Below are 114,181 nucleotides of genomic sequence, written 5' to 3' on the forward strand. Positions count from 1 at the left end.
TTACCCGACGAGTCCTTGCTGTTGAGCAAGCCCAATACTTGGTCCTCGATGGCACCGATCTCACCGGCAATCGACTTGCGATCCGCATCGCTGAGCGAGCCGCCGGCGCGCAGGGCGAGCTCGCTGGCTTTTTGCAGCGCATCATTGATGGAACCCAGCACGCTTTCTTCGTTGGTCAGGGAGTTTTTCAGGCTGGTGATGTTGCCGTTGAACTGGCTGAGCATGTCTTTCTGTTGTTGCAGCATCAGCAAACGCGCCGCCGCGATCGGGTCATCGGAAGCGGTTTGCACACGCACACCCGTAGAGGCCTGCTCCTGCGCTTTCACCACGCTGGAGTAGTTATCCGAATACTTGGCGGAACTGGTTTCGAAATATTGAGCGGTAGAAATACGCATCGTCCCAGACTCCCTTAAAGACTATTGATCAGCGTGCTGAAGGTTTCTTGCGCAGCCTTGATGATCTGCGACGACGCGGTGTAGTACTGCTGGAACTTGATCATGTCGCCCGCCTCTTCATCCAGGTTGACCTGGGACACCGAGTTGCGCGCGTCCTGGTTGGCCTTGAGCAAGGCGCCGGTGGCGGTGGTGTCGGTATTGGCCGAAGCGGCCTTGGCGCCCACGGTCGAGACCAGGCGGCTGTTGGCCGCCACCAGGCTCAAGCCGCCGCCACTGCCATCGGACAGGCCGATCGTGGTTTTGGTCTGCAGGTCGAGCAGGGCCTGGGCGTTACGGTTATCCGATTTGCCCGAGGCGTTGAAGGAAAACGTAGTGCTGTCGCCATCGGCTGGCGAACCGGCGACGGTGGTGTCGAACTTGAAGCTCTTGGCTGGCACCAGCAGCGTGCCGTTGGCATCGCGCATCGGTACGTCGACGGTGATCTTGTTACCCTGGCCCGGCACGATGGTGCCGGTGCCGATCGAGTTACCCTGGGCATCGTTGAGCGTGTAGCCCTGGGTGCCATCAGCCGCAGGTTTGCCGAACACCATCTTTACCGGCATCGAATGTTCAATGCCGGTACGCAATTGCGCGGTGTCGGCACCACCATGAATATCGATCGGCAGGGTCAGGGTCGGCGGGGTAAAGGTGCCGGTGCCCTGATTGGTCTTGCTGCCCTCGCCCAGCAATGGCCCGGCGAACGCGATTTTATTGGCGTCGGTCAACGCGGTGCCGATGGTCGCCGCGCCCGTGGCCGTTGGGCTGACTTTGAAACTGTCGCCCGCCGCAATCGGCCCCTTGCCATCCAGGGCCAGCGTGAAGCCGTCGATCACCGGTGGCGGCGTGGTAGTGGTGTCGAACGCGCCCATGGCTTTGCCGTCGGAACGCACCACGGTGTAGTTGTTGCCGCTGGTAAAGGTGACTTTATAGTCGTAGGTCGACAGCTTGCTGGTGTCGCTGATGCTCACCTTCAAGTTGCCGGAGCCACTGCTGTTGCCCATCGAGCCCTGACTGCGCTGGGCAATCGCGGCCGCGCTGTTGATGTCCTTGAACAGCGACGCACCGAAGTCACCGTTCAGATCCAGGCCCTGGCCCAGTTGGCTGTTGACCGTATCGGCGGTCGCCAGGGCGATGCGCCCCAAGTCATTGATGGCCGGCATCAGGGCGTCGCTGCGATAACGCAACAAACCGCCAATGCTGCCGCCACTGAGCACGTTGCCCAGGTCGATCGCCGTACCGCCGCCGGCATTGAGCTGGATGGTGTACTGGCTTGGATCGTTGCTGCTCGATACCGCCGAAATCGTGTTGGACTGATCGCCCAATACCAGGGATTGGCCGGTGCCGGTGCTGACGCTGAACACGCCGTTCTTTTCACTGGTGGTCACGCCGACCAGTTCATTGAGCGAACGCACTGCCTCGTTACGCGCATCCAGCAGGTTGGCCGGGGCGCTGTTGCTGGAGCCTTGGGCCAGAGTGATCTGCTTGTTGAGGGAAGCAATCGAGGAGGTCAACTGGTTGACCTGATCGCTCATGGTCACCAACTGCCCGTTGATCGACTCTTTCTGCTCATTCAATTGGCTGGAGATCGAGTTGAAACGGTTGCTCAGGGTCTGGGCGCTGGTCAGCAGCACTTGCCGGGCAGACACATCGCTGGGGTTGGCCGCCGAGGTCTGCACAGCGGCGAAGAACGCGCTGAGTACCGAAGACATGCCGGTGGTCTTGTCCGACAGGGTCTTGTCGATGGCGCTGGCCTGGCTGGAATAGGCCTTGGCGTCGTTGTTGAGCGCCGTGCTGTTCTGGTAGGCCGCGTCGAGGAATTCGTTATACACCCGGCGCACATCGGCCAGGGTCGTGCCGCTGCCGATGTACACGCCGCCGTAAGGGTTGTTGGCATTGGCATTCTGCGTGGTCTGCTGACGCGAATAACCCGAGGTGTTGGCGTTGGCGATGTTATTACTCAAGACCGACAACGATCCTTGAGCGGCATTGAGCCCTGACATCCCGATACTGAGCAAACTCATGGTTCAGACCTTATAAATGTGTGGTTGCGCCAGCGGCAGCGTAGTTCTGGTAACTGTTCATGTTTTTGGCGATCTGCGAAATCTTGCTGGCATAGGCTGGATCGGTTGCATAACCGGCCTTTTGCAACTCGCGTACAAACTGTTCCGGGTTATCGGCTGATTTCACAACTTCTTTATAGCGATCATTGCTTTGCAGCAGGGTCACGAGGTCATGGAAGCTGTCCTGATAGGAGCTGTAGGAACGGAACTGCGCCGTCTCCTTGACCATCGCGCCGTCGCGAAACTCGCTGGTGATCGCACGCGCCTGGCCGCCCTGCCAGCTCTGGCCGGCCTTGATGCCGAACAGGTTGTGGCTGCTGCTGCCGTCCTCGGCGCGCATCACTGATTTGCCCCAACCGGTTTCCAGGGCGGCCTGGGCCACCAGGTACTTCGGATCGATACCGATACGCGCGGCGGCGGCCTTGGCCATCGGCAGCATGGTGGCGACGAATTCATCCTGCGAGCTGAAGGCTTTTTTCGCCGGTGCCAGCGGTGGCTGGGCGATGGCGCGGCCGTAGACCTGCATCTTGCCGCTCGGCACGGCAACGCTGCGGGCGGTGCTGTTGACCACGTTGTCGTCGGCGGCACTGTTGCGCAGTGGCGCGCTGGTGGTTTGCGCAGCGACCGGCGTGCTCGGCACGATGCCGGCGAGCAGGCGGTCGGTCAGCTTGCTTGGCAAGGCGATACGGCGCTGGTTCATCAGCTCCATATCGTTGGCATGCGCACTGGCGCCCTCGGGCACCGCCACGCGGTAGGCCCACAACGGGCGCTGGCCGTTGGAGCGACCCAACGGGCCTTGCGCCTGGGTGCCGGCGGCGATTTCCGTCGGCACGTCGGCTTTTTTCGCCGGGGCATCGGCTGCCGGGCCCTGCAAGGTGGCCGCCTGGGCGTCCACCGGTTTGTTCTTCTGCATCTGGCGCATCAGCACGTCGGCCAGGCCGATACCACCGCCTTCGCGGGACATCGACACTGCCAATTGCTGGTCGTACATTTCCTGGTACTGCTTGGCCGCCGGGGTGTTCATCGGGTTGTCCTTGCCCAGGGCCTCGGTGGCCGAGCGCATGGACTTGAGCATCTCGCTCAAGAACAACGACTCGAACTCCTGCGCGACTTTGCGCATGTTGCCGTCGCTGTTCTTGTCGGCACCGACCTTGAGCTGGTTAAGCCGGTTCAGGTCGGAGTAAGACCCCGAGTCCGCCGTGCTGCTGATCCCGCTCTTGCGCATATCCATGACCATGGCCTCAGATCACGATCAGGTCGGCTTGCAAAGCGCCGGCCTGTTTCAGGGCTTCGAGGATCGCCATCAAGTCGCCAGGGGCTGCGCCCACCTGGTTCACCGCGCGGACGATCTCGTCCAGGGTGGTACCGGGGCCGAACTTGAACATCGGCTTGGCTTCCTGCTGGGCATTGACCCGCGAACGCGGGACGACCGCCGTCTGGCCGTTGGACAGTGGCCCAGGCTGGCTGACAATCGGGTCTTCGGTAATGGTCACAGTCAGGCTGCCGTGAGTCACCGCCGCCGGCGAGACCTTGACGTTCTGGCCGATCACGATGGTACCGGTGCGCGAGTTGATGATGACTTTGGCCACCGCCTGGCCGGGGTCGACCTCCAGGTTTTCCAGGATCGACAGGTAGTCCACGCGCTGGCTGGGGTCCAAGGGCGCGGTCACACGCACCGAACCGCCATCGATGGCCTGGGCGACGCCTGGGCCGAGCATGTCGTTGATCTTGTCGACCACGCGCTTGGCGGTGGTGAAGTCGGACCGGTTGAGGTTCAGGGTCAGGCTGTTGCCCTGGTTGAAACCACTCGGCACGGTGCGTTCAACCGTAGCGCCACCGGGAATGCGCCCGGCCGACGGTACGTTGACGGTGATCTTCGAACCGTCGCGGCCCTCGGCGTCGAACCCGCCCACCACCAGGTTGCCCTGGGCGATGGCGTAGACGTTGCCGTCGATACCTTTGAGCGGCGTCATCAGCAACGTACCGCCACGCAGGCTCTTGGAGTTACCCATGGACGACACGGTGATATCCACCACCTGCCCCGGCTTGGCGAACGCCGGCAAATCGGCACTGATCGACACCGCCGCGACGTTCTTCAGCTGCACGTTGCCCGAGCCTGGCGGTACCTTGATGCCGAACTGCGACAGCATGTTGTTGAAGGTTTGCAGGGTGAACGGGGTCTGGGTGGTCTGGTCACCCGTGCCATTGAGCCCCACCACCAGGCCATAACCGATCAACTGGTTACTGCGCACGCCGGAAATGCTGGCGATGTCTTTCAGGCGTTCAGCCTGGGCGACAGCGCTCAGGCACAGCAACACGACCGCCGCCATCAACTGCTTGAAGTTCAAAATGGCCACCTAGAAAGGGAACAGCGGGCTAAGGAAGAAACGGTCGAACCAGCCCGGCTGGCTTGCATCAGCAAACGAACCTGTACCCGAGTAGGTAATCCGTGCATCGGCAATCCGCGTCGACGGCACGGTGTTGTCGGTGGAAATATCATCGGCACGCACCATGCCGGCAATGCGCACCAACTCGTCGCCGGTATTGAGGGTCATCCACTTTTCACCGCGTACGGCGATGATGCCGTTGGGCAACACGTCGGCCACGGTCACGGTGATCGAGCCGGTCAGGCTGTTGCCCTGCCCCGCCGCGCTCTTGCCGTTGGTAGCGCGGTCGCCGCTGTAGCCGGCACTGAGGCTCAGGTCGCCGTCACCCAATGGGTTATTGGTGGTCAGGCCGCCGCCGAACAGCGACGTCAGGCCGATACCGGTCTTGCTGGTCTTGCCGATCTGCGAGTTGGCGTTCTTGCTGGCCTGGGTCTTCTCGTTCAGGGTGATGGTGATGATGTCACCGACCCGGAATGCCTTGCGGTCGCTGTACAGGTTCTGCTCGAAACCGGCCTGATAGATCGAGCCATTGTTAGCCGCCGCCGGCAACGGCGTGCGCGGCAACACCGGCGCGTAGTACGGGTCATTGGGTTTCGGCGACGGGGCGACACAGCCCGCAAGCACGGCGATCCCACTCAATGCCAGAACAGAAACAATGCGATTCATGACCCTAACCTCACGGTGTTGCAGGCGCTTTCAAGGGCGCCCCATAGACTGATTACAGATTCTGCGTTACGAACGAAAGCATCTGGTCGGCGGTGGAAATCACCTTGGAGTTCATCTCGTAGGCGCGCTGGGTGGTGATCATGTTGACCATCTCCTCAACCGTGCTGACGTTGGAGGTTTCCAGGGTGCTTTGCAGCGTGGTGCCGAAACCGTTCAGGCCAGGGGTGCCGATTTGCGGCGCGCCGCTGGAAGCGGTTTCGAGGAACAGGTTGTTGCCCATGGCCTGCAGGCCGGCCGGGTTGATGAAGTCGGCGGTTTGCAGGTTGCCGATCACTTGCGACGCAGGGTTGCCGGCCACGGTGATGGACACGGTGCCGTCGTTGCCGACGGTGAAGGTCTTGGCGTCTGCCGGGACCACCACGGCTGGCTCCAGGGCAAAACCATTGGCGGTCACGATCTGGCCGTTGGAGTCTAAGTGGAAGGTACCGTCACGGGTGTAGGACGTAGTGCCATCCGGTTGCAGGATCTGGAAGAAGCCACGGCCATTGATCGCCATGTCCAGCGGCTGGCCGGTCTGTTGCAGGTTACCGGCGCTGAAGTTTTTCTGGGTGCCGACGATCTGCACACCGGTACCCAGTTGCAGGCCCGACGGCAGTTCGCTGTCCTGGGTCGACTGGGCGCCTGGCTGGCGCTTGATCTGATAGAGCAAGTCCTGGAATTCGGCGCGATCACGTTTGAAACCCGTGGTCGACACGTTCGCCAGGTTGTTGGAAATGGTGGTCAGGTTAGTGTCCTGGGCGGACAGGCCTGTCTTGGCAACCCATAGAGCCGGAAGCATGCTGTTCTCCTTCGTGCGCCTGTTTGTTGGCGCCGTGCTGCGCTGTTTATTTAAAAGCCAATCAAGGCTGTTAGCTCATCTGCAAGACGCGGGTCATGGCCTGGTCATCTTCTTTGGCGGTGTTCATCATCTTGATGTGCAGCTCGAACTGCTTGGAGAGCGCCAGTACCGCGGTCATTTCCTCAACCGCATTGACGTTGCTCGCCTGCAGGAAGCCCGAGGTCAGCTTGACGTTCGCGTCGGCCTGGGCCGGCTGGCCATCCTTGGTGTGGATGGTGCCGTCCAAGCCTTTGTTCATGTTCTTGAGGTCGGGCTGGACCAGCTTGATACGGTCCACTTCGGCCATCACCCGCGGGCCTTCGCCCATGGCGCGGATGCTGATGGTGCCGTCGGCGCCCACTTCGATTTTCTGCTGGGGCGGCACGGCAATCGGGCCGCCGTTGCCCATGATCGGCATACCGTTGCCGGCCCGCAGCACACCGAGCGCATCCACGTTCATGCTGGCGCTGCGCACGTAGGCTTCGCTGCCATCCGGGGTTTGCACGGCCATCCAGCCGTCGCCGCTGACGGCCACGTCCAGGTCACGTCCGGTTTCGATCATCGCGCCGGGCGTGAAGTCGGTGGCCGGCCGTTCGGTCAGGGCAAAAGCCCGCGCCGGAAAGCTGTCACCGAACACCGGCATCGACCGCGCCTGCTCCAGGTCGCGCTGGAAACCGTTGGTGGAAATGTTCGCCAGATTGTTGGCATGGGCCTTCTGCGCCAGAGCATTCTGGCTGGCGCCGGTCATTGCCACGTAAAGGTACTTGTCCACGCTCTATCCTCTTTCTGACGGACGCTTGCCGTCCACCGCTGTACTGATGAGGCTTAAGCAATTTGCGAACCAACTTTTCAAAACTGGCTAAAGCGCAGGCGGGACGGGGGTTTGCGGGTATGCGGCAAGATTTAGAGCGTGGATGAGAGTCGAAAAAACGGCGGACTACTGCCGCTCACGGCAAGCCTCGGCCTTGTAGACGACACAAATCCAATGTGGGAGGGGGCTTGCTCCCGATGGCGGTGGGTCAGTTCATCAATCTGTGGCTGACACACCGCTATCGGGAGCAAGCCCCCTCCCACATTTTTGGACCAAGTTGTGCCAGTTGTTACTTGCCGGCCTTGAGGATTTCGTAATCGCGCAGTTTGTTGGCGATGGTGGTGTGGGATACGTCCAGGCGCTTGCCCAGCTGCCGACTGCTCGGATGCTCGGCATACAGCGCTTCGAGCACGGCCTTTTCAAACCGCCCGACGATGGCGTCCAACCCGCCTTCCAGCGAGAAATCACCAAGCGGCTGGCGCACGCCATAATCCGGCAAGCGAATATGCTCAAGCTTGACCGTCCCGCCCTCGCACAGCGAAACCGCCTGGAACAGCACGTTTTCCAACTGCCGCACATTGCCCGGCCAGTGATAGTGGCTGAGCTTGTCCATCGCGGCAGGCGCCAATTTGGGCAGTGGGCAACCGATCTGCCGACTGGCTTGATCGAGGAAGTGCTCGACCAATGGCCCGAGGCCGTCCAGGCATTCGCGCAAGGGCGGGATATGCAGCGACAGTACGTTCAAGCGGTGATACAGGTCCTGGCGAAATTCGCCACGGGCGCACAGTTCGGACAAGTCGACCTGGGTCGCGCAGATCACCCGCACGTCGAGGTACATCTCTTCATCGCTGCCCACGCGACGAAAGCACCCGTCCTGCAGAAAGCGCAGCAGTTTTACCTGCAGGCGTGCACTCATTTCCCCCACCCCATCGAGAAACAACGTGCCGCCCGCGGTCAGTTCCAGCAGCCCGAGCTTGCCTTCGGCCCGTGCGCCTTCGAACGCGCCGGGGCCGTAGCCAAACAGCTCGGTCTCGGCCATCGACTCAGGCAAGCCCGCACAGTTGAGCGCCATCAATGGCGACTGGCCGCGCGGGCTGGCGAGGTGACAGGCACGGGCCAGCAGTTCCTTGCCGGTTCCGGTTTCGCCTTCTATTAATAGAGGTGCATCCAGCGGCGCCATGCGCCGGGCTTCGCGCACCACGGCGGCCATCACCTTGGAACTCTGGAAGATGCTGTCGAAGCCGCGCAGTTCCTGCTTGCGCACGTTGTAGATACGCTCGCCCACCCGGTCGGCGCGGTGCAGGGTCAACACCGCGCCGGCCATGGCTTCGCTGTCATCGTGTTCGGAGGATTGCAGCGGCGCGATATCCGCCAGGAACACATCGCCCTTGACCTTGACCCGCAGCCCGTTGATCCGCGACTTGCTGGCGCGCACCAGTTCCGGCAAATCGAAGTCTTCGGCGTAGCGCGACAGGGGAATGCCCGGCACTTCATCCACCCGCACCCCGAGCAACTGCGCCGCCGCACGGTTGGCCGCAACGATGGAGCCGCCCATGTCGATGGACAGCACCGGAAACTCCAGGGCGCCCAGCAGCGCATTGAGTTCCATGTGCCGACGCTCGCTGGGCATCAGCCCTACCCTTTTCACGCCGAATACGCCGGCGATCGCCTCAAACTGCGGGCGCAGCGCCTGGAACTGCATGTTCACCAGGTTTGGGCAGAACAGGTAGATGGCATTGCCATGCTCGCCGCCGACCTCGCCCTTGGCGACGTTCACGCCGTACTCCACCAACAGGTTGAGGATGTCCCGCAGGATGCCGATGCGGTTCTGGCAATGCACTTTGATACGCATGAAAAGGCCCGAAAAGTGGGTAGGCGCCGCGTCTTTTTGCCGCTGGGCGCAGATAGTCGTCAAGATTATGTGACAGGTCTGGCGCTTTTCCCAGCCCAAGACAACGACGAGCGCCGCATCCGTAACGAATAGTTTACAAAATTCGGTAATTTTTCCTACTCAAGGGCCTTTGAAGCCGCTGAAAACCTGCGCTGTGCGGGTTATCAATAGACACACAGCAGGACATAACAAGAACGAATGCCTAGCAGGAGAGCCGTATGAAGCAGACGCACTACGTGGCCCGCGAGCCCGATGCGCAAGGTTTTATCCACTACCCGCCGGAAGAACACGCGGTGTGGAACACCCTGATCACACGCCAGTTGAAAGTGATCGAGGGCCGTGCCTGCCAGGAATACCTGGACGGCATCGACAAGCTTGGCCTGCCCCTGGATCGCATCCCACAGTTGGGCGAGATCAACAAAGTGCTGGCCGACACCACCGGCTGGCAAGTCGCCCGCGTGCCGGCGCTGATCCCCTTCCAGACCTTCTTCGAATTGCTCGCCAGCAAGCAGTTTCCGGTGGCGACCTTCATTCGTACCCGTGAGGAACTGGACTACCTGCAAGAGCCGGATATTTTCCACGAGATCTTTGGTCATTGCCCGCTGCTGACCAACCCCTGGTTCGCCGAATTCACCCACACCTACGGCAAGCTCGGCCTCGCGGCCACCAAGGAGCAACGGGTGTACCTGGCGCGCCTGTATTGGATGACCATCGAGTTTGGCTTGGTGGATACCCCAGAAGGCCGGCGCATCTACGGTGGCGGTATTCTGTCATCGCCCAAGGAAAGCGTGTATTGCCTGTCGGACGAGCCTGAACACCAGGCCTTCGACCCGCTGGAGGCGATGCGCACGCCGTATCGCATCGACATCCTGCAGCCGCTGTACTTCGTGCTGCCCGAGCTCAAGCGCCTGTTCGACGTGGCGCAGGAAGACATCATGGGCATGGTCGAGCGCGGTATGCAGTTGGGCCTGCATGCGCCGAAGTTTCCACCAAAGCCCAAAGCCGCGTGACACTTACATTTCGAGGCTAGGTGAGTCTGTTCCCTGGCCGCGCGTTGCTTTAGGGTAACGCCCACTGATCTTCAATCATTCGAATTCAGGACACCCCACATGACCACCTTGAACCAAGCCCATTGCGAAGCCTGCCGCGCCGACGCCCCACAAGTCAGCGATGAAGAACTGCCGGTGCTGATCAAACAGATCCCGGACTGGAACATCGAAGTGCGCGACGGCGTGATGCAATTGGAAAAAATTTTCCTGTTCAAGAACTTCAAGTTCGCCCTGGCCTTCACCAATGCCGTGGGTGAAATCTCCGAAGCCGAAGGCCATCACCCTGGCCTGCTCACCGAATGGGGCAAAGTCACCGTGACCTGGTGGAGCCACTCCATCAAGGGCCTTCACCGCAACGACTTCATCATGGCCGCGCGCACCGATGAAGTGGCCAACAGCGCCGAGGGCCGCAAGTAATGCATTTCGACGCGATTGGCCGCGTGCCGGGCGACCCGATCCTCGGGCTGATGGACCTGTATGCCCAGGATGCCAACCCGAACAAATTCGACCTGGGCGTGGGCGTCTACAAGGACGACCAAGGCCTGACGCCGATTCCGCACTCGGTAAAACTCGCCGAGCAACGCCTAGTCGATAGGCAAACCACCAAGACCTACATCGGCGGTCACGGCGATGCAGCGTTCGGCGCACTGATCAGCCAACTGGTGCTTGGCGCCGATTCGGCGCTGCTGCGTGAACAGCGTGCCGGCGCCACCCAGACGCCAGGCGGCACCGGGGCCCTGCGCCTGAGCGCCGACTTTATCGCCCACAACCTGCCCGGCCGTGGCGTGTGGCTGAGCGACCCGACCTGGCCGATCCATGAAACCATTTTCGCCAAAGCCGGGCTGAAGGTCAGTCACTACCCTTATGTGGGCAGCGACAATCGCCTGGATGTGGAGGCGATGCTTGCCACCCTGTCCAGCGTGCCCGAGGGCGACGTGGTCTTGCTGCACGCCTGCTGCCATAACCCGACCGGCTTCGACCTGTCCCAGGATGACTGGCGCCAAGTGCTGCAGATTGTGCGGGAGCGCCAATTGCTGCCGCTGATCGATTTTGCCTACCAAGGCTTTGGCGACGGCCTGGAGCAGGACGCCTGGGCGGTGCGCTTGTTCGCCGCCGAACTGCCGGAAGTGTTGATCACCAGTTCGTGCTCGAAGAACTTTGGCTTGTACCGCGACCGCGTTGGCGCCTTGATCGTGTGTGCGGCCGATGCGCAAAAGCTCGTAGATGTGCGCAGTCAACTGGCCAATATCGCGCGCAATTTGTGGTCGACACCGCCGGACCATGGTGCCGCCGTGGTCGCGACCATCCTAGGCGATGCCGCGCTGAAACAGCAGTGGAGCGATGAAGTGGAGGCCATGCGTTCGCGCATCGCCCAGTTGCGCGCCGGGCTGGTGGACGCGCTGGCGCCCCACGGCTTGGCCGAGCGGTATGCGCATATCGGGACGCAGCGTGGGATGTTTTCCTATACCGGGTTGAGTGCCGAACAGGTCCAGCAACTGCGTGAAAAGCACAGTGTGTATATGGTCAGTACGGGACGGGCCAACGTGGCGGGGGTGGACGCCACGCGCTTGACGCTGCTGGCCCAGGCCATCGCCGACGTCTCCAACTGAATAAACCGGGAACTAAATGTGGGAGGGGTTAAGGCTTTTTGTAGGAGCGAGCTTGCTCGCGAAAAACTCACAGGCACCGCGTTCATTCAGGAAGCACGCGTTATCGTTGACATTTTTCGCGAGCAAGCTCGCTCCTACAGAGGGCGGTGTACGTTTGACTGAATGGCATTAGGGCTTGCCCCCTCCCACATTTGGATTGAGTTGACCTCTAGCCTGCAACCATTTCGGCTTTGAGCAGCGCCTCTTTGGCCTGGGCATCCGCCAGCCGATACAACTCGATATGCCCATCCCAGTGCTCGATCAACGCCGTGCACGACTCCACCCAATCGCCGCAATTGAGGTAATCCACCTCCCCCACCTTGCGGATTTCGGCATGGTGAATATGCCCGCACACCACCCCGTGCAGCTCACGCTTGGTCACTTCGTGGGCGATGGCCTCTTCGAAATCGCTGATAAAACTCACGGCGGTTTTCACCTTGTGTTTCAAGTACGCCGACAGCGACCAATAACCATAGCCATAGCGCGCTCGCCAGTGATTGAGCCAGCGGTTCAGGGTGAGGGTGAATTCGTAGGCCGAGTCGCCCAGGAAGGCGAGCCAGCGGTGATAACGGGTGATCACATCGAACTGATCGCCATGGATCACCAGCAGATGGCGACCGTCGGCGGTCACGTGCACGGCCTCGTCCACCAGTTGGATATTGCCCAGGATCAGCTTGGAATAGCGTCTTAGAAACTCGTCATGGTTGCCGGTGACGTAGATCACCTCGGTGCCGCGTTTGGCCATGGTCAGCAGGCGGCGAATGACGTTGGTGTGGGCTTGCGGCCAATACATGCCGCCACGCATTTTCCAGCCATCGATAATGTCGCCGACCAGATACACCTTGTCGGCGTGGTAGCCCTTGAGAAAGTGCGACAAGTGCTCAGCCTGGCAATCCCGAGTGCCCAGATGCACGTCGGAAATCCACAGGGTACGCACCCGTTGCTTGCGGCTGGGCTTGGCGAATTCGGCACGGGTCATGGGTGTCCCTCGACGCTGTTTTCGCGAGCTTGCGCCCTGGCAGTGAATAGCCCATGACAGCTGTGCTTCAGTCTGATGACAACGCTTGGCCGCCCTTAAGCGATGTAGACTGGGGACTTGCCGCCCAGGAGAGCGCAATGAGCCCCAGTCTTACGCTTCGCCAGTACACCGATGCCCCCATCGCCCATAGCCATGACCATGCACAATTAGTGTTCGGCCTGTCCGGGCGCCTGGATTTCGAAGTGGATGGCTGCGGTAACCAAGTGCAGGAAAGCAGCGTGATGATCCTGCCCTTTGCCGCTCACCACGCCTGCGGCAGCCGCGAGGGTAGCCGCTGCCTGGTGCTGGATGTGCCAACCGAGCATTGGCTGTTGCAAACATTGGGTGACCACGCCGATGCCAGTCGCCGCCTGCTCGACCGGCCGGCCCGACTGGCGCTGGATTCGCGACAGCACCAGTTAGTGCAATGGCTGGCTGGCAGCCCGATACATGATCCAGTGATCGCCCAGCAAGGCGCGTTGCTGCTGCTCGCCAGCCTCAATCATCCGCAGGCGATGCCACCACCGGGGCGGCGCCTACCTTATGCCGCGTTCAACGCGCATATCGAACGCCACGCCGCTCACCCGCTGCATGTCGCGGATCTGGCACGGATTGCCTGCCTGTCGGTTACGCGTTTGCACGCGCGCTTCATGGTCGAATGCGGGCAGACCCCCATGGATTACGTGCGCAACCAGCGCCTGCAAATGGCATTGACCCTACTGCGCGAGACGCCGCTGCCCGTTGGTGAGATCGCCGCACGCGTGGGGTACCGCTCGCAAAGTGCCTTCGCTGCAGCCATGTTGCGCGAGTTTGGCGCCTCGCCGGGCACAATGCGGCGAACGTCATAGGAAGAGTTTCGCGCTAAAAATCGCGAGCCGCACGACAGACACCCCTTTCGCCAAACCTCTAGACTGGTTGTCACTTCCGTTGGTAGGCATCGCAATGACTCCCCGCTCAGCCCTCGGCGCCCTGCATATCGGCGCATTGATGTTTGGCCTCACCGGTGTATTCGGCAAACTGGCGGTCGCCTCACCGTCCATCATCGTATTCGGGCGGGCCGCATTTGCGGTGATTGCCCTGGCGGTCTTCGCGCGCTTTGCCAGCAATGCGCCCTGGAAAAACCTGCAGATGCGCGACTGGCGCCGCCTGCTGGTCAGCGGCGTGCTGCTTGCCGCGCACTGGGTGACATTCTTCATCGCGGTCAAGGTCGCCGGGGTGGCGGTGGCAACGTTGGGGTTTGCCGCCTTCCCGGCCTTCACGGTGATCCTTGAAGGGCTGATCTTCCGCGAGCGGATTCGCGCCAATGAAATGGTGCTGGTAGCGCTGGTCAGCATCGGCCTGGTTCTGGTGACCCCGGACTTCAACCTGGCCAGCGACGCCACGGGCGGCTTGCTCTGGGGCATCGCATCGGGGCTGCTGTTCGCCTTGTTGTCATTGAACAACCGCGCCAGCTCCGGACGCATTCCGGCGGTACAGGCCGCGTTGTGCCAGAACGTGGTGGTCGCAGTCTGCCTGCTGCCCGTGGCGGCACCGGGGCTTGCGGACGTGCGTGCGCTGGACTGGCTGTGGATCGGCCTGCTGGGCGTGTTCTGTACCGGCCTGGCCCATAGCCTGTTTGTCGCCAGCCTCGCGGTGATCAAGGCGCGCACCGCGTCGGTGGTGTTTGCCATGGAACCGGTCTATGGCATCACCGTGGCCTGGCTACTGTTCGCCGAGACGCCCACCCTGCGCATGCTGCTGGGCGGCGCGCTGATTATCGTCGCCATCGTGCTTTCCGGCCTGATGGGCAGCGCCAGCCAGGCCAAGCAGCCGGCCGCAACCTGACTTCACGGCGTACGGTCGTTATGCCCAAGGTCGCGCTGCGGGTCGATCTGATCGCGCACGCGCTGCTTGAGCACCTTGGCCTCCGGGAAGCCGCCATCGGCCTTGCGCTCCCAGATCTGTACGTTGTCGCACGTGATGCGAAACGCGCCGCCGGTTGAGGGCGCCAGGGACACCTTGGCTAAATCCTCGGCAAACGTACTCAACAATTCCTGGGCCAGCCAGGCGGCACGCAACAGCCACTGACACTGGGTGCAATAGGTGATGACGATCTCGGGTTTGCTTGCGGACATAACGTGAAAGGCTCCTGCGTGACGGCGTCAGTGGATCGCATGGCTATAATACCGGCCTTTATCGCCCAGCCTCGAGATTCATGATGCGCCGCCTGTTGTCCTGCCTGTTCCTCTGCCTGCTCCCCCTTCTCGCCGCCGCCGTTGAAAGCCCACGCCCGAAAATCGGCCTGGTGCTGTCGGGCGGCGCCGCCCGTGGCCTGGCCCATATCGGTGTGCTCAAGGCGCTGGAAGAACAAGGCATCCAGGTTGACGCGATTGCCGGCACCAGCATGGGCGCGGTAATTGGCGGGCTGTACGCCTCGGGTTACAAGATCGACGAGCTGGAGAAGCTCGCCCTGAATATCGACTGGCAACAGGCATTGTCCGACGCACCGCCCAGGGAAGACGTGCCGTTCAGGCGCAAGCAGGATGACCGCGATTTCCTGGTCAAACAGAAACTCAGCTTTCGCGACGACGGCAGCCTCGGCCTGCCGCTGGGCGTGATCCAGGGCCAGAATCTGGCATTGCTGCTGGAAAGCATGTTCGCCCACAGCAGCAACACGCGTAACTTCGACAAGCTGCCGATTCCGTTCCGGGCCGTGGCCACCGACATTACCACCGGCGAAAAAGTCGTGTTCAGCAAGGGCCACCTGCCCCAGGTGATACGCGCCAGCATGTCGATCCCCGCCGTGTTCGCCCCGGTAGAGCTGGACGGGCGCCTGCTGGTGGACGGCGGCATGACCGACAACATTCCCTTGGACGTGGCGCGGGAAATGGGCGTCGACATCGCCATCGTGGTGGACATCGGCACACCGCTACGCTCACGCAAGCAATTGGCGACCGTGGTCGATGTGCTCAACCAGTCCATCACCTTGATGACCCGGCGCAATTCCGAGGAACAACTCAAGGCCTTGCACCCCAGGGACGTGTTGATCCAACCGTCCCTGGCAGCCTACGGCGTGACGGATTTCGGCCGCGCCAAGGACATGATCGATGCCGGCTACCGCGCCACGCGTGCCCTCGACCTGCGCCTGGCGCACCTGCGCCCCGCCGAACCGGTAGACCCGCAACTGACCGCCGCGCGCACGCCCGGCGAACGCACCCCGATCATTACCGCGATCAAGGTGGAAAACGACTCCAAAGTCAGCGACGACGTGATCCGCTATTACATCCGCCAGGAGCTGGGCGAACCGCTCAACCTCGGCCGCCTGCAATCGGACATGGGCACGCTGTACGGCCTCGACTACTTCGAACAGGTGCAATACCGCGTGGTGAAAAAGGCCAAGGACAATACCCTGGTCATCAGCGCACGCGGCAAGCGCAGCGGCACCGACTACCTGCGCCTGGGTTTGAACCTGTCGGATGACATGCGCGGCGACAGCGCCTTCAACCTTGGCGCCAGCTACCGGATGAACGGTATCAACCGCCTCGGCGCCGAATGGCTGACGCGGGTGCAGATCGGTGATCGCCAGGAGCTGTACAGCGAGTTCTACCAACCCATGGACACAGGCTCGCGCTACTTCGTCGCGCCCTACATCCGTGCCCAGGCGCAGAATGTCGAGCTGATCATGGACAACGACCCCATCTCGGAATATCGGCTGGAGCGCTACGGTTTCGGCTTGAACGTCGGGCGCCAGATCGGCAACAGCGGCGAGATTCGCTTTGGCGTGGGCGAAGCCTGGGGCAAGGCGGACGTGCGTATCGGCGACCGCGACCTGCCGAGCGTGAGTTTCAGTGAGGGCTTCTATGAGCTGAAATACTCATTCGACTCTTTCGATAACGTGTACTTCCCGCACACCGGCGAAGACATCGCCCTGGCTTACCGTGAGTTCGAGCCGGGGCTGGGTTCCGACCAGCGCTACCGCCAGTGGGAGTTCAAGCTGGACAAAGCCATGAGTCACGGCCCCGACACGCTGATCCTGGGCGGACGCTACGGACGCACCCTGGATAAATCCGACGTGGTGATCTCCAGCTTCCTGTTGGGTGGCGCACGGCAATTGTCAGGCTTTCGCGAGGACGCGATCTCGGGCCAGAACGTCAGCCTGATGCGCGCGGTGTACTACCGCCGGCTGACACCGCGCTCGTACCTGCCGCTGGATTTCCCGTTGTACCTGGGAGCCTCGGTGGAACGGGGTCGGGCGTGGAACAACGACAACCAGTTCGACAGCGGGTATATCAACGCGGCGAGTGTTTTCCTGGGCTTCGATACACCGCTGGGCCCGCTGAATTTCAGCTATGGATTCAATGATGACAACCAGAAAGCGGTGTATCTGAACCTGGGCCAGACTTTCTGACACAACGCAGAATAAAAAATGTGGGAGGGGGCTTGCTCCCGATGGCGGTGTGTCAGTCAATGAATACCTGACTGACACTCTGCCATCGGGGGCAAGCCTCCTCCCACACTTTGATCGTCGTTGTGTCAGGAATCAGGACTTTTCCAGATTCGCCAAAATGTGCCCGTGCACGCGCATGCATACGCGCAAATCCTCTTCGTCCACCCCAACAAACAGTTCATGGCGCAACGCCGTGGCAATGGTCTCGATCTGGTCGATGAGGGGCCGAGCGGTATCACACAACAGGATACGTTTGGCGCGACGGTCTTCCACTACTGCCTGGCGTTGAACCAGGCCTTGCCCTTCCAGGCTGTCGAGCAGACGCGCCAGGGTCGGTCCTTCTACCCCGACACTTTGTGCCAGTTCACGCTGAGTCGGTGCTTCGGTAAAACGGGCCAGGTGCAGCAGCACCAGCCATCGCGCCTGGGACAAGCCCAGCCCCGCGAGACGGCGATCCAGCTCGGCGCGCCAACCTCGGGACATTTGCGCCAACTGCATGCCAAATCGGTGTTGATCGGTTAACGGCATAAAAAACTCATGTTTTAGACTGAAAACAAAGTGTGGCTAATTATTAGTCAGCTAAGCATGAGCCATGCCAGTAGGCAAGGCCCCGTATGTACTGATTCGTTACATTGTCGTAATTGGCACACTAAATTTCGAATTCAGACTGCAAAGCGGCGCGTACGCAGTACAAAACGCCCTCGGGAACACGCCCGGTAAACAACGGCGCGATTTCCGCGACAGGTGGCAATTCGCCTTCCCCGTCGAGAAATGCATCCTGGATTTCACCGAGCAAATCTTCAGGCAAATCAAGAGCCTGCTCCAACGACAATTGCTGCTTGCCGATGGCTTCGGCCAGCAACGTATACACGTTCTTTTCCGAGCATTGCAGCTGGCCGGCGATCTGGATCGGGGTCATGCCGGCGCGAGCCAGGCTGATCAGCTCGTGGCGAATATCGGCGATTTCCTTCGGTGCTTCGACCTGGCCGCCGAGTACTTCGAGGAATGCCTGGCCATAACGCTCCAGCTTGCGCGCTCCCACACCGCTGACCCTGGCCATCTCGGCCATGGTGGTGGGCTGCTCGCGAAGCATCTCCAGCAATGTGGAGTCAGGGAAGATGACATACGGCGGCACGCTGTGTTCCTGCGCCAGTTTGCGCCGCAGGGTACGCAAGGCTTCCCACTGTTCGCGCTCTTCGCCACGCACCAGCTGGCTGGCCTGGCTGGTGCTGCTCTTGGCGGTGGTCTGCGGCTTGAGGTCGCGGCGCAGCTCCAGGCTGACTTCGCCCTTGAGCAAAGGCCGGCAACTGTCGTTCAAGCGCAGGCCGCCGTAGCCTTCGATATCGATGTCGACCAGCCCGCGCGCGACCATCTGGCGGAACAGCGAGCGCCATTCGCCTTCGGCGCGGGCCTTGCCGACGCCGTAGACCGAGAGTTTCTCGTGGCCGAAGCTGCGGATTTTTTCGTTGTCCTTGCCCAGCAACACATCCACCAGATGGCCCACGCCATAGCGCTGGCCGGTGCGGTAGATCGTCGACAATGCCTGGCGCGCCGGCTCGGTGGCGTCCCAGGTCTGCACACCGTCGATGCAGTTGTCGCAGTGGCCGCACGGTTGCGGCATGTCTTCGTCGAAATACGCCAGCAGCGTCTGGCGGCGGCAGCGGGTCTCTTCGCACAGCGAGAGCATGGCGTCGAGTTTGTGCTGCTCCAGGCGCTTGTGGCGCTCATCGCCTTCGGAGTTCTGCAGCATCTGCTTGAGCATCACCACATCTTGCAGGCCGTAGACCATCCAGGCATCCGCCGGCAGGCCGTCACGGCCGGCGCGGCCGGTTTCCTGGTAGTAGGCCTCGAGGGACTTGGGCAGGTCCATGTGCGCCACGAAACGCACGTTGGACTTGTCGATCCCCATGCCGAAGGCGATGGTCGCCACCATGATCAGGCCTTCCTCGTTGAGGAAGCGCTTCTGGTGTGCCGAGCGCGTTTCATTGGGCAAACCGGCGTGATAAGGCAGCGCCGGGTAGCCTTGTTCACAGAGGAACGCGGCGACTTCATCGACCTTCTTGCGTGACAGGCAATAGACGATACCCGCGTCGCTGCGCCGTTCCGAGAGGAAGGCCAGCAACTGCTTGCGCGGCTGCTCCTTGGGCACGATGCGGTAGAAAATATTCGGCCGGTCGAAGCTCGACAGGAAGCGCTCGGCGTTCTGCAAATGCAGGCGCTCGACGATCTCTTCGCGGGTACGCTTGTCGGCGGTGGCGGTCAGGGCGATACGCGGCACATCAGGGAACAGCTCCGCCAGTTGGCCCAGCTGCAGGTACTCGCGGCGGAAATCGTGGCCCCACTGCGATACGCAGTGAGCTTCGTCGATGGCGAACAGGGCAATTTCCAGGCTCTGCAGGAATGCCAGCATGCGCGGCTGCACCAGCCGCTCCGGTGCCAGGTAGAGCATCTTCACTTCGCCGCGCTTGATCCGCGCCGCCAGGTCGCGCTGCTGCTCGGCACTCAGGGTGGAGTTCAAGGCAGCGGCGGCGACACCGAGTTCTTCCAGGGTGGCAACCTGATCGTCCATTAACGCGATCAGCGGAGACACCACCACGGCCAGGCCATTGCGCAACAGTGCCGGCACCTGGAAACACAACGACTTGCCACCACCGGTCGGCATCAGCACCAGGGCATCGCCGCCATTGGCCACGCGCTCAATGATCGCACCCTGGCGGCCACGAAAACTGTCGTAGCCGAAGATGTCCTTGAGGACGCGTTGAGCCTGCTCGAGCATGTAAAACTCCAAAATGGTGCGCAAATCCCTCTGTACAGGCTGGCCGAAAAAACCCGCTTTCATGGAAAATAATCCGTAAGCGAAGTTTTCCCGGAGTGCTGCATGGCCTGCAGGGGCATCACAAAACGCGGCAGTATACCCGAGCGTTCACCGGCAAAGGGCGCGACTGACGAATAGAGCGCCTCTGTCTAAAACCGGGCAAAAATGCCGTGCGGCTGGCCTGGGCGCTCAAGAAAGCCTAGAATTCAGCATCGTTTATTCCCAAGGTAGCCCTTCAATGTCCTTCGCTGAGCAACTAACCCGCCTGCAAGCCTTCCTCGACGCCGATGAGCTGCATGACGAGGCGCTGGACTACGTGGCCGCCCACGGCTACCTGACCGCCCTGTCGATCTGCTCTGAAGACGTGCCCGAGCGTGAATGGATCGACGCGCTGTTCGCCGAAGAACCTCACTACGCCGACGACGCCCAGCGCGAAGAAATCGAAGCCACCCTGCTGGCCCTCAAGGCCCACATCGGTCGCCAACTGGCCTCCGATGAAGAATTCGAGCTGCCTTGCGAGCTGGACCTGGGTGAAGACCCGGACGACTCCGACCTGCGCGGCTGGTGCATTGGTTTCATGGAAGGCGTATTCCTGCGCGAAGCCGCCTGGTTCGAAACCGCCGAGGAAGAAGTCAGCGAAATGCTGCTGCCGATCATGGTCGGTTCGGGCCTGTTCGACGACCAGCCGGAGTTTTCCGATATCGCCGCCGACGCCAACCTGATGGACGATATGATCGTGCAGATCCCCGAAGCCCTCACCGCGCTGTACCTGCTGTGCAATGCGCCTGACGAAAAACCGGCGATCCTCAAGCCACGTCACCACTGAGTCGCTTGCCCGTGGACCCCATGGGCAAGCGTTCGCCGCTCCTGCGTTACGCGCTGCTGGCCGTCGGCTGGCTTAGCGTAGCGCTTGGGGTGATCGGCATTTTCCTGCCGGTATTGCCGACTACACCCTTTCTCCTGCTGGCTGCCGCCTGCTTCGCTCGAAGCTCCCCGCGTTTCTACCACTGGCTGGTGGACCACCCGCGCCTGGGCCCGTGGATTCGTGATTACCTCGACGGTAACGGCATCCCGCTCAAGGGCAAGGTCTATGCCATCGGCTTGATGTGGCTGAGCATCGCCATTTCCTGCTACCTGGTGCCGTTGCCGTGGGCACGGGGCTTCATGCTGACCAGCGCAGTGCTGGTGACGATTTACATCCTGCGCCAGAAAACTCTGCCCCCGCGCTGAACGCGCCTGCGACATTCGCCCTCACACGACCTTGGTCGACACTGACTAACCCCAGGCATCATGCGAGACTGTCCAACCGGGCCCGGAATGCCCGGTGTTCTTATGCTCGGAGTTACCATGACGCTGTCCAGCGGGCTGATCGCCGCCGTTGCCCTGGCCTATATGGCCATCATGTTTGCCATCGCCTTTTACGGTGACCGTCGCCATGCGCCGCTGCCGCCGCGCGTGCGTGCGTGGGTCTATAGCCTGTCGCTCGCCGTGTATTGCACCAGCTGGACCTTCTTCGGCGCCGTAGGCCAGGCTGCCGAACAGCTTTGGGCGTTCTTGCCGATCTACCTGGGACCGGTGCTGTTGCTGGTGCTGGCGCCCTGGGTGCTGCAGAAGATGATTCTGATCAGCAAGCAGGAAAACATCACCTCCATCGCCGACTTTATCGCCGCGCGCTACGGCAAATCCCAATCCCTGGCGGTCGTGGTCGCGTTGATCTGCCTGGTTGGGGTACTGCCCTATATCGCCCTGCAGCTCAAGGGCATTGTGCTCGGCGTGAACCTGTTGATCGGCTCCGGGCCCGACACCACGGGCACCCGGGCCCAGGACACCGCGCTGATCGTGTCGCTGGTGCTGGCGCTGTTCACCATTGTGTTTGGTACGCGCAACCTCGACGCCACCGAACACCACCGGGGCATGGTGCTGGCGATTGCCTTTGAATCCTTGGTCAAGCTGTTCGCGTTTCTGGCGGTCGGTGCGTTTGTGACCTACGGGCTGTACGACGGTTTCGGCGATCTGTTCAGCCAGGCGATGCTTGCACCGCGCCTGGAGGAATATTGGAAAGAGACCATCAACTGGCCGTCGATGGTGGTGCAGACCGGCGTCGCGATGATGGCGATCATCTGCCTGCCCCGGCAATTTCATGTGACGGTGGTGGAGAATATCGACCCGCAGGACTTGCGCCTGGCCAAATGGGTGTTCCCGGCGTATTTGATCCTTGCCGCGTTGTTCGTGGTGCCCATCGCCCTGGGCGGCAAGATGCTGTTGCCCGGTTCGGTACTGCCGGACTCCTACGTGATCAGCCTGCCGATGGCCGAAGCCCACCCGGCCCTCGCGGTACTTGCGTTCATCGGCGGCGCCTCGGCGGCCACCGGCATGGTGATCGTGGCCAGCATCGCCTTGTCGACCATGGTCTCCAACGACATGCTGCTGCCCTGGCTGTTGCGCCGCTCCAGCGCCGAACGGCCCTTTGAAGTGTTCCGCCATTGGATGCTGTCGGTGCGCCGGGTCAGCATCGTGATCATCCTGTTACTGGCCTATGTGAGCTACCGGCTGCTGGGCTCCACCGCAAGCCTGGCGACCATCGGCCAGATCGCCTTTGCCGCCGTGACCCAATTGGCACCGGCGATGCTCGGCGCGCTCTACTGGAAGCAGGCCAACCGGCGCGGGGTTTTTGCGGGCCTGGCGGCGGGGACCTTCCTGTGGTTCTACACCCTGGTCCTACCGGTGACCGCGAAAAGCCTGGGCTGGTCGCTGAGCCTGTTCCCCGGCCTGACCTGGATGCACTCGCACCCGTTCGGGTTTTCCGTGACCTCACTGACCTTGGGCACCGTATTCTCGCTTGCCGGTAATTTCACGCTGTTCGTGTGGGTGTCGATGCTGTCGCGCACGCGGGTGTCCGAGCATTGGCAGGCCGGCCGCTTCATCGGCCAGGAAACCAGCCAGCGCACCAGCGCCCGCTCCATGTTGTCGGTACAGATCAGCGACCTGCTCAGCTTGTCCGCACGCTTTGTCGGCGAAGAACGGGCGCAGCAGAGCTTTATCCGTTTCGCCTATCGCCAGGGCAAAGGCTTCAACCCCAACCAGAATGCCGACAACGACTGGATCGCCCACACCGAGCGTTTGCTGGCGGGCGTGCTCGGTGCGTCCTCGACGCGAGCAGTGGTGAAAGCGGCGATTGAAGGACGGGAAATGCAGTTGGAGGACGTAGTACGCATCGCCGACGAGGCGTCCGAGGTACTGCAGTTCAACCGTGCCTTGCTGCAAGGCGCGATCGAGAACATCACCCAGGGCATCAGCGTGGTTGACCAGTCGCTCAAGCTGGTGGCCTGGAACCGACGCTACCTGGAGCTGTTCAACTACCCCGACGGCTTGATCAGTGTCGGCCGGCCGATTGCCGACATTATTCGCTACAACGCCGAGCGCGGCCTGTGCGGCCCCGGTGAAGCCCAAGTGCATGTGGCGCGACGCCTGCACTGGATGCGCCAGGGCCGTGCGCATACCTCCGAGCGCTTGTTCCCCAACGGGCGCGTGATCGAGCTGATCGGCAATCCGATGCCCGGTGGCGGTTTCGTCATGAGTTTCACCGACATCACCGCGTTCCGCGAAGCCGCACAAGCGCTGACCGAGGCCAATGAAGGCCTGGAACAACGGGTGACCGAGCGCACCCATGAACTGTCGCAACTCAATGTCGCGTTGACCGAGGCCAAGGGTGTGGCCGAATCCGCCAGCCAGTCGAAGACCCGCTTTCTGGCGGCCGTCAGCCATGACTTGATGCAACCGCTGAACGCCGCGCGGCTGTTCTCCGCCGCCCTCTCCCACCAGCACGAAGGCCTCTCGAGCGAGGCCCGGCAACTGGTGCAGCACCTGGACAGTTCACTGCGCTCGGCCGAGGATCTGATCAGCGACCTGCTGGATATCTCGCGCTTGGAAAACGGCAAGATCAATCCCCAACGCCAGCCGTTTGTCCTCAACGAGCTGTTCGACACCCTGGGCGCCGAATTCAAGGCACTCGCCCATGAACAGGGTTTGCGCTTTCGTTTGCGCGGCAGTCGCCTGCGGGTGGACAGCGACATCAAATTGTTACGACGGATCCTGCAGAATTTCCTGACCAACGCCTTCCGCTATGCCGATGGCCCGGTGCTGCTGGGCGTGCGTCGCCGCCAGGGCCAATTGTGCCTGGAAGTCTGGGACCGTGGCCCTGGCATCCCGCCGGATAAACAGAAAGTGATTTTCGAAGAGTTCAAGCGCCTCGACAGTCACCAGACCCGCGCCGAAAAGGGCCTGGGCCTGGGCCTGGCGATCGCCGACGGTTTGTGCCGCGTGCTGGGCCACCGCCTGAGCGTACGTTCATGGCCGGGCAAGGGCAGCGTGTTCAGCGTGCGTGTGCCGCTGGCCCGCAGCCAGGTCAGCCCGCAGCCAAAGGCCACCGTAGAAAACGGCGTGCCCTTGAGCGGCGCACGGGTGCTGTGTGTGGACAACGAGGAAAGTATCTTGATCGGCATGCGCAGCCTGCTGACGCGCTGGGGCTGCGAAGTCTGGACCGCCACCGGCCAGGCCGAGTGCGCGGCCCTGTTGGCCGAAGGCATGCGCCCGCAACTGGCGCTGGTGGATTATCACCTGGACCACGGCGAAACCGGCACCGAACTGATGAGTTGGCTGCGGGCGCAATTGGCCGAGCCGATTCCCGGCGTGGTGATCAGTGCAGACGGGCGCCCGGAAATGGTGGCGCAGGTGCATGGAGCAGGGCTGGATTATCTGGCCAAGCCGGTGAAGCCGGCGGCGTTGCGGGCGCTGTTAAGTAGGCACCTGCCTCTGTAGACGGGATGTACTCGGTAAAAATGTGGGAGGGGGCTTGCCCTAATGCCAGTCAGTTAAGGCTTTTTGTAGGAGCGAGCTTGCTCGCGAAGAACTCACAGGTACCGCGTTCATTCAGAAAGCACGCGTTATCGTTGACGTTTTTCGCGAGCAAGCTCGCTCCTACAGACGGCGGTGTACGCTTAACTGACAGGCATTAGGGCTTGCCCCCGATGGCGGCCTGACAGCCGACCAGGATGTTGGATCAAGACGAGTACATATCCGTTGCTGCGGTAACGGCTGCTATGGGTTCCGCCCTTACGGCGTCTCACTTTTGAAAAGCGCAAAAGTAAGCAAAACGCTCTTGCCCCACCACTCGGCACCTCGCCTAGGCTCGGTGTGCCCGTAATCCGACATTGATTTGGGGGGCCGCCGCCACGCGCCATCCATGGCGCGGGGCGGCTAAACCGGCATCCCTGCCGGTTTACCCCCCAAATCACTGTCGAATTCCGGCCAGCGTGGTTTAACGGGGCGCCTAGATCAAGAGCAAGATCAAGAGCGGCTCGCTTCGCATCGTGGTTACCGTGGGCTGCTACAAAGTTGTGTAGATACCTATGCCCCGATGGCAGTCTGTCAGTCAGTTTACCCTGAGCTGACCCACCGCAATCGGGAGCAAGCCCCCTCCCACATTTTGATCATGTTTTATTCAGGGGAATGCGCCACGCCATCCGAATCGGTCATTGCGCGCTCGAGCAAATCCGCCGGCAGGCTTTTGCTGGCACGTGCGCCCAGCAGGCGCAGTTGCTCGGTGCGGCTGACCAGATTGCCGCGTCCATCGGTCAGCTTGTTACGCGCCGCGCTGTAAGCCTTGTCCAACTGCTGCAAGCGGTTACCTACTTCGTCCAGATCCTGGATAAACAGCACAAACTTGTCGTACAGCCAACCGGCGCGTTCGGCGATTTCCCGGGCGTTCTGGCTCTGGCGTTCCTGCTTCCACAGGCTATCTATTACCCGCAGGGTGGCAAGCAAGGTGGTGGGGCTGACAATCACGATATGACGGTCGAAGGCTTCCTGGAACAGGTTCGGCTCGGCTTGCAGCGCTGCGGAAAACGCTGCCTCAATCGGCACGAACAGCAGCACGAAATCCAGGCTGTGCAAACCTTCCAGGCGCTTGTAATCCTTGCCGGCCAAGCCTTTGATGTGATTGCGCAAGGACAGCACATGCTGCTTCAACGCCGCCTGGCCAATTACCTCGTCATCCGCCGCAATGTACTGCTGATAGGCGGTCAGGCTGACCTTGGAGTCCACCACCACCTGCTTGTCGCCCGGCAACATGATCAGCACGTCGGGCTGGAAGCGTTCGCCATCCGGGCCTTTGAGGCTGACCTGGGTCTGGTATTCGCGGCCTTTCTCCAGGCCCGCATGCTCCAGCACCCGCTCCAAGATCAGCTCGCCCCAGTTACCCTGGGTTTTCTGGCCTTTGAGGGCGCGGGTCAGGTTGGTGGCTTCGTCCGACAGGCGCAGGTTCAACTGCTGCAGGCGCTCAAGCTCTTTGGCCAGGGAAAAGCGTTCGCGGGCTTCGTTCTGGTAGCTTTCTTCAACGCGCTTCTCGAAGGATTGGATGCGTTCCTTGAGCGGGTCCAGCAGTTGCCCCAGGCGCTCCTGGCTGGTTTCGGCAAAGCGTTGCTCACGCTCGTCGAAAATCTTCCCGGCCAGTTCGGCGAACTGCGCGCGCAGCTCGTCCCGGGAACCCTGCAGATCGGCGAGGCGTTGTTGGTGGCTGTCCTGCTGTTCACGCAGCTCGGCGCGCAAGGCGGCGGCCAAGGCGTCAAGCCGGCGCAGCTCGGTTTCCTTGGCGCTGCGGTCCAGGTTCCAGGCGTGGGCGGCGTCGCGGGCGTTATCGCGGTCGATCTGCAACAGCTCGACTTCGCGGCGCACCGCAGCCAGGTCGGCCTGCTTGGCGGCATTGGCGTGGCTCAGATCGCTGATTTCGTCGCGGCTGGCGTCCAGTTGGGCGGCAAGCCCTTCCTGGGCCAATTGCGCGGTCGCCAGGCGCTCCTCCAGCAATTCCCAGCCGGTGGTGCGCGCGGTCAGCCGTCGTTGAATCTGCCAGCACAACGCCAATAACGGCAGCGCGGCGCCAGCAAGCCCGAGGGCGACACTGGTCCAGTCGAAAACCATAGCCATTTCTGCCATCACCAAAAAAGAGCAAGGTTAACCAAGCAATGCCCGGGAGGACAGCTCAGTCTTCGACCTGGCCCAGTTCGCGCTGAGCGCGACGGTCGCCGGCGCGGGCCGCCGAACGCAACAGATCCTGGCCGATGCGCCGGTCGCGGGCATTTTCGCATTCACGGCACATCAATTGGCCCAGGCGGCTCTGCGCGGCCACCACGCCTTCGCGGGCAGGCTGCTTGAGCAGGCGGCCAGCCAGGTGCTTGACGTTGGTACTCTGCCCCAGGCGCGGGCTGTCGAGGAGCCACAAGGCGACTTTCAAAGAGAAACGCTTGGGCGCGGTAACAGTCTGGGGAGTGTCGGTAACAGAAGGTGATACTGAGCGAAACTTCATAAAGCACTGTGGGACAGAACGGAAGGCGCGCCACTCTACTCTTTTTTTCGTACAGGTAAAGCTGAAAAAACCCGGCACGCCCGTTCTAGAGCAAGCGCTTGGGACAATCCACAGAAGCTGTGGATAACTCAGTGGACAACCCGCCTTTAACTCGCGCAAAGGCCCATGGAATGGGGGCCGCAGTCAAACTGACGATTTTTTCACCAATAAAAAAAAGCCAGATTTTTCATTGACTTAAATTTTGATTGCAGGCAAATGGGCAGGCTTCAGGACAGTTACCAGCGAAGTTACCGGCGCTGCGACTAATGTGCACAAGTACCCAGCCGACGGTTATATCCCCGGCGTTTTTTGATCCGACACGCTCAGGAAATGTTACTGCCAGGAAACTGGAGGGTGGACGGCTGATGGTTTTTTTGCCAAGCCACTTCCTTTCCTTGTTTCGATCCGTTACTATCCGCAGCGTTAGTACCAAGCTGAAAGTCAATTCTGGTCGACATATCCCTAGAACTTCATGGGATCGACCACCTCGATGGTTTCCAGGTATCACTTGCGACGACACTGCCTTTGAACAAGCAAAGGGTGCCGCGAAGTCTGCATACTCTGACCGAACCAACCTGCAAATTGATCAGGATCTTCACCCTGGGCCCAGAACCTTTGCCCCTGTTGTGTTGCCTGCCCTCCTAAGTACCTACCTGCCAGCCCAAGCGCGCCTAATCCAATAGCGCTTCAAACTGGCTGCTTTGTTCCAGACTAGGTTCTTTCGCTTGATCAATGGTGATCAGCGTTTCTGGAACGTTTTAACGTTGCACGGTTCTTATCCGTGTCATTTGTAGGAACACCAATAATATGAACGCTCAAATCCACACTCAGGATGCCATCCGCACCCTCACCAACGCTTTTGCCCCAATGAACTGCCTGATCATGGCCGCTCGCAAAGGCTGCTTCAGCTTCACCCTGGTCAACGAACACGGCATCGCACGTCACAGCGAACGCCTGTACCCCGATCAATACTCCAGCGCAGAACCGCTGCAGGCCGTGATCGAGCGTACCCGTCAGGCACTGATTGCCTGATCGACCCGAGTCGCTGAAACACAAAAACCCTGTCTGAAAAACAGGGTTTTTTATTGCCTGGAATTTAGTCCCGGGATTTTTTACTAAGCACGAATAGATATAAACGTTATAACCGGATAAAGAAGATGTTTTAAAAACAGTCCTTTACAGGAGAAATATGACACTACACTTCAACTCAAGCGGCATGATCCGCTTGCGACGGGCTTGAGATCCGATCCACCGCTGCCAAGCTCCTCCTTCTCAGGCTCGTCATTCATTCCCACGGACTGAGGTTTGTATGGGTATTGCCGCCAACGAATTGTGTCGTTATGTGATCAGGCCGACCTTAATGTACCTCGGCTGCCATAACCCGACCGCCGAAGCCCTGCTGCTGGGCATTGCCGCCAGCCAGTCGGAACTGGGCTCGGCCTTGCATGATCGACGCGGCCATGGCCTCTACCGCATCACCGAACCGCGTCACCGCGCCCTCTGGGATAGCTACCTGGCGCTCGATCCCGAGCGTGCGAGCCTGGTGCGCGGGCTGGCCAGCCAACATGCGTTTCTCAGCGCGCCTCAGTTGGAATTGACGGTGAACCTGCGTTACGCCACGGCAATCGCCTGGTTGCTGGTGGAGCAACACCGCCCTGCCCTGCCCGCGCCCGGCGATGTATTGGCGATGGCACGTATCTGGAAAGAAATATTTCACCCTCAAGGCCGCCTGCGAGATTTCTCCCAGGCTTGGCAAAGCTGTGTCAGCCCAATGAAACAGGTGGCCTACTGACCGGGCAAATTGCAAGATTCGCCAAAAAACCGGAAATCTGGCCGGATTGTCCTACAAAAACGCTCTATCTCCTGCATTACAGCCTATAGCGCGATGTTAAATTTATTGATACTTTCCGCAGCGGTGATCACACGGAGTTCTAATAATGAAAAAAGTAATGCTCAAGACCACACTTAGCCTCGCCGTTGCCATGGCCTCCTCCCAACTGTTCGCCAGCGGCTTCGCCCTGAACGAACAGAGCGTCAGCGGAATGGGTACTGGCTTCGCAGGTCGCTCTTCTTCTGCCGATGACGCAAGCACTGTCTACGGTAACCCTGCCGGTATGGCTCGCCTGAACGGCCAGCAAATCACCGGCGGTGTCGCAGCCATCGATGCCTCTACCGATCTCAGCGACACAAGCGGTCGCTCTCGCGGCAGCAACAAAGGCGACATGGTGCCGTTCACCGCCGTACCTTTTGGTTTCTACACCAATAAGCTCAACGACCAGTGGGCCGTCGGTTTCGGCGTGTATGCGCCGTTCGGCCTGATAACCGACTACGAAAGCGGCTTCCAGGGCCGTGGCTTTGGCAGCAAGAGCGAAGTGAAAGTCATCACCTTGCAACCAACGGTCAGCTACGCCTTCAACGATCGCGTTTCCGTCGGCTTCGGCCCGACCATCAACCGCATCGGCGGTACCCTGGAATCGGACATCACGCTGAACCCTGCCGCGCCGGATACCAATATCAAGATCAAGGGTGACGACACCGCGCTGGGTTTCAACGTCGGCGTGCTGGTACAAGCCACCGATACCACCCGCGTCGGCCTGACCTATCACTCCAAGGTCAGCTACAAGCTGGAGGGCCACACCGAAGTCACCGCGCCGACCGCGACCTCTCCGTTCCTGCGCAGCAACCGCTACGACGCTTCGCTGAAGATCGATACGCCTGAGTCCTACGACCTGTCGGTGACCCAGGACCTGACCGACGCATGGAAACTCTATGCCGGTGCAACCTGGACCCGCTGGAGCCGCCTGAAAGACATCACCGTCAAGAACGACGGCGTCACCGGCGCAACCGGTGGTGCGCTGGCCCCAGCATTGGTAGGCACCATCAAGGAAGACCAGAACTGGCACGACACCTGGGCTTACGCCTTGGGTACTTCGTACCAGCTGACCAAGCAAGTGGTGCTGCGTACCGGCCTGACGTTCGACCAGTCGCCGACCAACAACACTGATCGCTCGCCGCGCATTCCTACCGGCGACCGCACCATCTTCAGTCTGGGCCTGGGCTACGAGGTCATGCCGAACATGACCATCGACGTGGCCTACTCCTACCTGAAGGAAGAGGACGTCAAGGTTGCGCGCTCCAACCAATTGGCCAGCTACAACGCCAAGTATGAAAACAGTGCCAACGGTTTCGGCCTGGGCATGACCTACCGCTTCTGATTCGTTGCGGTATAAAAAAGCCCCGCTCTCCTGTACAGGAGGCGGGGCTTTTCAATGGGCGGCGATCAGGGTTTGGACGCCAACGCCTTTTCCACTGCTTCGATCAACTCCGGACTGTCGGGCTTGGTCAGGCTGGAAAAATTGGCGATGACGTTGCCCTGGCGATCCACCACGTACTTGTAGAAATTCCACTTGGGCGGCGTGTCGGTCTGTTGCGCCAGCACCTTGAACAAATTGACCGCGTCCGGTCCCTTGACCCTCTGCGGCTCGGTCATGGTGAAGGTCACGCCGTAGTTCACGTAGCAGACCTTGGCGGTTTCTTCACCGGTCTTGGCTTCCTGCTTGAAGTCGTCGGATGGCACGCCAATCACTTCCAGGCCCTGGCCCTTATAGCGCTGGTACAACGCCTCGAGGCCTTTGAATTGCGGGGCGAAGCCGCAGAAGCTCGCCGTGTTGACGATGACCAGGGGCTTACCCGCGAAACGCTGGCACAGGTCAATGGATTCCTTGGCCCGCAGCTTGGGCAATTGGCCCTCCAGCAACGGCGGGCAACTGGCGGCCAGGGCTACGCTGCCAGCAGCCATCAGGACGGGTACAGCGAGCCAGCGCATCAACATGTGAAAGGTCCTTGCATGGGTTCAGACATAGAACTTAACAGATCGCCATGCCCAACTGCATCAATGCCAGGCCGCCGCGCTGCCAGCCCCACCAGGCCAACAGCAACAACACCAGCCCTGCCACCAGGGCCATGCACCGCAGTGCTGCACTCATGCCGCCTCCATTTGCGCCTGCACGCGCGCCACTGGCCGTTCACGCACCGGCCAGTTCAGGGCCGCCGCGAGCAGGCTGAGCAGAATCGCCACTTGCCAGATCAAGTCGTAGTTACCGGTTCGATCATAGACCACCCCGCCCAACCAGCCACCGAGGAACGAGCCGAGTTGATGGAACAGGAACACGATCCCACCCAACATCGAGAGGTTGCGTACACCGAACAAGGTCGCAACAGTGCCGTTGGTCAGCGGCACGGTAGACAGCCACAGGAACCCCATTGCCATGCCAAACAGGTAAGCCGTGACTTCGGTGACCGGCGCCCACAGGAACAGCACGATCACCACCGCACGCAACAGGTACAAGCCGGTGAGCAAGCGCGGCTTGGACATGCGCCCACCCAGCCAGCCGGCCGTGTAGGTGCCGAACACATTGAACAGCCCGATCAACGCCAGCACCGTGGTGCCAGCCGTAGCCGGCAGATGCTGGTCCACCAGATACGCCGGTAGGTGCACGCCGATAAACACCACCTGGAAACCGCAGACGAAAAAGCCGAAGGACAGCAGCCAGAACCCGGAATGGGAGCACGCCTCCTTCAACGCTTCGCGCAGGGTTTGCTGACCGACCGTGGTAGGCAGCGGCCGGTCCTTGAGCATGGCCACCAGCGGCAGGATCAACGCGACCATCAAGCCCAACGCCAGCAGCGCCGCAGACCAGCCCAGCCACCCGATCAAGCCGAGAGTCCCTGGCACCATGGCGAACTGGCCAAAGGAGCCGGCGGCGCTGGCGATGCCCATGGCCATGCTGCGTTTTTCCGCTGGTACGGCGCGGCCGACCACACCGAGGATCACTGAGAACGACGTGCCGGACAGGCCAATGCCGATCAGCAACCCCGCGCTCAGGGACAATGACCACGCCGAGTCCGACATGCCCATCAGCACTAGGCCCACGGCGTACAACACGCCGCCGACGAACACCGCCTTGGTCGCACCGAAGCGGTCAGCCAGGGCCCCGGTGAACGGCTGCGCCAGGCCCCAGATCAGGTTCTGCAAGGCGATGGCAAAGGCGAACGTCTCGCGCCCCCAGCCAAATTCGCTGCTCATCGGTGCCAGGAACAGGCCAAAGCCGTGCCGCACGCCCAACGACAACGCCAGGATCAGCGCACTCCCCACAAGAACCCAGCCACTGGTGCGCCACATTGAGGTCATTTCTTATTCTCCGCTCGCGGGTATATACCCGCTTATAGTCGAACAAACCGCCGTTCAGGCGAGTTCATCCAGCAAGGCCAACAACGTTTCGCGCTTTTCGGCGCCCAGTTGATCGATCAATTTCTGTTGCGCCGCTTCCCATGCCGGCAAGGCCGCGGCCAACCGCTGCTGACCGGCCTCGGTCAACTCCACCAGGCGGTTGCGCAGGTCATCGCCTTCGACCAACCGGACCAGGCCGTCACCTTCCAGTACGCGCAGATTGCGCCCCAAGGTGCTGCGGTCCAGGCCCATGGCTTCTGCCAGGCTGGAAATGCTCGGCTGATCGAGACGTTGCAGGTTGCTCAGCAAGGAATACTGGGCAACGTTGATCCCGAAGCCGTCGAGGGCGCCGTCGTAATACCGGCTGACGCCACGGGCGGCGCGTCGCAGGTTGGTGCACAAACATTGGGAAGCAAGCATAGAGCGTGTATATACCCGGAGTTAAGCAAATGCAAGAAAGTGTTACAGCGCCAGCCCGATCAGCACGGCCGCTTCGAGCAGTTCCAGCAGGGCGCCGGCGGTATCGCCGGTGGTGCCACCGAGGCGCTTGACCATCAAATGGCGCAAGCCGATAAAACAGCCCGCCGCGAGCAGTACCGCTATCCCACCGCTGAAACCACCGATCAGGATGCAGGCCAGTCCACTGAGGATCAGCACCTGCTGGCCGACAATCCTCGGTAAATGATCCGACAGCGCCTGGCCCAATCCACCGGCACGCACATAGCGCGTGGTGAGAAACAGCGCCAGCATCGAAGCCCGGCCGATCAACGGCGCGAGAATCAGCGCGGCGCCGTTATGCTGCTCGATCAAGGCCACCAGCGCGGTGAATTTGAGCAGCAACATCAGGCCCAGGGTGACCACGGCAATCGGCCCGCTGCGCGGGTCCTTCATGATGCTGAGGGTGCGTTCGCGATCGCCGAACCCACCCAGCCAGGCGTCGGCACTGTCCGCCAGGCCGTCCAGGTGCAGGCCGCCGCTGAGCAGCACCCAGGTGGTCAATAGCAGCGCGGCGTGCAGCAACAATGGCGCGCCCATCAGCAGGCTGTTCAGGCCCCATAGCAGCAGGCCAAACAGCAAACCGACCACCGGGTAAAACAGCAACGAACGCCCCAGTTCCTGGGGTTGCGGCATGCCTAGCAGACGTATTGGCAGACTGCTCAGGAACTGCAGGGCGATCCAGAATGGCAGCATGTTCAGACTCCTTCCTTCAACGTGCCATCGGTCGCCACCTGCAGGCTGAACAGCCCACCGTGGCCGACTTCGACATTCAGCAAGTGCTCACGCGGCAAACCGCACGCACGTGCCAATAACAGCCGCATGACGCCACCGTGGCTGATCAACAGCACGCGTTCACCGGCATAGGCCTGCTGTAGACGTAAGACGGCGCCCAGCACCCGTTCGGAAAACGCCTCCACCGGCTCGCCTTCTGGCGGCGTAAAGCGGTAGGGGTCCGCCCAGAACAATCCCAAGCCCTCGGCGTCGGTTTCCATCAACGCCGCCGCGCTCTGCCCTTCCCAGGCGCCGAAGTGCAGCTCTTGCAGGTCTTTTTCCAGGCTGACGGGAAGATTGAGACGCCCGCCCAATTCCTCAGCAAAGCGCGCACAGCGTTGCAACGGCGAACTGATCAGCCGGTCCCACGGCCCCTGCCCCAGCACAGCCGCGCGCATCTGCTCCCAGCCCCTGGCCGTCAAGGCATCATCCAGGCTGCCGCGCAGGCCGCCGCCCAGCTCGGTTTCACCGTGGCGCAGCAGGTCCAGGTGCAAGGTCATGCAGGGCGATCCGCCACGGCGGCTTCGGCGAACGTCGCCATCTGCCCGTGCAACGCACAGGCCAGGCGCAGCAACGGCACCGCCAGCGCCGCACCGCTGCCTTCGCCCAAGCGCAAGCCCAGGTCCAGCAGCGGCTGTGCGTCGAGACTGTGCAGCACGTGACGATGGCCCGGTTCGGCGCCACGATGGCCGAACACCAGCCAGTCGCGGCAGGCCGGATTCAAGCGCGTGGCCACCAGCGCGGCGACGCTGCAGATAAACCCGTCCACCAGCACCACGATGCCTGCCTGGGCGCAGGCCAGGTAGGCACCGACCAGCGCGGCAATTTCAAAGCCACCCAGTTTGAACAGCGTCTGCAACGCGTCGTCGCGCTGGGCCGCGTGCAAGGTCAGGGCGCGCTCGATGACTGCCACCTTGTGGCTGACGCCTTGGGCATTCAGCCCCGTGCCCGGACCGGTCAGGTCACTCACCGGGCAATCGAGCAGCGCACACGCCAACGCGCTGGCGGCGGTGGTGTTGCCAATGCCCATTTCACCACCGATAAACAGCTGTGCGCCGTGCTCCAAAGCGCGGCGTGCGCTGTCTCGTCCGGCCTGCAAGGCCTGGCGCCCCTGCACCTGGGTCATCGCCGGGCCGTGGACAAAGTTGGCCGTGCCCGCGCCGATATTCAGGTGGCGCACGCCGGGTAGATCCAGGGAGGGCGTGACCGTGCCGAGGTCGATCACCTCCAGCTGCGCGTCCAGCTGGCGAGCCAATACGCTGATGGCCGCGCCACCGCTGACAAAGTTGTGCAGCATCTGCCCGGTCACGGCCTGGGGAAACGCCGATACGCCTTCGGCGACCACGCCATGGTCGCCGGCAAAAATCGCGATCCACAGCTGCTCCACCGACGGCTTGACCCGGCCCTGCAACCCGGCCAACTGCACCGCCAGCGCTTCCAATTGGCCGAGCGAACCGGCGGGCTTGGTCAACTGCTGCTGACGCGCCAGCGCCTGCTCTTGCGCAGCGGCGTCGATGGCCTTGCACGGGTTGAGCCACCAGAAATCCGTCATAACGCAGTACCTTTCAAAGTCAGGGGCAGGCCGGCGACGGTCAGCACTACGCGCTGACACCGCTCGGCCAAGGCTTGATGCAGCCAACCGGCTTCATCCACATAACGGCGAGTCAATTCGCCCAGCGGCACGACACCCAGTCCGGTCTCGTTGCTGACAAAAATGATCTGCCCCGGCAGTGCAGCCAGGGTTTCGAGCAACTGGTCGCGCTCCGAAGCGAGGCGCTCAGGGTCTTCCAACATCAGCAGATTGGTCAGCCACAGGGTCAGGCAGTCCACCAGCAGGCAACGCTCGGCAGCGGCGTTGTCGCGCAACACCCGCGCCAGTTCAATGGGCTCTTCGATCAGGCCCCAGTGGTCGGGGCGACGCGCACGGTGCAGGGCAACGCGCTGGTTCATCTCAGCGTCCAGCGGCTGACTGGTGGCGATATACGTCACCGGTAAACCGCTGGCGCCGGCGAGTTTTTCAGCCAGACGGCTTTTGCCCGAACGGGCGCCGCCGAGAATCAATTGATGCATGAGCCACTACCTTTTCCAGTCAGCCGAAAGACTGCCCATTGTGGGAGGGGGCTTGCACCCGATAAGGGCGCTTCAGACACTGATGCATCGACTGATACACCGTCATCGGAGGCAAGCCCCCTCCCACATTGGCCCTGTGTACATGCCGTCAGATTCCGCACAATCGACGCAACAATTCAGTGTCCAGATGGTTTTCCACCAGATCCGCCAAGCGCTCGATATCCCGCTCACGCAGGGCGTGATAGTCGACTGCCTGCACGTCCTGCAACCCCGCCCAGCGCAGCAGTGCACTGCACGCCGCCGGTGTCTCGAACAGCCCGTGCAGATAAGTGCCGAGGATCTGCCCGTCGGCACTCTGCGCGCCATCACTGCGCCCGTCGTCGAGCCGCACCGCGGCATTCTCCAGCGCCGGGCCGGACGTCACCCCCGCATGGATCTCATACCCGCTGACCTCGGCATCCTCCAGCAGCAACCGCCCGCGCACATTGCGCAATTGCTTTTCCTGCTCAAGCGTCGTGCTGAACGCCAGCAGCCCCAGGCCGTCGCTGGAGCCGACGGGGCCTTCCAGGCCGAGCGGGTCATGCACCTGCTCGCCGAGCATCTGCAAGCCACCACAAATCCCCAGCACCTTGCCGCCATAGCGCAAATGCCGCGCCACGGCGGTATCCCAGCCATTGGCACGCAAGTACGCCAAATCACTGCGCACGCTTTTCGACCCCGGCAGGATGATCAGGTCGGCAGCCGGGATCGGCTGACCCGGCCCGACAAATTGCAGGTCTACCTGGGGATGCAGGCGCAGCGGGTCGAAATCCGTGTGGTTGCTGATGCGCGGCAGCACCGGCACCACCACGTTGAGCACCTGGGCGGCCTTGTCGGTCTGGCGCTGGTCGATGCCATCTTCGGCCTCGAGGTGCAGGTCCATCACGTAGGGCAACACGCCCACCACCGGCTTACCGGTACGCGCCTCCAACCAATCCAGCCCCGGTTGCAGCAGCGCGATATCCCCGCGAAACCGGTTGATGATAAAACCCCGGACCCGCGCCTGTTCGCTGGGGGACAACAATTCCAGCGTACCGACCAGATGGGCGAACACCCCGCCGCGATTGATATCGGCGATCAACAGCACCGGGCAATCCACGGCTTCGGCGAAGCCCATATTGGCGATGTCATTGGCGCGCAGGTTGATCTCGGCCGGCGAGCCCGCGCCTTCGACCATCACCACCGGATAGGCCTGGCTCAACCGTGTGTGGGAGGCCAGCACCGCCTGCATCGCGATGGCTTTGTAGTCGTGGTAGGCAACCGCGTTCATGCTGGTCACGGCGCGGCCATGGATAATCACTTGGGAACCGGTGTCGCTGTTGGGCTTGAGCAGCACCGGGTTCATGTCGGTGTGGGGCGTCAGGTTGGCGGCCTGCGCCTGGACCGCCTGGGCGCGGCCGATCTCGCCGCCTTCGGCGGTCACTGCGCTGTTGAGCGCCATATTCTGTGGCTTGAACGGTGCCACTGCAACCCCCTGGCGCACCAGCCAGCGACATAGGGCGGTCACCAGCGTGCTCTTGCCGGCGTCGGAGGTGGTGCCCTGCACCATCAACGTAGTCATGTCGCTTCCTTGTAGGCGGCCAGTGCCGTCTCGAGACGCTGCCAATCGGCCTCGGTGTCGGGCAGACCGAAACGCACGCTGCTGTCGTGAACGAACAGGCGCAGCAGAATGCCGCGCTGGGCCATGAATTCGTGCAAGCGTTCGGCGTGCGGTGTGATCAACCACTGGAACAAGGCGCAGCCACCCTGGGGTTGAAAACCCTGGCGCTCAAGCAGGTCGGACAGGCGCTGGCCGGCCTCGATGCAACGCGTGCGCTGGCGGGCGTGCCCGGCGCTGTCGCGCAGGCATGCCTGGCCGAGTATCCGTGTCGGCCCGCTGACCGCCCAGGGCCCGACCTGTTCGGCGAGCAATTTGAGCAACTTGCGCTCGGCCAGCACAAAGCCCAGGCGCACGCCGGCCAGGCCGAAGAACTTGCCGAATGAGCGCAGCACGATCAAGCCGACCTGTTGGGTGTGGCTGGCCAGGCTCAAGTGCGGGGTCACGTCCATGAAGGCTTCGTCCACCACCAGCCAGCCGCCGCGCTGGGCCAGCCGCGTATGCCAGTCGAGCAGGCGCTCCGGGGCCAGGCTCAAGCCGGTGGGGTTATTCGGGTTGACTACCACCAGCACGTCGAGGCCATCGAGAAAGAAGTCGACTTCCTGCTCTTGCACTTCACGCACCACATAACCGGCACGACGCCAGGCTTCGGCGTGTTCGGCGTAGCACGGCGACAGTACGCCGACCTTGCCGGAACGGCGCAGGCGCGGCAGCAACTGGATCGCGGCCTGGGAGCCCGGCACCGGGAGCACGTGAGCCGCGCCATAGTAGTCGCTGGCGGCTTTTTCCAGGCCGTCATCGGCTTCCGGTAGCCGTGCCCAGGCGCGCAAGGGAATCTCGGGAATCGGCCATGGCCAGGGCGCCAGGCCACTGGACAAATCGAGCCAATCCGCCTCCGCGATCCCATATTCAATTGCCGCCTTACGCAGCCGACCACCGTGTTCAAGCATAAAGTTGCGCCCCCGCGCACAGGACCAGCAGCCACAACCATACGCCGCGCTGCACCAGTTGCCAGCCTCGGTCGATGGCGTCAGCGTCGGCCGGCGGGCCTTCGCCCAATGGCGGGCGCTGGTGCACCTCGCCGTGATAAATCGCCGCGCCACCCAGTTCGACGCCCAGCGCACCGGCGCCAGCGGCCATCACCGGGCCAGCGTTGGGACTGTCCCAGGTCGCCCCCTGGGTGCGCCAGCATTTGAGCGCCAGGCGAGTCTTGCCCAGCAACGCGTAGGTCAAGGCCACGAGGCGTGCAGGAATATAGTTGAGCCCATCGTCGATCTTCGCCGCCGCCCAGCCAAAGCGTTCGAAGCGTTCGTTGCGATAGCCCCACATGGCGTCGAGGGTGTTGCTCAGGCGATAGAGCACCACGCCCGGCACGCCGGCGACTACGAACCAGAACAGCGCGGCGAACACGGCGTCGCTGCCGTTTTCCAGCACCGACTCGGTGGCCGCGCGAGCGACTTCCGTGCGATCCAGCTCGCTGGTCTGGCGGCTGACCAGATAACTCACACGTTGGCGCGCTTCTTCCAGGTCATCACTGCGCAGGGCCTGGGCGACCGGAATCACATGCTCGCCCAGGCTGCGCATGCCCAGGGCGCAGTACAACGCCAGGATTTCCAGCACCCAACCGATGTACGGCGCCCAGGACAATGCGGTGGCCAGCAGGGTCAGCGGTACCACCGCGATAAACCACGCGGTCACCCCATGGCTGCGCCAGCCACGACCGCCTGAATTGAAACGCTGTTCGATGCGCCCGGCAAAATTGCCGAATGCCACCAGCGGATGCCAGCGCCTGGGCTCGCCCAGCAGCGCATCCAGCGCTACTGCGGCAACACACAGCAAGGCCACACTCATTGACTCACTCCCCACAGGTTTTCGTACAGCATGTCACTCAATGGCCGCGGTTCGGTCCAGCCTTCGAGCTGCAACATCGGTGCCGGATAGAACTCGGCGACCGGTCCCAGGCACAGCACCGCCAGGGGTTTGGCGCCCGCCGGCAAACCCAGCAGGTCGGCCAGGGCCTGGGGTTCGAACAGCGAGACCCAGCCCATGCCCAACCCCTCGACGCGGGCCGCCAGCCACAGGTTCTGGATGGCGCAGGACAACGACGCCATGTCCATTTCCGGCAAGGTGCGACGGCCGAAGATGTGCCGCTCGCGATCGTCCATCAGCGCTGCCACCAGCACTTCGGCGCAGTCGTGGATGCCTTCGACCTTGAGCTTCATGAAGTCATCGGAGCGCTCGCCCAACGCCTCGGCGGTGCGCAGGCGCTCTTCTTCGACCAGTTGCTGAATGCGCCCTCTTAATTGACGGTCGCTGATACGGATAAAGCGCCACGGTTGCATCAGGCCGACGCTGGGTGCCTGGTGGGCAGCCTGGAGCAGGCGCTGAAATAACTCAGGCGCGACGCTGCCACCGCTGAAGTGGCGCATGTCGCGGCGTTCGGCGATGGCGCGGTAGACGGCTTGGCGGTCGGCCTCGGGGAAGGCGTTGTCGGTCATGGTGTCATCGGGGGCAAGCCCCCTCCCACCTTTGGAATGCATTCCCCTGTGGGAGGGGGCTTGCTCCCGATAGCGGCTTCAGGGCCTGGCACAAAAAGTGCCGCCACCGCCGCCGGGTTCGACGGAAAGTAAAAGTGCACATAGGACGCGGTCATCCGCCGCTGCCGATACACCGCTTCAGCCCCGCGCCCACCATTGGGGCTCATGCCACGGGCGATCGGCTCGCATGCGGTGCTGGTCAGGGAATGATGATAGGTGTGCCCGCGCAAGGTGCCTTCGGGCAGTTCGACGCTTTGCAGCGCCAGCGCCGCCAATTTCTTTTGCATCACTGCGTCGCCCTGCAACAGGCCGAGCAGTTCGGCGCGGTTGCCGTCGACATCGGTGAGCGAGTCCAGCAGGTACAGCATGCCGCCGCATTCGGCGAGCAAGGGCTTGCCGGCTGCATGATGAGCGCGGATGGCAGCGAGCATCGGTGTGTTTTGCGACAGGGCCCGGTGATGCAGTTCCGGGTAACCGCCGGGTAGATAGAGGCTGTCGGCTTCAGGCAATGCGCCGTCATGGATCGGTGAAAAGAAATGCAACTCGGCGCCCATCGCGCGCAACAGGTCGAGGCTGGCACCGTAGGTAAACGCGAAAGCTTCGTCACGGGCCACCGCAATGCGCACCCCGGCGAGCAACGGTTCGGCAGTGATCACCTGCGGCGCGGCAAACGTCACCGGTGGCGGCACGGCGACTTCGCAACTGCTGCCCAGCGCTTGGGCGGCGGCGTCCAGGCGCAGGTCGAGGTCATTGAGTTCGCTGGCTTGCACCAGGCCCAGGTGACGGCTGGGCAATTCGATACCGGTTTCACGTGACAGCGCGCCGTACCAGCGCAATCCCTCGGTGAGGCTGCCTTCCAGCAACTGCGCATGGCGCAGCGTGCCGACGCGGTTGGCGAGTACGCCGGCGAATGGCAGGTCCGGCTGGTAGCGCGCCAGGCCCAACGCGAGGGCGCCAAAGGTCTGCGCCATGGCCGTGCCGTCGATCACCGCCAGCACCGGCACGCCGAAATGCCGTGCCAGGTCGGCGCTGGACGGGGTGCCATCGAACAGGCCCATCACGCCTTCAATCAGGATCAGGTCGGCCTCCCCGGCTGCTTCCCACAACAAACGACGACTTTCCTGCTCGCCCACCATCCACATATCCAATTGATACACCGGCGCGCCACTCGCGCGTTCGTGAATCATCGGGTCAAGGAAGTCCGGCCCGCATTTGAATACGCGTACCTTGCGCCCCAGGTTGCGGTGCAAACGCGCCAACGCGGCGGTGACGGTGGTTTTGCCCTGGCCGGACGCCGGTGCGGCGATCAAGACGGCCGGGCAATGACGGGGCTGATTCAAAGTTCGACGCCTTTCTGTGCCTTGATACCGGCCTGGAACGCGTGCTTGAGCATGCCCATTTCGGTGACGGTATCGCCCATTTCGATCAGCTCAGGCTTGGCGCCACGGCCGGTGACCACCACGTGCTGCATCGGCGGGCGCGCCTGCAGGTCGCTGAGCACCTGGTCGAGGTCAAGGTAGCCGTGCTTGAGGGCAATGTTCAGTTCGTCGAGCACGACCAGGCCGATGGAAGGGTCATTGAGCATCGCCCGGGATACCGCCCAGGCCGCTTCGGCGGCGGCGATATCGCGCTGGCGATCCTGGGTTTCCCAGGTGAAGCCTTCGCCCATTACGTGAAAGCGGACCTGCTCGGGGAAGCGGCGGAAAAACAACTCTTCGCCGGTACTGTTGCGCCCCTTGATGAACTGCACCACGCCGCACTGCATGCCATGCCCCATGGCGCGGGCCAACATGCCGAAGGCCGAACTGCTTTTGCCCTTGCCGTTGCCGGTCAGCACCAGCAGCAAACCGCACTCATTGGGCGAGTTGGCGATGCGTTCATCGATCACGGCTTTTTTGCGCAGCATGCGCGCCAGGTGGCGTTCGTCGCGGTCGGGGGTATCGGTCATGGCAGCTCTCCGTTGGGGCTGGACAAAAACGGCGGGCAGGAAAAAGGAAAAACAGACAGCCAAGCATCGCCCACCGTGATGCTGTTGGATGTTTCAGGCCGGTCTCCGGGCTCATGAGTGGCGCTCTGCCTTTAGACAGGACATGCCAACGGCGCGCCTTCCCATATCGCCTGCGATACAGTGGCCAACAGCGCCGTCTTGACTCATTTACCGTTGCGGGGGCAGCGCCGGAATTGCGGCGGCACTGTGTACAAGTGCGCTCACTCACCGGCTTCCCTGTTTCACTCTGTCGACGCATGCGCCACAGAGCACCTGGAACAAGCCGCGAAGGTTAGTGGGTTGGGGGTGGAGCGTCAATTAAAGCTGGCCCTGTACTTGAACCATCAAGGTGATGTGCTTCTCTACCCTTACAGGTATTCAGGAGAACACCATGCACAAAACCAGACTCGCCCTACTGATCATGCTCGCCGGCACCCTCGCCGCCTGCGGAGAAAGCTCTACCCTGCAGGTAGCCGACGGCACCGGGCCCTCGCCCAGGTTGCCGGAACCGAACAAGACGCTGATCCCCACCGTGAACATCGCGCCGGCCGTCGGTTGGCCCGACGGCGCCAAGCCGACGGCCGCTGCCGGCACCCAGGTGGCTGCATTCGCCGAGGGCCTGGAGCATCCGCGCTGGCTCTACGTGCTGCCCAACGGCGACATCCTGGTGGCCGAGACCAATGCACCGCCCAAGCCCGATGACGCCAAAGGCGTGCGCGGCTGGGTCATGGAGAAAGTCATGGGCCGCGCAGGCGCAGGTGTGCCGAGCCCGAACCGCATCACCCTGCTGCGCGATGCCGATCACGACGGCGTCGCCGAAACGCGCACGGTGTTCCTGGAAAACCTCAACTCGCCCTTCGGCATGGCCCTGGTCGGCAACGACCTGTACGTGGCGGACTCCGACAAGTTGCTGCGTTTCCCCTATCAAGCTGGGGAGACCGCGATCAAGGCGGCCGCCACCAAAGTCGTCGATTTGCCGGGTGGCAGCCTCAACCATCACTGGACTAAAAACGTGATCGCCAGCCAGGATGGCAGCAAGCTGTACGTCAGCGTCGGCTCCAACAGCAACGTCGGCGAGAATGGCCTGGAAGCCGAAGAAGGTCGGGCGGCGATCTGGGAAGTGGACCGCGCCACGGGCCAGCATCGTATTTTCGCCTCCGGCCTGCGCAACCCTAACGGCATGGCGTGGGAGCCGCAGAGCGGCAAATTGTGGACGGCGGTGAACGAGCGCGATGAAATCGGCAGCGACCTGGTGCCGGACTACATCACCTCGGTCAAGGACGGCGCGTTCTATGGCTGGCCGTTCAGCTATTACGGGCAGCATGTGGATGTGCGCGTCACCCCACAGAACCCGCAGCTGGTCGCCAAGGCCATTGCGCCGGACTATGCGGTCGGCCCGCATACCGCGTCGCTGGGGCTGACCTTCGCCCAGGGCAACACACTCCCGGCGCAGTTCAGCAACGGTGCGTTCATCGGCCAGCATGGTTCGTGGAACCGCAAGCCGCACAGTGGCTATAAGGTGATCTTCGTGCCGTTCGAGGGCGGGCAGCCGAAAGGCAAGCCGGTGGACGTGCTGACCGGGTTCCTTGATAAAGATGAGAACGCCATGGGCCGGCCGGTGGGGGTGGTGATCGATCAGCAAGGGGCTTTGCTGGTGGCCGATGATGTGGGGAATAAGGTGTGGCGGGTGTCGGCGGCCAAATAAAGACCCCTGAACAGATACAAAACCAATGTGGGAGGGGGCTTGCTCCCGATAGCGGAGTATCAGTCACAGTATCTGCGCCTGACCCACTGCTATCGGGAGCAAGCCCCTCCCACATTTGGTTCGGTGTCTGATTCAGGGATTGCGTGCCAAGTTTGCCGGCAGTACCCGCTTGGCACTCAGGTAAGCATTCTGCCAATACGCCTTCGACAACGTATCCAGCTTCACCGTACCGCCAGTCTGCGGAGCGTGCACAAAACGACCCTCACCCACGTAGATGCCGGCGTGACTCACCCGCGAACCACCACCGGTGGCAAAGAACAACAGGTCACCGGTTTGCAGGTTCTGCTCGCTGACGTCCTGGGCACGCATCACGATCAACTCGCGGGTAGTGCGCGGCAAAGTGATACCGGCTGCGTCGCGGTAGACAAAACCAATCAGGCCGCTGCAATCAAAGCCCGAGTCCGGCGTATTGCCGCCCCAGCGATACGGCGTGCCCACCAGGCCCAGCGCGCGGAATAGCACGTCTTCGGCGGCCGGCGAGAAATTCTGGGTGGAATAGTTGAACACCGGCTTAGGCTTGACGGCTACAGGAGCAGGCGGCGGTGGACGGCTTGCGCAGGCGCTGAGGAGCGCGGCGCAAACGAGAAGAAAGAGGCGGGCCGAGGTCGACATGGGCAGAACAATCCTGGTCTGGATGCGGCTTTCGCTGCCGAACGCTGAAAACCAGAACGCGCAAGCAAAGCTCGCGCGAACGGATTACAACAATGTCCAGGGATTCTAGCGCTTACGCGTCAAACTTCAAGTATCACTTTAACTTTACTTACTGGCGGTAACCGTAGACGGGGCCATGGCGAGTGCACGCTTGGCTTCGATGAAGGTTTTGCTCCAGTAGCTGTCACCCAGGCTATCGACCCGCACACCACCGCTACGACGGCTGCTGGAGTGGATAAACTGGTTATCGCCCAGGTAGATACCGGCGTGGCTGACACGACCGCGACCGGCAGTACTAAAGAAAAGCAGATCACCGGGCTTGAGGTTGTTTCGCGCGACCAACGGTGCTTTCACGTTGATCATTTCGCGGGTGGAGCGCGGCAGATTCATGCCGGCTTCTTCACGAAACAGGTAGCCGATAAAACCGCTGCAATCGAAACCGGCTTCAGAGGTGCCGCCAAAACGGTAGCGGGTACCGATCAGGGACATGCCGCGTTCGAGAATGCTGTCGGCCAGAACGGGGAGCTGGTAAGGCTTGCCGCCGGAGAAGTCGGCCAGCTCTTTTTCGGTTGCCAGCTCTTCTTCATAAACAGAAGCAGACTGTGCAGCAACGAATTTAGCCTGATTTTGAACCTGTGGTTTGGGCTGTTCTGCCACCTGCTGAGGGTGGGAGGCGCAACCAAACAACAGGGTAACGAGTGCGAGAGGCACGAGGGGTGCGAAGCGATTTAGCATGGGCACGACCGTGGCTGATGTGTAAAGAAGGCGAGACTATGCCTTCTATCACATCGATTTGCAAATTCAATCGAACTCTTTGTGACTTCCTGTTTGGACCACGCCATCTAAGCCGTTAATCCCAGAGACCTGCCCTGTGCGTGGCCAAACCGGCTAAAACGCAGGTTTTCTGACGCCTGGAATTTGCCGAAGGCCTGAAAACACAAGGCTTGGCTACCAGCCTAGGGTTTCTTTGAGGAAGGGAATGGTGAGCTTGCGCTGGGCCTGCAACGAGGCCTGATCGAGCTGTTCGAGCAACTCGAACAGCGCGCTCATGCTGCGCGTGCCACGGGTGAGGATAAAGTGCCCGACCTCGTCGGTCAGGTGCAGGCCGCGCCGCGAGGCGCGCAGTTGCAGGGCACGGAGTTTGTCTTCGTCGGACAAGGGCCGCATCTGGAAGATCAACGCCAGCGTCAGCCGCGACTTGAGGTCGGCCAGCTTCACCGGCAGTTCACGCGGCGACGTAGACGCGGCGATCAACAGGCGGCGGCCACTGTCACGCAAGCGGTTGAACAGATGAAACAGCGCCTCTTCCCAGTCCGCCTTGCCCGCAATGGCCTGCAAATCGTCCAGACACACCAGTTCGTATTGTTCGAGGTTGTCGAAGATCCCCACACCGTGGTCCATCAGCTCAGCCAACGGCAGGTAAACCGCCGGCTCGCCCATCTGCTCGAAACGCAGGCACGCGGCCTGCAGCAAGTGGGTACGCCCGACGCCATGCTTGCCCCACAGATAGATCAGGCTTTCAGTCCACCCGGCGTCGGCTTCGCAGAGGCGCTCGACATAGCCGAGTGCAGCGGCATTGGCGCCTGGGTAGTAGTTGATAAAGGTAGCGTCGTCACGCAGACGCACACCTAGGGGCAGCTGAATCGGTTTCATGCTGACTGAACGGCTCCCATCGAACCGTGAGTGGCCTCTGTGTAAAGTTTGCAAAGTTTATACGCGTGGCGCCGGGCGCACAATGCAGCAGACCATAAGCAAAATCAAAGGTTTGCGTTAACCTGTTGGTTTTGCGCAAATTGTTTGACGCACCCGCCACATTAAACAACAAACCCGGCCATGAGCCGGGTTCGTGATAGCGCGATTACAGATCGGGATCTTCAACGCCCGTGTACACATCCGAATCCTTGTACATATCGTGAACATGCCGCACCAGCACCATGATCACCGCCGCCACCGGCAGCGCCAGCAGGATGCCGGTAAAGCCGAACAGCTCACCGCCCGCCAGGATCGCAAAGATCACCGCCACGGGATGCAGGCCGATGCGGTCCCCCACCAGCAGCGGGGTCAATACCATGCCTTCCAGCGCCTGGCCGACCATGAACACCGCGACGATGCCCAGCATCGGGTACAGGTCGCCGCCAAACTGGAACAGCCCCGCCACCAGCGCCGCGCCGATGCCGATCACGAATCCCATGTAGGGCACGATCGCGGCCAGGCCGGCGATCAGGCCGATCAACAGGCCCAGCTCAAGGCCGATCGCCATCAGGCCGGCGGCGTAAATGACGCCCAGCGCCAGCATCACCAGCAGTTGCCCGCGCACGAACGCCCCCAGTACCTCGTGACACTCGCCCGCCAGGGACACGATGCGTTCCTCGCGGTCGCGCGGCAGCAGGCTGCGGATCTTGGCCATCATGATGTCCCAGTCCCGCAGCAGGTAAAACGCCACCACCGGGATCAGCACCAGATTGGTCAGCCAGCCGATCAGCGCAAGGCTGGAAGCGGTTGCCTGGCTGAGCACCATACTGACGATATCGGTGGTCTTGTCCATGTGTTCACTGATTGCCGCCTTGACCTTGTCGAACTTCCAGAACCCGTCCGACAGCCCAAGCTTGGCCTGGGCCCATGGCATCGCCGTGTGCTGCAACCAGTCGAGCATCTGCGGCGCCAGTTCGTAAAGTCGATACAGCTGCTTGGCCAGCATCGGCACCAGCACCAGCACCAGTGCGGTGATGATCAGGGTAAACAAGGCAAACACCGCGATCACACCCCAGGTTCGCGACAGGCCGGCCTTCTCCAGGCGATCCACCACCGGATCGAACAGATAGGCGAGCAGCAACGCCACCAGAAATGGCGTCAGGATCGAATGCAGCAAGAACACAAAAACGCACAGCAGGACAATCCCGCCAAGCCACACCCAACGACGCGTATCCGCCATGAACCACTTCCTCTGTTATTTGCTTGCCGCTTCTATATAGAAGCCAGGCCACTTACCAACGAAAACGTAACTGCGCCTGGGGCTCAGGCGCGGCAGCCGGTTGTGCGCCATCGGCCGGCGGTTGCGGGGCGGGGGCTTCACCTGCCGGCACTTCCTGCAACTTGGCCAGGCTCAACTGGGTGCGCAACTGATCGGCGCTGCCATTGACGCGATACACAATACGAGTGCCGTCTACCCGCTGCGGCTGGCCACCAAAGGGCTCAAGCAAACGACCCAGGACGGCATAGCGCTCCAGGTTCATGCCCTGCACCTCCAGCAACTGTTCGGCGCTGACCCCCGGCTTGACCGCAAAACGCGGCGCGAGCTTCTGGCTGACGGCGAGTAACACGGCATCAGCCACCGCGCCAGTGTCAGCGCCCTGGACGCTGCCCTGCTCGGTCTTGTCGCCCAGCCACAGGCGCCATTTGGCCTGCCACTGGTTGCCTTCCTGGCGCGCATGCACCGCCAATAACGCATCGGCGCCATAGCGCTCGGAGGCGGCGCGCAGCGGCGTGGCGTCGGCACTTTCCAGGTTCGGCGCGGTGGCGACGACCTGTTCGTCCAGGTCACCCAGCGGCAGGCGCAACGGCAAGCCTCGGTGCTGGGCCGCCCGGCGCAGCGCTTGAGCCACCGCCTGGCCGTCGCCGACCAGGCTGCTGCCTTCGGTAGAGTCGTTCAGCCACCAGCCGAGGATCGAGGGGCGATTGCTGCCCCAGATCGCCAAGCCGGCGTCACGCAGGGCGCGATCGGTGCTGACCGGGTCGAAATCCACTTGCAGGCTTTCCGGCGGGCCGGCGTCGTAGCCGTATTGGCTGATGATTTGTTGCGGGTCCTTGCGGATCGCCGCCAGGCCCGGGCCCTCGGCGGCCTTGGCATCGCCGGTCAGGCGGATGACCAGGGTTTGCACAGCGCGCTGGGTGGCCTGGTCACGCTCCTGGGGTGACTGGCTGCTGACCGGTTCGAGGACTTGATAGAGGCCATTGAGGGTTTCGGCATGACTCGCCAGGCTGACCAACGACAAACAGCCTACAAAAAAGAATTTACACAGACGCATGGAAGATTCCCGAACGACAAATTTAGCGGCTGGAACAGACCGCGTGATCTCGGTTTTGGCAAGGCTGTGACACAGCGACCGGTAAAACATTCACGGGTCTCGGTAAGTTTTCATACTGTCATAACGATAGCGGATTCAAGGCTATACCTTAATACGGTGCATTACCGGGCCGATTCGGTTTTTTTTTAGACTCATATGCCCTGCCCGTCGGCCCGAGGATGGCCGCTGCCCCTCAAGCCTGATAAAATCGCGCGCCTTCGCAGACCGTCAACGGCTGGGCCTTCGCCAAAAGTGCCTGCCCGCTCGGTCGTTACCCAGAAATCCCCCCTAAAGGCCTGGATCATGAGCAAGCAACCCTCCCTGAGCTACAAGGACGCCGGTGTAGACATCGACGCCGGTGAAGCATTGGTCGAACGCATCAAGAGCGTCGCCAAGCGCACTGCGCGCCCCGAAGTCATGGGTGGCCTGGGCGGTTTTGGCGCCCTCTGCGAAATCCCGGCCGGCTACAAGCAGCCTGTACTGGTTTCCGGCACCGACGGCGTAGGCACCAAGCTGCGCCTGGCACTGAACCTGAACAAGCACGACAGCATCGGCATCGACCTGGTTGCCATGTGCGTCAACGACCTGGTGGTGTGCGGCGCCGAGCCGTTGTTCTTCCTCGACTACTACGCCACCGGCAAACTCAATGTCGAGACCGCGACCCAAGTGGTCACCGGTATCGGCGCCGGCTGCGAACTGTCGGGTTGCTCCCTGGTCGGTGGCGAAACCGCTGAAATGCCAGGCATGTACGAAGGCGAAGACTACGACCTGGCCGGTTTCTGCGTCGGCGTGGTGGAAAAATCCGAAATCATCGACGGTTCCAAAGTGGCTGCCGGCGACGCCTTGCTCGCCCTGCCATCGTCCGGCCCGCACTCCAACGGCTACTCGCTGATCCGCAAGATCATCGAAGTGTCCGGCGCCGATATCGAGAACATCCAGCTCGACGGCAAGCCACTGACCGACCTGCTGATGGCCCCGACGCGCATCTACGTCAAGCCGCTGCTCAAGCTGATCAAGGACACCGGCGCCGTCAAGGCCATGGCCCACATCACCGGCGGCGGCCTGCTGGACAACATCCCGCGCGTGCTGCCAAAAGGCGCCCAGGCGATTGTCGACGTGGCCAGCTGGCAGCGCCCTGCGGTCTTCGACTGGCTGCAAGAGAAAGGCAACGTCAACGAAACCGAAATGCACCGTGTGCTGAACTGCGGCGTGGGCATGGTCATCTGCGTGGCGCAGGAGCACGTTGAAACCGCGCTGAACGTACTACGTGAAGCCGGCGAGCAGCCTTGGGTCATCGGCCAGATCGCCAGCGCTGCCGAAGGTGCGGCCCAGGTTGAACTGAAGAACCTTAAGGCGCATTGATGCCTGTCACCTGTGATGTCGTGGTGCTGCTTTCCGGCACCGGCAGTAATTTGCAGGCCCTGATCGACAGCACGCACACCGGCGACAGCCCGGTGCGCATCGCTGCGGTGATTTCCAACCGCAGCGATGCCTACGGCCTGCAACGCGCCAGGGACGCGGGTATCGAGACCCGCTCGCTGGATCACAAGGCGTTCGACGGTCGCGAGGCCTTCGACCGCGCCTTGATCGAACTGATCGACGCCTTCAACCCCAAGCTCGTCGTACTTGCCGGCTTCATGCGCATCCTCAGCGCTGATTTCGTGCGGCATTACGAAGGGCGCCTGCTCAACATCCACCCTTCCCTGCTGCCCAAGTACAAAGGCCTGCACACCCATCAACGCGCCCTCGACGCCGGCGACCGCGAGCATGGCTGCAGCGTGCACTTTGTCACCGAGGAACTCGATGGCGGGCCTCTGGTCGTACAGGCAGTGGTTCCGGTAGAGTCGGATGACTCGGCGCAGACGCTTGCGCAACGGGTTCATACCCAGGAACACAGGATTTACCCGTTGGCTGTTCGCTGGTTTGCCGAGGGTCGGTTGATTCTTGGTGAACGGGGTGCATTATTGGATGGTCAGTTACTCGCGGCCAGCGGCCACTTGATTCGAACCTAGGAGATTTTATGCGTCGCGCCCTGCTCTTCGCTTTTGCGCTGTTCGCTCTGCCTGCCGTGCAAGCGGCGGACCTTCACCCCTTCTCCGTCAGCTACACCGCCGACTGGAAACAGCTGCCCATGAGTGGTTCGGCTGAACGCAGCCTGACCAAGAACGGCGACGGCACCTGGACCTTGAACTTCAAGGCCTCGATGATGATTGCCAGCCTGACCGAAACCAGCGTGATCCTGTTCGACAAGGACACCCTGCAACCCAAGAGCTACAGCTTCGAGCGCGGCGGTTTGGGCAAGGCGAAGAAGATCAACCTGGATTTCGACCAGGCGACCAAGAAGATCACCGGCTTTGAAAACAAGGACCCGGTCAACGTCACCCTCGAAAGCGGCATGCTCGACAAGTCCACCTATCAACTCGCCCTTCAGCGCGATGTGGCTGCCGGCAAGAAAAGCATGAGCTACCGAGTGGCCGAAGGTACGGATGTGGATACCTATGACTTCCGCGTCATGGGCCCGGAAAAAGTCCAGACCAAGGTCGGTTCCATCGACGCGATCAAGGTTGAACGCGTGCGTGATCCATCCCAGAGCAAGCGCATCACGCAGATGTGGTTTGCCAAGGACCAGGGTGGCATTCTGGTTGCCTTGCGCCAGGTTGAAACGGATGGCAAGGAATACAACATCATGCTGCAGGATGGCACCGTTGACGGTAAGGCTGTCAAAGGGAGCTGATTGCCCTGATGAGTTAAAAAGAGCCTCGCTGAATGCGGGGCTTTTTTTTGCCTGCAGGTTCTGCTTTGAAGCCTCCACCGCTATCGGGAGCAAGCCCCCTCCCACACTCGGAATGCATTTCAAAATGTGGGAGGGGGCTTGCTCCCGATGGCATTGGCGGGGGCAACACAACCTCCAAAGCCCTGCCACAACATGAAACTTTTGTCATAAAACCCCCACCACTGCGACCCAATGCCACGGTTTACGCGGCCTGCAGGAATGTTGCGTTTCCTGCAATAAATTGTTGCGCGCAAAACCAGTTTACTTAGCAAGCTAACAAACCATATAACAAAGGCCTGCGACGACTTGCCGCAGATCAACCAGAGATTGGAGCAAGCAGATGACTGTAAAAGTAACTGAACGCGACGATGAACATATGTCCCATGAAGCGATAGGCCACGGGATTCACATCTGGGACGTACATCAACAAGATTTGCTGGTCGGCATGTTCCACAACGAGAGCGATGCCCACAATTATAAAAACGAACTTGAATCGCTTGAAATGAGACGCCAGGCAGAAGGCTCCTGAAACCCTGACATCGCGTAGGCGCCCCGGCCCACGCAGCCAGGCCGCCTACACACAGAAACCCCGCCTTTTTGAGCGGGGTTTTTCGTTTTATAAAGTGGCCGTTTTCCTCTGCATCCCTACGACGGTATAAAAACGTAACAACAAATAGACAATTGGTAATGATTCTCGATAGTATCGCTCCGCTTTTCACTCGGCCCCACGAAAACGGAGTTTGACCTCATGCATGGACACCTCACCACACCGGAACAATCGCTGCTTGGCCGCTGGGGTGAAGCGCTGGCCACTCGTCAATTCCAGGCCAGGCACATCACCCTTCAGACACTGGTCGCCACCTTGGCGCCCGCCTGCGAACGAAGTTTTCAACGCCTGATCCAGGCCCTGTTTCGTGAAGGCCTGCTCGATCCCAACACCCTCAGTTATGACGAACACGACCACTGCTGGCTGGTGCTGCCCGACCAGAGCCGCCTGCGCTTTGAGCACCTGCGCCCCGGCCGCATGGCCAGCTGGGATTTGCGAGGCAAGGTCAGCGTCCTGCGGGCTGGGCAGCCCGAACAGACCATCCAGTTCCCGTCGCAGTTGCTGACCTTACTGAACACCCGCCTCGAATCGCCTGCCGCCCCAGAGGTCCTGGACCGCCTCAACACAGAGATCGACGACAGCTTCATCAACGACACCCTGTGCCTGGCCTTCCACGCGCAATGGACGCTCGAGCTGCACACCTCGATGGACCCCGTGCATCAGCACAACCTGCTCAGCTACCTCAAGCACGATCCAGAGGCTGGCAACCCGACGTCAGTGCTTGAGCAATGGGGCACGCTTGGCCATCCCTGGCACCCCAACTACAAGACCAAGCTGGGTTTGGCGACAGACCAGGTGATCGAATTCTCGCCTGAGTTCGAAGCGCGTTTCCCGGTATTGCTGTGTGCGCTGCACCGCCAGTACGCCCATGTCGAAAGCCTGGCCGGCACGGCGGATTACTGGCAGTGGTGGCAGGGCCACTTCCCGCAAGCGGCTCGCCAATTGACGGCGCACCTGACCGCACAGGGCCTTGAGGCCAGCGATTATCTGCCGCTGCCTGCCCACCCTTGGCAAGCTCGCCAGGAGCTACCGCAGCTGTTCGCCAATGAAATCGGCGACCAGCTGTTGGTGCTCACCGATATCGTTGCATTCACGGCCCACCCGACCATGTCGTTCCGCACCGTTTTGCCTGAGGGCCGCAGCGATGCGCCCATGGTCAAGCTTCCGGTTTCGCTGCGCCTGACCAGCGTGCAGCGCACGGTGTCGCCACGCTCGGCGCGTATGGGGCCGCGGATCAGCCATCTACTGCAGACCATCCTGGCCCGTGAGCCCGGGCTGCAGAACATCCTCAGCATCGTCCCCGAGCGCCTGGGCGTGCATTTCAAGCCACAGCCGGTGAATGACGAGCACTCCCGCCACCTGGCGGTGCTTTATCGCGACAACCCGCAGAGCCTGCTCCAAACCGGGGAAATGGCCGTCCCGGTGGGCAGCCTGTTTGCCACCGACCAGCATGGGCAGCCGTTGCTGAGGCAATGGGTCCGCCTGAGCCAAGGCGCTGACGATGCGCAGGCCCTGTGTGCATTTTTTAAAGACTACGCATCCATTGCCGTGCCGGCCCTGCTGGGCATGTACCTGCGCTATGGCGTGGCGTTCGAGGCTCATCAGCAGAATTCCTTTATGGTCATGGGTGCGGACGGGCAAGTCAGCCGCCTGCTGTTGCGCGATTTCGGCGATATCCGGATCGACCGCAAAACCTTGCACGCCCAAGGTCTGGATATCGAATTGCATGATCCGCAAATGACCTTGTACGACGATGCCGGTTTCGTGCGCGACAAGTTGCTGCACACAGTGTTCATGTGCCACTTGGGCGAGCTGGTATTGCTCGGCGCGCGCCACTTCGAGGTTTCCCAGGCGCTGTTGTGGGATGAACTGTCAGCGCAGGTCAGCCAGTGCTTCGATGATGTGCGCAGCGAGGTCGAACCTCAGCGCTGGCTGACCGAACGTGCCGCGCTGCTGGAACAGGACTGGCCGGCCAAGTCGTTCATGCGCATGCGACTGATGGAAAGCCATGCCGATATCGTCGGGCGCCTGCCCAACCCGCTGAGTAGCGCCGCCAATGTCGGCTAACAGCACGGCGCTGCGCTTGCTGGTGGTGATTCAGCTGGTGTCGATGGGCGCCATGGAAATGAGCGGCCCTTTCTGGCCATTGCAAATCCAGAAGCTGCTTGGCGCCGCGAACGCCCAGTACACCGGCCTGCTGTCTGCGCTGGTGTATGCCGGGCCGATGATGGCGGCGATGGTGCTTACGCCCATGTGGGGGCGCCTGGGTGATCGTACCGGGCACAAGCCGATGATCATCCGCGCGCTGCTGGCGCTGGCGATATGCCAGGCGCTGGCCGCCATCACCTACGATCCCTGGCTGCTGGTGGCGATCCGGGTAGCGCAGGGTGCGCTGGCCGGCTTTATTGCGGCCGCGCAGGCCTATGCGCTGGCCTACTGCGGCGATGGCGGTCGCGGGCATATCCTGGCGCGGCTGCAATCCGCCACCGCCTTGGGCTCCCTGGCCGGGCCGGTGTTGGGCGGCTGGCTGATGGACATATCCGGTTTCGCATTGCTGTGCTACAGCGCCACCGCAGTCTGCCTGTTGTGCGCAATAATCAGCGCCTTCTTACCCAACGACTCACCACGATCGAGACCCGCGCGCACCTCGACGCCCGCCGCACTCCCCAAAGGCTGGCTCGGCGCGATGCTGGGGATCATCGTCTTGATCCAAGCAGCCAAGATGATGCCGCAACCGTTCTACGCCTTATATGTTGCCGATGTTCTGCATGCGCCCGCGTGGCTGATCGGCGCCAGCTATGCCGCCAGCGCATTGACCCTGGCACTGTCCGCGCCGTTGTGGGGCCGCCTGTTTGACCGACATCAACCTGCACACACGCTGCGCATCATTGAGTGGGTCACCTGGGCCTGCGCCTTCACACTGGCCTTCACGGCATTGGCGAATGAATGGTTTGGCTTCCTCGCCAGCCGGCTGCTGTGGGGCGTGTGGCAAGGCGCGTTGTTGCCCGTGGCCTACACGCTGATCGCCAACACCGTTGCACCCAGCCAGCAGGGGTTCGCCCTGGGCCTGGGCAACAGCGCCGCCAAGGCCGGCGCGTTGTGCGGCGCGCTGCTGGGTGGCATCGGCATGGCCATGGTGGGCCTGGCGCACAGCTTCTGGCTGGTCGCGCTGACGTATGCCCTGGCTGCGCTGGGCATCCGCGCCATTCGTTCGCTCACCCGAACACCTGAGACGTCCGTTTTTTCTGTCACTACTTCTAATAACTCAAAGGCAAGGTCATGAACACATCACAATGGGCCGTTCTGCTGCCCCTGCTCGGGTCGATCAGTGCGCCCGTCTGGGCCGATCAAACTGAAGAAACGCCGGCGACCAGCCTGCAACTACAGCCGACGGTGGTCTCGGCCACGCGCAGTGAAACCAGCATTGCGGCGATCCCGGGCTCGGTGCAGGTCATCAATGAAGAACAGATCCGCCAGCAGACCTCGGCAGGACGCCGGGTTGCCGATATTCTCGGGCAACTGGTCCCCGGCATCGCGCCCTCCAGCGGCGGCATGAGCAACTTCGGCCAGACGCTTCGCGGGCGCAATACGCTGATCCTGATCGACGGGGTTTCCCAGAACGCCACGCGTGACAACTTCCGCCAGCTCAACAGCGTGGCACCGGAAAGCATCGAGCGCATCGAAGTGATTTCCGGCGCCAGCAGTGTCTACGGCGCCGGTGCGTCCGGCGGCATCATCAACATCATCACCAAGCGCAACAAAGGTGAAGACCTGGCCTTCAGCAGCAAGATCGGCATGACCGCCGGTGACAACCTCAGCCACAAAGGCTTTTCCTACCAGGCATTCCAGAGCGCGACAGGCCGCCAGGGCCCGCTGGACTGGTACCTGTCGGGCAACGCGGTGCAACGCAACGACCAGTTCGACGGTAACGGCAAGCGCATTCCCCAGGACACGTCCCAGGGCAGCAACATGGACACCGACACCTACGACCTGCAAGGTCGCTTCGGCTACGAGCTGGATGACGACAAAAAGATCAGCCTGTCACTGCAAGACTACAAAGACGAACAGGACACCCGCTATACCAAGAACCCACGCATTACCAGCGAGGCCGTCGCGGTGAAAGGCCTGGACCTGGACGACCAGCCGTCCACCCACAACCAGGCGGTCAACCTCAATTACGCCGACAAGGACTTCTACGGCCAAGGCTTGCAGGTCGAAAGTTACTGGCGCCGCGCCGATGCGCTGTTCTTCCCGGACTTGTCCCGGGGCCGAGCCGGGGTGTCGGACAACAACAGCGTGCAAGATGTGTACGGCCTGCGCGCCGCGATCGACACGCAAATGCCGGACATCGGCCCGGCGACCGGCAACCTGGTCTGGGGGGCCGACTATGATCATGAAACCTCGCGCCAACGCGGCGACCAGTACCGGGTCAACGGCCTGACGTACACCAAGACCGGTACCACCTTCGAGCTGGGCCCGGACATCCAGACCACCACCAAGGCGATCTTTGGCCAGTTGTCCTATGATATCGGTGACTGGACGTTGCGCGGTGGCGTGCGCCGCGAATGGATCGAGAGCAAGGTCGACGACAGCATCGCCTATGGCGAAATCGTTCAGACCGGCAACCGCGCGACACTGCCGGGCGGCACCCTCAAGTATGACGACACCCTCTACAATCTCGGCGCGGTGTACCACCTGAGTGAAAACCAGGATGTGTTCGCCAACTTCAGCCAGGGCTTTTCACTGCCGGATATCCAGCGCTTCCTGCGTGACGTCAACAGCACGTACAACATTCAAGACCTCAATGCCCAGGCGTTGAAGGTCAACAGCTATGAACTGGGCTGGCGTGGCAACTGGGACAAGTGGCTGGCCAATGTCACGGCGTATGAAAACACCTCGGATGTGACGCAGTTCTATGATGCCAATGACCGTGTGCTACGCCTGATCAACCAGAAAGAACGCGTGCGCGGTATCGAAACCAGCCTGACGTATAACGTCACCGACCAGTGGTCGGTCGGCGGCACGTACGCCTATTCCAAAGGCGAGACCCAGCAGAACGGCAAATGGATCGACCTGCCTGCCACCCGTATCTCCCCGGCCAAGACCACCGCGTTCGTCGGCTATGACCGTGGCGACTACAGCCTGCGCCTGCAGGGCATGCGCCTGGCCAACTATGACGCCGCGTTCAAGGACAACAACGGGCGCGATATCCAGGGCTACACGCTGGTAGACCTGCTGGGCTCGGTAAGGCTGCCGGTGGGTCGCCTCGAAGGTGCGGTGTACAACCTCACCAACCGCAACTACCAGAACATGTTCGCCCAGGCCAACGCCCGTGCGCCGTACCCGAATGCCGAAGGCCGTACCTTCAGCCTGAGCTACGCGGTGGATTGGTAACAGGCTGGCGCGGCACGGTAAAAACACAAACCCCGCCTTTTGGCGGGGTTTGTTGTTTTCAGCGATTTACCACATCAGGTCATCCGGGATCTGGTAGGCGGCGTACGGATCATCCTCATCCGGCACCTGGGTTTCCGTCAGGATATTGAGCTGCACGATACGCTCCGGCGCGCGTTCCTGGATCTTCAGCGCGGCTTCGCGCGGGATCACCTCATAGCCGCCGCCGTGATGCACGATGGCCAGGGAGCCGTTGCTCAACTTGTTACGCATCAGCGTGTTGACCGACAGGCGCTTGACCTTCTTGTCATCCACGAAGTTGTAGTAGTCCTCGGTGGTCAACTTGGGCAGGCGCGAGGTTTCGATCAGTTGCTTGACCTGGGCCGTGCGGGCCTTGGCCTCGGCTTTTTCCTGCTGCTGACGGTTCAGCTCCTGGTCGCGCTTGACCTTCTCGGCGTGCGCCTCGGCCGCCAGGCGCGCCTGGGTGTCATCGACCTCGGCCTGGCCCTTGTGGACCAGCCGCTGCTGTTTCTGCTTCTCTTTGCCGACCTGCTTGGCCTGCTTTTGGTTGACCAGACCTGCTTTGAGCAACTGGTCGCGAAGGGAAAGGCTCATGGTGCGTACTCACTTAGGCAACTGCTCAACCGCAGCTGGAAACATTCTTTTCCTGGCGTTTGGCTTCGCCCCACAGGGCGTCCAACGTTTCGAGGGTGCAATCTTCTATGGGTTGATGCGTCTCGCGCAATGCCTGTTCGATAAATCGGAACCGTCGCTCGAACTTGGCATTGGCGCCACGCAACGCGGTTTCCGGGTCGACCTTGAGGTGACGGGCCAGATTGACCGCGGCAAACAGCAGGTCACCGACTTCATCGGCAATGGCTTCCGAATCGTTATCGGCCATGGCTTCGAGCACTTCATCCAGCTCTTCGCGCACGTTATCCACCACCGGCAACGCCGACGGCCAGTCGAAACCCACCTGGCTGGCGCGCTTTTGCAACTTGGCGGCACGGGACAGTGATGGCAAGGCAGTGGGCACATCATCGAGCAGGGACAATTGCTCGGGTGCGTCGGATTTTTCCGCGCGCTCCTCGGCCTTGATCTGCTCCCAGCGCTGCTTGACCTGCTCTTCGCTCAGCTGAGGAATATCCAGCGGTGCATACAGGTCGCCGGTCGGGAACACGTGGGGATGACGGCGGATCAGCTTGCGGGTGATGCTGTCGATCACCCCGGCAAATTCGAAGCGCCCTTCTTCCCGCGCCAGCTGGCTGTAATACACCACCTGGAACAACAGGTCGCCCAACTCGCCTTGCAGATGATCGAAGTCGCCACGCTCGATGGCGTCGGCCACTTCGTAGGCCTCTTCCAGGGTATGCGGCACGATAGTGGCGTAGGTTTGCTTGATGTCCCATGGGCAGCCGTATTGCGGGTCGCGCAGGCGGCTCATGAGGTGCAGCAGGTCTTCAAGTGAATACATCAGTCTCTTTCCGCTGAAGATCAAATGTGGGAGGGGGCTTGCTCCCGATAGCGGTGGGTCAATCAATATAAGTGCCAACTGACCCTCCCTCATCGGGGGCAAGCCCCCTCCCACATTTTAAACCGCGTTCATCCAGCTGTTCATGGAGTGCGATTACGCCGCGTCTCAATGATGTTCGGCAACTGCGATATCCGCCCCAGCAACCGCCCCAGCGCGTCCAGCCCCGGAATCTCGATGGTCAGGGACATCAACGCGGTGTTGTCCTCTTTATTCGAGCGGGTGTTGACCGCCAGCACGTTGATCCGCTCATTGAGCAGCACCTGCGAGACGTCGCGCAGCAGACCGGAGCGGTCGTAGGCACGGATGATGATGTCCACGGGGTACGTGAGCACTGGCACCGGGCCCCAGCTGACCTGGATGATCCGCTCCGGTTCGCGCCCGCCCAACTGCAGCACCGAGGCGCAGTCCTGGCGGTGAATGCTCACCCCGCGTCCTTGGGTGATGTAGCCGACGATGGCATCGCCCGGCAACGGCTGGCAGCAGCCGGCCATTTGCGTCATCAGGTTGCCCACGCCCTGGATCTGGATATCGCCACGTTTGCCGGGCTTGTAGCCGGTGGCCTTGCGGGGGATCAGTTCCAGCTGTTCGTTGCCGCGCTCCGGCTCCACCAGTTGCTGGGCCAGGTTGACCAGCTGGGCCAGGCGTAAATCGCCGGCACCGAGGGCGGCGAACATGTCTTCGGCGATCTTCATGTTGGCCTTTTCGGCCAGCTTGTCGAAGTCCACCTGGGGCAGGCCCAGGCGCGCCAGTTCGCGTTCGAGCAAGGTCTTGCCGGCAGCGACGTTCTGGTCGCGGGCCTGCAGTTTGAACCAGTGCACGATCTTCGCCCGCGCCCGCGAGGTGGTGATGTAACCCAGGTTCGGGTTCAGCCAGTCGCGGCTCGGCGTGCCGTGCTTGCTGGTGATGATCTCGACCTGCTCACCGGTTTGCAGGCTGTAGTTGAGCGGCACGATGCGCCCGTTGATCTTGGCGCCCCGGCAGTTGTGGCCGATTTCGGTGTGCACGCGGTAAGCGAAGTCCAGGGGCGTGGCGCCCTTGGGCAAATCGATGGCGTGGCCGTCGGGGGTGAAGATGTAGACCCGGTCCGGTTCGATATCCACGCGCAACTGTTCGGCCAGACCGCCGATGTCGCCAAGTTCTTCGTGCCATTCCAGTACCTGGCGCAACCAGGAGATTTTCTCTTCGTACTGGTTGGAACCGGCCTTGACGTCGGTGCCCTTGTAACGCCAGTGCGCGCAAACGCCCAACTCCGCCTCTTCGTGCATGGCGTGGGTGCGGATCTGCACTTCCAACACCTTGCCTTCAGGGCCGATCACCGCCGTGTGCAGCGAGCGGTAGCCGTTTTCCTTGGGGTTGGCGATGTAGTCGTCGAACTCTTTGGGAATATGCCGCCACAGGGTATGCACGATACCCAGCGCGGTGTAGCAATCGCGCATTTCCGGCACCAGCACACGCACGGCGCGTACGTCGTAGATCTGGCTGAACGCCAGGCCCTTGCGCTGCATTTTGCGCCAGATCGAATAGATGTGCTTGGCGCGGCCGCTGATGTCGGCATCGACGCCGGTGGCCTGCAACTCGGCGCGCAACTGGCCCATCACGTCGCTGATAAAGCGCTCGCGGTCGAGCCGCCGCTCGTGCAGCAGCGTGGCGATCTGTTTGTATTGATCGGGTTCGAGGTAGCGGAAGGACAGGTCCTCCAGCTCCCATTTGATATGACCGATACCCAGGCGGTGCGCCAGCGGCGCGTAGATGTCGAAGACCTCGCGGGCGACGCGGTTGCGCTTCTCGTCATCGGCGGTTTTCACCGCACGGATAGCGCAGGTACGTTCGGCCAGCTTGATCAGTGCGACGCGCACGTCGTCGACCATCGCTACCAGCATTTTGCGCAGGTTTTCCACCTGGCCCTGGGTGCCCAGCACCATCGATTGGCGCGGGCTGAGGCTGGCACTGATGGCCGCCATGCGCAGCACGCCGTCGATCAGCTTGGCCACCACGGCGCCGAAACGCTGGCCGACGGTCGGCAACGGGATATGCCCTTCACGCACACCGCGATAGAGCACGGCGGCGATCAGCGAATCCTGGTCCAGCTTGAGATCGGCAAGGATCTCGGCGATTTCCAACCCGGTACGAAAGCTCGACGTGCCTTCCGCCCACAGGTTCTTGGCCGCATTGTCCTGTTGTTCAGACTCACGAGCGAACTCGCAGGCTGCTTTCAAGGCTTCACGGTCCAGTGCCGGGTCGACACTGACGGCATGATCCAGCCATGCCTCGAGATTGATACTGCCGTCGGTGTTGATCGGCTGGTGTGCTCTCACCTGTACCATCTTGCTTACCTTCCCTACGACGCACCTTGGATGCGCCAAAAATCATCGCCGACCTTGCTGCAGACTCCCTGGCATTCACGGCCCTGGAGACTGCAGGCCAGTCGGATTAAACGGGCATCCTAGCCCGCTTCAAATAACGCCATGGCCTCGACATGCGCTGTCTGCGGAAACATGTCGAGGATCCCGGCACGCTTTAGCCGGTAACCTTGCTTGACCAACTCAACCGTGTCCCGCGCCAGCGTAGCGGGATTGCAGGACACATACACCAGGCGCCTGGCTCCCAGGGCGGCCAGTTTGCGCACAACCTCCTGGGCACCATCGCGGGGTGGGTCCAAGAGTACCGCAGAAAAGCCCTGTTTGGCCCATTCCGCGTCGGTCAGGGGCTGGGACAAATCGGCCTGAAAAACTGCACATTATGCAAATTATTGCTGATGGCATTCTCTGCAGCGCGCTCCACCATAGCCTGAACGCCTTCCACCGCAACGACTTCGCGGACCTGCCTGGCCAGTGGCAGGGCAAAATTGCCCAGCCCGCAAAACAGGTCCAGCACCCGCTCATCGGGTTGCGGCGCCAACCATTGCAGGGCCTGGGCGACCATCGCCTCGTTGACCCCGGCGTTGACCTGCACAAAATCTCCCGGCCGGTAAGCCAGCTCCAAATCCCACGCCTCAAGGCGGAAACCGAGCGCCCTGCCCGGCTCGACCGGTTGCGGCGGCCCCTCGCCCTGCAGCCACAACTGGGCGTCATGGAAGCTGCAAAATTCCTGCAGTACCTGCATGTCCGCGTCAGACAGCGGTGCCATATGTCGAAGCAACACGGCGATGGACGAGCCGCTGAACAGCTCCACATGCCCCAACGCCTGAGGTTTGCTCAAGCGGCGCAGCATGTTCGGCAGACGCTGCATGATCGGTTGCAAGGCCTGTACCAGTACCGGGCAATCATCGATGGCGACGATGTCCTGGCTGGCCACCGCGCGGAAACCCACCTCGAGTTGTTTCGCCTTGGCATCCCAGCGCACGGCCACGCGGGCACGACGGCGGTAGCCGAATTCCGGCCCGCTCAGGGGCGCGGCCCACTCTTGTGGTTCGACACCGGCCACGCGCGACAATTGCTCGGCGAGCATGCGCTGTTTCAGCGCAAGTTGTTCGTCGTGAGGCAAATGCTGCACGCTGCAGCCGCCACAGCGGCCAACGTGGGCGCAGGGAGCCGGGCGGCGCAGTTCGCTGGCCTTGAACACACGTTCGGTGCGCGCCTCGACCACCTTGCCGTGGGCGCCGAGCACCCGCGCTTCCACCTCTTCGCCGGCCAGCGCACCGTTGACGAACCAGGTGCGGCCTTCGAAGAACACGATGCCGCGACCGTCGTTGGCCAGGCGCTCGATAGTCAGGCGCTGCTTCTTGCCCACGGGGATTTGCGGGGCCCGGCTGCCGCCCGTCGGTTGGAAGCGCAGGCCTCTCTCGTGCTTGGCCATCAGTTGGGTTCGTCGAAGATGCCGGTCGACAGGTAACGGTCGCCTCGGTCACAGATGATCGCGACGATCACCGCGTTTTCGACTTCCCTGGACAAGCGCAACATACCGGCCACGGCGCCGCCGGACGACACGCCGCAGAAGATGCCTTCTTCACGCGCCAGGCGCCGGGTGGTGTCCTCGGCTTCGCGCTGGGCCATGTCGATGATGCGGTCCACGCGCGTGGCGTTGTAGATCTTCGGCAAGTACTCTTCGGGCCAGCGCCGGATACCGGGGATGGCCGCGCCTTCCATCGGCTGCAGGCCGACGATCTGAATCGCCGGGTTCTGCTCCTTGAGGTAGCGCGAGTTGCCCATGATGGTGCCGGTGGTGCCCATGGAGCTGACGAAATGGGTGATGGTGCCCTGGGTCTGACGCCAGATTTCCGGGCCGGTGCTGGTGTAATGCGCTTCGGGGTTATCCCCGTTGGCGAACTGGTCCAGCACAACGCCACGGCCTTCGGCGGCCATGCGTTCGGCGAGGTCGCGGGCGCCTTCCATGCCTTCTTCCTGGGTGACCAGCACCAGTTCGGCACCATAGGCGGTCATCGCCGCCTTGCGCTCGGCGCTGCCGTTGTCGGGCATGATCAGCACCATCTTGTAACCCTTGATCGCGGCGGCCATGGCCAGGGCGATCCCGGTATTACCCGAAGTGGCTTCGATCAGCGTGTCGCCCGGCTTGATCTGCCCGCGCAGTTCGGCGCGGGTAATCATCGACAACGCCGGGCGGTCCTTGACGGAACCGGCGGGGTTGTTGCCTTCAAGCTTGAGCAACAAGGTATTGCTGGTTTCACCCGCCATGCGTTGCAAGCGGACCAGGGGAGTATTGCCGACGCAATCGGCGATTGTAGGGTACTGCAAGGTCATGGCGTATTCGCAATCCAGACTGCGGGGCGCACATCATACCGGGAAAGGTCGGCGCGCCATATCACGCAAAGTGCGGTGCTTATGGCTTATAGGAATAAGGCAGAGGTGTAGTGCCTATGAGGGCGCCATCGGGGGCAAGCCCCCTCCCACAGTTGATCGCGTTCCAACATGAGAATGCGGTCGAATGTGGGAGGGGGCTTGCTCCCGATGGCGGCCTGACAGCCGACCAGGATGCTGGATCAGGGCGAGTACATATCCGTTGCTGCGGTAACGGCTGCTATGGGTTCCGCCCTTACGGCGTCTCACTTTTGAAAAGCGCAAAAGTAAGCAAAACGCTCTTGCCCCACCACTCGGCACCTCGCTTAGGCTCGGTGTGCCCGTAATCCGACAGTGATTTGGGGGGCCGCCGCCACGCGCCATCCATGGCGCGGGGCGGCTAAACCGGCATCCCTGCCGGTTTACCCCCCAAATCACTGTCGAATTCCGGCCAGCGTGGTTTAACGGGGCGCTTAAGATCAAGAGCAAGAGCAAGAGCAAGAGCAAGAGCAAGAGCAAGAGCAAGAGCAAGAGCAAGAGCAAGAGCAAGAGCAAGAGCGGCTCGCTTCGCATCGTGGCTACCGTAGGCTGCTACAAAATTGTGTAGATACCTATGCCCCGATGGCCGCACCTCGATAACCGGCCGGGCTCTAATCCCCACCGCCATGATTTCTTTGAAAAACCTCTTCCCCCATCGCCGCAATCTGCCCCTCGATCAATGCTTCAAAGGGTTTCAACAGCGGCTCAAACGATGTCGGCGCTTCCAGTACCTGCAACGCTTGCACGACCGCTTCGACCGTCGACAAGGCTCCAGGCCCCGGCGCCTTGCGCAAGCGATACCGGGAGACGCCGCCGTTGGCCAGCGTCACCCGAGGCAACGCTGCCAGCAAAGGGTTGAGGTGCAGCAACTTGCGCGCCTTGCGCCAGGTGCCGTCGGGCACCACCAGCAGCAGCGGCTGATCACCAGGCGTATAGGCTTGCAATGGCTGCGCATCATCGGCCGGGAACAGCAGGCGCGCCTGATAACCGGGCGGGCTCAACAACGTCTCCAGATCATCGAACACCTCCCCCACCACCAACTGCGCATTGCTGAGCCCCAACGCCGCCAATCGCGCAGTATTGAGCGCATGGTTGACCTCGCTCGGATGCTGCAACAGCAGCACGCGGGTGCGACTGTCGAGGCTGGGGATCAGCGAGCACAAACAGTGGCTGATTGGCCTGAGGCAACGGGTGCACTGGGGTCTGGACATGTTTTTCAGGCCTGGTTGAGCTGGGCTTTGAGTAAATCGCGGAAGGTCTGGATCAGCGGCTCGCGGCTGCGCCCCCGACGCATGATCATCGAAAACGGCGCCTGGTAGCCAAAGGTGGCCGGCAGCAGCACGCGCAGGTCGCCCTTGTCGGCCCAGGCTTGCGCGTAGTGCTCGGGTAAATAGCCGATGTAGGCGCCAGACAGCACCAGGATCAGTTGCGCCTCCATGCTTTCCACCGTCGCGGCGCTGTGCTTGAAGCCATGGCGCGCCAGTTCGGCCTGGCTCCAGTAGCCGCGCCCGACCATGCGCTGCTGGGTGATGACCTGCTCGGGGATGCGCCGCTCGTTGAACAACGGGTGCCGGGTGCTGCAATACAGCCAGTGCTGCTCGCGGTACAACGGCATATAGATCAGCCCGCTCATGCGGTTGGAGAATGCGCCGATGGCCAGGTCCAGGCGATTGTCCTGCACCCCCAGTTGCAGTTCATAAGGGCTCAACACCGACAGATGCAAATGTACCGCCGGATGTTCGAGGCTGTAGGCGCCAATCACCTCGGCGAACGGCAGGGCTTTATCGCTGACGGTGGAGTCGAGCACACCGAGCTTGAGGGTGCCGCGCAACTCGCCCTTCAACGCGGCGGCATATTGCTCGAAGCCTTCCAGCTCGGCCAATAAACGCAAGGTTTCCTGATGAAACAGCTCGCCCTTGCTGGTCAGGCTGAAGCCGCCCCGCCCGCGGTGGCACAGCACCAGGCCCAGCGCCGCTTCCAGCTGGCTCATGTAGGTGCTGATGGCTGACGTCGACAGGTTGAGTTCGTGCTGGGCATTGGCGAACCCCTGGTGGCGCACGACGCTGACGAAGATGCGCAGGAGTTTCAGGTCGGGCAAGGCGTTGGCCATGGGTTCTCCGGATTCAGCTCAAGCAGCGCAGTCTACCCCAGGCTTTAGTTTAGAAAAATCTAAACTAAGTATTTGCCCGTGGCGATTCTTTCGTTTCCATGTATTTCGCAGAATCGGCCCCCAGATAACCACAACAACGATGAGGCAATCCCGTGGACAAGATTTTCCACCAACCACTGGGCGGCAACGAAATGCCGCGCTTCGCCGGCATCGCCACCATGATGCGCCTGCCCCACCTGCAAACGGCCAAGGGCCTGGACGCCGCGTTTGTCGGCGTGCCCCTGGACATCGGCACCTCGCTGCGCGCCGGCACCCGCTTCGGCCCGCGTGAAATCCGCGCCGAATCGGTGATGATCCGCCCGTACAACATGGCCACCGGTGCGGCGCCGTTCGATTCGCTGTCGGTTGCAGACATCGGCGATGTGGCGATCAACACCTTCAACCTGCTCGACGCGGTGCGCATCATCGAAGAGGCCTACGATGAAATCCTCGAACACGACGTCATCCCACTGACCCTGGGCGGCGACCACACCATCACCCTGCCGATCCTGCGGGCCATCCACAAGAAACACGGCAAGGTCGGGCTGGTGCACATCGACGCCCACGCCGACGTCAACGACCATATGTTCGGCGAAAAAATCGCCCACGGCACCACCTTCCGCCGCGCCGTGGAAGAGGGGTTGCTCGATTGCGACCGCGTGGTGCAGATCGGCCTGCGCGCCCAGGGCTACACCGCCGAAGACTTCAACTGGAGCCGCAAACAGGGCTTTCGCGTGGTTCAGGCGGAAGAATGCTGGCATCACTCCCTCGCGCCGTTGATGGCCGAAGTGCGCGAAAAAGTCGGCGGCGGGCCGGTGTACCTGAGCTTTGACATCGACGGCATCGACCCGGCCTGGGCGCCTGGCACCGGCACCCCGGAAATCGGCGGGCTGACCACCATTCAGGCGATCGAGATTATCCGTGGCTGCCAGGGCCTGGACTTGATTGGTTGTGATTTGGTGGAAGTTTCGCCGCCCTACGACACCACCGGCAATACCTCACTGCTCGGCGCCAACCTGCTGTACGAGATGCTCTGCGTACTGCCCGGCGTGGCACATCGCTGATGGACGCGCAAGCGGTGCTAAAGGCAGCGGCCGCGCTGGTCTCGGCCTTCGCTCGCAACGACCGCGCCGCTTACTTCGGCGCGTTCACGGCCGATGCGAGTTTTGTGTTCCATACCCTCCCCCAGCCACTGCTCAGCCGCGATGCCTACCAGGCGTTGTGGGACTGCTGGCGCCGGGACGAGGGGTTCGAGGTGCTGTCGTGCACCTCGAGTAACGCCGTTGTCAGCCTGCACGGTGACGTGGCGATTTTCATGCATGACGTGGCCACCGAGCTGCGCATGAACGGGGAGCATCACTTCAGCCAGGAACGCGAGACCATCGTCTTCACACGGCAAGGGTCGCGCACAGAACAACAACAAGGTCTGTGGCTGGCCTGTCACGAACATTTGTCCGCTATGCCGGAAGGGCTGCCGCCCCCTTAGCCAATGTGATCGGAGCTGATCATGAATAATAAAAACAACCAAAACAGTATTCGCACCATAGAAACCAACGGGGTCGAACAGATCCCCGACCACGAACGCACCGCCGCCCCTAGGGATCTGTTCCGGCTGATCTTCGGCGGTGCCAATACCTTTGCCACCGCCGTGCTGGGCGCGTTCCCGGTGCTGTTCGGCCTGTCGTTCCAGGCCGGGGTCTGGGCGATTGTGCTGGGCGTGCTGGTGGGCGCGGTGATCCTGGCGCCCATGGGCCTGTTCGGGCCGATCAACGGTACCAACAACGCCGTGTCTTCCGGCGCGCATTTCGGCGTGCATGGGCGGATTGTCGGCTCGTTTCTGTCGTTGCTGACGGCGATTGCCTTCTTCTCACTGTCGGTGTGGAGTTCAGGCGATGCGCTGGTGGGTGGTGCGAAACGTCTGATCGGCCTGCCGGAATCCGACCTGACCCTGGGCCTGGCCTACGGCGTCTTCGCCCTTCTGGTGCTGACGGTGTGCATCTACGGGTTTCGCTTCATGTTGTGGGTCAACCGGATTGCGGTGTGGGCCGCGAGCCTGTTGTTCCTGCTGGGGATCTTCGCCTTTGCGCCGGCCTTCGACAGCCAATTCGCCGGCAGCGTCGCCCTCGGCCAGAGCGGCTTCTGGGCGGCGTTTATCGGCGCCGCGCTGGTGGCGATGAGCAACCCGATTTCCTTCGGCGCGTTCCTCGGCGACTGGTCGCGCTACATCCCGCGCCACACCCCGAAGCGCCGGATCATGCTGGCGGTGGTCCTGGCTCAGGTTGCCACTTTGATTCCGTTCCTGTTCGGCCTGGCTACCGCGACCATCGTGGCGGTCAAGGCACCGGACTACATCGCCAGCAACAACTATGTGGGCGGCTTGCTCGCGGTGGCACCGAGCTGGTTCTTCCTGCCGGTGTGCCTGATTGCGGTGATCGGCGGCATGTCCACCGGCACCACCTCGCTGTATGGCACCGGGCTGGACATGTCCAGCGTGTTTCCACGCCTGCTGTCACGGGTCAAGGCCACGCTGCTGATCGGGGTAATGTCGATTGCCTTCATCTTTATCGGACGTTTCGCCGCCAACCTGGTGCAGAGCGTGTCGACCTTCGCCGTGCTGATCATCACCTGCACCACCCCATGGATGGTGATGATGATCATCGGCCTGATCGTACGCCGAGGCTTTTATTGCCCGGATGACCTGCAGGTGTTCACCCGTGGCGAAACCGGCGGCCGCTACTGGTTCAGCCATGGCTGGAACTGGCGCGGGCTGGGGGCCTGGATCCCGAGCGCGCTGGTGGGCCTGTGCTTCGTCAACCTGCCGGGGCAGTTCGTCGGGCCGCTGGGCAACCTGGCCGAGGGCATCGACATCAGCTTGCCGGTAACGCTGGGCCTGGCCTCGGTGGTGTACCTGAGCCTGCTGCGGCTGTTTCCGGAACCGGCTGCCGTCTATGGGCCGACGTTTGTGGCGAGGGAGCTTGCTCCCGCTGGACTGCGAAGCGGTCCTGAAAAAGCCGGCTCCAGCTTCGCTGTCGAACGGGAGCAAGCTCCCTCGCCACAGCAAGCGCCTTCTGCACAATAAAAAATAATCGGAGACCCGCCGTCATGGCTTTGGATTTATTCGTCGTACTCATCTACGCCGCCGGCATGCTCGTGCTCGGCTACTACGGCATGCGCCGCGCCAAGACCCACGAAGACTACCTGGTCGCCGGGCGCAACCTCGGCCCGTCTCTCTATATGGGCACCATGGCCGCCACGGTGCTGGGTGGTGCCTCTACCGTTGGCACCGTGCGCCTGGGATATGTGCACGGCATTTCCGGTTTTTGGCTGTGCGCCGCGCTGGGCTCGGGGATCATTGCGCTGAACCTGTTCCTGGCCAAGCCGCTGTTGAAACTGAAAATCTTCACCGTCACCCAGGTCCTGGAAAAACGCTACAACCCCATGGCTCGCCAGGCCAGCGCGGTGATCATGCTGGCCTACGCGCTGATGGTCGTGGTGACCTCGATCCTGGCGATCGGCACCGTCCTGCAGGTGCTGTTCGGCCTGCCGTTCTGGATCTCGGTGCTGCTGGGCGATGGCGTGGTCGTGGTGTATTCGACGATTGGCGACATGTGGTCGCTGACCCTGACCGATATCGTGCAGTTCGTGATCAAGACCGTCGGACTGATGTTCATCCTGCTGCCGATCTGCCTATACCGTGTCGGCGGCTGGGACGAACTGGTGGCCAAGCTGCCGGCGTCGAGTTTCAGCTTCACTACGATCGGCTGGGACACGATCATCACCTACTTCATGATCTACTTTTTCGGCATCCTCATCGGCCAGGACATCTGGCAGCGCGTATTCACTGCCCGTGACGAAAAAGTCGCCCAGTACGCAGGCACGTTCGCCGGCTTCTACTGCATTCTTTACGGCCTGGCGTGCGCATTGATCGGCATGGCCGCGCATGTGCTGATCCCGGACCTGGATAACGTCAACAACGCGTTCGCCGCCATCGTCAAAGCCTCACTGCCGGACGGCATTCGTGGCTTGGTGATTGCCGCTGCCCTGGCGGCAATGATGTCAACCGCCAGCGCCGGGCTGCTCGCCGCCTCCACCGTGCTCACCGAGGACTTACTGCCACGCTTGCGCGGTGGCAAACAGTCGAGCCTGGGCGTTAACCGCCTGTTCACCCTGCTGACCGGGATAGCGGTGCTGGGTATCGCACTGGTGGTGAACGATGTGATCAGCGCCCTGACCCTGGCCTACAACCTGTTGGTAGGCGGCATGCTGATCCCGCTGATCGGCGCGATTTTCTGGAAGCGTGCAACCACCTCCGGGGCGATCACCTCGATGACGCTGGGTTTCGTGACCGCGTTGGTATTCATGTTCAAGGATGGGCTGGACGCAAACACCCCGATTTACTACAGCCTCGCGGTGGCGTTGGTGAGTTTTGTGCTGGTGAGTGTGGTGTCGCGTAAACCGGGGGCGGTGGTGGCGGGGGCGGTTTGAGGTAAACAGCTTTATAGCGGCTCCCTCAGCGGGTGCGACAGCGGATGTCGCACCGGTTTTTTATCATTCACCGTTCATGCGCTCTGGCCTGAATCGTTTCCTGAACCAAAGAGGCCCACACCAATCCCTGTGTGGTGCCCCCTGCATAGGTTCCCCCGGCCGCGATTTGATGGTGGGCGGACCAATGCACTATCGACAGTCCATCCGAGGTGCCCGGCCTGGCACATTCGATTATTTGCAGGTCGCCCTTTTCGACCGCATTGCGGTAGGACCGTGGAAAGTGCCGAGATACCGCGGCAAGGCACGCCTCGAGTACGTGTTCCTTGTGCTCCAATGTCGATCCAGGCGCAACCTGCCCGCCGGAGATCAGAATGTGATCCCCGTCCAGGCGGCAATTCATGACCCCGATAGGTAAATCGTACTGCAGCTTGAGTCCGCACATTTCGGCCCCTTCATTATCTTTGGCGCACAGTTTGAAAAACCAGCCAATGACCGCGATGACATTGGGTTCCTCTACGCCCATGGCAGTGACGACAAAGTGATCTTTACTCAGCTCGGCAATTTGTACCAGGTTCAGATACTGGGGCCGAAATTGAACCCCCGAACGCTGCAACAGCCGCTCTAACTCCCGCGTCAGATCATTAAACGCTACCTCATAACCCGATACTTCCACGGCCCGACCGACGCCAGGGACGCCATAACTTGCCTGGAATTGCCGTTGGCTGATCTCTGCGACTTCACTTCCCGGTTTGCCGCTCGGCCAAGGCCTTGCTTGGATATCGCGTTGCTCGCGGATCGCGCCCTCTACGTCAGTGGCATCGTCCCTATAGGCTCTTACAATCCGCGCGCGTGCACAGGGTGCCAGCGACGGGTTATCGGCCAAAAGCTTTTCAAACAGTTCAATGCCTGCCCGATTGCACTCAACGGCCAGATGCTGGTTTCCTGACAGCAGGAACGGGTTATGCGGCGGTTTTGCCGTTGTCTCCGTCGCTGACAGATGACGCATGTTTACGTGCTTGTGACTGGCGCCGTCGCACTGCCGGTTGCCGCCGTACACGTCGACCTGATAATTCGCCAGGCGAAACATCACGGCTTGGAACAGGCCGTTAATCCCTCTACCGATGATCGATACGCGTGGCGCCTGGGGGTCTATCTGTTGAGAGGGGATCGTCAATGGCTGCGCAAGTTTGCGCCTGACGACGCCGCGCAAGGCCGTCAAGCTCAGTTGAATGGAGACCGCATAGTCCAGATCGCACTGGCAGCCTTCGGTAGTGGCCGCCTGCGCAGACAGCGTCGCCGGGTTGCGCCATGTAGAGACACTGCAACCGAGCTTTTGCGTGCGCACTCGAAACGAGTCCAGTGTTACCGGCCCATAGTCCAATACAAGCTGGATGCCCTCGGCTTGCGCCAGGGTCTGCAAAGCGTCATCGCTGAAGACGTCCGGTTTGGCGACGCAAACCAGGCGGGCCTGCGGGTGCATACAGTGAATAAGAGCGCGGTCAATGCGATGAGTAGAGTCATTCGTCAAAGACAAGCAGAGGGCGACTGCACTGGCCCCTCTCATCGCCTCCAACCAGTCCACCACAAATGACACTCGACTGCCTTGTACTACGTTCCTGTCAGGCGCCAGACGGTATCGGCTCAATACCTTGATTCGAACTTCGGGATCTCGTTCAAGCAGTAACTTGACGAGTTCCTGACCGACATTGCCATATCCCAGTACGCAGATGTCACGGGGTAGCGAACCGTCGGCGAGTGTCAGCCAGTGCACCATATAAGCCGCGACGTGCGGCGCGTTGACCCCAGGCGTGTTGACCACTTGAATGCCGCTGGATGCGCACAGATCCAGTTGCACCTTATCCAGACTCGTACCTCTGCGTATCAGATGGAGGTTTCCGAATGGGTGGGCTGTACGCCACAGGTCTATGACGTCTGCATCCATGGCCTGGTCCCCAACAACGATCGTTGATGGACGCAAAAGCCCGATCTGTGTGAGCAATGCCTGTTTGTTTATTGTCGGGGGGAGAAACACGATGTTGCTGGGAGCGTTAGCCTTCCAGGCTCTGGACACCGGCGCGATATGCAAAATGCTTTCAAGTGTGGCGATCAGGGATGCGGCGACTGGCGGAACGGAAGAGCGCGTCATAGCGTTGTCTCCAATAACTCTGACTTAGTCACGCCTCGCAGAGAGGCTTTCTAAAGTTTGGAGTTACGGAAGCAGGCGCTTTTCTATTCCGATAGCTTTATGGGTCGTTCCATAAGCGTTGCAACAGCCCATGAACCATGAGCATGGCTCCGTAACGGAATTCAACCTACGCTCATCCTAAAAAATGAGTAAGCCAGCCAATTCTGACGTACGAGTGGTCCAATTCCGACAGTTGAAAGTGAAGGAGCCAGGTGGCGTAACCGCTTTTCATACCTGACACAAACAAATGTGGGAGCGGACTCGCTCGCGAATGCGGTAAACCAGTCAACTATCTATCGACTGACTCACCGCATCGCGAGCAAGCCCGCTCCCACACGAATCCTGGGTTGGCTTGGGATCAGCGCCGACGAGGGCGGCGTTGCTCATCATCGGTACGAATCGGTACCGGCTGCAGCGGAGGCTCGATCAAGCCCAGCGCAACGCCAAGGTCATGGAGCCAGGTTTGAATTTTCTCTTTCATGATTTGCCCCCTTTGAGGGTAATGCGAGTAGGCGCCTGTTCTGTCGCCGTTTCCTACATTGATAGTAGCGCTAAGTCTTACGTATTGCTTGTGCGAAAGCACAACGAACTATTACTGAATGGATCTGGATCCTGTCGGATCGTTCAAGCAATTTCACGCCTGTCTTGCAAGCACTCTGTCCGGTCCGACTGCTGCAGCTCGATCCATGCATTGAGGTTAGCGCCGAGCATACCCTTTCGCCACATCAACCAGGTGGTAGCAGTGGCAAAAGGCCCAGTCAGCGGATGAACGGACACGCTGTCCTTGCCTGGCAGACTGTCGAGCATCGATTCAGACATCAACGCCACGCCGGAACCGGCGATGACACACGCGAGCATGCCTTGGTAAGACTCAATCTCGATGGCCCGGCCCATGGCCACGCGATCGTGGGAAAACCAGCGTTCCAGGCGGGTGCGATAAGCGCAGCTGCGGCGGAACGTGAATACCGAGCGGCCGGCGACGTCCTGGGGGCCGCGTACTGGCGGGTGGTCGGCTTCGCAAATGATCACCAGGCGCTCTTCGCACAGCGGCACGCCGTCCAGCGTGGCCAGGGCCAGCGGGCCATCCACCAGCGCCGCATCCAGCCGTCCGGTGATCAAGCCTTCCAGCAGCTCGCCGCTCGGCGCAGATTGCACCTGCAGGTTCACCCTCGGGTAGGCCTTGTGATAACGCGCCAACAGTTTCGGCAAGTGAATCGCTGCCGTGCTGTACATGCTGCCGAGTACAAAATCACCGGCCGGTTGCCCGCCCTGAACGGCGCCGTGGGCTTCGTCGTGCAGCGCCAGTAGACGGCTGCTGTAGTCCAACAGCACTTTACCCGCAGGAGACAGCTGCAAACGCTGGCGTTCCCGCACAAACAGCTCGACGCCGAGCTGTTCTTCCATCTGCTTGAGCCGAGTCGACAGGTTCGACGGCACGCGGTGCAGGCGCTCGGCGGCGCGGGTAATGGAGCCCTCCTCCGCCACCGCCTGGAAGATGCGCAGTTGACTGAACTCCATACCTTTCTCCAAAACTGAACAAGTTCATCACTATTATTCATTTTTACAGAAAGTCAATCCGCTTTAGCCTGACGGTCTTCGCTTTATTGCAGGACACCTGACCATGTCACCGCTGATTCGCTTAACCGCCAGCTTTGTCGCCCTGATGATGGCCATGGGCATCGGCCGCTTTGCCCTCACCCCGCAGATGCCGCATCTGCTCAGCGAAGGCCAGATCGACCTGACCGGCGCGGGGCTGATCGCGGCCGCCAATTACCTGGGTTACTTCGTGGGTGCCGTGGACTCGATATTCGCTCGCAGTCATCATCATATTAAGGGGCGCTTGTACGGTGGCCTGTGGCTCTGCGTGCTGCTGACCCTGGCGTCATACTGGGCCCACGGGTTCTGGCCGCACCTGTTGCTGCGTTTCGGCACTGGTGTCGCCAGCGCCTGGGCCCTGGTGATGATCACCAGCCTGAGCCAGCCACTGGCGATTGCCGCTGGCAGGCCGCGCCTCGGAGCGCTGGTATTTGCGGGGCCGGGGGTGGGGATTTTGCTGACGGGTTTGCTGGCGTTGGGCTCCAACCTGCTGGGGCAAAGCTCCGCGACGCTGTGGTTGGTATATGGGGCAGTGGCACTGGTGATGCTACTGGCCATCCTGCCCTTCTTGCCGAAACCGAGCGCGTCGGTTGCACCCGCTCCCAGCACCGGCAATAACAGCAGCATTGCGCACCTAGGCTGGATCTACTTCCTGTACGGCCTGGGCTACATCATTCCGGCCACCTTCCTGTCGCAGATGGCCAGCGCGCAGTTCAAAGGCGCCTGGCAGGCCGACTTGTTCTGGCCTTGTTTCGGTCTGGCCGCCGCAACGGGCGTGGTGATTGCCAGCCTGCGCCGCAAGGACCCGAACACCACCCGGCGCTGGCTGATGACCACGCTATGGCTGCAAGCCGCTGGCGTGTTCACTTGCCTGCTGGGCAATGGCTGGGGGCTGGCGCTGGGGGTGTTACTGTGCGGTGCGCCGTTTCTGGCCTGCATGCAGCTGGTCATGGCACGCTTGCGCGAGGTAGCGCCCAATGGCTATCAACGCAACACCGGACTGTTGACCGCCAGCTTTGCGATCGGCCAATTGAGCGGCCCGCTGCTGGCTTCCGTGAGCAGCCACTGGAGCGGCAGCCTGCAACCGGCGTTGGTGATTGCCGGTTGCGGCCTGTTGGTGGCGGGCAGCGTATTGATCAGCCGGCGACCACAGGGGTCGGTACGCGGACCTGCTCGCGCCGCGTCAGCACTAGAAAAAACAGCCCGCCCAGCAAGCATCCGGTAAACCAGGCGAAATTGGCCATGCCCTGCAACGCCGGCGTAAAGGTGATCGCCACGCCCATCAACGTCGCCGGCACCAAAGCCTTGACCGCCGTCCAGTTCACACCGCCATCGAAGTAATAACGCCCGCTCGGGCTGTCATCGAACAGCGCGTCCACGTCGATGTGCTGCTTTTTGACCAGGTAGAAATCCACCAGCAGGATGCCAAACAGTGGTCCGATAAATGCGGCGAGGATATCCAGGGTGTAATGGATCATCAGCGGGTTATTGAACAGGTTCCATGGCGTGATAAAGATCGATGCCACCGCCGCGATCATCCCCCCTGCGCGCCAACTGATTTTGCTTGGCGCAATGTTGGCGAAGTCGAACGCGGGCGAGACAAAGTTGGCGACGATATTGATACCGATGGTGGCGGTGACAAACGCAAAGGCACCCAACAGGACGGCCATGCTGTTGTCGATACGCGACACGGTGGCAATCGGGTCATGCAGCATTTCGCCAAACACCGGCAGGGTGCCCGAGACGATCACCACGGTGACCAGGGAGAATGCCAGAAAATTCACCGGCAGCCCCCAGAAATTGCCACGGCGCACGTCCTGCATGCTGCGGCAGTAGCGGCTGAAATCACCAAAATTCAAGGTCGGCCCGGAGAAGTACGACACCACCAGCGCCGTCGCCACGATTACCTGGCCGAACGCCTGCCAGCCCGACAGCGATTTTTCCGCCAGGGTAAAGCTGATATTCGCCCAGCCGGCCTTCCAGACAATCCAGCCGGCCAGGACAAACATCACCGCGTACACCACCGGGCCGGCCCAGTCGATAAAGCGGCGGATGGACTCCATGCCCGCCCAGAACACGGCGGCCTGCAATACCCATAAGCTGAGGAAGCCGAACCAGCCCAGGTAGGACAAACCCGCAAAATGCGGCTCGGCATATACGGCCATCGACGGGAAGAAGCGCAGCACCACGATGATCAAGGCACTCGACGCCAGGTACGTCTGAATCCCGTACCACGCTACCGCGATCAGGCCTCGGATTACCGCAGGAATATTCGCGCCAAACACGCCAAATGCCAGCCGGCAGATCACGGGGTAAGGCACCGCCGCTTGCTGACTCGGTTTGGCCACCAGGTTGGCGATCAGTTGCACAATGCAGATACCCGCGAGCAAGGCGATCAACACCTGCCAACTCGCCAGCCCCAGGGCAAACAGGCTGGCGGCGAAGACGTAGCCGCCGACACTGTGCACATCGCTCATCCAGAAGGCGAAGATGTTGTACCAGGTCCACTTTTGCGGCAGTGGGCCCAGATCCTGGTTGTACAGCCGTGGGCTGTAGCCTTTGGGCAATTGTTCAGTCATCGCTGGACTCCTCGAAATATCGCCCTGCGCTGACGTAGCGGTATGCATACGGTCGGCTACATGGGTTGTATACGAGATATTCAGCAGGATGCGTGCCAATGGCACACAATCCCCGTGGAACGGCGTTCCAAAGGGGTTATCAAGGTTTGGCTATAAGGTAGATGCGCAGCAACGGTGCACGACAATCCTGTACACAATCAATGGCGCACCCGTTGTGCACACAGGTAGCCGACGGTGCAACAGATCGCTGTCAGCACCGTGCCCCACGCCATATCCATCACCGCCAGGCCCGCAGACCAGCCTTGCAGCGTGGCCCAATTGCTCAGGTCGTAAGTGCCATAGGCGACCAACCCGAGCAAGGCGCCCAGACGCGCAGCGCGTTGCCAGCTGGCGCTGGGCAAGACCACGAACACCACGCAACCGAGGACGTAGAGCAGATAAAACACAACGGCCGGCAACAGGCGCGGCTGATCGAGCATCAGCGAGCCGAGCAGGCTTTTATAGGTGGGCCCCATGAGGACGCCGAGCCAAAGGCCGTCGAGCACCAGGAAGGCGAACAGGGTGCCAAGATAGGCAAACAGCATTTTCTTCGACATTGGACCGGTCCACTGCAGGAGCGAGTTTGCTCCTACAGCAGAGCAAACCGCACTCAGCTTAGTTCAATGCGGTCCGCATGAATCACAATCTGCCCCTGCTTGTAGAGCGCACCAATGGCCTTTTTAAAGTTGCCTTTGCTCACGCCAAACAAGTTGCTGATCACAGCAGGATCGCTTTTATCACTGACCGGCAAGGTGCCGTTGTTGTCACGCAACTTGGCAAGAATCTTCGAGTTGAGGCTGGACGCCGCTTCCTGGCCAACCGGCTGCAGGCTCAGGCTGATGTTGCCATCGGCGCGGATCTCCTTGATAAAGCCTTTCTCTTCCTTGCCTGGGCGCAGGAACTTGAACACCTCGTTCTTGTGGATCAGGCCCCAGTGCTTGTTGTTGATGATCGCCTTGAAACCCATGTCCGTGGCTTCGGCCACCAACAGGTCGACTTCCTGGCCCACCTGGTAATTGGCCGGCGTTTTGTCCAGGTAGCGGTCAAGGCGCGCGGTAGCGGTGATGCGTTTGGTGTGCTTATCGAGGTAGACATGCACTACGCAATACTCACCGGCGCTCAACTGACGCTTTTCTTCTGAGTAGGGCAGCAACAGGTCTTTTGGCAGCCCCCAATCGAGGAAAACGCCGATACTGTTGACTTCCACCACTTTCAAACTGGCAAACTCGCCCACTTGAACCTTGGGTTTCTCAGTGGTGGCGATAAGTTTGTCATCGCTGTCCAGATAAATGAAAACGTTAAGCCAGTCTTCATCTTCACTGGGAATATCTTTGGGGATATACCGATTAGGCAAGAGGATTTCACCGTCCTGCGCACCATCCAGGTACAAACCAAAGTTAGTGTGTTTAACCACTTGCAAGCTGTTGTAGCGCCCGACTAAAGCCATTTCCAGATACCCTCATTGCGTGGGCGGTATTCTACCCGGTTTGTGTCAGGCACGCCCGCGCGCCTGAAAAATCCGCAGGCTGACGTGGCGCTACAGTGGCACCGCCCCGCTCGTCTGATCATTCCTACAAATTTTACCGGTCGCCAACGCCCCGTCATCACAAGCTTTCGAGTTAAAACAGTAAGTTAGCCGATTAAATCATTGATCAAGTTCTGCACTTTTCCAGACGCGAGGTTAAGTCCTGGGGGATATTTGCCAAGCAATTGTCAAGTATTTCCTGTACGATGCCTGGCCAAGTTAATTTTCTACAGGTTAGTGGCCGCCATGCGTGTAAAAGCATCCAACAGCAAAGCAAAGCCAGCTCCCGCCGTCGAAACCAGCGAATCGATCAACAGCCAGATTGCTGCGTTTCTCAAGTCCGGTGGCGAAATCCAGCAAATTGCCAAGGGCGTAAGCGGCCAGACTTTCGGCCCGTCCAAGCAGATCAGCCTGGGCAAGAAGTAACACCTGCGCAACGCACCTGGTCCCTAAGCGTCTTGCCTTCAAGGCGCTAGGACTAGAGCCCCGAAACACCCTCTGCTTCACCCTTTATTGCGCAAAAACGACGAACGGGCCTCATCTGCGCGCATTCGCCGGTATCCTTGCACACGTCTAGCACGGGCATCCGCCTGATTTTTCGTTACTGCTCCTCGCTTTTCATGGAGTGAAGCATGTTCAAACCCTGCACGTTTCTGATCGTTGCGTTAATCGCCAGTCCGCTTGCCCAAGCGCAGATCTTCCAGCGCGAATTGGGCGACTTTGACCTTAAATTGGGCACCACGCCCAGCCGCAGCATGGCCCAGGGTCTGGTCAAGCCCACCGCGCCCGGCAGCGACTCGTTCCACGGCGGCCTGGACTTGAGCCACGACAGCGGCGTGTATTTCGGGCAGTTCTCGCCGAATATGGACCTGTCCTCCAAGAGCACGCTCGAAATCGATTCCTACATGGGTTTCAAACACCCTTTCGACCAGACCCTGGGCTACGAAGTCGGCCTGATCCACTACAGCTATCCCAAGCTCAGCCCTCTGGACAGCCAAGAGTTCTACGGTGGCCTGAACCTGTTGGGCAACCGCTTCGGCGCCTCCTTCAGCAACGACCCCGACCGCCAAGACAGCACGCTGTTTGCCGACCTCGGCGGTACCCAGCCTTTCGGCATCGGCGTCAGCATGAAGTACACCACCCATCAGCTGGGCACCCCGGTTTCGGTGGAAAACGGCTCCATCCGCACGTTCAGCGACTGGTCGGTACAGTTCTCCCGAGAATGGAAAGGCATTGACCTGGACTTGATCTACAGCGACTCCAGCCTCAGCGGCGGGGATTGTTCGGCCTACTCCGGACACAATTCGCAATGTGATGGGCTGTTGACCTTGAAGGCCGTGCGATCGTTTTATTGATGGGCTGAACTGTCGCCCCCACCGCAGGTTCACATGCATTAACCCCCATCCGTGCAAGGACCCGCCCATGTTGCGTCGGCTCAAATTTCTGGCGTTATTGCTGACCCTGAGCCTGGCGCTCGCCGGCTGCAACCGCGTAGGCCTGGCCTACCGCAATCTCGATGTGATCATCCCCTGGACCCTCAACGATTACCTGGACATGAACGCCGGGCAAAAGAGCTGGTTCAACGACAGCCTTAAGCAGCACCTGGCATGGCACTGCACCACGCAATTGCCGGGTTACCTGGATTGGCTGGACCGCTTGCAACTGATGGTCGACAGCAATCAGGTCACGGACGCGGCCTTACAAACCCGTACCGTCGAAGCCAAGCAGGCCATCGCCGAGATTGCGCGCGAAATCACCCCGACTGCGGTGCAATTGCTGCAAGGTCTGGATGACCAACAGGTCAAGGAGATGAACGACGCCCTGGCCAAGGACCTGCGCAAGCGCCAGGACGAATACCTCAAGCCACCGCTGCCCCAGCAGATCAAGGAACGCGCCGAACGCATGAGCAAGCGCCTGGACGCCTGGATCGGCCCGCTCAGTACACGCCAGCAAAGCCGGGTGATGGCATGGTCCGCCGCGCTGGGTGATCAGAACACCGAATGGATCGGCAACCGCGCGCGCTGGCAGGCTCAATTCATCGACGCCGTGCAGCAGCGCCAAAGCGTCGACTTCCCGCGCAAGATGCAGCAACTGCTGGTCGACCGTGAAAGCCTGTGGACCCCGGAGTACCGCAGCGCCTACGCACAGACCGAAGCCGCCGCGCGCAGCCTGATCGTTGACCTGATGGCTGAAAGCACCGCGCAGCAACGCCTGAAGCTGACCCAGAAAATCGACGCCGTGCGCAGCGACTTCAAGGCGCTGAAGTGCCTGAAGGCCACACCTTCCCAATAAACGTGGAAGCAGGCACACCCGCTACCACTCGCGCGTGAACGCTAAATCGCACCGCCGGCAATAGCCGCCTCGGACGCGACACGATCAAAGGTTTGTTCATCCAGCGCGTCGTCCTGCTGGTCCAGCACATGACGCGGGTGATTCTCCCCCGGGATTGAGCTATCGATCAGCGAGAGCAGGCTTGCTCCTCGCGGGGTCAGAATGAAATTCTCACCATTGCCGCCCTCTTCCTCCGGACGCGACTCAATAAACCCGCGCTTGAACAACAGCGCTTCATAATCGGCGGCAGTCTTCTTCAACGCATCCAGATTGCCGGTGGGCTCACCCGCCGTGGCCTTCTCGGCGGCTTCCTGCTCAGCGTATTTGCGGGGAGCAAAACTGCCCTCGCCGTTTTGCACTTCATGCAACAGCCGCTCGATCAGATCCCAGTTGTAAGTCGTCATCCTGATTCCTCCTGCAGGCGTAGAAAAATTAGCCCGTCAAAACTAGTGACCCGCCCGCGCGCTGGCCGTTCAGCTGGATGGACGGGCGTCATTCCCCTGAACTTTCCAGGCGTTTGCCCCCTCAACCGAACATCATCGCCAAGGAGGTCCGAACCATGAAAACCCTGATGAACCTGGCCATTGCCGCCACGCTGCTGGGCGCCCTGCCCGCCTGGGCCTGCACGCCCGAAGAGGCCACGGCCAAGCGTGAGGCGCTGGCCAAGGAAGTGAGCCGGCTCACTGAGCAGAACCCTGCCAAAGCCAAGGAGATGAATGACCAGTTGCAGAAGATGGATCTGGACACCGAAAGCGCGCAATTTCCCGACAAATGCCAGTTGATCGATGCCCGGCTCAAAGAGTTGAAGGAAGCTGCTGCCAAGACTGAATGAATGAATGAATGAATGAAGAGCGGCGCGGAGCGCCACTGGCTGCGCTCCCACGCGGAGCATGGGAGCGATCAAACTGAGCATAAAAAAACCGGACAATGTCCGGCTTTTTTCGTCTGGCGCAGGCCTTACTCGGCAGCGGGTGCTTCCGGCTTGCGGCGCTTGAGCGGGGCCATGCCGTCCTTGCTGACGAGCGACAGGTTGTCGGTCTTCGGCCGGTTGGCGATCTTGCGCTTGGTCGGCGACTTGGCGCCGGCCTTCTTCTTGTCGCCCTTGGCGTCAGTCTTTTTCTTCTTCACGCCGACGGCCTTGCCCGACGCCTTGACCTTCTTCGGCCCGGTGTAGGTGCCCTTGACTTCCTTGATGGTGCGGCGCTCGAACGATTGCTTCAGATAGCGCTCGATGCTCGACATCAGGTTCCAGTCACCGTGGCAGATCAGCGAGATGGCCAGGCCATCGTTGCCGGCACGCCCGGTACGGCCGATACGGTGCACGTATTCGTCGCCGCTGCGCGGCATATCGAAGTTGATCACCAGGTCCAGGCCATCCACATCAAGGCCGCGCGCGGCGACGTCGGTGGCGACCAGGATCTTCACGCCACCGGCCTTGAGGCGGTCGATGGCCAGCTTGCGGTCCTTCTGGTCCTTTTCGCCGTGCAGCACGAACGCCTTGTATTCCTGCGCCACCAGGCGGCCGTAGATGCGGTCGGCAGTGGCGCGGGTATTGGTGAACACGATCGCCTTCTGGTAGGTCTCGTTGGCCAGCAGCCAGTTGAGGATCTGTTCTTTGTGCACGTTGTGATCAGCGGTAACGATCTGCTGACGCGTGGTCGCGTTCAGATCGCTGACGTTGTTGACCTGCAGGTGCTCGGGATCGTTCAGGACCTTGGCAACCATCTCGCGCAGGGTCGAGCCGCCAGTGGTGGCGGAGAACAACATGGTCTGCTGGCGGTTGACGCACTCGGCTACCAGGCGCTGCACGTCATCGGCAAAGCCCATGTCGAGCATGCGGTCGGCTTCGTCCAATACCAGCACTTCGACTTCCTTGAGGTCGAGGTTGCCGGCATTGAGTTGCTCGATCATGCGGCCTGGGGTGCCGATCAGGATGTCCGGCACCTTGCGCAGCATGGCGGCCTGGACCTTGAAGTCTTCACCGCCGGTGATCAGGCCGGACTTGATGAAGGTGAACTGGGAAAAGCGCTCCACTTCCTTCAAGGTTTGCTGGGCCAGCTCGCGGGTCGGCAGCAGGATCAGGGTCTTGATGCTGACGCGGACTTTGGCCGGGCCGATCAGGCGGTTGAGAATCGGCAGGACGAATGCAGCGGTCTTACCGCTACCGGTTTGCGCCGTCACCCGCAGGTCACGCCCTTGGAGCGCGAGCGGGATGGCCGCTGCTTGCACAGGCGTAGGCTCGACAAATTTAAGCTCGGCCACGGCTTTGAGCAGGCGTTCGTGCAGGGCGAATTGGGAAAACACGGGTGCTACCTCGAAGAAATACAAAATATCAGCTGCATAGGGTACCGGTTTCGGGCGTCCAAACCGAGTTTCTTTACGCGAACAGGGCTAATCAGCTGTTTTTTTGTCAGCATTTTTCTCCATACCGAGGTGCCTGGGATCAAGACTGCCCCAGCTTATAGGCCCATGCCCCGAACATTACGTCCCCGACGTATATTCCGCCTGACTGGCTTCGCTCATCGTCCAGACGTTGTTCCAGCGTTTCAATGTTGACCTCGTCGGGTGTAGCAACCCCAGCGCGACGATGCGTGGCAAGCAGGCACGTACGATGTAGCCCAGGCCGTAAGGTGTATCAGGGGTTTGTACGACGCATTCGGCACGCACATCCGCGACACGCAATCCGGCAGTGGTGAAGATACCGTGCAGGTTAAAGCCGATATGCAAGTCGGCGCCTTCGCGCGCGATCATCTGCTGTATCCAGCCTTGCGCCGTTCTGTGCAGGGGGAAGGCGTCAATGCTGGCTGGGGCCATCGTCGTATCATGCTCCTGGAAAACCATCACCCCGCCTGGATGAAGATGCTTGGCCAGTGCGCTGACGGTGGCCACGGTATCTGCCTGGTACATGAGCACTCGTCTGCCCACGATGGCGTCGAACATGCCGATAGATTCAGTCAGGTCGAGTAATCCGCTTTGAATGAAAGTGGGCACAGGGTACTTAGCGGATGCCTCGCGTTTGCGTGCTGTAGCAAGCGCATTATCATCGTGATCAACCCCGACGACTTCGCCCGTCTTGCCGACCAGTGTGCTTAGCAGGAAGGAAACGTCCCCCGTTCCGCAGCCGACATCCAGAACACGCATCCCCTCACGTATCCCAGCATCAATAAGAAGTTGTTTGGTGAAGTCACGCTTGGCAAGGTTCATGTCTTGGCTCCGAAATTCAGCCCGGAGTCTGACGGACGCTTGCTGTTAATAGAACCCCACCCAGCGAGAGGGGTCTGCTTTTGTATCAAAGCTCGGGAATACATCGAATGTCCGCACAACAAGGCCTGGTAATACTCGCTCGGGGAGGCTACGCCGCTCGGGGCGTGCTGTATTTGATCATCGGCATCTTCGCACTGCTGGCAGCACAGGATTCGACAAAGCCGAAAGACAGCCACAAGAGCCTGGAAGCACTGCTAAGCCAGCCCTTCGGCTATTTTCTCGTTGGGCTTGTGGTGGCGGGCCTACTCGCATTTGCGGCTTGGCGCGTTCTGCAAGCTACGCGTGATGTGGACCATCATGGCAAAGAACTTAAAGGCTTGGTGATTCGCGCGGGTCTCTTAGCGGGGGGTATGGTTAACGGCGCTCTCGCGCTCTTTGCATTGGGTTTGCTTATTAGCGGCATTAAAAGCTCGGGTAATTCCAGCGGGCAGACCAAAGACTGGCTGGCGCATCTCTTGTCATGGGATCACTCGAATGTGTTGGTGTACCTGATCGCACTCGTTCCGCTGGGTGTGGGTATTGCTCATATCATCAAGGGGTGGAAAGCCTCGTTCGAGAAATATTTTGAGGCCGATGAAGACGTCATGCAGTACGTCCGCCCAGTGTCGCGGTTCGGTCTAATTGCCCGTGGAGTAGTTTTTATAGAGATCGCATTGCTGCTGGCAATCAGCGGTTCCACTTATCAAGCCATGAATCCACCGGGCATGAAAGAAGCCCTGGACGCACTGCAGAATCTTCCAGCGGGATGGCTGATGTTGATGGTGATGGCCTTGGGGCTGATTGCGTTCTCGGCTTACAGCTTCTCTGAAGCCTTCTGGCGCAAGATCAATATGGATGTTCCGGGGGTGCCGAGGCCGTAGTTCCGTGCCGGCTCAGCGAATGGTTAGTCCAGTTCTACCTTGTGCCGCGCAGCTCAATGCGGATCCGGTTCAGGTTCAGGTTGAACCTCTGTTGCTCAGGCGGACTCCCAAACCTAAATCCAGGAGAAACGTATGAGCCAGACAGCTTTAGTCGTGGGCGCCAGCGGAATCGTCGGCAGCGCCATCACTCAGTTACTAATCGAGAACAACTGGCAGGTCGCCGCGCTGTCGAGGCACCCGTCGCAAGCGCAAGGTGTTATCCCTGTCGCGGCAGACCTTCAGGATCCAGCTTCGCTGCAACATGCGCTGGCGGATTTGAAACCCACTCATGTATTCATTACTACTTGGTCACGGCAAGCCACGGAGGCCGAGAACATTCGCGTTAATGCCGCCATGGTACGCAACGTGCTCACCGCCATTCGCCCAGCCAAGAGCGTTGAGCACGTAGCACTGGTTACTGGCCTGAAACATTACCTCGGCCCGTTCGAAGCGTATGGTAAGGGCAGCCCTGCGCAAACACCGTTTCGCGAAGAACAGGGGCGTCTGGATATCGAAAATTTCTACTACGCCCAGGAAGACGAACTATTCGCCGCCGCTGAAAAGGACGGCTTCACGTGGAGCGTTCATCGCCCGCATACCGTCACCGGGGTTGCGGTAGGCAACGCGATGAATATGGCAACCACCCTCGCCGTCTATGCTTCGATTTGCAAACAAACCCATCGCCCTTTTGTGTTTCCCGGATCAAAAGTGCAGTGGGACAGCCTCACCGATATGACGGACGCACGGCAGTTGGCCAAACAACAACTGTGGGCGGCCACCACGCCGGCTGCGGCCAATCAGGCATTCAACGTCACCAATGGCGATGTATTCCGTTGGAAATGGATGTGGGGCCGAATTGCCGACTATTTCGCCCTGTCTGCGGCCGATTATCCCGCGTCACTCTCACCTCTTGAAAAGCAGATGGCTAACGACCAAGCCGTATGGGCGCAAATAGTCGCGGAACACGGCCTGAAAGAACCCGATATAGGTCGCCTGGTATCCCCATGGCACACGGATGCAGACCTTGGTCGCCCCATTGAAGTTGTCACGGATATGTCGAAAAGCCGTGCCATGGGCTTTACCGCCTACCAGGCGAGCGATCAAGCATTTTTCGACGTGTTCGACAAACTACGCGATATGCACTTGATACCTTAGGTCGTCACTTGGCCAGCCAGGACTCAACAGTCGCGGAGCCATGTTCTGCTTTCCAAGCCTTTAGCGTTTTGTGATTGCCGCCCTTGGTTTCGACGACTTCACCGGTATGAGGGTTTTTATAAACTTTCAACTGGCGTGGCTTGCGGCTGCCGGCTTTGAATTCAACGGCTGGAGCGCGACGCCCTGCTTGTGGATCAAGCAAGTTGATAACGTCCTTCAGGCTGTAGCTGTATTTTGCGAGTAAATCGCGCAGCTTCGTTTCGAATTCAATTTCTTTCTTGAGGCCGGCATCACCCTTCAAAGCTTCGAGGGCCTGAAGCTGTTCGGCGAGGTGTTTTTCGAGCTGGCGGAATTCTGCGAGTTTAGACATTGGAAACCTCTTCTAGATGTGTTGTTACGTTACACCAAAAAAGCCCCGAGCATGAGCTGATAGAACTGTAAGCGTCCGCCCTATTAATAAATTGAATCCCAGGTAACGGAACAAGGTCATTGAGTATAAGAGTAGGAGACGCCCATTGATGTATCCAACAACGCCCGATGGCCGCTATTTCCTAGTCAATGGCAAACTCTGGCGGTGCAGTAATCCTTTACTATCCTCAGACGTTCGGCAGCGTTTGGTTAACCAGCTTATGGATGCGCGTCGTGAAGTAAAAACCGCCAAAGCGTCAGGTGATGAGGGCCAGCTGAAAAGCGCGAGGGCGAAGGTTCAAAAGGCCAAGGTTGATCTGGGTGAGCGCGGGCCCGTCTGGTGGGATGACGGTTCACCCGACTTCAATCAATGTCAGGTGAAAAACACGCCCTATTCGGCCTGGCACATGTCTCTCGCTGCTATGTAAGCGATGCCCGCTTGATCCCCAACCGACTGACCCACACCGCCCCCAGAATCACCAGGCCGCCGAGGGCCAGTCGTCCCAGCGGCTCATGCTGGTTCCAGATCAGCAGGTTCAGCAACAACCCCACCGGCACATGCAGGTTGTTCACCACCGCGAGGGTGCCGCCATTGACCAGGCAGGCCCCCTTGTTCCACCAGTACATGCCCAGCGCAGTGCTGACCAGTCCCAGGAACACCAGCACGCCCCATTGCAGCGGGGCCTGGGGCAGGAAGTCCGCCTTGCCGAACAGCAGGAACGCGGGTAACACCACCACCAAGGCGCCCAGGTAGAAATAGCCGAAACGCCGGTAGTGCGGCTGATCACTTGGATAGCGCGCCACCAAGTGCTTGTACATGACTTGCCCGGCGGCATAGGTGAAGTTGGCCAGTTGCAGCAGCAGGAAGCCCATCAGGAAGTGCGGCGTGATCTGGTCGAAGCGGATTACCGCCGCGCCCGCCACCGCCACCAGCGCGGCGACCAGTGCCCAGGGATTGAACCGCCGGTTGAGCGCGTCTTCGATCAGGGTCACGTGCAACGGTGTGAGGACAGTGAACAGCAACACCTCCGGCACCGTGAGTACCCGAAAGCTCAGGTAGAGGCACACGTAGGTCACGCCGAATTGCAGCGCACCAATGATCAGCATGCTGCGCATGAACGCCGGTTCCACCGCGCGCCAGCGGGTCAATGGAATGAAGATCAGCCCGGCCAGGACCACGCGCACCAGCACCGCGAAATAGCTGTCGACGTGACCGGCGAGGTATTCGCCGATCAAACTGAAGGAAAATGCCTGAATCAGGGTAACAACCAGTAGATAGCCCATGTGCGCCTCGTTTCGAATGGGCGCGACATTAAAGCTTTTCGATGTTTGAAGAAACTCGAGGCAAAAAAAACCCGACCTCGCTAAAGCGGCAGTCGGGCAGGAGCACTCAGGAGCACAAGTGCAAAGGGAGGTTCGGTACGCGTACTTGAAGGGATTGCGTGGCCCTAGATAAACACCGGGGGATTATCTGGCGATTAAAGGATCAAGCCACTTGGGCAAGCAGTGCCTTTGCATGGTTGAGGCCTTTTTCCTGGAAGTCACCGCTCAGGTTCACGCCTTCGGCATGGATGAAGGTGACGTCGTGAATCCCGATAAAGGCCATGACCTGGCGCAGGTACGGTTCCTGATGGTCCGATGCAGCGCCGGTGTGAATGCCGCCACGGGCGGTGAGCACGATGGCGCGCTTGCCAGTCAGCAAACCTTGCGGCCCGGTGGCGGTGTACTTGAAGGTAACCCCGGCGCGCAGCACATGGTCCAGCCAGGCCTTGAGGGTGCTGGGGATGGCGAAGTTGTACATCGGCGCCGCCATCACCAGAACGTCGGCGGCGAGCAGCTCGTCGGTCAATGCGTTGGAGCGGTCCAGGGATGCCTGCTCGATCGGGCTGCGCTGTTCGGCGGGCTTCATCCAGCCGCCCAGCAGGTTGGCATCGAGGTGGGGCACCGGGTTGAGCGCCACGTCGCGCACGGTGATCCGATCGCCAGGATGAGTCGCCTGCCACTGGTTGATGAACTGCTGGGTCAGTTGGCGGGAAATCGAATCCTGCTGGCGAGCGCTGCTTTCGATGATCAGAACGTTGGACATGGCTATGTAGGCTCCATCGGTAAATGCTGTAAGTCGATGGAGAAAAGATTAACCAGGGCCCGTTCGATTAAAAAGCACAAAAAACTGCTATAACCCATCTAGAAATTTGTTTATAAGCGGAGTATTCCCTTGGGCATGCTCCGCTTTTGCTTTATTTCGGCGCGCAGCTCAGGGCAATGCGCATCTTGATGATCGCGCGGTTGAACCTGACCGTGGTGTTGGTGCTTTTGCCCGCCGGTACGGTGACGGTACGACGCCGCGGCGCTTCAGGGCCATTGGTGAAGACCACCGAACACACAGCCGCTGTCGTGCCGTAGTTGTTGAGCTGAATCGAACTGATATCGCCGTCCACATCGGACGCGGTGTAATCGATGCTTACACCCTCGATCTTTTTGGTCACGTCGATGGGATACGCAAACGCGCTCATCGGCAGCAGCGCCAGCAACACACAACAGAATTTTCTCATTCGGCAGTCTCCAATAAGGACCGCCAGCTTAGGACAAGAGGAGCTCATCTTGAAAGCGCCCCGCGTTACCCTCGATCAATGGCGCACGTTGCAAGCCGTGGTCGACCATGGCGGCTTCGCCCAGGCGGCCGAAGCGCTGCACCGCTCGCAGTCCTCGGTGAGCTACACCGTGGCGCGCATGCAGGACCAGCTCGGCGTGCCGCTGCTGCGCATCGATGGGCGCAAGGCTGTGCTCACCGATGCCGGTGAAGTGCTGCTGCGCCGCTCGCGGCAACTGGTGAAAAACGCCAGTCAACTGGAAGACCTCGCCCATCACATGGAACAAGGCTGGGAAGCCGAGGTGCGCCTGGTCGTGGACGCGGCCTACCCCAATGCGCGCCTGGTGCGCGCCCTGACCGCATTCATGCCGCAGAGCCGAGGGTGCCGGGTGCGCTTGCGTGAGGAGGTGCTCTCCGGCGTCGAAGAGCTGCTGATAGAAGGCGTGGCCGACCTGGCGATTTGCGGGTTCAGCATCGCCGGTTACCTGGGCACGGAAATGAGCGATGTGGAATTCGTCGCCGTGGCCCACCCCGAGCATGCGTTGCACCGTATGAACCGTGAACTGAGCTTCCAGGACCTGGAAAGCCAGATGCAGGTGGTCATCCGTGACTCCGGCCGCCAGCAACCGCGGGATGTGGGGTGGCTCGGCGCCGAACAGCGCTGGACCGTCGGCAGCCTGGCCACCGCCGCCGCGTTTGTGGGCAGCGGACTGGGTTTTGCCTGGTTGCCCCGGCACATGATCGAGCGCGAACTCGCTGAAGGCGTGCTCAAGCAACTGCCCCTGGAACAGGGCGGCAGCCGCCATCCGACGTTCTATTTGTATTCGAACAAGGACAAACCCTTGGGCCCGGCGACGCAGATCCTCGTGGAATTGTTGCGCACCTTTGATACCGCTCCGCTGGACGCGCCCTTCGCGGCGCCCCGGCAAGCCTGAAACGGAGTTCACCCATGGCCTGCGTTCAATTGTGCAAGCTCGACGCGATAGTGCGCTGTGGCGGCAGGAACAACGCTCCAGAATCACCTGTCCAACCTGGTCATCAGCGCCGACCACGATTACACCCCCGTGGCGCAGAAAGAAATCTATGTAAAACTGCTGCCCAACGCGCGACTGGTGGTGATTGAAGATTCCCGCCATGCCACGCCCCTGGACCAACCCGAAGTCTTTAACGCTACCCTGCTCGACTTTCTAAACTCCGTCGATGCCACTACCCAGGATCACTGACCCATGCTGAAAAAAATCGCCTTCTTTGCCGGTTCCGTTCTGTTCGCTGCCAACCTGATGGCGGCCGAGCCAGCCAAGGCGCCCCACGTCTTGATCTCCACCACCAATGGCGACATTGAAATCGAACTGGACCCGGTCAAGGCGCCGATCAGTACCAAGAATTTTCTTGCCTATGTCGACAAAGGCTTCTACACCAACACGATTTTTCACCGTGTGATCCCAGGCTTCATGGTCCAGGGCGGCGGGTTCACCCAGCAGATGTCGCAGAAGCCGACCGACGCACCGATCAAGAACGAAGCCAGCAACGGCCTGCATAACGTTCGCGGTACGCTGTCCATGGCTCGTACGTCTAATCCCGACTCGGCCACCAGCCAATTCTTCATCAACGTGGCCGACAATGCCTTCCTCGACCCGGGTCGCGATGCCGGTTACGCCGTATTCGCCAAAGTGGTCAAGGGCATGGACGTGGTCGATGTCATCGTCAATTCCCAGACCACCACCAAGCAAGGCATGCAGAACGTGCCAATCGATCCCGTCTTGATCAAGTCGGCCAAGCGCATCGACTGAGGTCTGCGGGTAGACCTGCAAGTAGCTCCGCACGTTGCCCACAAGGCAGCGTGCGCATTTGAAAGGAGAGCCCGCACGGCGGGCGTCAAGCCTAATGCTCTATCGTCGTTTTGAACAACTGATCGACATCTTCCGCGATGCTCCCAGCGCGGCCCCTCCCGAAAAAGTCCTGCCCTTCTATCTCTATTACCTGCGCCAGGTGTGGCCCTGCTTCGCCGCATTGCTGGTGGTGGGACTGGTCGGTGCGCTCATCGAAGTCGCGCTGTTCAGCTACCTGAGTCGCATCATCGACCTGGCCCAGGGCACGCCGCCGGCGGATTTCTTCCAGGTCCACAGCGCGGAGCTGATCTGGATGGCCGTGGTCGCGCTACTGTTGCGCCCGATCTTCAACGGCCTGCACGATTTGCTGGTGCACCAGACCATCAACCCCGGCATGACCAGCCTGATTCGCTGGCAGAACCACAGCTACGTGCTCAAGCAGAGCCTGAACTTCTTCCAGAACGATTTCGCCGGGCGCATCGCCCAGCGCATCATGCAAACCGGCAACTCCCTGCGCGATTCGGCCGTGGCGACGGCGGAGGCCATCTGGCACGTGTCGATCTATGCGATCAGTTCCCTGGTGTTATTTGCCGAGGCAGACTGGCGGCTGATGGTGCCGCTGATCACCTGGATCATCTGCTACAGCCTGGCACTGCGCTACTTCGTACCACGGGTCAAAGAGCGCTCGGTGATTTCCTCCGAGGCGCGTTCCAAGTTGATGGGCCGCATCGTTGATGGCTACACCAACATCACCACGTTGAAGCTGTTCGCCCATACGCAGAATGAGCAGGAATACGCCAAGGAAGCGATCATCGAGCAAACCGAAAAAGCCCAGCTGGCCGCCCGCGTGCTGACCGGCATGGACACGGTGATCACCCTCCTGAACGGCCTGTTGATCGTCACCACCACCGGCTTGGCCCTGTGGTTGTGGACCCAGTCGCTGATTTCCGTGGGCGCGATTGCCCTGGCCACCGGCCTGGTGATTCGTATCGTCAACATGTCCGGCTGGATCATGTGGGTGGTCAATGGCATTTTCGAAAATATCGGCATGGTGCAGGACGGCCTGAAAACCATCGCCCAGCCGCTGGCGGTGACAGACCGCGACAACGCCCCGCGCCTGAGCGTGCCCCATGGTCAAGTGCGCTTCGAGCAGGTGGATTTTCACTATGGCAAGCAGAGCGGGATCATTGGCGGCCTCAACCTTGAAATCAAGGCAGGGGAAAAGATCGGCCTGATCGGCCCGTCCGGCGCGGGCAAGTCGACCCTGGTCAACCTGCTGTTGCGCCTCTACGACCTGCAAGGCGGACGCATCCTGATCGACGGCCAGGACATCGCCGAAGTCGCCCAGGAAAGCCTGCGCGCACAGATCGGCATGATTACCCAGGACACTTCGCTGCTGCACCGCTCGATCCGCGACAACCTGCTGTATGGCAAGCCGGATGCAACCGACGACGAACTCTGGGCCGCCGTGCACAAGGCCCGCGCCGACGAGTTTATCCCGCTGCTGTCGGACGCCGAAGGTCGCACCGGCCTGGATGCCCACGTGGGCGAACGCGGCGTGAAACTCTCCGGCGGGCAACGCCAACGGATCGCCATTGCCCGTGTGCTGCTCAAGGACGCGCCGATCCTGATCATGGACGAAGCCACCTCAGCGCTGGACTCGGAAGTGGAAGCGGCGATCCAGGAGAGCCTGGAAACCCTGATGCAGGGCAAGACCGTGATTGCGATTGCGCACCGCCTGTCGACCATTGCGCGAATGGACCGCCTGGTGGTGCTGGAGAAAGGCCAGATCGCCGAAAGCGGCAGCCATGCCCAGTTGCTGGCACACGGCGGGCTGTATGCGCGCTTGTGGCAGCATCAGACGGGTGGGTTTGTCGGGATCGATTGAAGGCATCGAAACCCAGGGCAAGGGGTAATGCCAGTCAGTTAAGGACGAACACTGTACCTGTGGCGAGGGAGCTTGCTCCCGCTGGGCCGCGAAGCGGCCCCAAAAATGGGACTGCTGCGCAGTCCGGCGGGAGCAAGCTCCCTCGCCACAGGTTACTTTTTACCCTTTCTACTTCTTAACTGACTGGCATTAGGGCAAGGGGCAGTCAGCCCTGCCGATAAGGCAGGGCCTCCCTCGCCTCTTCGGCATACGCCAGAACCCCCACCCGCTCGCGCTCGAGGAAATCCTCCACGGCGTTTTTCAACCCCGGATGGCGCAGGTAATGCCACGAACGGGTGATCACCGGTTCAAAGCCGCGAATCAATTTGTGCTCACCCTGGGCGCCCGCGTCGAAGCGTTGCAGGCCGTGGGCGATGGCGTAGTCCATGCCCTGGTAGAAACAGGTTTCGAAATGCAACCGGTCGAATTCGGCCAGGCAGCCCCAGTAGCGGCCGTAGAAACTGTCGCCACCGATCAGGCTGAACGCCATGGCCACCGGGCGTGAGCCCTGTTTGGCCAGTACTACGCGGATCGCCTCGGGCATGCGCTCGGCCAGCAGGCTGAAAAACGCCCGGGTCAGATAGGGCGACTGGCGACGTACCGCGTAGGTGTTGGCGTAGCAGGCGTAGACAAAATCCCACTGGGCTTCACTCAGCTCATGCCCCTGCAGCCACTCGAACTCAATGCCCTGCCCCGCCACCTGCTCGCGTTCCTTGCGCATCTGTTTGCGCTTGCGTGAACTCAGTGCGTCGAGAAAGTCCTGGAAGTCGCGATAGCCACGGTTCTGCCAGTGGAATTGGCAGCCCAGGCGCTGCAGCCAGCCGGGTTGCCGGGCCAGTGCGTCGTCGGCCAACGTGTCGGTGAAGTTGATATGGGCGCCGGAGAGCCCTTCGATTTCCAGGTAACCGGGCAGGCTGTTCAACAGCTCGAAGCCGTCTTCGGCATTGGCGGCCAACAGTCGCGGGCCGCTGACCGGACTGAACGGCACCGCCGTCAGCAGCTTGGGGTAGTAGTCGATGCCGGCGCGCGCGCAGGCGTCGGCCCAACCGTGATCGAACACGTACTCGCCGTAGGAATGCCACTTGCGATAGCCGGGCAACGCAGCCACCAGCCGATCACCGTCCCAATGCAGCAAATGCTCCGGTTGCCAGCCCGACTGGGGCCCCAGGCTGGCACTGTCTTCCAGCGCGCTCAGGAAGGCATGCCGCACGAACGGCTGGGCCTGCGGCGCCAGGGCATCCCAGGCCTGCGGGGTGATTTCGGACAGGCTGTGCAGGCGTTGCAACGGCATCGGCATCCTCTCTGTTTCTGACGTAAAAGCCTGGCGAGTATCGCCTATCACAGCCCTATGCACATCACCAAAAATGGCCGGACACAGCTCTAAACCGATAGTTCCATCGGCAAACAATTTGTCATGCAGATGAAATCACTTAGCCACTACTCCGTCATAAACCGCCGCGATACTGACGCCTGTTTTCAGAGCACCCGGGTTGCCGGGTGGCATTTTTTTCCGTCCGTCATCGGTCGGTTGTGTCCTGGAGGGGTTGTATCCCTCCTCACTTTCGGAGATTGATATGCGTCTTGCTTCCACTAAAACTGCGGCGGCCCTGTGTGGCGGCCTGATGCTGGCCCTCAGCGTTCCGGCCAGCGCTGCAGTCGACGCTAAGTTGCTCGACATGCTCAAGGCCAACGGCCAGATCACCGCTTCGCAGTACACCGAATTGCAAAACGAGTTGGCCAAAGACCAGAAAGAACAGCAGATCGCCCGGCAAGCCCAACAGGAGACCAACGAACAGATCGCGGCCACCGCGAAAAAAACCAACGAGCTGAGCAGCTTCGACCAGAAGCTGGCCTGGGCCGCCAAGACTCAGTTCAAGGGCGATGTGCGCTTTCGCCAGGAAACCATCAAGATCGATGGCGAGCCCAACAACGGTGGGCGTGACAAGGACCGTCAACGTATCCGGGCTCGTCTGGGTGCCTACACTGAAATCAACCCGCAAGTGGACACCGGTATCCGTATCGCCACGGGCGGCGGTGACGATGCGCGCTCCACCAACCAGGACCAGGATGGTTACTTCGATAAAAAATCGATCTGGCTGGACCTCGGCTACATCGACTACCACCCGGACCAGATCAAGAACCTGCACGTGATCGGCGGCAAGATGCTGCAACCGTGGGTGAGCATGGGCGATGTGATCTGGGACAGCGACATCAACCCAGAAGGCCTGGCGGTCACCTACAAATACCCACTGGGCGGCAGTGCCGAACTGTTCGGCAGCCTCGGTAACTACAACCTCAAGGACAACGTCGACGGCGACGGCGTGCAATTTCGCCACGACCTGCGCCTGACCTCCGGCCAGTTGGGCACGCGCTTCTCACTCACCGACAACCTGAAAATGACCCTGGGCGGCAGCGTCTACGCTTACCAGAACGACAAGGACAGCCGCTGCACGACCACCACCACGCCTTGCGCACTGGCGGTCAACGGCAACTCGGCCAATAATGAATTCCGCCTGTATGAAGGTTTTGCCCAGGCGGACATCGGCGGCCTGGCAGTGCCGTTGGCCTTCTACGGCCAGTACGTGAAAAACAACGATGCCGTGACCGATCAGGACACCGCCTGGTTGGTGGGTGCCAAGTCCAAGGTGTTCGGTTTCAACCTCGACTACAACTACCGCGATACACAACGCGACGCGGTCGTGGGCGCCTTCACCGATTCGGACTTCGCCAACGGCACCACCGGTTCGCGCGGTCACAAGATGAAGGTCAGCTACGACATCGACAAGAACTTCGCCCTGGGCGCCACCTACTTCCTGACCAAGGCTGACTACGCCAGCCGTACCCAGCGTGATGCCAACACCAACACGCTGCAACTGGATGCTGAAGCCAAGTTCTAACCTCACCCCTGTAGGAGCGAGCAAGCTCGCTCCTACACGTCTTTACGTCGTTCGGCCGCGAGCCGTTCGGCCAGCGCATCCACGTCCTTTACCGGTTCGTCCGGCATGATCCGCAACGTCGCCTGCATCAGGCGCATCTGGCGAATGAAACGCCGGCAGTTCGGGCAGAACATCAAGTGATGACGCACCAGCAGACGCTCACGAAAGGTCAATTGCCCATCGAGGTAGTCACTGGAACGCGCCACTTGCTCTTTACACGTCAACATTCGCCCGTTTCCTCAAAATGCTCCACGGTTGCGAAGACTTTAAGCCGTGCTCGATGCAACAGCACGCGCACATTGGAGAGTGAGAGCGTCAGAAGATTACAGATTTCTTCCAGCTCCAGGCCCTGGCGCTCGCGCAGCACCAGCACGCTGCCCTGCAACTCGGACAAGCTCAGAATCGTATGCTCCAGGCATTGGCGCAATTCCTCCTCGGTCAGCAAGGCTTCCGGCGTGTCCTGGTGCCAGGCATAAGGCGCGACAGCCCAGTGGCCATCGTCCGGGGTGAAGCGTTCATCACCGATGGTGCCATGGGGGGAAGGCAGGTCGTCGAGTAACACCTCGCGACGATTTTGCTTGTAGCGGCCCTTGGCGGCGTTCGCCGTGATGGTCAGCAGCCAGGTCTTCAAACTGGAGCGCCCTTCGAACCTGGCGAGGTTGCGGACCACCGACAACCAGGCATCCTGCACCACCTCGTCGGCATGCCGCTGCCCGACGATGGCATAGGCCACCGCCCGCATCGCACTCTGGTAAGTGGTGACCAGTTCCTTGTAGGCCCGCTGTTCGCCCTTGAGCAGGCGTTCAAGCAGGTGCGCGTCGTCCGCTGCGGCCATTCAACACCTCGATGTAAACGCGCGCATCAGCGTTTGCGCAGAATCACACTGCCGATGGAATAGCCCGCACCGAACGAGCTGAGCACCGCCACGGAGCCCTTGGGCAAGTCGTCCTGATAGGTGTGAAACGCAATCACCGAACCCGCCGAGCTGGTATTGGCGTAGGTATCGAGGATCACCGGTGCTTCTTCCACCGAGGCCTCGCGGCCGAGCAGTTTTTTCACGATCAGGTGGTTCATGCTCAGGTTGGCCTGGTGCAGCCAGAAGCGCTTCACATCGTTGACGCCCAGCTGGTTTTCCGCCAGGTGCGCAGCGATCAGCTCGGCCACCATCGGGCACACATCGCGGAACACCTTGCGGCCTTCCTGCACGAACAATTTGTCCGGTGCGCCGATGCCCTCTTCCGCCGTGCGGTTGAGAAAGCCAAAGTTATTGCGGATGTTGTTGGAGAACTGGGTCAGCAGCTTGGTGCTCACCACATCGAACTGATGCTCGGACGTCGCCAGGTCAGCCCGCTCGAGGATCACCGCCGTGGCGGCATCACCAAAGATGAAGTGGCTGTCACGATCACGGAAATTCAGGTGGCCGGTGCAGACTTCCGGATTGACCATCAGGATCGCCCGGGCCTGGCCCAGCTGGATGCTGTTGGCGGCATTCTGGATACCAAACGTGGCCGAGGAACACGCCACGTTCATATCGAAACCGAAGCCCTGGATACCCAGGGCCTCCTGAACCTCAATGGCGATGGCCGGGTAGGCGCGCTGCAGGTTGGAACAGGCGACGATCACGCCATCGATATCAGCGGCGGTCTTGCCTGCGCGCTGCAGGGCCTGTTCGGCGGCGCCGACGGCCATCTGGCAGAGCACCGACCATTCGTCGTTACTGCGCTCGGGCAGGCGTGGGGCCATGCGCTGAGGGTCGAGGATGCCGTCCTTATCCATAACGAAACGGCTCTTGATGCCCGAGGCTTTTTCGATGAACGCCGCACTGGACTCAGTCAGCGCCTGCACGTCACCGCGCTCGATGGCAGCGGCGTTTTCGCGGTTGAACTGCTGCACATAGGCATTGAAAGACTGCACCAGCTCTTCGTTGGAGATGCTGTTGGCCGGGGTGTACAGGCCAGTGCCGCTGATGACGACGTTATGCACGGTCGTTCCTCTAAATCTGTCAGGCAGAAGATATTGGTACCGTCGTACCAAACTGTAAGTCGTTCGATTCCGTCCAGCGGACATCGAACTGGCAACGCTTTATTCATCTTGTAACCGCGAAGTTTGCCACAACGCCGGTGATTTGGCGCCATATGCCAGACAAACATCTCATTGTGGGAGGGGGCTTGCCCCCGATTGCGGTGTGTCAGAGCCAGACTCTGCAACTGATACACAGCCATCGGGGGCAAGCCCCCTCCCACATTTGACCCTGTTCAGTTCAGGAAACCGGGAATGCTTCAGGGCTCGACCTGGCTCCATTGTTTGCTCAAGCGCTTATCGGAAATCGGCACCTTGGTCCCCAGTTGCTGGGCAAACAACGACACCCGGTATTCTTCCAGCCACCAGCGATAGAGCTCCAGCTGCGGATCGCGCTTGCCTTCCTGGGCGTGTTTATTCAGGCGATTCTGGTACTGCGCCCACAGGCCACTCAACTCGGCGCTCCACACACGATCCTTCTGCACCTGGCTCGGCAGTTTTTCCAGGCGCAGCTCGATGGCCTTGAGGAAACGCGGCAACTCCTTGAACCATTGGGCCGGGGTCTCGCGCACAAACCCTGGGTACACCAGGTTGCTCAACTGCTGCTTGATATCGTTCAAGGCCACCGCCTGGGCGAGGTCGATTTTGCCTTTGAAGCGTTTTTGCAGGCCGTGCCAGAGTTTCAGCACTTCCAGGGTCAGGCGCGCCAGACGCTCGGCCTGTTCGGTCCAACCGCCACGTTTGCGCTCGGCCAGCGCGGCCAGCCCAGCGCCATCGCGCGGCAACGTGGCTTCGCCTTCCAATACGCAGGTATCGAGGCTGGCCAGCAGGATATCTTCCACCAGCGCCTCGACACGCCCCAGTTCGCGGTACAGCAGGCCCAACTCGGTCAGGCCCGGCAATTTGCCGCGCAGGAATTTCGCCGGTTCCGCCAGTTGCTGCATCAACAGGCGCTGCAAGGCACGCCGATGCTGGAACTCCGCCTCGGCGGCCGTGGAGAAACGCCCTTCCTTGACCGTGCCGTTTTCTTCCACCAGCGCGGGGTACACCGTCATCGACAGGCCGGCGATGTTTTGCTGGGTTTTTTCGGCCACCGGTGCAAACACCTTGGCGTGCACCGGCTGCTGGCTTTTCGCGGTTTGCGGCACTGCCAGGGCGGCCTGGCTGGCTTCGGCGAAACGCGCGGTCAGCTGTGCCAGGTCACGGCCTTCGCCGAGGAATTTGCCCTCGCCGTCAACCACTTCCAGGTTCATCTTCAAATGGTTTTCCACCTGCTGTGCGGCCTCCGCCCAGGCTTCCTCGCTGACCCGCGCACCGGTCATGCGCAACAGTTCGCGACCCAATGCCTGGGGCAGCGAACCCTGGCCAAACTCGATGCGCTGCAGCGCCGCCTTGACGAAATCCGGCACCGGCACGAAGTTTTTGCGCAGCGCCTTGGGCAGGTTACGCACCAGGGCGATGCACTTGGCTTCGATCACTCCCGGCACCAGCCATTCCAGGCGCTCGGCGGGCAACGCCGGCAACAGCGGCGCCGGCACGCGCAGGGTTACGCCATCGCGCGGGTGGTTGGGTTCGAAGTGGTAACTCAAGGCCAGGGCCAGGTCGCCCAGGTGCAAGGTGTCCGGGTAATGCGCGGCGGTGACTTCACTGGCTTCGCGGGCCAGCACGTCTTCCTCGCGCATGATCAGCAGTTGCGGGTCTTTCTGGCTGTTGACCTTGTACCAGCTGTCGAAGGTCGCCGTCTGGTGGATCTCTGCCGGCAAACGCGCATCGTAAAAGGCGTAGAGGGTTTCCTCGTCGGCCAGGATGTCGCGACGGCGCGCCTTGGCTTCCAGTTCGTCGAGCTGCTCCAGCAGTTGCTGGTTGGCCGTGAGGCACTTGGCTCGGGACTGGATCTCTCCACGCACCAGGCCTTCGCGAATGAACAGCTCGCGGGACACCACCGGGTCGATCGGCCCGTAATGCACCGGCCGGCGTCCGACCACAATCAGCCCGAACAAGGTGATCTGTTCAAACGCCACCACCTGGCCGCGCTTTTTCTCCCAATGGGGCTCGAAGTGGTTTTTCTTGATCAGGTGCCCGGCCAGCGGTTCGATCCAGTCGGCGTCGATCTTGGCCACCATGCGCGCATACAGCTTGGTGGTTTCCACCAGTTCGGCGGTCATCAGCCATTGCGGGCGCTTCTTGCCGATGCCCGAGGAAGGATGAATCCAGAAACGCCGCTGCCGGGCACCGAGGTAGTCGCCGTCCTCGGTCTTCTGGCCGATCTGGCTGAGCAAGCCGGACAGCACCGCCTTGTGCAATTTCGGGAAGTCCGCCGGTTCCTTGTTGATCGTCAGCTGCATGTCGCGGCAGATCAGGCTCAACTGGCGATGGGAATCGCGCCACTCGCGCAGGCGCAGGTAGTTGAGGAAGTTTTTGCGACACCAATTACGCAGCGGGCTGGCGGTCAGTGCCTGACGCTGTTCTTCAAAGCCGCGCCACAGATTGACCAACCCGGCGAAGTCCGAATCCGGGTCTTTCCACTGCGCATGGGCCTGGTCGGCGGCCTGCTGGCGTTCCGGCGGGCGCTCGCGGGGGTCCTGGATCGACATGGCGCTGGCCACGATCAGCACTTCCTGCAAGCTGCCGAGCTTGGCGGCTTCGAGCAGCATGCGGCCCATGCGCGGGTCCACCGGCAGGCGCGCCAGTTGGCGGCCCAATGGTGTGAGCTGGCTGTTACGGTCTACCGCCGACAGCTCTTGCAGCAGGTTGAAACCGTCGCTGATGGCCTTGCCATCCGGCGGTTCGATAAACGGAAAGTCGGTGATTTCACCCAGGCGCAGGTGCAGCATCTGCAGGATCACGGCGGCAAGGTTGGTGCGCAGGATCTCAGGGTCGGTAAATTCCGGGCGCCCGATAAAGTCCTCTTCGCTGTACAAGCGAATGCAGATGCCCGGCTCGACCCGGCCGCAACGGCCTTTGCGCTGGTTGGCGCTGGCCTGGGAAATCGCCTCGATCGGCAGGCGTTGCACCTTGGCGCGGTAGCTGTAGCGGCTGATGCGTGCGGTGCCGCTGTCGATCACATAACGAATGCCCGGCACGGTCAGCGAGGTTTCCGCGACGTTGGTTGCCAGCACCACGCGCCGGCCTGGGTGTGATTGGAAAATGCGTTGTTGCTCGGCGGGTGACAGGCGCGCATACAGCGGCAGGATCTCAGTGTGCTTGAGCTGCGCCTTGCGCAGCATCTCGGCGGCGTCGCGGATTTCGCGTTCGCCGGGCAGGAACACCAGCACATCACCGGGGCTGCGGCGTTCGCTGCGCTCGTAGGCGGCGATTTCGTCGAGGGTGGCCAGGATCGCCTGGTCGACGGTCAAGTCATCTTCGACGCGGTTGCCCTCCTCGTCCTGCTCCAGGGTCAGCGGGCGGTACCAGGTGTCCACCGGGAAGGTACGGCCTGACACCTCCACAATGGGCGCATCGTCGAAATGCTTGGAGAAACGCTCCAGGTCGATGGTCGCGGAGGTGATGATGACTTTCAGGTCCGGGCGACGCGGCAGCAGGGTCTTGAGGTAGCCCAGCAGGAAGTCGATGTTCAGGCTGCGCTCATGGGCTTCGTCGACGATGATCGTGTCGTAGCGCTCCAGGTAGCGGTCGTTCTGGGTTTCCGCCAGTAGAATACCGTCGGTCATCAGTTTGATCAGCGTATTGGAGTCGCTCTGGTCCTCGAAGCGCACCTGATAGCCGACCAACGCGCCGAGCGGCGTGGCCAGCTCTTCGGCAACCCGGCTGGCAACGCTGCGCGCAGCAATCCGGCGTGGCTGGGTGTGGCCGATCAGGCCGAACTGACCGCGGCCGATCTCCAGGCAGATCTTCGGCAACTGGGTGGTTTTACCCGAACCGGTCTCACCGGCGATGATCAGCACCTGGTGTTTGTTCAGCGCGGCCTTGATTTCATCGCGCTTGGCGGCAATCGGCAGGCTGTCGTCGTAACGAATCACCGGCAGGCTGTCCCGCCGCGCCGTGACCTGGGCGCAGGACGCCTGCATACGCGATACCCACTGCGCCAGCTTCTGCTCATCGGGCTTCTTGCGCAGCTCAAGCAACTGGCGCCGCAAGCGGTTGCGGTCGGCAAGCATGGCGTGATCGAGGGTTTTAAGCAGTTGGTCGATGGTGGGCGCTTGGTCGGTCATCAGGTACGCAAAGGTCTTTTAATGAGGCAGGTAAGCCTGCGGTGACATGATCGTAGACGGCAATTGTCGCAGATTTCTGTCCTTGTAAACGAGCCAAGCCCTTTCATCACGGCAACACGGCCGCTTCATACGCGTGAGCCGGCTATTTTAGCTCGACGGGGTCGTGCCACCTACTCTCTCATTCGACTTTTCACGCAGGGCTAGCAGAACGCGCATCTGGCCTGGTGACGATCCGGCGCGATTTACTGCGGCACGCGACTCGACCCCACCCGCACCCACCCCACGCGGCTCGCCAAGGAAAAACCTCATGCCCACCGTATCGGAGAAACCATTATGTTCGGATCAAAACCATTGCCCGCCTACCAACCCGGCGCCACCGTGGGCAGGCTGTTCCAGCAAACCCACGCCATCCATGAAGCGGTGGTTGAAAGCCTGGTAGGGCAAGGCCAGCGGCACATGCTCGACAAATGCCGGCACCTTGAACACACATTGTTTGGCCCTATCAGTCGAATGCCCGACAGTGCCGCGCAGGAAAAAGGCCATCAGCTTCAGGCCTGGATGCACAGTTCAAGGATTGATGAAGCGCTTGCAGCCTTAGACCAGGAAAGCCACAAACACTTCGCCGTGCAACCGGATGACAAAACAAGCCTGCACGCCCTCCAGCAACGCTACGAGCAACTCACCGCTCGCGTGGAACGCCGCGATGCCCTGCTGGGTCGACGCGCAGCGTGGGCCGCCGCCATCGCGCCACCGTCCTGCGAGCTGGACCCGATAACGGTTGCTGTCCTGCCGCCTGCACCCCTGAGCAACCAGCTGAGTGGGCACACGCTGGAACAGGCGGTCAAACATATCAACGCTCTGGAGAAGGAGATTGCCCTGCTGGACAACCACATCAGGCAAGAGCCGCAGCCTCTGTCTCACGCCGAGGAAGACATCTTTCTCAGGCAACGCAACGCCATGACCGAGTCTCGCAATGCATGGGCAACGGGCCGTTTGAAAGGCAGCAGCCAATTCAAATCCTCCGTTGGCCTGGCCCCGGAGCGTAAACGCCTGGAGCAGAGTCTGGAGCGGCACAAGCAACTGGCACCGGTGGAACTGACACTCCACCGACTGGAACGCACAGTCGAGACCGTGCAGCGCAACGGCCTGGGGGAGAAACTCTCGGCCCAGGCGGTCGATGCCGCACGGGACGTCTTGGTGAATTTGCGCGACGCCTGGCGCAACGGCAACCTTGATGGCAGCTCGATTGAGGGCATGAACCCTGCGCTGCTGCTGACCCCGCCAAACAACCGCCGAATCAAACTGGAATTGGCCGTCATCGAAAAGGCCTTTGTACAACTGAACGCAGTGCCCCGTACGGAACAACCTGGCATTGCCGAGGAACGTGCGCAGTTCAAGGCAGTGATTGATTCCGCAAACAACATGCAAGTCAAACACGCGGCGATCAGTCAACTTAAAGATCGCAATAAACAGCGAGCGCTGGTCGCTGAACTGAACACCGATTTGCGCACTATCTACACCGATCTGACAAACACGCTGGCCCTTCATCGCTTGACCGCTACGCAACCGTAACGCATAGCGATTTAAACAACCGTACACCAGCTTCAACCCAGCCCGGCCAAAAGAGCTCGACCACGCGCTTCAAAAACAGGCGTCCAGTGGCTGATTGCACATCGCAGTCGGCCACTGGGCCACGCTTACCTCTTCAACTCGCCAGCCCCTCTTCATCACGCGGGTCCTTGCGCCGATACGGAAACACGTCAATCACCTTCCCCGCGCGAATAGCCTCCTGCAGCCCTTTCCAATAGTCCGCGTTATACAGCTCAACATGCAGCTCATCGAACAGCTTGCGCTGGCCGGCGTCGGCGAACAGAAAAGGCGGGAATTCCTCAGGAAACACATCCAGCGGGCCAATGGAGTACCACGGTTCAGAGGCCATTTCATCCTCTGGGGTACGCGGCGCGGGAATGTGGCGGAAGTGGGCCTCGGTGAGAAAGCAGATTTCATCGTAGTCATAAAACACCACCCGGCCGTGACGGGTGACGCCGAAGTTCTTCAGCAACATGTCACCGGGAAAGATATTCGCCGCCGCCAATTGCTTGATCGCCAGCCCGTAGTCTTCCAGCGCTTCGCGCACCTGGGCGGGGTTGGCGTTTTCCAGGTAGAGGTTGAGCGGGGTCATGCGCCGTTCGGTCCAGCAGTGGCGGATCAGCACGGTGTCACCTTCCACTTCGACGGTGCTGGCGGCCACTTCCAACAACTCGGCGAGGCAGTCGGGCTCGAACTTGCTCAAGGGAAAGCGGAAGTCGGCGAACTCCTGGGTATCGGCCATGCGCCCCACGCGATCGACACTTTTGACCAGGCGGTACTTCTCGATCACCGTGGCGCGGTTGACGTTTTTCGACGGTGAGAAACGGTCCTTGATGATCTTGAACACGGTGTTGAAGCCTGGCAGGGTAAACACGCTCATGACCATGCCACGCACGCCCGGCGCCATGATGAACTGGTCATCGGTGGTGGCCAGGTGATTGATCAGTGCGCGGTAGAACTCCGACTTGCCGTGTTTATAGAAGCCAATGGACGTGTACAGCTCGGCGATGTGTTTGCCGGGCAGGATGCGCTTGAGAAAGTCGATGAACTCGGCAGGCACGGGCACGTCGACCATGAAATAGGAGCGCGTAAAGGAAAAGATGATCGACACCTCAGCTTCGTCGGTGATCAACGCATCGATCTGAATACCCCGCCCTTCGCGGTGCAGCAATGGGATCACCAGCGGCCATTGTTCGTCGCGGGTGTAGATACGCCCCACCAGGTAGGCGCCTTTATTGCGGTAGAGCACCGAAGAAAACAGCTCGACGTTCAGGTCCGGGTCTTTGCACACCCAGTCCGGCAGGTTTTCGCGCAGTTGGGCTTCCAGGCGTTGCAGGTCGGCAGGCAAGTCGGCGTAGGGTTCACTGAAGCTGTAGTCCGCAAAAATCTGCGCAAGCATCTGCGCCATGTTGCCTGCAGGCGTGTAGATGCGGGTCTGCGCCGCCCGCGCCAGACGCTGGGTGGGGCGCGTGGTGTGGATAAACATGCAGCCGTCGCTGATCAGGTCATGGCTGAACAGGCTGCAGAAGACCGAGTTGTACCAAGTTTCGGACAGCTCATCGTCAAAGCGCAGGTCAATCAGGCCGATGTAGGCGCTTTTCACCTGGGGCCACAGCTCGATGTCCTGCAACACGCCCGCCTCGAAAGCAGCCCGCAGACGCGCCGTGACCTCACCCACTTTCTCTTCATACAGGCTGATGCGCGCCGCCGAAGCGGCTTGCCCTTGCTGCCATTGGGCCTTTTCGAAACGCTCGCGAGCGCCATCGGTGATCTGGCGAAAGTGCTCACGGTAGTCGTCGAAACCGTCGAGGATCATCCGGGCGATAGCAAGGGCGGACTGCGGCATGCGAAAAACCTCGAACGGGTATCGGGAAGCCCTGAGCTTAGCCAGTGAACCCAGGCAGGAGAAGGAGGATTTTTCACCGGCCGCCGTACTTAGCGATTGTGTCGACCGGAACGCTGGGCAACACTCCCCGGCCTGATCGTGTAGGAGTTTTCTGTGAAACCTGTCGACACCCTGTACTTGCTGGGACTGGCCGCCATCTGGGGCGCGAGTTTCCTGTTCATGCGCATCATCGCGCCGGAAATCGGCAGCGTGCCGACCGCATTTTTCCGCGTATCGATTGCCGCCGCAGGCTTGTTGGTGATCCTGGCGTTGATGCGCGTGAGCTGGGATTTCCAGGGTAAGTTCAAGACGGTGCTGCTGCTGGGCGTAATCAACTCAGGGATCCCAGCGACCATGTACTCGGTGGCGGCGCAGGTATTGCCCGCGGGTTATTCGGCGATCTTCAATGCCACCACGCCGCTGATGGGCGTACTGATTGGCGGGTTGTTCTTCAGCGAACGCCTGACACCGTCGAAAATCGCGGGTGTAGCCCTGGGGCTGTTTGGCGTGGCCGTGCTCACGCGTGCGGGGCCGGTGGCCTTTGATCTGGAATTGTTGATGGGCGCAATGGCGTGCCTGCTGGCGACCACCTGCTATGGCTTTGCCGGTTTTCTGGCGCGGCGCTGGCTGGATCAGCGCGGCGGGTTGGACAGTCGCCTGTCGGCCTTGGGCAGCATGCTGGGCGCTACATTGTTCTTGCTGCCGTTGTTTGCCTACAGCGCCATCAGTCAGCCGCCGGCGAGTTGGGGAGGCTGGCAGGTATGGGCGTCGCTGCTGGGGTTGGGGCTGGTGTGCACGGCGTTCGCCTACATCCTGTACTTCCGCCTGCTGTCCTCCATCGGCCCGGTCAAGTCGATGACCGTGACCTTCATGATCCCGCCGTTCGGCGTACTGTGGGGCGCGTTGCTGCTGGATGAGCCGCTGTCGATGGCCCACGTATATGGCGGGGTGTTGATCGCCGGCGCGTTGTGGCTGGTGTTGCGGCCACAAAAAGCTCGGGTCGAGGATGCGCTGTCAGCCTCACAGTGAGGCTCGGCGGTTTGCGCGCGACCATTGCCAGCGGATTGTTGCAAAAATAAGTTAAATAAATGCCCGGCATGGCCGATAACCCCTGAAAGCCTTGCGGATTGAACAATCATGCGTAATAACCAACCCGTTACCCAGCGCGAACGTACCTTCCCCGCTCAGCAACGGTTGATCTCCACCACAGACGCCAAGGGTGTGATCACCTACTGCAACGACGCCTTTGTCGAAATCAGTGGGTTCACCCGCGACGAACTGATCCGTGCCCCGCACAATCTGGTGCGTCACCCGGACGTTCCGGCGGCGGTGTTCGCGCACATGTGGTCGACGCTCAAACAAGGCTTGCCATGGATGGGCATTGTCAAGAATCGCTGCAAGACCGGTGACCACTACTGGGTTAACGCCTATGTGACACCGGTCTTCGACGGCAACCAGGTGATCGGCTACGAATCGGTGCGCATCAAGCCCACCGCCGAGCAGATCCGCCGGGCCGAAGCGCTCTATCAACGCATCAACCAGGGCAAGTCGGCCGTTCCCCAGCGGGACAAGTGGCTGCCGGTGCTGCAGGACTGGCTGCCGTTTATCCTGGTCAGCCAATTGAGCTTCATGATCGGTGCCACCCTCACGTCCCAGTGGGGTTTCGCCTTGGCGGCAGCGCTGTCGGTGCCGTTGGGCCTGCTGGGCCTGAGCTGGCAACAGCGCGGCCTCAAGCGTTTGCTGCGCCTGGCCGAGCAGACCACCTCCGACCCGTTGATCGCGCAGATGTACACCGACAGCCGAGGCGCCCAGGCGCGGCTGGAAATGTCGATCCTCAGCCAGGAAGCGCGTCTGAAGACCTGCCTCACCCGCCTGCAGGACACTGCCGAACACCTCAACGACCAAGCCGCGCAGTCCAACACCCTGGCGCACAACAGCTCCAGCGGCCTGGAGCGCCAGCGCGTAGAGACGGAACAGGTAGCCACTGCGGTCAACCAGATGGCGGCGACCACCCAGGAAGTCGCCAGCCACGTGCAGCGCACGGCAGATGCCACCCAGGAAGCCAATCGCCTGACCGGTCGCGGCCGCGATATCGCCGGGGAAACCCGTGAGGCGATTCAGCGCTTGTCGGTGGCGGTGGGCGAAACCGGTATCACCGTCACGCAACTGGCCAAGGACAGCGATGAAATCGGCGGCGTGGTGGATGTGATCAAAGGCATTGCCGACCAGACCAACCTGCTGGCCTTGAACGCCGCCATCGAGGCGGCGCGCGCCGGTGAGATGGGCCGTGGGTTTGCGGTGGTGGCGGATGAAGTACGCCAGTTGGCGCAACGCACCGCCGAATCGACCGGGCAGATCCATACCCTGATCGCCAAACTGCAGCAGACTGCCGCCGCCGCCGTGCAAACCATGGACGCCGGGCATCGCCAGGCCGAAGAGGGTGTGGCACGGGTGATGGAAGCGGATCAGGCGCTGGTCGGTATCAGTGAGGCGGTAGCGAATATCACCGACATGACCACGCAGATCGCCGCCGCGACCGAAGAGCAAAGTGCCGTTGCTGAAGAGATCAGCCGTAACATCAGCACCATTGCGTTGCTGGCGGACCAGACCTCGGAACAGGCGATGAATTCGGCGCAACTGAGTGAAGAGCTGACGCATACAGCGAATACCCAGTACTCGCTGGTGGAGCGTTTTAACCGGTAGATCGCTATCGGGGGCAAGCCCCCGATAGGGCCCTAACCGGCACCAAGAAACCCAGCCACCTTCACCGCCGCAGCCTCCAGATGCTGCTCATGACTAAACCCCGAAGCCTTCAACGGCTTCAAATCATGATCCCCCGCCACCAGCCACATCAATTCGATGCTAGGCGACAAGTCATACCCCTCCACCGCCGCCCGATTACCCAGTGCATCACGCTCGCCCTGCACAATCAGCGTCGGCGTCTTAAGCGCAGCCAAATGCTCTACGCGAGGTTTTTCCGGCTTGCCCACCGCATAGAACGGATAGCCCAGGCACACCAACCCAGCGGCGCCCAGTTCATCGGCCAATAAACTGGCCATCCGCCCGCCCATGGATTTGCCGCCTATCGCCACCTTGCCCGCGACATGACGCCGCACCAGGGCATACACCTCCCGCCATGCCTCCAGCAGTTTCGGCGCCGGGTTCGGTGGGCGCTTGCCTCCGTCCAATCGGCGCTGGGCCATGTAGGGAAATTCGAAGCGCACGACGTTAACGCCATGCCCGGCAAGGCGCGCAGCCATGTCGTTCATGAACGCCGAGTCCATCGGCGCGCCGGCGCCGTGGGCCAGGATCAACGTGACGGGCTCGCCTGAAATCGCCTGCGCTGCGACATCCCATAACCAGCCGCGTTCACGCACACACTGCGCCCATTGATCCCCGTCAATACTGGCCTTGTGCTCTTTGCCCATGCTTGCCTCGCTTTTTAGTCTGCCTATAACTCCAGCCCAAGTGCCGCACCGGCTTGGGTTGAACCGTGGATGGGGAACCATGAACACTACTTTAAGTACCGCCTATAACTACAAGGTGGTCCGCCAATTCGCCATTATGACGGTGGTGTGGGGCATCGTCGGCATGGGCCTCGGGGTTTTTCTCGCGGCCCAATTGGTTTGGCCTGCGCTCAACTTCGATTTGCCCTGGACCAGCTTCGGTCGCCTGCGCCCGCTGCACACCAACGCCGTGATCTTTGCCTTCGGTGGCTGCGCACTGTTCGCCAGCTCCTTCTATTCGGTGCAACGCACCTGCCAGACACAGCTGTTCGCACCGAAAATCGCCGCATTCTGCTTCTGGGGCTGGCAGCTCGTCATCCTGTTGGCCGCGATCAGCCTGCCGCTGGGCTACACCAGCTCCAAGGAATACGCCGAGCTGGAATGGCCGATCGACATCCTGATCACCGTCGTCTGGGTGGCCTATGCCATCGTGTTCTTCGGCACGATCATGAAGCGCAACACCAAGCACATCTATGTGGGTAACTGGTTTTTCGGCGCATTCATCATCACCGTGGCGATCCTGCATATCGTCAACAATCTGGAAATCCCGGTCAGCCTGACCAAGTCCTACTCGCTGTACGGCGGTGCGACGGATGCGATGGTGCAGTGGTGGTACGGGCATAACGCCGTAGGCTTTTTCCTCACCGCCGGTTTTCTCGGGATGATGTACTACTTCGTGCCCAAGCAGGCCGAACGCCCGGTGTATTCGTATCGTTTGTCCATCGTGCACTTCTGGGCGCTGATCACCCTGTATATCTGGGCCGGCCCCCACCACCTGCACTACACCGCGTTGCCGGATTGGGCACAGTCGTTGGGCATGGTGATGTCGCTGGTGCTGCTGGCACCGAGCTGGGGCGGCATGATCAACGGCATGATGACGCTCTCGGGCGCCTGGCATAAGTTGCGCAGCGACCCGATCCTGCGCTTCCTCGTGGTGTCCCTGGCGTTCTACGGCATGTCCACCTTCGAGGGCCCGATGATGGCGATCAAGACCGTCAACGCCCTCTCCCACTACACCGACTGGACCATCGGCCACGTACACGCCGGCGCACTCGGTTGGGTGGCGATGATTTCCATCGGCGCGCTGTACCACATGATCCCCAAAGTCTTCGGGCGCGAGCAGATGTACAGCCTCGGCCTGATCAACGCGCACTTCTGGCTGGCCACCATCGGCACCGTGCTCTACATCGCTTCGATGTGGGTCAACGGCATCGCCCAGGGCCTGATGTGGCGTGCGATCAATGAGGACGGCACCCTGACCTACTCCTTCGTCGAAACCCTGGTGGCCAGCCACCCGGGCTACATCGTGCGGCTGGTGGGCGGTGCGGTGTTCCTCAGCGGCATGTTCCTGATGGCTTACAACACATGGCGCACCGTGCGCGCGGTGCAGCCCGCCGACGCCGTGCCTGTCGCGCAACTGGCCTGAGGAGGTTGTGATGAAACACGAAGTCATTGAAAAAAACGTCGGCCTGCTGATGCTGCTGATGGTGCTCGCCGTGAGCATCGGCGGCCTGACCCAGATCGTCCCGCTGTTCTTCCAGGACGTGACCAACAAGCCGGTCGAAGGCATGAAACCCTACACCGCGCTGCAACTGGAGGGCCGCGACATCTACATCCGTGAAGGCTGCGTGCAGTGCCACTCGCAGATGATCCGCCCGTTCCGCGCCGAGACCGAACGCTACGGCCATTACTCGGTGGCCGGCGAAAGCGTGTGGGACCACCCGTTCCTGTGGGGCTCCAAGCGCACCGGGCCGGACCTGGCCCGCGTGGGCGCACGCTACTCGGACGACTGGCACCGCGCGCACCTGTACAACCCGCGCAACGTGGTGCCCGAGTCAAAAATGCCGGCCTACCCATGGCTGGTGACGGCCCCGGTCGACAGCAGCCACACCGAGACCAAACTGAACGTCATGCGCACCCTGGGCGTGCCGTACACCGACGACGACATTCGTGGTGCGGTCGCCAGCCTCAAGGGCAAGACCGAAATGGACGCGCTGGTTTCCTACCTGCAAGTGCTCGGCACTGCCATCAAGAGCAAGAGGTGAGCCATGGGATTTGAATTCGACGCGGGCACTATCCGCGGCCTCGGCACGCTGGTGGTCGCCATCGCTTTCATCGGCTTGTCGCTGTGGGTGTTCAACAACCGCCGCAACGCGGACTTCGAGCAGGCGCGCCTGCTGCCGTTCGCCGATGAACCTTCTCCCTCCGACGCTCAAGAAGCGCCCGCACCAAGGAGCACTCGGCCATGACTACCTTCTGGAGTGCATGGATCTGCGTACTGACCCTCGGCAGCCTGATCGGCCTGACCTGGCTGTTGATCGGCACCCGCAAGGGCGAAACCCACGGCAGCGTCGACCAGACCATGGGCCACGCCTTCGACGGCATCGAGGAATACGACAACCCGCTGCCCCAGTGGTGGTTCATGCTGTTCGTCGGCACGCTGGTGTTTGCCATCGGCTACCTGATTCTCTACCCGGGCCTGGGTAACTGGAAAGGCGTGTTGCCGGGTTATGAAGACGGCTGGACATCGACCAAGGAATGGGACAAAGAGATGGCCAAGGCCGACGCCAGGTTCGGGCCGATCTACGCCAAATTCGCAGCGATGCCGGTGGAAGAAGTGGCCAAGGACCCGCAAGCCTTGAAGATGGGCGGTCGCCTGTTCGCCTCCAACTGCGCGGTGTGCCACGGCTCGGATGCCAAGGGCGCGTACGGCTTCCCCAACCTGGCAGATAGCCACTGGCGCTGGGGCGGTTCGGCCGCAGCGATCAAGGCCACCATCCTGGGCGGTCGCCACGCGGCGATGCCGGCCTGGGGTGAAGTGCTGGGCGAGGATGGGGTGAAGAATGTTGCCGCGTATGTACGCCACGACCTGGCCAAGTTGCCCTTACCGGCCGACAGCACGGCCGACCTGGCGGCGGGCCAGGCTGCATTCAACACCACCTGCGTTGCCTGCCACGGGCCGCAGGGCCACGGTGTGGAAGCCATGGGCGCGCCAAACCTGACCGAGCCTGCAGGGTTTATCTACGGCACCAGCCTGGCGCAGCTGCAACAGACCATCCGGCATGGTCGCCAGGGCCAGATGCCTGCGCAGGAAGTGCTGCAAGGCAATGACAAGGTGCATCTGCTGGCGGCTTATGTTTATAGCCTTTCCCATAACGCTGACGGTGCAACGCCGGAAAGCCAACCTCAGTAACCATTAGCTGTGGCGAGGGAGCTTGCTCCCGCTGGGCAGCGAAGCGGCCCCAAAAATCTGGGAGCGCTTCGCACTCCAGTGGGAGCAAGCTCCCTCGCCACGGTTCGCCACTGCTTGCGCGACTAAGTGTCGCGCCCTTCCCAAGTCCAACTTTCCCCACCTCAGATTCGGGTCTACGCTTGCTTTCAAGCGAAGCGATTTCGGCGTACGCGACAACCGCTGTCGAGGCTCCGAAATTTTCTTGTCCACTCGATCAGCTTTCGATTTCTATTTTATCCTTACATCAAACATGGAAAGGGCGCAGAATCTGGCGTGGAACGCATTGATACAGGTCAGTCATTGCGTTGCAATGGCCCCTCGCTTTCTACATACTTGCGGCCGATTTTACCTATAAAAAAACCTAAACCGTGGAACCTTAGAATGAGCACAGCAATCAGTCCGACTGCTTATAACTATAAGGTCGTTCGCCAGTTCGCCATCATGACGGTGGTCTGGGGGATCCTTGGCATGGGGCTCGGGGTGTTCATCGCCTCGCAACTGGTTTGGCCGCAATTGAATTTCGACCTGCCCTGGACGACCTTCGGCCGCCTGCGCCCGCTGCACACCAACCTGGTGATCTTTGCCTTCGGTGGATGCGCGCTGTTTGCCACCTCCTACTACGTCGTGCAACGCACCTGCCAGACGCGACTGATTTCCGATGGCCTTGCCGCCTTTACCTTCTGGGGCTGGCAGGCGGTCATCGTCGGCGCCATCATCAGCCTGCCCTTGGGCTACACCACCACCAAGGAATACGCCGAGCTGGAGTGGCCGATTGCCATTTTGCTCGCCATTGTGTGGGTGACCTACGCCGTGGTGTTCTTCGGCACCATCGTCAAGCGCAAGACCAAGCACATCTATGTCGGCAACTGGTTTTACGGGGCGTTCATCCTGGTCACGGCGATGTTGCACATCGTCAACCACGCGTCCCTACCGGTCAGCCTGTTCAAGTCCTACTCGGCCTATGCCGGCGCGACGGATGCCATGATCCAGTGGTGGTACGGGCATAACGCCGTGGGCTTTTTCCTCACCACCGGCTTCCTCGGGATGATGTACTACTTCGTGCCCAAGCAGGCCGAACGTCCCATCTACTCCTACCGCCTGTCCATCGTGCACTTCTGGGCGCTGATCACCCTGTACATCTGGGCCGGCCCGCACCACCTGCACTACACCGCGCTGCCGGACTGGGCGCAGTCGTTGGGCATGGCGATGTCGATCATCCTGCTGGCGCCGAGCTGGGGCGGCATGATCAACGGCATGATGACGCTCTCGGGCGCCTGGCATAAGCTGCGCACCGACCCGATCCTGCGCTTTCTGGTGGTTTCGCTGGCGTTCTACGGTATGTCGACCTTCGAAGGCCCGATGATGGCGATCAAGACCGTCAACTCGCTCTCCCACTACACCGACTGGACCATCGGCCACGTCCACGCCGGTGCGCTGGGCTGGGTGGCGATGATCTCCATCGGCGCGCTGTACCACATGATCCCCAAGCTGTTCGGGCGTGCGCAGATGCACAGCGTCGGGCTGATCAACACGCACTTCTGGCTGGCCACTATCGGTACCGTGCTCTACATCGCCTCGATGTGGGTCAACGGCATTACCCAGGGCCTGATGTGGCGTGCGATCAACGACGACGGCACCCTCACCTACTCGTTCGTCGAAGCGCTGCAAGCCAGCCACCCGGGCTATATCGTGCGCGCCCTGGGCGGTGCGTTCTTCGCCACCGGCATGCTGTTCATGGCCTACAACGTCTGGCGCACCGTGCGTGCCTCCGACCCTGAGCAAGCTGAAGCCGCCGCCAAGATCGCCGTCGTGGGAGCCCACTGATGAAGCATGAAGTAGTCGAGAAGAATATCGGCCTGCTGGCCTTCTTCATGGTCATCGCCGTGAGCATCGGCGGCCTGACCCAGATTGTCCCGCTGTTCTTCCAGGACGTGACCAACAAGCCGGTCGAAGGCATGAAACCGCGCACCGCCCTTGAACTGGAGGGCCGCGACGTCTATATCGCCAACGGTTGCGTGGGCTGCCACTCGCAGATGATCCGCCCGTTCCGCGCCGAAACCGAACGCTATGGCCACTACTCGGTCGCCGGTGAAAGCGTGTGGGACCACCCGT

103 protein-coding genes, 2 pseudogenes and 1 riboswitch (2 of these 106 only partly in view) are annotated in these 114,181 nt (G+C 61.1%); of the genes and pseudogenes, 46 read left to right on the top strand and 59 right to left on the bottom strand.

Features of this window, described 5'->3' with window-relative positions; genetic code table 11:
* The 8 genes from C4J88_RS18930 to C4J88_RS18965 form a co-directional block, all read right to left on the bottom strand.
* Positions 1-395 carry the 5' end (the start) of a flagellar hook-associated protein 3 gene (locus tag C4J88_RS18930; RefSeq protein ID WP_124407824.1) on the bottom strand. It extends 1,210 nt beyond the left edge of the window, so only the first 395 of its 1,605 coding nucleotides appear in the window; its start codon is at positions 393-395; the stop codon falls past the left edge of the window.
* A gap of 14 nt (positions 396-409) precedes the next feature.
* Complete coding sequence (gene flgK, locus C4J88_RS18935; RefSeq protein ID WP_124407825.1) at positions 410-2,455, bottom strand: flagellar hook-associated protein FlgK; 2,046 nt, start codon at positions 2,453-2,455, stop codon at positions 410-412.
* 10 nt (positions 2,456-2,465) lie between these two features.
* The gene (gene flgJ / locus C4J88_RS18940) at positions 2,466-3,731 is read right to left on the bottom strand and encodes a flagellar assembly peptidoglycan hydrolase FlgJ (RefSeq protein ID WP_124407826.1); all 1,266 of its coding nucleotides are present in this window, start codon (positions 3,729-3,731) and stop codon (positions 2,466-2,468) included.
* 4 nt (positions 3,732-3,735) lie between these two features.
* Entirely contained in the window at positions 3,736-4,845 is a 1,110-nt protein-coding gene (locus tag C4J88_RS18945) for a flagellar basal body P-ring protein FlgI (protein WP_372237507.1), read from the bottom strand.
* Positions 4,846-4,851: 6 nt separating this feature from the next.
* A complete protein-coding gene (flgH, locus tag C4J88_RS18950) occupies positions 4,852-5,547 on the bottom strand; it encodes a flagellar basal body L-ring protein FlgH (RefSeq protein WP_124363795.1) in 696 nt (231 codons plus the stop codon).
* A gap of 52 nt (positions 5,548-5,599) precedes the next feature.
* A complete protein-coding gene (gene flgG, locus C4J88_RS18955) occupies positions 5,600-6,385 on the bottom strand; it encodes a flagellar basal-body rod protein FlgG (RefSeq protein WP_057721328.1) in 786 nt (261 codons plus the stop codon).
* Positions 6,386-6,455: 70 nt separating this feature from the next.
* A complete protein-coding gene (locus C4J88_RS18960) occupies positions 6,456-7,196 on the bottom strand; it encodes a flagellar basal body rod protein FlgF (protein WP_124363796.1) in 741 nt (246 codons plus the stop codon).
* 328 nt (positions 7,197-7,524) lie between these two features.
* The gene (locus tag C4J88_RS18965) at positions 7,525-9,087 is read right to left on the bottom strand and encodes a sigma-54-dependent transcriptional regulator (RefSeq protein ID WP_124407827.1); all 1,563 of its coding nucleotides are present in this window, start codon (positions 9,085-9,087) and stop codon (positions 7,525-7,527) included.
* A gap of 257 nt (positions 9,088-9,344) precedes the next feature.
* On the opposite strand from C4J88_RS18965, the gene phhA reads away from it, so the two are divergent.
* From phhA to C4J88_RS18980, 3 genes are all read left to right on the top strand, one after another.
* The gene (gene phhA, locus C4J88_RS18970) at positions 9,345-10,136 is read left to right on the top strand and encodes a phenylalanine 4-monooxygenase (RefSeq protein ID WP_124371427.1); all 792 of its coding nucleotides are present in this window, start codon (positions 9,345-9,347) and stop codon (positions 10,134-10,136) included.
* Between the two features lie 99 nt (positions 10,137-10,235).
* Positions 10,236-10,592, top strand: coding sequence for a 4a-hydroxytetrahydrobiopterin dehydratase (locus C4J88_RS18975; protein WP_124407828.1), 357 nt, complete (start codon positions 10,236-10,238; stop codon positions 10,590-10,592).
* Positions 10,592-11,785 carry an amino acid aminotransferase gene (locus C4J88_RS18980; protein WP_124407829.1) on the top strand — a complete coding sequence of 398 codons (1,194 nt, stop codon included), beginning with the start codon at positions 10,592-10,594 and terminating at the stop codon, positions 11,783-11,785. The genes C4J88_RS18975 and C4J88_RS18980 overlap by 1 nt, the downstream gene beginning before the upstream one ends.
* Positions 11,786-11,993: 208 nt before the next feature.
* Here C4J88_RS18980 and C4J88_RS18985 read toward each other — a convergent pair whose 3' ends face one another.
* The gene (locus C4J88_RS18985) at positions 11,994-12,803 is read right to left on the bottom strand and encodes a UDP-2,3-diacylglucosamine diphosphatase (RefSeq protein ID WP_124404870.1); all 810 of its coding nucleotides are present in this window, start codon (positions 12,801-12,803) and stop codon (positions 11,994-11,996) included.
* Between the two features lie 137 nt (positions 12,804-12,940).
* On the opposite strand from C4J88_RS18985, the gene C4J88_RS18990 reads away from it, so the two are divergent.
* The gene (locus C4J88_RS18990) at positions 12,941-13,690 is read left to right on the top strand and encodes an AraC family transcriptional regulator (protein WP_124407830.1); all 750 of its coding nucleotides are present in this window, start codon (positions 12,941-12,943) and stop codon (positions 13,688-13,690) included.
* Between the two features lie 94 nt (positions 13,691-13,784).
* Positions 13,785-14,666 carry a DMT family transporter gene (locus C4J88_RS18995; protein WP_124407831.1) on the top strand — a complete coding sequence of 294 codons (882 nt, stop codon included), beginning with the start codon at positions 13,785-13,787 and terminating at the stop codon, positions 14,664-14,666.
* A 2-nt stretch (positions 14,667-14,668) separates the two neighbouring features.
* Here the strand turns inward: C4J88_RS18995 and C4J88_RS19000 are convergent, their stop codons facing one another.
* Positions 14,669-14,956, bottom strand: coding sequence for a SelT/SelW/SelH family protein (locus tag C4J88_RS19000; RefSeq protein ID WP_124363804.1), 288 nt, complete (start codon positions 14,954-14,956; stop codon positions 14,669-14,671).
* 83 nt (positions 14,957-15,039) lie between these two features.
* On the opposite strand from C4J88_RS19000, the gene C4J88_RS19005 reads away from it, so the two are divergent.
* Complete coding sequence (locus C4J88_RS19005) at positions 15,040-17,229, top strand: patatin-like phospholipase family protein (RefSeq protein ID WP_124408656.1); 2,190 nt, start codon at positions 15,040-15,042, stop codon at positions 17,227-17,229.
* A 132-nt stretch (positions 17,230-17,361) separates the two neighbouring features.
* Here the strand turns inward: C4J88_RS19005 and C4J88_RS19010 are convergent, their stop codons facing one another.
* The gene (locus tag C4J88_RS19010) at positions 17,362-17,796 is read right to left on the bottom strand and encodes a MarR family transcriptional regulator (RefSeq protein ID WP_065884521.1); all 435 of its coding nucleotides are present in this window, start codon (positions 17,794-17,796) and stop codon (positions 17,362-17,364) included.
* A gap of 121 nt (positions 17,797-17,917) precedes the next feature.
* Positions 17,918-20,044 carry a DNA helicase RecQ gene (recQ, locus tag C4J88_RS19015; RefSeq protein ID WP_124363805.1) on the bottom strand — a complete coding sequence of 709 codons (2,127 nt, stop codon included), beginning with the start codon at positions 20,042-20,044 and terminating at the stop codon, positions 17,918-17,920.
* Positions 20,045-20,321: 277 nt separating this feature from the next.
* Here recQ and C4J88_RS19020 point away from each other — a divergent pair, with 277 nt between their 5' ends.
* The 3 genes from C4J88_RS19020 (at position 20,322) to C4J88_RS19030 (ending at position 24,901) form a co-directional block, all read left to right on the top strand.
* The gene (locus C4J88_RS19020) at positions 20,322-20,909 is read left to right on the top strand and encodes a YecA family protein (RefSeq protein ID WP_124363806.1); all 588 of its coding nucleotides are present in this window, start codon (positions 20,322-20,324) and stop codon (positions 20,907-20,909) included.
* A 20-nt stretch (positions 20,910-20,929) separates the two neighbouring features.
* Positions 20,930-21,313 carry a YbaN family protein gene (locus C4J88_RS19025; RefSeq protein WP_124367863.1) on the top strand — a complete coding sequence of 128 codons (384 nt, stop codon included), beginning with the start codon at positions 20,930-20,932 and terminating at the stop codon, positions 21,311-21,313.
* Between the two features lie 117 nt (positions 21,314-21,430).
* Entirely contained in the window at positions 21,431-24,901 is a 3,471-nt protein-coding gene (locus C4J88_RS19030; protein ID WP_124367864.1) for a hybrid sensor histidine kinase/response regulator, read from the top strand.
* Between the two features lie 678 nt (positions 24,902-25,579).
* Here C4J88_RS19030 and rmuC read toward each other — a convergent pair.
* Both rmuC and C4J88_RS19045 read right to left on the bottom strand, forming a co-directional pair.
* The gene (gene rmuC / locus C4J88_RS19040; protein ID WP_164487744.1) at positions 25,580-26,944 is read right to left on the bottom strand and encodes a DNA recombination protein RmuC; all 1,365 of its coding nucleotides are present in this window, start codon (positions 26,942-26,944) and stop codon (positions 25,580-25,582) included.
* A gap of 175 nt (positions 26,945-27,119) precedes the next feature.
* Complete coding sequence (locus C4J88_RS19045; RefSeq protein WP_124367865.1) at positions 27,120-27,443, bottom strand: sel1 repeat family protein; 324 nt, start codon at positions 27,441-27,443, stop codon at positions 27,120-27,122.
* Positions 27,444-28,289: 846 nt separating this feature from the next.
* Here C4J88_RS19045 and C4J88_RS19055 point away from each other — a divergent pair.
* The 3 genes from C4J88_RS19055 (at position 28,290) to C4J88_RS19065 (ending at position 30,697) form a co-directional block, all read left to right on the top strand.
* Positions 28,290-28,514: a hypothetical protein gene (locus C4J88_RS19055; RefSeq protein ID WP_010208698.1), complete on the top strand. Its 225-nt coding sequence runs from the start codon at positions 28,290-28,292 to the stop codon at positions 28,512-28,514.
* Positions 28,515-28,791: 277 nt separating this feature from the next.
* On the top strand, positions 28,792-29,274 hold the full coding sequence (locus tag C4J88_RS19060) for a hypothetical protein (RefSeq protein WP_124407832.1): 483 nt from the start codon (positions 28,792-28,794) through the stop codon (positions 29,272-29,274).
* A gap of 145 nt (positions 29,275-29,419) precedes the next feature.
* Complete coding sequence (locus C4J88_RS19065; protein ID WP_124407833.1) at positions 29,420-30,697, top strand: OmpP1/FadL family transporter; 1,278 nt, start codon at positions 29,420-29,422, stop codon at positions 30,695-30,697.
* Between the two features lie 65 nt (positions 30,698-30,762).
* Here the strand turns inward: C4J88_RS19065 and C4J88_RS19070 are convergent, their stop codons facing one another.
* The 13 genes from C4J88_RS19070 to cobO form a co-directional block, all read right to left on the bottom strand.
* A complete protein-coding gene (locus C4J88_RS19070) occupies positions 30,763-31,314 on the bottom strand; it encodes a glutathione peroxidase (RefSeq protein ID WP_124407834.1) in 552 nt (183 codons plus the stop codon).
* Positions 31,315-31,464: 150 nt separating this feature from the next.
* A complete protein-coding gene (locus C4J88_RS19075) occupies positions 31,465-32,673 on the bottom strand; it encodes an MFS transporter (protein ID WP_124367868.1) in 1,209 nt (402 codons plus the stop codon).
* A gap of 54 nt (positions 32,674-32,727) precedes the next feature.
* Entirely contained in the window at positions 32,728-33,132 is a 405-nt protein-coding gene (locus C4J88_RS19080; RefSeq protein WP_124407835.1) for a MarR family winged helix-turn-helix transcriptional regulator, read from the bottom strand.
* Positions 33,133-33,174: 42 nt separating this feature from the next.
* Complete coding sequence (locus tag C4J88_RS19085; RefSeq protein WP_124407836.1) at positions 33,175-33,903, bottom strand: adenosylcobinamide-GDP ribazoletransferase; 729 nt, start codon at positions 33,901-33,903, stop codon at positions 33,175-33,177.
* A gap of 2 nt (positions 33,904-33,905) precedes the next feature.
* Positions 33,906-34,481, bottom strand: a complete 576-nt coding sequence (gene cobC, locus C4J88_RS19090; RefSeq protein WP_124407837.1) for an alpha-ribazole phosphatase family protein — start codon at positions 34,479-34,481, stop codon at positions 33,906-33,908.
* The gene (gene cobT, locus C4J88_RS19095; RefSeq protein WP_124407838.1) at positions 34,478-35,533 is read right to left on the bottom strand and encodes a nicotinate-nucleotide--dimethylbenzimidazole phosphoribosyltransferase; all 1,056 of its coding nucleotides are present in this window, start codon (positions 35,531-35,533) and stop codon (positions 34,478-34,480) included. The genes cobC and cobT overlap by 4 nt, the downstream gene beginning before the upstream one ends.
* Entirely contained in the window at positions 35,530-36,051 is a 522-nt protein-coding gene (gene cobU / locus C4J88_RS19100) for a bifunctional adenosylcobinamide kinase/adenosylcobinamide-phosphate guanylyltransferase (protein WP_124407839.1), read from the bottom strand. Before cobU ends, cobT begins: the two co-directional genes overlap by 4 nt.
* Before the next feature lie 148 nt (positions 36,052-36,199).
* Positions 36,200-37,651 carry a cobyric acid synthase gene (locus tag C4J88_RS19105; protein ID WP_124407840.1) on the bottom strand — a complete coding sequence of 484 codons (1,452 nt, stop codon included), beginning with the start codon at positions 37,649-37,651 and terminating at the stop codon, positions 36,200-36,202.
* Positions 37,648-38,637 carry a threonine-phosphate decarboxylase CobD gene (gene cobD, locus C4J88_RS19110; RefSeq protein ID WP_124407841.1) on the bottom strand — a complete coding sequence of 330 codons (990 nt, stop codon included), beginning with the start codon at positions 38,635-38,637 and terminating at the stop codon, positions 37,648-37,650. Before cobD ends, C4J88_RS19105 begins: the two co-directional genes overlap by 4 nt.
* Positions 38,630-39,538 carry an adenosylcobinamide-phosphate synthase CbiB gene (cbiB, locus tag C4J88_RS19115; protein WP_124407842.1) on the bottom strand — a complete coding sequence of 303 codons (909 nt, stop codon included), beginning with the start codon at positions 39,536-39,538 and terminating at the stop codon, positions 38,630-38,632. Before cbiB ends, cobD begins: the two co-directional genes overlap by 8 nt.
* Positions 39,535-40,185 carry a 5,6-dimethylbenzimidazole synthase gene (gene bluB / locus C4J88_RS19120; protein WP_124407843.1) on the bottom strand — a complete coding sequence of 217 codons (651 nt, stop codon included), beginning with the start codon at positions 40,183-40,185 and terminating at the stop codon, positions 39,535-39,537. The genes cbiB and bluB overlap by 4 nt, the downstream gene beginning before the upstream one ends.
* Positions 40,182-41,564, bottom strand: coding sequence for a cobyrinate a,c-diamide synthase (locus tag C4J88_RS19125; RefSeq protein WP_124407844.1), 1,383 nt, complete (start codon positions 41,562-41,564; stop codon positions 40,182-40,184). Before C4J88_RS19125 ends, bluB begins: the two co-directional genes overlap by 4 nt.
* On the bottom strand, positions 41,561-42,172 hold the full coding sequence (gene cobO, locus C4J88_RS19130) for a cob(I)yrinic acid a,c-diamide adenosyltransferase (protein WP_124371446.1): 612 nt from the start codon (positions 42,170-42,172) through the stop codon (positions 41,561-41,563). Before cobO ends, C4J88_RS19125 begins: the two co-directional genes overlap by 4 nt.
* 78 nt (positions 42,173-42,250) lie before the next feature.
* A riboswitch (cobalamin riboswitch) is annotated at positions 42,251-42,503 on the bottom strand.
* Positions 42,504-42,602: 99 nt separating this feature from the next.
* Between cobO and C4J88_RS19135 the strand changes: the two genes are divergently transcribed.
* Positions 42,603-43,916 carry a sorbosone dehydrogenase family protein gene (locus tag C4J88_RS19135; protein ID WP_124407845.1) on the top strand — a complete coding sequence of 438 codons (1,314 nt, stop codon included), beginning with the start codon at positions 42,603-42,605 and terminating at the stop codon, positions 43,914-43,916.
* A gap of 132 nt (positions 43,917-44,048) precedes the next feature.
* Here the strand turns inward: C4J88_RS19135 and C4J88_RS19140 are convergent, their stop codons facing one another.
* From C4J88_RS19140 to C4J88_RS19160, 5 genes are all read right to left on the bottom strand, one after another.
* Positions 44,049-44,588, bottom strand: a complete 540-nt coding sequence (locus C4J88_RS19140) for a C40 family peptidase (RefSeq protein ID WP_124363826.1) — start codon at positions 44,586-44,588, stop codon at positions 44,049-44,051.
* Between the two features lie 144 nt (positions 44,589-44,732).
* Complete coding sequence (locus tag C4J88_RS19145) at positions 44,733-45,362, bottom strand: C40 family peptidase (protein ID WP_124407846.1); 630 nt, start codon at positions 45,360-45,362, stop codon at positions 44,733-44,735.
* 213 nt (positions 45,363-45,575) lie between these two features.
* A complete protein-coding gene (gene hda / locus C4J88_RS19150) occupies positions 45,576-46,280 on the bottom strand; it encodes a DnaA regulatory inactivator Hda (RefSeq protein WP_124363828.1) in 705 nt (234 codons plus the stop codon).
* Between the two features lie 205 nt (positions 46,281-46,485).
* Positions 46,486-47,559 (bottom strand): AI-2E family transporter, encoded by a 1,074-nt coding sequence (locus C4J88_RS19155; RefSeq protein WP_124407847.1) that lies wholly within the window; start codon positions 47,557-47,559, stop codon positions 46,486-46,488.
* A 52-nt stretch (positions 47,560-47,611) separates the two neighbouring features.
* The gene (locus C4J88_RS19160; protein WP_124407848.1) at positions 47,612-48,652 is read right to left on the bottom strand and encodes a DUF2066 domain-containing protein; all 1,041 of its coding nucleotides are present in this window, start codon (positions 48,650-48,652) and stop codon (positions 47,612-47,614) included.
* A 342-nt stretch (positions 48,653-48,994) separates the two neighbouring features.
* Here C4J88_RS19160 and purM point away from each other — a divergent pair, with 342 nt between their 5' ends.
* The 7 genes from purM to C4J88_RS19195 all read left to right on the top strand — a co-directional run bounded on the left by purM (position 48,995) and on the right by C4J88_RS19195 (position 57,465).
* Positions 48,995-50,053 (top strand): phosphoribosylformylglycinamidine cyclo-ligase, encoded by a 1,059-nt coding sequence (gene purM / locus C4J88_RS19165; protein ID WP_124363831.1) that lies wholly within the window; start codon positions 48,995-48,997, stop codon positions 50,051-50,053.
* Entirely contained in the window at positions 50,053-50,703 is a 651-nt protein-coding gene (gene purN, locus C4J88_RS19170) for a phosphoribosylglycinamide formyltransferase (RefSeq protein ID WP_124407849.1), read from the top strand. Before purM ends, purN begins: the two co-directional genes overlap by 1 nt.
* An 8-nt stretch (positions 50,704-50,711) precedes the next feature.
* Entirely contained in the window at positions 50,712-51,425 is a 714-nt protein-coding gene (locus C4J88_RS19175; RefSeq protein ID WP_124363833.1) for a DUF3108 domain-containing protein, read from the top strand.
* Positions 51,426-51,804: 379 nt separating this feature from the next.
* The gene (locus C4J88_RS19180; RefSeq protein ID WP_124367883.1) at positions 51,805-51,993 is read left to right on the top strand and encodes a hypothetical protein; all 189 of its coding nucleotides are present in this window, start codon (positions 51,805-51,807) and stop codon (positions 51,991-51,993) included.
* A gap of 219 nt (positions 51,994-52,212) precedes the next feature.
* Positions 52,213-54,138 (top strand): IucA/IucC family siderophore biosynthesis protein, encoded by a 1,926-nt coding sequence (locus C4J88_RS19185; RefSeq protein WP_124407850.1) that lies wholly within the window; start codon positions 52,213-52,215, stop codon positions 54,136-54,138.
* Entirely contained in the window at positions 54,128-55,354 is a 1,227-nt protein-coding gene (locus tag C4J88_RS19190) for an MFS transporter (protein WP_124407851.1), read from the top strand. The genes C4J88_RS19185 and C4J88_RS19190 overlap by 11 nt, the downstream gene beginning before the upstream one ends.
* On the top strand, positions 55,351-57,465 hold the full coding sequence (locus C4J88_RS19195) for a TonB-dependent receptor (protein WP_124407852.1): 2,115 nt from the start codon (positions 55,351-55,353) through the stop codon (positions 57,463-57,465). The genes C4J88_RS19190 and C4J88_RS19195 overlap by 4 nt, the downstream gene beginning before the upstream one ends.
* Positions 57,466-57,531: 66 nt before the next feature.
* Here the strand turns inward: C4J88_RS19195 and C4J88_RS19200 are convergent, their stop codons facing one another.
* The 7 genes and pseudogenes from C4J88_RS19200 to C4J88_RS19230 form a co-directional block, all read right to left on the bottom strand.
* Entirely contained in the window at positions 57,532-58,077 is a 546-nt protein-coding gene (locus C4J88_RS19200) for a DUF2058 domain-containing protein (protein WP_124407853.1), read from the bottom strand.
* Between the two features lie 25 nt (positions 58,078-58,102).
* Positions 58,103-58,936: a nucleoside triphosphate pyrophosphohydrolase gene (gene mazG / locus C4J88_RS19205; protein ID WP_124369006.1), complete on the bottom strand. Its 834-nt coding sequence runs from the start codon at positions 58,934-58,936 to the stop codon at positions 58,103-58,105.
* Positions 58,937-59,076: 140 nt separating this feature from the next.
* Entirely contained in the window at positions 59,077-61,320 is a 2,244-nt protein-coding gene (gene relA / locus C4J88_RS19210) for a GTP diphosphokinase (protein ID WP_124363838.1), read from the bottom strand.
* A gap of 119 nt (positions 61,321-61,439) precedes the next feature.
* Positions 61,440-62,791, bottom strand: a pseudogene (rlmD, locus tag C4J88_RS19215) (23S rRNA (uracil(1939)-C(5))-methyltransferase RlmD).
* The gene (cysM, locus tag C4J88_RS19220; RefSeq protein ID WP_124363840.1) at positions 62,791-63,693 is read right to left on the bottom strand and encodes a cysteine synthase CysM; all 903 of its coding nucleotides are present in this window, start codon (positions 63,691-63,693) and stop codon (positions 62,791-62,793) included. Before cysM ends, rlmD begins: the two are co-directional and overlap by 1 nt.
* Before the next feature lie 686 nt (positions 63,694-64,379).
* Positions 64,380-64,979 carry a tRNA-uridine aminocarboxypropyltransferase gene (locus tag C4J88_RS19225; protein ID WP_124407854.1) on the bottom strand — a complete coding sequence of 200 codons (600 nt, stop codon included), beginning with the start codon at positions 64,977-64,979 and terminating at the stop codon, positions 64,380-64,382.
* Between the two features lie 5 nt (positions 64,980-64,984).
* Positions 64,985-65,878 (bottom strand): LysR family transcriptional regulator, encoded by an 894-nt coding sequence (locus C4J88_RS19230; protein ID WP_124367890.1) that lies wholly within the window; start codon positions 65,876-65,878, stop codon positions 64,985-64,987.
* A 152-nt stretch (positions 65,879-66,030) separates the two neighbouring features.
* Between C4J88_RS19230 and speB the strand changes: the two genes are divergently transcribed.
* The 4 genes from speB to C4J88_RS19250 are packed head-to-tail and all read left to right on the top strand — an operon-like array spanning position 66,031 to position 70,402.
* Positions 66,031-66,981, top strand: a complete 951-nt coding sequence (gene speB / locus C4J88_RS19235; RefSeq protein WP_065909690.1) for an agmatinase — start codon at positions 66,031-66,033, stop codon at positions 66,979-66,981.
* Positions 66,981-67,403 carry a nuclear transport factor 2 family protein gene (locus tag C4J88_RS19240; protein WP_124407855.1) on the top strand — a complete coding sequence of 141 codons (423 nt, stop codon included), beginning with the start codon at positions 66,981-66,983 and terminating at the stop codon, positions 67,401-67,403. The genes speB and C4J88_RS19240 overlap by 1 nt, the downstream gene beginning before the upstream one ends.
* A 21-nt stretch (positions 67,404-67,424) precedes the next feature.
* On the top strand, positions 67,425-68,996 hold the full coding sequence (locus C4J88_RS19245; protein WP_124367892.1) for a cytosine permease: 1,572 nt from the start codon (positions 67,425-67,427) through the stop codon (positions 68,994-68,996).
* Positions 68,997-69,019: 23 nt separating this feature from the next.
* Complete coding sequence (locus tag C4J88_RS19250) at positions 69,020-70,402, top strand: sodium:solute symporter (protein ID WP_124407856.1); 1,383 nt, start codon at positions 69,020-69,022, stop codon at positions 70,400-70,402.
* A 67-nt stretch (positions 70,403-70,469) separates the two neighbouring features.
* Here C4J88_RS19250 and C4J88_RS19255 read toward each other — a convergent pair whose 3' ends face one another.
* The 3 genes from C4J88_RS19255 to C4J88_RS19260 all read right to left on the bottom strand — a co-directional run bounded on the left by C4J88_RS19255 (position 70,470) and on the right by C4J88_RS19260 (position 74,105).
* Positions 70,470-72,548, bottom strand: coding sequence for an FAD-dependent oxidoreductase (locus tag C4J88_RS19255; protein WP_124407857.1), 2,079 nt, complete (start codon positions 72,546-72,548; stop codon positions 70,470-70,472).
* Positions 72,549-72,945: 397 nt separating this feature from the next.
* The gene (locus C4J88_RS27825) at positions 72,946-73,068 is read right to left on the bottom strand and encodes a PA1414 family protein (protein ID WP_017737772.1); all 123 of its coding nucleotides are present in this window, start codon (positions 73,066-73,068) and stop codon (positions 72,946-72,948) included.
* A 143-nt stretch (positions 73,069-73,211) separates the two neighbouring features.
* Entirely contained in the window at positions 73,212-74,105 is an 894-nt protein-coding gene (locus C4J88_RS19260) for a LysR family transcriptional regulator (protein ID WP_124367895.1), read from the bottom strand.
* A gap of 103 nt (positions 74,106-74,208) precedes the next feature.
* Here C4J88_RS19260 and C4J88_RS19265 point away from each other — a divergent pair, with 103 nt between their 5' ends.
* Entirely contained in the window at positions 74,209-75,408 is a 1,200-nt protein-coding gene (locus tag C4J88_RS19265; RefSeq protein WP_124407858.1) for an MFS transporter, read from the top strand.
* Here the strand turns inward: C4J88_RS19265 and C4J88_RS19270 are convergent.
* From C4J88_RS19270 to C4J88_RS19280, 3 genes are all read right to left on the bottom strand, one after another.
* Complete coding sequence (locus C4J88_RS19270) at positions 75,320-76,762, bottom strand: NCS1 family nucleobase:cation symporter-1 (protein WP_124407859.1); 1,443 nt, start codon at positions 76,760-76,762, stop codon at positions 75,320-75,322. The two genes, C4J88_RS19265 and C4J88_RS19270, sit on opposite strands and share 89 nt — an antisense overlap.
* Before the next feature lie 197 nt (positions 76,763-76,959).
* A complete protein-coding gene (locus C4J88_RS19275) occupies positions 76,960-77,358 on the bottom strand; it encodes a DUF2177 family protein (protein ID WP_124407860.1) in 399 nt (132 codons plus the stop codon).
* Positions 77,359-77,411: 53 nt separating this feature from the next.
* A complete protein-coding gene (locus tag C4J88_RS19280) occupies positions 77,412-78,248 on the bottom strand; it encodes a S1 RNA-binding domain-containing protein (protein ID WP_057721276.1) in 837 nt (278 codons plus the stop codon).
* A gap of 324 nt (positions 78,249-78,572) precedes the next feature.
* Between C4J88_RS19280 and C4J88_RS19285 the strand changes: the two genes are divergently transcribed.
* The 3 genes from C4J88_RS19285 (at position 78,573) to C4J88_RS19295 (ending at position 80,618) form a co-directional block, all read left to right on the top strand.
* Positions 78,573-78,752 (top strand): hypothetical protein, encoded by a 180-nt coding sequence (locus C4J88_RS19285; protein WP_003193095.1) that lies wholly within the window; start codon positions 78,573-78,575, stop codon positions 78,750-78,752.
* A gap of 206 nt (positions 78,753-78,958) precedes the next feature.
* On the top strand, positions 78,959-79,681 hold the full coding sequence (locus tag C4J88_RS19290; protein WP_124363851.1) for a TorF family putative porin: 723 nt from the start codon (positions 78,959-78,961) through the stop codon (positions 79,679-79,681).
* Between the two features lie 67 nt (positions 79,682-79,748).
* The gene (locus C4J88_RS19295; protein ID WP_124407861.1) at positions 79,749-80,618 is read left to right on the top strand and encodes a DUF6279 family lipoprotein; all 870 of its coding nucleotides are present in this window, start codon (positions 79,749-79,751) and stop codon (positions 80,616-80,618) included.
* Between the two features lie 41 nt (positions 80,619-80,659).
* Here C4J88_RS19295 and C4J88_RS19300 read toward each other — a convergent pair whose 3' ends face one another.
* Positions 80,660-81,061, bottom strand: a complete 402-nt coding sequence (locus tag C4J88_RS19300) for a transcriptional regulator (RefSeq protein ID WP_124363853.1) — start codon at positions 81,059-81,061, stop codon at positions 80,660-80,662.
* A gap of 155 nt (positions 81,062-81,216) precedes the next feature.
* Here C4J88_RS19300 and C4J88_RS19305 point away from each other — a divergent pair, with 155 nt between their 5' ends.
* Positions 81,217-81,489, top strand: coding sequence for a hypothetical protein (locus C4J88_RS19305; RefSeq protein ID WP_124371465.1), 273 nt, complete (start codon positions 81,217-81,219; stop codon positions 81,487-81,489).
* A gap of 125 nt (positions 81,490-81,614) precedes the next feature.
* On the opposite strand, the gene C4J88_RS19310 is transcribed toward C4J88_RS19305, so the two are convergent.
* A complete protein-coding gene (locus C4J88_RS19310) occupies positions 81,615-82,961 on the bottom strand; it encodes a DEAD/DEAH box helicase (RefSeq protein ID WP_124407862.1) in 1,347 nt (448 codons plus the stop codon).
* A 177-nt stretch (positions 82,962-83,138) separates the two neighbouring features.
* Positions 83,139-83,861, bottom strand: coding sequence for a methyltransferase domain-containing protein (locus C4J88_RS19315; protein WP_256659049.1), 723 nt, complete (start codon positions 83,859-83,861; stop codon positions 83,139-83,141).
* 107 nt (positions 83,862-83,968) lie between these two features.
* Here C4J88_RS19315 and C4J88_RS19320 point away from each other — a divergent pair, with 107 nt between their 5' ends.
* Positions 83,969-84,781: a DUF1206 domain-containing protein gene (locus C4J88_RS19320; protein WP_124407863.1), complete on the top strand. Its 813-nt coding sequence runs from the start codon at positions 83,969-83,971 to the stop codon at positions 84,779-84,781.
* A 132-nt stretch (positions 84,782-84,913) separates the two neighbouring features.
* Positions 84,914-85,975 (top strand): SDR family oxidoreductase, encoded by a 1,062-nt coding sequence (locus tag C4J88_RS19325; protein WP_124407864.1) that lies wholly within the window; start codon positions 84,914-84,916, stop codon positions 85,973-85,975.
* 4 nt (positions 85,976-85,979) lie between these two features.
* Here C4J88_RS19325 and C4J88_RS19330 read toward each other — a convergent pair whose 3' ends face one another.
* Positions 85,980-86,345: a histone-like nucleoid-structuring protein, MvaT/MvaU family gene (locus tag C4J88_RS19330; RefSeq protein WP_124363859.1), complete on the bottom strand. Its 366-nt coding sequence runs from the start codon at positions 86,343-86,345 to the stop codon at positions 85,980-85,982.
* Positions 86,346-86,493: 148 nt separating this feature from the next.
* Here C4J88_RS19330 and C4J88_RS19335 point away from each other — a divergent pair, with 148 nt between their 5' ends.
* Positions 86,494-86,811 (top strand): hypothetical protein, encoded by a 318-nt coding sequence (locus C4J88_RS19335; RefSeq protein ID WP_124407865.1) that lies wholly within the window; start codon positions 86,494-86,496, stop codon positions 86,809-86,811.
* On the opposite strand, the gene C4J88_RS19340 is transcribed toward C4J88_RS19335, so the two are convergent.
* The 3 genes from C4J88_RS19340 to C4J88_RS19350 form a co-directional block, all read right to left on the bottom strand.
* On the bottom strand, positions 86,804-87,667 hold the full coding sequence (locus C4J88_RS19340) for a carboxylate/amino acid/amine transporter (protein ID WP_124407866.1): 864 nt from the start codon (positions 87,665-87,667) through the stop codon (positions 86,804-86,806). The genes C4J88_RS19335 and C4J88_RS19340 overlap by 8 nt on opposite strands.
* A 202-nt stretch (positions 87,668-87,869) precedes the next feature.
* Complete coding sequence (locus C4J88_RS19345) at positions 87,870-88,469, bottom strand: FMN-dependent NADH-azoreductase (protein WP_124367908.1); 600 nt, start codon at positions 88,467-88,469, stop codon at positions 87,870-87,872.
* A gap of 151 nt (positions 88,470-88,620) precedes the next feature.
* Positions 88,621-88,935: a 3-phosphoglycerate kinase gene (locus C4J88_RS19350; protein ID WP_124367909.1), complete on the bottom strand. Its 315-nt coding sequence runs from the start codon at positions 88,933-88,935 to the stop codon at positions 88,621-88,623.
* A 49-nt stretch (positions 88,936-88,984) separates the two neighbouring features.
* Between C4J88_RS19350 and C4J88_RS19355 the strand changes: the two genes are divergently transcribed.
* The 4 genes and pseudogenes from C4J88_RS19355 (at position 88,985) to C4J88_RS19370 (ending at position 92,690) form a co-directional block, all read left to right on the top strand.
* Positions 88,985-89,908 (top strand): LysR family transcriptional regulator, encoded by a 924-nt coding sequence (locus tag C4J88_RS19355; protein WP_124363864.1) that lies wholly within the window; start codon positions 88,985-88,987, stop codon positions 89,906-89,908.
* A 29-nt stretch (positions 89,909-89,937) separates the two neighbouring features.
* Positions 89,938-90,196 (top strand): annotated as a pseudogene (locus tag C4J88_RS19360) (alpha/beta fold hydrolase); the annotation flags it as partial.
* A 3-nt stretch (positions 90,197-90,199) separates the two neighbouring features.
* On the top strand, positions 90,200-90,763 hold the full coding sequence (locus C4J88_RS19365; protein ID WP_124371471.1) for a peptidylprolyl isomerase: 564 nt from the start codon (positions 90,200-90,202) through the stop codon (positions 90,761-90,763).
* A 94-nt stretch (positions 90,764-90,857) separates the two neighbouring features.
* Complete coding sequence (locus tag C4J88_RS19370) at positions 90,858-92,690, top strand: ABC transporter ATP-binding protein (protein ID WP_124407867.1); 1,833 nt, start codon at positions 90,858-90,860, stop codon at positions 92,688-92,690.
* A 205-nt stretch (positions 92,691-92,895) separates the two neighbouring features.
* Here C4J88_RS19370 and C4J88_RS19380 read toward each other — a convergent pair whose 3' ends face one another.
* The gene (locus tag C4J88_RS19380) at positions 92,896-94,020 is read right to left on the bottom strand and encodes a GNAT family N-acetyltransferase (protein WP_124367912.1); all 1,125 of its coding nucleotides are present in this window, start codon (positions 94,018-94,020) and stop codon (positions 92,896-92,898) included.
* Between the two features lie 283 nt (positions 94,021-94,303).
* Here C4J88_RS19380 and C4J88_RS19385 point away from each other — a divergent pair, with 283 nt between their 5' ends.
* Complete coding sequence (locus C4J88_RS19385) at positions 94,304-95,626, top strand: putative porin (RefSeq protein WP_124407869.1); 1,323 nt, start codon at positions 94,304-94,306, stop codon at positions 95,624-95,626.
* A 32-nt stretch (positions 95,627-95,658) separates the two neighbouring features.
* Here C4J88_RS19385 and C4J88_RS19390 read toward each other — a convergent pair whose 3' ends face one another.
* From C4J88_RS19390 to hrpA, 4 genes are all read right to left on the bottom strand, one after another.
* Positions 95,659-95,892, bottom strand: coding sequence for an anti-sigma factor (locus tag C4J88_RS19390; protein ID WP_124371475.1), 234 nt, complete (start codon positions 95,890-95,892; stop codon positions 95,659-95,661).
* Positions 95,886-96,500, bottom strand: coding sequence for an RNA polymerase sigma factor (locus tag C4J88_RS19395; protein ID WP_124407870.1), 615 nt, complete (start codon positions 96,498-96,500; stop codon positions 95,886-95,888). The genes C4J88_RS19390 and C4J88_RS19395 overlap by 7 nt, the downstream gene beginning before the upstream one ends.
* A gap of 26 nt (positions 96,501-96,526) precedes the next feature.
* Entirely contained in the window at positions 96,527-97,648 is a 1,122-nt protein-coding gene (locus C4J88_RS19400) for a beta-ketoacyl-ACP synthase III (protein WP_124367915.1), read from the bottom strand.
* A 296-nt stretch (positions 97,649-97,944) separates the two neighbouring features.
* Positions 97,945-101,856, bottom strand: coding sequence for an ATP-dependent RNA helicase HrpA (gene hrpA / locus C4J88_RS19405; protein WP_124407871.1), 3,912 nt, complete (start codon positions 101,854-101,856; stop codon positions 97,945-97,947).
* A 333-nt stretch (positions 101,857-102,189) separates the two neighbouring features.
* Between hrpA and C4J88_RS19410 the strand changes: the two genes are divergently transcribed.
* Positions 102,190-103,428 carry a hypothetical protein gene (locus C4J88_RS19410; RefSeq protein WP_124407872.1) on the top strand — a complete coding sequence of 413 codons (1,239 nt, stop codon included), beginning with the start codon at positions 102,190-102,192 and terminating at the stop codon, positions 103,426-103,428.
* Positions 103,429-103,561: 133 nt separating this feature from the next.
* Here C4J88_RS19410 and aceK read toward each other — a convergent pair whose 3' ends face one another.
* Positions 103,562-105,292: a bifunctional isocitrate dehydrogenase kinase/phosphatase gene (gene aceK / locus C4J88_RS19415; RefSeq protein ID WP_124407873.1), complete on the bottom strand. Its 1,731-nt coding sequence runs from the start codon at positions 105,290-105,292 to the stop codon at positions 103,562-103,564.
* Between the two features lie 153 nt (positions 105,293-105,445).
* Here aceK and C4J88_RS19420 point away from each other — a divergent pair, with 153 nt between their 5' ends.
* Together C4J88_RS19420 and C4J88_RS19425 are read left to right on the top strand one after the other, a co-directional pair.
* Positions 105,446-106,360, top strand: coding sequence for a DMT family transporter (locus tag C4J88_RS19420; protein ID WP_124367919.1), 915 nt, complete (start codon positions 105,446-105,448; stop codon positions 106,358-106,360).
* A 108-nt stretch (positions 106,361-106,468) separates the two neighbouring features.
* A complete protein-coding gene (locus C4J88_RS19425; RefSeq protein WP_124407874.1) occupies positions 106,469-108,034 on the top strand; it encodes a PAS domain-containing methyl-accepting chemotaxis protein in 1,566 nt (521 codons plus the stop codon).
* A 32-nt stretch (positions 108,035-108,066) separates the two neighbouring features.
* Here C4J88_RS19425 and C4J88_RS19430 read toward each other — a convergent pair whose 3' ends face one another.
* On the bottom strand, positions 108,067-108,759 hold the full coding sequence (locus C4J88_RS19430) for an alpha/beta family hydrolase (protein ID WP_124407875.1): 693 nt from the start codon (positions 108,757-108,759) through the stop codon (positions 108,067-108,069).
* A gap of 79 nt (positions 108,760-108,838) precedes the next feature.
* Between C4J88_RS19430 and ccoN (C4J88_RS19435) the strand changes: the two genes are divergently transcribed.
* The 6 genes from ccoN (C4J88_RS19435) to ccoO (C4J88_RS19460) all read left to right on the top strand — a co-directional run.
* Complete coding sequence (gene ccoN / locus C4J88_RS19435) at positions 108,839-110,263, top strand: cytochrome-c oxidase, cbb3-type subunit I (protein WP_124407876.1); 1,425 nt, start codon at positions 108,839-108,841, stop codon at positions 110,261-110,263.
* Between the two features lie 10 nt (positions 110,264-110,273).
* Positions 110,274-110,882: a cytochrome-c oxidase, cbb3-type subunit II gene (gene ccoO, locus C4J88_RS19440; protein WP_124367922.1), complete on the top strand. Its 609-nt coding sequence runs from the start codon at positions 110,274-110,276 to the stop codon at positions 110,880-110,882.
* Positions 110,883-110,885: 3 nt separating this feature from the next.
* On the top strand, positions 110,886-111,086 hold the full coding sequence (locus C4J88_RS19445; RefSeq protein WP_124363882.1) for a cbb3-type cytochrome c oxidase subunit 3: 201 nt from the start codon (positions 110,886-110,888) through the stop codon (positions 111,084-111,086).
* Positions 111,083-112,030: a cytochrome-c oxidase, cbb3-type subunit III gene (ccoP, locus tag C4J88_RS19450; RefSeq protein WP_124407877.1), complete on the top strand. Its 948-nt coding sequence runs from the start codon at positions 111,083-111,085 to the stop codon at positions 112,028-112,030. The genes C4J88_RS19445 and ccoP overlap by 4 nt, the downstream gene beginning before the upstream one ends.
* 420 nt (positions 112,031-112,450) lie before the next feature.
* A complete protein-coding gene (gene ccoN / locus C4J88_RS19455; RefSeq protein WP_124363884.1) occupies positions 112,451-113,893 on the top strand; it encodes a cytochrome-c oxidase, cbb3-type subunit I in 1,443 nt (480 codons plus the stop codon).
* A protein-coding gene (gene ccoO / locus C4J88_RS19460) for a cytochrome-c oxidase, cbb3-type subunit II (protein ID WP_124363885.1) crosses the window boundary here: on the top strand, positions 113,893-114,181 show its 5' end (the start). The gene runs 320 nt beyond the window's last position; 289 of the gene's 609 nt are visible here — the first part of the coding sequence; the start codon lies at positions 113,893-113,895; its stop codon lies beyond the right edge, outside the window. Before ccoN (C4J88_RS19455) ends, ccoO (C4J88_RS19460) begins: the two co-directional genes overlap by 1 nt.

The sequence above is a fragment of the Pseudomonas sp. R4-39-08 genome, assembly GCF_003852275.1.
Classification (GTDB): Bacteria; Pseudomonadota; Gammaproteobacteria; order Pseudomonadales; family Pseudomonadaceae; genus Aquipseudomonas.

Bases quoted from the DNA above. Each gene is read 5' to 3' on its own strand.
- ccoN (WP_124363884.1), top strand. From the start codon at position 112,451: ATGAGCACAGCAATCAGTCCGACTGCTTATAACTATAAGGTCGTTCGC.
- flgG (WP_057721328.1), bottom strand. From the start codon at position 6,385: ATGCTTCCGGCTCTATGGGTTGCCAAGACAGGCCTGTCCGCCCAGGAC.
- flgJ (WP_124407826.1), bottom strand. From the start codon at position 3,731: ATGGTCATGGATATGCGCAAGAGCGGGATCAGCAGCACGGCGGACTCG.
- C4J88_RS19025 (WP_124367863.1), top strand. From the start codon at position 20,930: ATGGGCAAGCGTTCGCCGCTCCTGCGTTACGCGCTGCTGGCCGTCGGC.
- C4J88_RS19010 (WP_065884521.1), bottom strand. From the start codon at position 17,796: ATGCCGTTAACCGATCAACACCGATTTGGCATGCAGTTGGCGCAAATG.
- C4J88_RS19445 (WP_124363882.1), top strand. From the start codon at position 110,886: ATGGGATTTGAATTCGACGCGGGCACTATCCGCGGCCTCGGCACGCTG.
- C4J88_RS19410 (WP_124407872.1), top strand. From the start codon at position 102,190: ATGTTCGGATCAAAACCATTGCCCGCCTACCAACCCGGCGCCACCGTG.
- C4J88_RS18980 (WP_124407829.1), top strand. From the start codon at position 10,592: ATGCATTTCGACGCGATTGGCCGCGTGCCGGGCGACCCGATCCTCGGG.
- C4J88_RS18975 (WP_124407828.1), top strand. From the start codon at position 10,236: ATGACCACCTTGAACCAAGCCCATTGCGAAGCCTGCCGCGCCGACGCC.
- cobU (WP_124407839.1), bottom strand. From the start codon at position 36,051: ATGCATCAATTGATTCTCGGCGGCGCCCGTTCGGGCAAAAGCCGTCTG.
- C4J88_RS19315 (WP_256659049.1), bottom strand. From the start codon at position 83,861: ATGAACCTTGCCAAGCGTGACTTCACCAAACAACTTCTTATTGATGCT.
- C4J88_RS19280 (WP_057721276.1), bottom strand. From the start codon at position 78,248: ATGGCTTTAGTCGGGCGCTACAACAGCTTGCAAGTGGTTAAACACACT.
- purN (WP_124407849.1), top strand. From the start codon at position 50,053: ATGCCTGTCACCTGTGATGTCGTGGTGCTGCTTTCCGGCACCGGCAGT.
- C4J88_RS19340 (WP_124407866.1), bottom strand. From the start codon at position 87,667: ATGGGCTATCTACTGGTTGTTACCCTGATTCAGGCATTTTCCTTCAGT.
- C4J88_RS19330 (WP_124363859.1), bottom strand. From the start codon at position 86,345: ATGTCTAAACTCGCAGAATTCCGCCAGCTCGAAAAACACCTCGCCGAA.
- cobO (WP_124371446.1), bottom strand. From the start codon at position 42,172: ATGACCGATACCCCCGACCGCGACGAACGCCACCTGGCGCGCATGCTG.
- C4J88_RS19395 (WP_124407870.1), bottom strand. From the start codon at position 96,500: ATGGCCGCAGCGGACGACGCGCACCTGCTTGAACGCCTGCTCAAGGGC.
- C4J88_RS19190 (WP_124407851.1), top strand. From the start codon at position 54,128: ATGTCGGCTAACAGCACGGCGCTGCGCTTGCTGGTGGTGATTCAGCTG.
- C4J88_RS18965 (WP_124407827.1), bottom strand. From the start codon at position 9,087: ATGCGTATCAAAGTGCATTGCCAGAACCGCATCGGCATCCTGCGGGAC.
- C4J88_RS19030 (WP_124367864.1), top strand. From the start codon at position 21,431: ATGACGCTGTCCAGCGGGCTGATCGCCGCCGTTGCCCTGGCCTATATG.
- C4J88_RS19140 (WP_124363826.1), bottom strand. From the start codon at position 44,588: ATGTCGACCTCGGCCCGCCTCTTTCTTCTCGTTTGCGCCGCGCTCCTC.
- ccoN (WP_124407876.1), top strand. From the start codon at position 108,839: ATGAACACTACTTTAAGTACCGCCTATAACTACAAGGTGGTCCGCCAA.
- C4J88_RS19380 (WP_124367912.1), bottom strand. From the start codon at position 94,020: ATGCCGTTGCAACGCCTGCACAGCCTGTCCGAAATCACCCCGCAGGCC.
- C4J88_RS19255 (WP_124407857.1), bottom strand. From the start codon at position 72,548: ATGACGCGCTCTTCCGTTCCGCCAGTCGCCGCATCCCTGATCGCCACA.
- C4J88_RS19285 (WP_003193095.1), top strand. From the start codon at position 78,573: ATGCGTGTAAAAGCATCCAACAGCAAAGCAAAGCCAGCTCCCGCCGTC.
- C4J88_RS19265 (WP_124407858.1), top strand. From the start codon at position 74,209: ATGTCACCGCTGATTCGCTTAACCGCCAGCTTTGTCGCCCTGATGATG.
- C4J88_RS19160 (WP_124407848.1), bottom strand. From the start codon at position 48,652: ATGCGTCTGTGTAAATTCTTTTTTGTAGGCTGTTTGTCGTTGGTCAGC.
- C4J88_RS19345 (WP_124367908.1), bottom strand. From the start codon at position 88,469: ATGTCCAACGTTCTGATCATCGAAAGCAGCGCTCGCCAGCAGGATTCG.
- ccoP (WP_124407877.1), top strand. From the start codon at position 111,083: ATGACTACCTTCTGGAGTGCATGGATCTGCGTACTGACCCTCGGCAGC.
- C4J88_RS19290 (WP_124363851.1), top strand. From the start codon at position 78,959: ATGTTCAAACCCTGCACGTTTCTGATCGTTGCGTTAATCGCCAGTCCG.
- C4J88_RS18990 (WP_124407830.1), top strand. From the start codon at position 12,941: ATGAGCCCCAGTCTTACGCTTCGCCAGTACACCGATGCCCCCATCGCC.
- C4J88_RS19320 (WP_124407863.1), top strand. From the start codon at position 83,969: ATGTCCGCACAACAAGGCCTGGTAATACTCGCTCGGGGAGGCTACGCC.
- cobC (WP_124407837.1), bottom strand. From the start codon at position 34,481: ATGACCTTGCACCTGGACCTGCTGCGCCACGGTGAAACCGAGCTGGGC.
- C4J88_RS19055 (WP_010208698.1), top strand. From the start codon at position 28,290: ATGAACGCTCAAATCCACACTCAGGATGCCATCCGCACCCTCACCAAC.
- C4J88_RS19300 (WP_124363853.1), bottom strand. From the start codon at position 81,061: ATGACGACTTACAACTGGGATCTGATCGAGCGGCTGTTGCATGAAGTG.
- C4J88_RS19370 (WP_124407867.1), top strand. From the start codon at position 90,858: ATGCTCTATCGTCGTTTTGAACAACTGATCGACATCTTCCGCGATGCT.
- C4J88_RS18985 (WP_124404870.1), bottom strand. From the start codon at position 12,803: ATGACCCGTGCCGAATTCGCCAAGCCCAGCCGCAAGCAACGGGTGCGT.
- relA (WP_124363838.1), bottom strand. From the start codon at position 61,320: ATGGTACAGGTGAGAGCACACCAGCCGATCAACACCGACGGCAGTATC.
- C4J88_RS19230 (WP_124367890.1), bottom strand. From the start codon at position 65,878: ATGGCCAACGCCTTGCCCGACCTGAAACTCCTGCGCATCTTCGTCAGC.
- C4J88_RS19155 (WP_124407847.1), bottom strand. From the start codon at position 47,559: ATGGCGGATACGCGTCGTTGGGTGTGGCTTGGCGGGATTGTCCTGCTG.
- recQ (WP_124363805.1), bottom strand. From the start codon at position 20,044: ATGCTCGAGCAGGCTCAACGCGTCCTCAAGGACATCTTCGGCTACGAC.
- C4J88_RS19250 (WP_124407856.1), top strand. From the start codon at position 69,020: ATGGCTTTGGATTTATTCGTCGTACTCATCTACGCCGCCGGCATGCTC.
- C4J88_RS19240 (WP_124407855.1), top strand. From the start codon at position 66,981: ATGGACGCGCAAGCGGTGCTAAAGGCAGCGGCCGCGCTGGTCTCGGCC.
- C4J88_RS19385 (WP_124407869.1), top strand. From the start codon at position 94,304: ATGCGTCTTGCTTCCACTAAAACTGCGGCGGCCCTGTGTGGCGGCCTG.
- C4J88_RS19430 (WP_124407875.1), bottom strand. From the start codon at position 108,759: ATGGGCAAAGAGCACAAGGCCAGTATTGACGGGGATCAATGGGCGCAG.
- C4J88_RS19070 (WP_124407834.1), bottom strand. From the start codon at position 31,314: ATGTTGATGCGCTGGCTCGCTGTACCCGTCCTGATGGCTGCTGGCAGC.
- C4J88_RS19335 (WP_124407865.1), top strand. From the start codon at position 86,494: ATGTATCCAACAACGCCCGATGGCCGCTATTTCCTAGTCAATGGCAAA.
- hda (WP_124363828.1), bottom strand. From the start codon at position 46,280: ATGAAACCGATTCAGCTGCCCCTAGGTGTGCGTCTGCGTGACGACGCT.
- C4J88_RS19245 (WP_124367892.1), top strand. From the start codon at position 67,425: ATGAATAATAAAAACAACCAAAACAGTATTCGCACCATAGAAACCAAC.
- phhA (WP_124371427.1), top strand. From the start codon at position 9,345: ATGAAGCAGACGCACTACGTGGCCCGCGAGCCCGATGCGCAAGGTTTT.
- aceK (WP_124407873.1), bottom strand. From the start codon at position 105,292: ATGCCGCAGTCCGCCCTTGCTATCGCCCGGATGATCCTCGACGGTTTC.
- flgK (WP_124407825.1), bottom strand. From the start codon at position 2,455: ATGAGTTTGCTCAGTATCGGGATGTCAGGGCTCAATGCCGCTCAAGGA.
- cobT (WP_124407838.1), bottom strand. From the start codon at position 35,533: ATGACGGATTTCTGGTGGCTCAACCCGTGCAAGGCCATCGACGCCGCT.
- C4J88_RS19200 (WP_124407853.1), bottom strand. From the start codon at position 58,077: ATGAGCCTTTCCCTTCGCGACCAGTTGCTCAAAGCAGGTCTGGTCAAC.
- C4J88_RS19365 (WP_124371471.1), top strand. From the start codon at position 90,200: ATGCTGAAAAAAATCGCCTTCTTTGCCGGTTCCGTTCTGTTCGCTGCC.
- hrpA (WP_124407871.1), bottom strand. From the start codon at position 101,856: ATGACCGACCAAGCGCCCACCATCGACCAACTGCTTAAAACCCTCGAT.
- C4J88_RS19000 (WP_124363804.1), bottom strand. From the start codon at position 14,956: ATGTCCGCAAGCAAACCCGAGATCGTCATCACCTATTGCACCCAGTGT.
- C4J88_RS19135 (WP_124407845.1), top strand. From the start codon at position 42,603: ATGCACAAAACCAGACTCGCCCTACTGATCATGCTCGCCGGCACCCTC.
- C4J88_RS19425 (WP_124407874.1), top strand. From the start codon at position 106,469: ATGCGTAATAACCAACCCGTTACCCAGCGCGAACGTACCTTCCCCGCT.
- C4J88_RS19005 (WP_124408656.1), top strand. From the start codon at position 15,040: ATGCGCCGCCTGTTGTCCTGCCTGTTCCTCTGCCTGCTCCCCCTTCTC.
- C4J88_RS19195 (WP_124407852.1), top strand. From the start codon at position 55,351: ATGAACACATCACAATGGGCCGTTCTGCTGCCCCTGCTCGGGTCGATC.
- C4J88_RS19180 (WP_124367883.1), top strand. From the start codon at position 51,805: ATGACTGTAAAAGTAACTGAACGCGACGATGAACATATGTCCCATGAA.
- cysM (WP_124363840.1), bottom strand. From the start codon at position 63,693: ATGACCTTGCAGTACCCTACAATCGCCGATTGCGTCGGCAATACTCCC.
- C4J88_RS19060 (WP_124407832.1), top strand. From the start codon at position 28,792: ATGGGTATTGCCGCCAACGAATTGTGTCGTTATGTGATCAGGCCGACC.
- C4J88_RS19175 (WP_124363833.1), top strand. From the start codon at position 50,712: ATGCGTCGCGCCCTGCTCTTCGCTTTTGCGCTGTTCGCTCTGCCTGCC.
- C4J88_RS19275 (WP_124407860.1), bottom strand. From the start codon at position 77,358: ATGTCGAAGAAAATGCTGTTTGCCTATCTTGGCACCCTGTTCGCCTTC.
- C4J88_RS19105 (WP_124407840.1), bottom strand. From the start codon at position 37,651: ATGACTACGTTGATGGTGCAGGGCACCACCTCCGACGCCGGCAAGAGC.
- C4J88_RS19225 (WP_124407854.1), bottom strand. From the start codon at position 64,979: ATGTCCAGACCCCAGTGCACCCGTTGCCTCAGGCCAATCAGCCACTGT.
- C4J88_RS19145 (WP_124407846.1), bottom strand. From the start codon at position 45,362: ATGCTAAATCGCTTCGCACCCCTCGTGCCTCTCGCACTCGTTACCCTG.
- C4J88_RS19080 (WP_124407835.1), bottom strand. From the start codon at position 33,132: ATGCTTGCTTCCCAATGTTTGTGCACCAACCTGCGACGCGCCGCCCGT.
- flgH (WP_124363795.1), bottom strand. From the start codon at position 5,547: ATGAATCGCATTGTTTCTGTTCTGGCATTGAGTGGGATCGCCGTGCTT.
- bluB (WP_124407843.1), bottom strand. From the start codon at position 40,185: ATGACCGACAACGCCTTCCCCGAGGCCGACCGCCAAGCCGTCTACCGC.
- C4J88_RS19305 (WP_124371465.1), top strand. From the start codon at position 81,217: ATGAAAACCCTGATGAACCTGGCCATTGCCGCCACGCTGCTGGGCGCC.
- C4J88_RS19185 (WP_124407850.1), top strand. From the start codon at position 52,213: ATGCATGGACACCTCACCACACCGGAACAATCGCTGCTTGGCCGCTGG.
- mazG (WP_124369006.1), bottom strand. From the start codon at position 58,936: ATGTATTCACTTGAAGACCTGCTGCACCTCATGAGCCGCCTGCGCGAC.
- C4J88_RS19075 (WP_124367868.1), bottom strand. From the start codon at position 32,673: ATGACCTCAATGTGGCGCACCAGTGGCTGGGTTCTTGTGGGGAGTGCG.
- C4J88_RS19020 (WP_124363806.1), top strand. From the start codon at position 20,322: ATGTCCTTCGCTGAGCAACTAACCCGCCTGCAAGCCTTCCTCGACGCC.
- C4J88_RS18995 (WP_124407831.1), top strand. From the start codon at position 13,785: ATGACTCCCCGCTCAGCCCTCGGCGCCCTGCATATCGGCGCATTGATG.
- ccoO (WP_124367922.1), top strand. From the start codon at position 110,274: ATGAAACACGAAGTCATTGAAAAAAACGTCGGCCTGCTGATGCTGCTG.
- C4J88_RS19270 (WP_124407859.1), bottom strand. From the start codon at position 76,762: ATGACTGAACAATTGCCCAAAGGCTACAGCCCACGGCTGTACAACCAG.
- C4J88_RS19085 (WP_124407836.1), bottom strand. From the start codon at position 33,903: ATGCTGCCATTCTGGATCGCCCTGCAGTTCCTGAGCAGTCTGCCAATA.
- C4J88_RS19325 (WP_124407864.1), top strand. From the start codon at position 84,914: ATGAGCCAGACAGCTTTAGTCGTGGGCGCCAGCGGAATCGTCGGCAGC.
- C4J88_RS19260 (WP_124367895.1), bottom strand. From the start codon at position 74,105: ATGGAGTTCAGTCAACTGCGCATCTTCCAGGCGGTGGCGGAGGAGGGC.
- C4J88_RS19295 (WP_124407861.1), top strand. From the start codon at position 79,749: ATGTTGCGTCGGCTCAAATTTCTGGCGTTATTGCTGACCCTGAGCCTG.
- cbiB (WP_124407842.1), bottom strand. From the start codon at position 39,538: ATGAGTGTGGCCTTGCTGTGTGTTGCCGCAGTAGCGCTGGATGCGCTG.
- C4J88_RS19065 (WP_124407833.1), top strand. From the start codon at position 29,420: ATGAAAAAAGTAATGCTCAAGACCACACTTAGCCTCGCCGTTGCCATG.
- C4J88_RS27825 (WP_017737772.1), bottom strand. From the start codon at position 73,068: ATGAAAGAGAAAATTCAAACCTGGCTCCATGACCTTGGCGTTGCGCTG.
- purM (WP_124363831.1), top strand. From the start codon at position 48,995: ATGAGCAAGCAACCCTCCCTGAGCTACAAGGACGCCGGTGTAGACATC.
- C4J88_RS19390 (WP_124371475.1), bottom strand. From the start codon at position 95,892: ATGTTGACGTGTAAAGAGCAAGTGGCGCGTTCCAGTGACTACCTCGAT.
- C4J88_RS19045 (WP_124367865.1), bottom strand. From the start codon at position 27,443: ATGAAGTTTCGCTCAGTATCACCTTCTGTTACCGACACTCCCCAGACT.
- cobD (WP_124407841.1), bottom strand. From the start codon at position 38,637: ATGCTTGAACACGGTGGTCGGCTGCGTAAGGCGGCAATTGAATATGGG.
- C4J88_RS19350 (WP_124367909.1), bottom strand. From the start codon at position 88,935: ATGAGAAAATTCTGTTGTGTGTTGCTGGCGCTGCTGCCGATGAGCGCG.